Here is an 80,976-nt window from a genome sequence, read left to right on the forward strand (position 1 = left end):
CTCATTTTCGAGAGACCTCGACCTCTATCCCGGCAACGACGCGCCAACCACCTCTACACCCTCATCTGTGAAGAGCCGACAAACTACGGATGCGATAGTCGATATGACCGCCCTATCCGGTTGTCGATATCTGCCGGAAGCGGATTCAGATATCGGCTTACGTCACTTTTGACAAGCAGCATGATGTCTGTCGTCGGAAACTCTATGTGTTCGCCGTGAATCGTGAACCGCGCGGTAGTTGCGATGTGAAGCACTGTGTACCCGCTGGTAGCCTGCAATGGCAATCCAACAGATGGGGTAATTCCAATGGCCGAACGTGTCGTCCGCCAACTAATTGACGACTTGGATGGTTCCGAGATTCCAAATGGCGGCGGGGAGCGTATCGAGTTCTCGCTGCGCGGCGTCGAGTACCAGATCGACCTGGCTGCCGGCAACATCGCCAAGCTGGACAAAGCACTGAAGCCGTATATCGATGCGGCGGTAAAGGTTCGCGGCGGGCGTTCGCGGCGGGCGGTGAAATCTATTTCTACCAACGGTAGCGGTAGCGCGAGTGGGTCAAAAGAACAGCTCGCGGCCATTCGTAAGTGGGCAAGGAAGAACGGGTACGAGGTTTCCGATCGGGGTCGTATCAAGGCCGAGGTCCTCGAGGCTTTCGAGGCCGCTCACTAGACTTTCGCCCCCGAATGCCGTGGCATTCGGGGGCGAATCGTCATCCGGTTGGGTTATTCCGATGTGGTGGTGCCCGTTGATGCACTCGCAGCGGCGCTCGACCGGCTATCCGATGCCGTCGCCGGACTGCCGGACGCAGTCTCGGGCGAGTGCGGCTTGGTGTCGCGCTTGCTCTTGACGCCCGCCTTGGGCTTCACGGGCTTGACACCGCTCTGGCTGGTTCCGAATTTCGCACCGGGCCGGGTGACCTTTTCACCGGTGGTGGAGTTGTCCGCTTTCGGTGTCGAGGCATCGGAGCCCTTCGCATCAGACTTCGAATCCGCTTTGGTATCCGGCTTCGGTGTCGTGCCCGAGTCGGACTTGGTGTCGGAGGCGGTGTCGGAGGCGGTGTCGGTCTTCGGATCCGTCTTCGGATCGGTTGTCGTGTCGACCTTCGGATCGGTTGTGGTGTCGACCTCGGGATCCGAAGCAGTGGTCGGCGTTGGATCGGCGGTCGGTTCGGTGGTGGCGGTCGGTTCGGTGGTGGCGACCGGTTCGGTGGTCGCAACCGGTTCGGTGGTGGCCACCGGTTCCGTCGCGGTGACCTCGGTGGCGGCCGTCTCCTCGGCCGTCGGGACGGTGGTCGCCGCCTCGTCTTGGGCATCCGGAACCTCGGATGCCTTTGTCTGCGTGGCCGTTTCGCTGTGCTTGACGGTCTCGGATGTGGTGTCGGAATCCGTGGTGTCCTTGGCGGTGACCGAATCCGCTGTGACGACCGCTGTGGTCACGGCGTCGGTGGCGGCCGCCGCCTTTTTAGCGCTTGCAACGCTCGACGTGGTCTTGACCCCGAAGAGTCCACCGAGCAGGTTCTTGACCACGTTCACCACTGTCGACAGCGCCATCGGGACGAAGTTGACGATATTGCTCACCACGGTGGCCACGGCGGTGAAAAGCTGCTGCACCAAGCCACCCAGACCGGTCGCCGGTGTCCCGGGCGGGTTGGTCGGGGGTGTGGTCCCGGTCAACTCCAGGATCAGTTGCCGGATCGCGTCGGCGGCTGCCTTGGGATTCCAGTTGTAGTCGAACAGCCCAAGGTGGTCTTCCTTGGTGGTGCTGTTCTGCGGTCCGGTGTCCTTGAGGTTGTAGATGAAGATCGGGCCACCGTTGAGGAACTTCTGCCAGGACCGGACCATGTCCTCCAGATACTTGACCTGCTTCTCCTGGTCCTCCGGGGTGCCGGTGAGCGTCGGCTGGCCGTACTCGCTGATCCAGATCTTCAGATCGGAGTCGCCCTTGACGTCCATCAGGGCGCGAATGGCCTGCAACTGCGCCAGTGCCGAGGTGCCGGGCCAGGTGTTGGCCGGGCCCTGGCTGAATGGCAGCGTGTAGTTGTACGGGTGGAACGAGAGGGCGTCGAAGTAACCCTTGGCCCCGTTGGCGTACATCTGCGTGATGAAGCTGACCGGGTCCAGGGACAGATTGCCGATAGTCAGGCCGGCGCCGACGACACCACCGATGACCTTGATGTCCTGATTGGTCGTCGTGGCCACCGCTTTGATCGCGGTATAGGCCTTCTTCAGCATCTCCGTATAGGAAGCGGCGTCGACGGGGTTCCATTCGAAGATGGCGTTGGGCTCGTTCCAGATTTCGTACGCGGAGATCTTGCCCGCGTAGCGCTGCGCGACGGTGGCGGCGAATTTGGCGTACGCGTCGGGATCGGGGTGTCCGTTGGCGATGTTGCCGGCCCAAGCGGGCGTCTGGTTCAGCACACCGAGGATTCCCATCCCGCGATCGGCGGCGGCCTTGACGATGTAATCGGTCTTGGCCCAGTCATAGCTGGTGGAGTTGAGCGGCTGGACGGTGCGCCAGAAGACGCCGATGCGGACGTTGGTGACCCCGAGGGACAGCATCTTGTCCAGCGCCTTGTCCACGTCGGCGTTGCTCATGCTGTAGAGGTTGGACTCCGCGACACCGATCGTGGTCGGGGACTCTTCGATGGTCGCGGTGTTGATCACCTCATACGAGGCGTGACGCATGGTGGGCAACAGGTATTGGCTTGTCGTTGCTGCGAATAGCGATATCGCAACCACCGCAATCGTGGATCTTACGGCGATGCGCCGGATCGGTCTGCGGGCATGATTCATCGCGGTGACCCCCGTTCTGACTCTGAGTGGTTCGAGCACCTGGCTGAAGACTGCTGCAAAACTTACGGGCTTGTCAGCAAATCAGCAAAATTTGTGAAAATCGGCTTTGACCTGGGAATTGCTACTCCCGAGTAAGGACTTACAGCAAATGGTCTAACTAGCGCACCAATTCGTGAGATGTGACCCATAAGCCGGGTTATGGCAAGCGAAGGGGCGACACGCCGAAGCGATGCCGGCGAGGTGCGCGCTTGCTCGGAGAATTGCCGTAATAGCAAGGTGTACAACCGATTTCATTGCCCGGCCGGGATGGTGTGGGGCTGAACGGATATGGAACGATTCAGTACCTTGCATATTGGCAAATTTTGGTGCACTGTCCGCCGTTCGGCGGGCAGGCGCGATATTTACATTCTGGACAATTTTCTGTCGATACATCCGTGTATCGCTGCCCGCGGGCGCTCTTGTCGTCGCCTCGACTATCCGCAGGTCAACCCGCCCCGTGGGGAAAGAACTCTTAGAGTTTGCTTAGTAAAATCTTACTTTCCTTATTCTTGCGGTACTGTCCGAGGAGGCACTGTCCGATCGAAATAGTGGTGAGCCGGATGGATCAGGTGAGGGAACATGCCGTGGTCATGGGAGCGGGTCCGGCCGGACTTCTCGCGGCACGGGTGCTGTCCGAGTTCTATCGGAGTGTGACGCTCGTCGAACGTGATCGTCTGGGCGAACAACCAGCTCAGCGCAGGGGTATCCCGCAGGGGCGGCATCTGCACAGTCTGCTCAGCCGCGGCTCGGCCGCATTGGAGGAATTGTTCCCGGGGCTGCTGGCCGGGCTTTCCGAAGCCGGGGCGCACGTCCTCGACGAAGGAGACCTGTCGCGGGTGGACTTCAGATTTGGCTCCTACGGGTTCAACCGTAGGGCGAAGTTCGCCGAGCCCGCAGCCTTGGTGCAGTATCTGGCCAGCCGACCGCTCATCGAGTTCCACCTTCGCCGCCGGGTACGCGCACTGAGCAATGTGCGGTTCTTGGACGGCCATGACGTGATCGAGCCGATCGTCGCGAACAGAGGTCGTGTCGTCGGGGTTGCGGTGGCGAACCGGGGCAGCGGCGCCCGGACTTTGCTTGAAGCAGATCTGGTGGTGGACGCGATGGGACGTGCGACCCGCACGCCGGCCTTTCTGGACGGGTTGGGATATCCGCGTCCGGTTCAGCACCGGTCGGCCTCAGATGCGACCTACTTCAGCCAATTGATCGGCATGCCGGCCGACGCGATCACCGAGCGGCTGGTGCTGGTCCGCGCGGAAACGGCCGCGGGCGGTCTGGTGGCGTACGAGAACGGCACCTGGATGCTGACCGTCACCCGGGCCGACGGCCCCCTCGACCCTCCCACCGACCTGGCCCAGCTGCGGGCTCTGGCCGCACCGCTGCTGACACCGTCGGTCGCGGCGGCGCTGCGTACGGCCGAGCCGCGGGGCGAGATTGCGGTGTTCCGGCACGCCGGTGGGACGTGGCGGCGCTACGACAAGCTGGACACCTTCCCGGAGGGGCTCCTCGTCATGGGAGACGCGCTCTGTGCGCTCAACCCCATCTGGGGACAGGGCATGACGCTGACGGCTATCCAGGCGCTGCTGTTGCGGGACTGCCTGAGCCAGGGCGGTACGCAGTTGGCGCCCCGCTTCTTCGGCGCCGCCGCCGCCACCATCGGACCGATCTGGGCGGTGAACCAGATGCGTGAGAGCTCGGCGCGGGAAGTCGGTTCGGTGTCCCGGCGCGTGGTCGGGTGGCTCACCGGGCAGGCTTTCCGGGCGGCCCGCCATGACATTGTCCTCACTGAGCGGTTTCTGCGGGCCGCCAACCTCATCGACCCGCCGCGGCGTGCGCGGGAACCGGCGCTCCTGGCCCGGGCGCTGGCGCTGTGCGTCAAGCGCACCGCGGTTGTTCGTGTCAGGCACGCACGCCGACTGGTGCGTCGCGCCGCGTGATGGCCGGGCTGACCACCCGGCCCCGGCAGCACCGATTGTTACCCTGGCTCACGTGTCCGATGAGAACGAGCCCGACGGCGAGAACGTATCCGAGGATGCCGCGCCGGAAGCCGAGGAGGCCAAGTCCGGTTCGAATTTCGGCCCCGGGGTGTTGGCCACGATCGCGATGCTCGTGGCAATCGCCACGCTCGGCGCCTCCGCGTGGATGTGGCGCAATCCCATACAGGGCGACGCCCCGGCTCCCACCGAGGCCGCGTCGCCGACCTTCTCCGATACCGAGAAGAGCGACGCCAAGACCAAACTGTGCGCCGCGTTCGAACTCGTCCGGGCCGGCGTGGCCAACAGCAGCGCACTGCAGGCACCTGGCGGTGACCAGGACGTGTCGGGCGCACTGGCGGTGGCGGCCAACGCCCGGTTGGCGCTCTACGGCGGCGGCCAGTATCTGCTGGCCCGGATCGAGCCCGCCGCGCCGCCGGAGATCGCCGACGCGGCCCGTAAGTTCGGTAACACGCTGATGGACATCGGCGCGGCCGCCATGGCGCAGGTGCCCAAGAGCGACCCCGGTCAGGATGCCCGGCTCAAGGACGCCGACGCCCAGAACGCCGCGGTCGAGGAGCTCTGCAAGTAGCGGGAACCACCCGGGCGTGACGATCCGCTGCTCGCAGGCAAAGACGATGGCCGAGGCTCGGTCGCGTAGGGCGAGTTTGGTGAAGATGCGCCCGACATGGGTCTTGACGGTCAACTCGGAGATGAACAGCTCGCCGGCCATCTCCGTGTTTGTCCTCCCCTTGGTAATCAGGATCAGCACATCGCGTTCGCGTGGAGTGAGTTCGTTCAGCGCCGAACCGTCGGTGGTCGGTGCGCCTCAACTGCGATAGGTGTCCAGCACGCGGGCGGTCACCGCCGGGTCGCCTCGATACCGTCCACTCTCTTCATCCGCAGGTCCATCACCACCACGTCGGGGTGCAGTTTGTCGACGGCACCCCTCGTCCGCGTCGGAACATTCGCCCACCACGCGGACGCCGTGTTTCTCCCGCAGGATCAGGGTCAGACCGGACCGCACCAGCTCTTGGTCGTCGACGATCAGCGCGGTGACGATCTGCCCCGGCCCGGTCACGACGTGTGCACCCGGTGCGGCGCTTCGGCGCCCGGGGCATAGGTACGGGATGACCAGGGTTGCGTTGTCGGCCATGATGTGCGGCTTCCACTTCGGTCATCTCTCGACGTCGGACATCGGCGATTCGGCGGCCGGTAGCGGTATCGGCCGTGTGAGAAAAAATCTCACGGATGTGTGGACAAGTCACAAGCGGTGTCATAGATTCACACGCAATGAAAGAAGCGGCTGCAGATTGGCCAGTCAAGGTCACTGTTAATGTGAATTTTACACATCGGTGTGAGAGGTGACGGTGGACGCGAAAACCCGCCGCGATCGCATCGAGCAGCGACTCAGAAGCGATTTCGAGGTCGGTTACGCCGAACTCGCGGCCGAGTTCGACGTGTCCGAGATGACCATCCGGCGCGACGTGGAGGCCCTGGAGGCGCTCGGCGTGCTGCGCCGGGTGGTGGGCGGCGCGATCGCCGTCAAAGGCAAGGACGCCGAGCCGTCGTTCGCGACGCGGGTGGCCGACGCGGCCGAGGAGAAGCGGCATATCGCCGACGCCGTCGCCGATCTGGTGAGCCACGGCGAGACGCTGATCCTGGACTCCGGCAGCACCGCGCTGGCGGTGGCCCGGTCCCTGCGTGGCCGCCGGCTCGGCCTGACGATCGTCACGCCGAGCATCCTGGTGGCCCTGGAACTCGTCGACGAGCCCGACACCACCGTGGTGCTGACCGGCGGCGAAGTGCGCCCCGGCGAGCTGAGTCTGGTCGGGCCCACCGCCGAGGACACGCTGGCCAACTACAACTGCGACACCTTCGTCATGGGCGTCGCCGGCATCGACGTCGACCGCGGAATCTCGGACTACCACCACGGCGAGAGCCGGGTGAAGCGCTCGGCCAGCCGCCGCGTGGACCGGGTCATCGTCGCCGCCGACAAGAGCAAGCTGGGCCGGGTCACCTTCGTCAGCATCGCCGCACTGGCCGATATCGGCGTCATCGTCACCGACGGTGAGCCCGACCATCCCGCCCTGGTCGCGGCCAGGGGAGCGGGCGTAGAGGTCATCTGCGTGGCCGGCGGTGCGGCATGAGCGACTACACCATCGGCGTCGACATCGGCACCACCGGCACCAAGACGGTGCTGCTGCACACCGACCAGGGCATCGTCGCCACCGCCTCCCGGGAAACGGCCTTGCATTCCACCGGGCCGGGCATCGCCGAGGCCGACACCGCGCAGTGGCACCGCAACGTCGTCGAGTCCATCCGCGAAGTCCTGGCATCCGCCGAGATTCCTGCCGATGCCGTCGGGGCGGTCGCGACATCGGGCATGGTGCCCGCCGTCGTCCCGGTGGATCGGGCCGGAAAACCGTTGCGGCGAGCCATCCTCCAGAACGACGCCAGGGCACACCGCCAGGTGGCCGCGCTGGCGACGGAGCTGTCCGGGGTGGACCTGGTCACCCTCACCGGATCGGCGCTCACCCAACAGTCGGTGGCCCCGACCACGATGTGGCTGCGCGAGCACGAACCCGACGTGTACGCCCGCACCGCGCACTGGGTCGGGTCCTATGACTGGGTCCTCACCGTCCTCGGGGCGCCCTGTCACGTCGAGCAGAACTGGGCGCTGGAGTCGGGGCTGTTCACCATCGACGGACCGGTCGCCGGCGCCGTGCTGTCGGCCGCCGGTCTCGATCCGGGCACCCTCGCGCCCGTGCACCGCCCCGGTACCCGCGTCGGCGAAGTCAGCCCGCAGGCCGCCGAACGCACCGGGTTACGGGCGGGCACGCCCTTGATCGTCGGCGGCGCCGATCACGTGCTCTCGGCGTACGCTGCCGGCGTCAACCGGCCCGGCGACGCGTTGGTGAAACTCGGTGGCGCCGGCGACATCCTGGTCGCCAGCGACAGCCAGGTGGTCGACGAACGCCTGTATTTGGACGCGCACCCGGTGCCAGGACATTGGCTGCCCAACGGATGCATGGCCACCAGCGGTAGCCTGATCCGCTGGTTCCAGGCGCTGGTCGGCGGTGCCGAACTCACCACGCTCGACGACGAGGCGGCGCGGCGGGCACCGGCCGAAATTCTGTGCCTGCCCTATTTCCTCGGCGAGAAGAGCCCGCTGCACGACCCGGATCTGCGCGGCACGTTCGCCGGCCTGCACCTGGGACACACCAGGGCCGACATGTACCGGTCGGTGCTCGAGGCGATCGCCTTCGGCTTCCGCCACCACGTCGACGTCTTCACCGATATCGGGATCCCGCTGAGCCGAGTGATGATCACCAACGGCGGCTCGAAATCCACCCTGTGGAAGCAGATTCACGCCGATGTGCTGGGCCTGGAGATGCTGCCGGTGCGCGGGCATCCGGGGGCTTCGCTGGGCGCGGCGGTGATCGCGGCCATCGGAATCGGGGCACTGGACGATTGGTCTGACGCCGCCCGGTTCATCACCTTGGACCCGCCGTACGTACCCGATCCGGCTCGTGCGGCGGCGTACGACACCGCTTACGCGACCTGGCGCGAACTCGGCGCCGCGATGGCACCGATATCGCACCGATTGGCCCGAACCTCCCGATGATCACGAAAGGAACCGTGCCGCAATGAAAATCACCACCACCCCGACACCAGGGCGGAGGCGGCCGTTCGTTCTGGCCGCCGTCGCCGCCCTGGTGTCCGTGGTCGCACTGCTGCTGAGCGCCTGTGCCGGCAGCGGCGGCCCCGAGCAGACCCAGGCCACCGGCACGGGCGAGATCCCCAAGAACACCTCGGGCACCGTACGCATCCTGATGGAGAACGTCCCGGACAGCGACATCGTGAAATCGATGGTGGCCGACTTCAACAAGGACTACCCGGACATCAAGGTCGACATCGAGCAGCTGACCTATGATCAGATGCGCGACAAGCTGGTGTCCTCCTTCCAATCCAGCACCCCCAACTATGACCTGATCGTGGTGGACAACCCGTGGATGGTGGACTTCGCCAAGGCGAAGTTCCTGCAGCCACTGGACGCCCGTATCGACAGCACCCCTGACTACGACGCGGCCGACTTCTTCAAGCCGCTCACCGACGTCACCACCGTCGACGGCGTCCGCTACGCGGTGCCGTTCTACAACTACGCGCTCGGATACCTCTACAACACCGACGATTTGGCGCAGGCCAAGCAGACGGTGCCGACCACGCTGGACCAGCTGGTGAGCACGTCGAAGGCGCTCAAGTCCGGTGACCGCGCCGGGATCGCGATGCAGCCGCAGCGCGGGTACAAGATCTTCGAGGAGTGGGGCAACTGGTTGTTCGCCGCGGGCGGCTCCATCTACGGCCCTGACGGCAAGCCCACCCTGAACACGCCGGAAGCCAAGCGCGCGCTGGAGGCGTACATCGACACCTACAAGAACGCCGCCCCGCCGAACAGCCTGAACTGGAGCATGGACGAGGCCCAGCGCTCACTGGCCGCCGGGCAGTCCGCGTCGATGATCAACTACAACTGGCAGCTGCCTGCCGTCAACGAGCCGGGTTCCGGTCCGTCTGCGGGCAAGTTCAAGCTGGCCACCATCCCGGGCGGCAAGCAGGTGCTGGGATCGTGGAGCTGGGCCATCCCGGCCAACTCGGGCGCTTCGGACGCCGCCTGGGCGTTCGCCTCCTGGATCACCGCCAAGCCACACGATATCGCCCGCACCGAGAAGGGCGGCGCCGCAATCCGGCAGAGCACACTCAAGGACCCGGCAGTCCTGAACGGCAAGTTCGGCGCGGACTATTACCAGACGGTGGAGAAGCTGCTGGCCGATTCCGCTCCGCTGAGCCAGGGTCCGAGCGGCGAGGAGATGATCCAGGCGGTCGGCACCGAGCTCAACGAGGCCGTGGCCGGCACCAAGAGCGTCGACGATGCGCTGGCCGCCGCGCAAGCCGCCGTCGAGAAGATCCAGGGCTAGCTGACCCCTCGCAGCTGCCCTCCCCGAAACCGACCACCCCGCGAAAGGAGCGATGACCATGATGGCGTTCAAGCACGGCATGGTCGCCCCCCTGATTGCCCTTTTCGTCGGGGTGGTCGGTTTCCCTTTGGCTTACGCCTTCTACCTGAGCGTCACCGATTACAAGCTCACCGATCACGGGACGCCGAAACTGGTGGCCGCCGACAACTACGTGGCCACGTTCGGTGACGCCGGGTTCTGGCACGCCTTCGGCACCACCGCGCTGTACGTGCTGGTTGCCGTCGGGCTGGAACTGACCATCGGGCTGGCCATCGCCCTTGCCCTGCAAAAGCAGCGCTGGGCACGCGATCTCACCCGCTCCATGCTGCTCGCACCGATGTTCATCACCCCCATCGCGGTCGGCCTGATCTTCCGCTTCCTGCTCAACGATCAACTCGGCGCCATCCCGCATCTGCTGCGCGGCATCGGCATCGACTACGACTTCTTCGGTCCCGGCCGCGCCCTGTTCACCATGGCGTTCATCGACGTCTGGCAGTGGACGCCGTTCATGGTGCTGCTCCTGCTGGCCGGGCTGGAATCCATTCCGCGCCAACCACTGGAGGCGGCTCGGGTGGACGGCGCCGGCGGCTGGTATGTGCTGCGGCGGGTGACGCTGCCGCTGCTGGCCCCGGTTCTGGTGGTGGCCATCATGCTGCGGTCACTGGACGCCATGAAGGTGTTCGAGTACGTCTTCGCCACCACGCGCGGGGGACCGGGCACCGAAACCGAGACGCTGCAGTACTTCATCTACCAGACCGGCATCCAGTTCTTCCGGCTCGGCTCGGCGTCGTCGATGGCGTTCGTGGTGCTGGTACTGGTGCTGACGGTCATCGTGATCGCCTTCCGCCGGATGGAGAAGGCGCGAACGCAACAGGCGGGACAGTCATGAAGAACTCTCTCGCGCTGACCATCTGCCGAGTGGCCTTGCTGTGGGCGGCCGCCATCACGGTGCTGTTCCCGGTGCTGTGGATCGCGCTGGCGAGCGTGAAAACACCGCAGCAGCTCAATGATCCGTTCCTGCTGAGCTTCACCCCGGTGCTGGACAGTTGGCGCACCGTGCTGTCCTCGGACATCCTCGGCGCCGCCGGCCGCAGCGCCCTGGTCGCCCTCGTCACCGTCGGCACCAGCGTGGTGGTCGGCAGCATGGGCGCCTACGCCATCGCCCGGTTCCGCGCCGGCGGCACCGCCACCCGGTTCGGCATGCTGGCCGCCCAGGTGCTGCCGCCCGCGGTTCTGGTGTTCCCGTTCCTCACCATGGCGTATGCGTTGCGCCTCAACGACACCGTAGTACCGGTCATCTTCGCGCACCTGAGTTTCGTTCTGCCCGTTGTCACCTGGTTCTTGATCGGCTTCTTCGAAGCGGTGCCGCGCTCACTGGAGGAGCAGGCCCAGGTTGACGGATTCACCCGTTTCCAGGCGTTCCGGATGGTGGTGCTGCCCCAGGTGTATCCCGGCATCGGCGCGGCCGCCATCTTCGGTTTCACCCTGTCGTGGAACGACCTGTTCTACGGCCTCATCCTGGCGCCGGGCAAGGCCGCCATCCTGCCGGTGGCCATCGCCGGATTCAACACCTTCCGCGGGGTGCAGATCGGCTCGATGAGCGCGGCGATCCTCATCGCGGTGGTACCCGTCGTCGTTGCCAGCTTCTTCATCCAGCGCCGGCTCGTGCAGGGCATCAGCGGCGGCGCGGTCAAGTTCTAAAGATTGGTGAGCACAGCGTCATGGCTACAGTCCGATTCTCCGGAGTCAACAAATCCTACGGATCCACCACCATCGTCGAGGACCTGAATCTCGAACTGCCCGACGGCTCTTTCACCGTGCTGGTCGGCCCGTCCGGGTGCGGCAAGTCCACCTCCCTGCGCATGCTCGCCGGTCTGGAATCCGTCACCTCGGGGACCATCACCATCGGTGATCGGGACGTCACGCAGCTGCAGCCCCGGGACCGGGACGTGGCCATGGTGTTCCAGAACTACGCGCTCTACCCGCACCTGACCGTGCGGGAGAACATCGCCTTCCCGCTGCGGGCCTCCAAGACACCGCGGGCCGAGGCGCTGCGCCGCGCCGACGAGGTGGCCGCATCACTCGGGCTGGAAAAGCTGTTGGGCCGCAAGCCCAAAGACCTCAGCGGCGGCCAGCAACAGCGGGTGGCCATCGGCCGGGCCATCATCCGGCAGCCGTCGGTGTTCCTGTTCGACGAGCCGCTGTCCAACCTGGACGCCAAGCTGCGCGTCGAAACCCGCACCGAATTACTGCAGATCCAGCGCAGGCTCGGCATCACCTCGGTGTACGTCACGCACGACCAGGAGGAGGCGATGACGCTGTCCGACCGCATGGTGGTGCTGCGGGACGGCCGCATCGCGCAGCAGGGCGCCCCGCTCGAGGTGTACAACACCCCCGCCGACACCTTCGTGGCGTCGTTCGTCGGCAGCCCCAAGATGAACCTGCTCGACGGCGAACTGACGGGGCGCACCTTCACCCTGACCAACGGATTGACCCTCGACGTCGACGGGATCACCGCGCACGGACCGATCACCCTCGGGGTGCGGCCCGACGATCTGGTGCCCACCGCCGCGCCCGAGGCCGTTGCGACGGTCACCCTGATCGAACTGCTGGGGCCCCGCGCCATCGTCACCCTCTCGGCCCGCGGTACCGAGCTGACCAGCGTGGTCGACACGTCCCGGCTCACCGGTATCACCGAGGGCGCCGCGGTGGCGTTGTCGATCCGTCCCGGTGGCGCACACGCATTCGACGCACGAACCCATCTGCGCCTCACTGGCGCAGCTCGGTGAAAAAGGAAGAGGAACAAGCACAGTTATGACCAAGACAGTCGTGGTGACCGGCGCCGGATCGGGCATCGGCCGGGCCATCGCCACCACCCTCGCCGCCCGGGACTGGCGCGTCGTCGTCACCGATATCAACGGTGATGCCGCTCGCGAGGTCGCCGCCGGGCTGCCCAACCAGGATGCCGGGCACGAATCGGCGGTCCTCAACGTCAGCGCGCCCGAGGACGCCGCCACCGTGGCCTACGGCATCGCCGACCGGCTCGGCCTGGACGCGTGGGTGAGCAATGCCGGGATCTCGTTCATGCACAAGTTCCTCGACGCCCCGGTGGCCCATTACGACCAGACCATGGACGTCAACCTCAAGGGCGTGTTCGTATGCGGGCAGGCCGCGGCCAGGGCCATGGTGCGCAGCGGGACCGCGGGCAGCATCGTCAACACCGCGTCGATGGCGGGCAAGCAGGGCCGCGTGCCCTACCTGTCGGACTACGTGGCGTCCAAGTTCGGTGTCGTCGGTCTCACCCAGGCCATGGCGTACGAGCTCGGTGAGCACGGCATCACCGTCAACTGCGTGTGCCCCGGATACGTCGAAACACCCATGCAGACAAGAGAACTCGAGTGGGAGGCGCAGTTGCGCGGCAGCACACCCGAGGGCGTGCGCGCCATGATGATCCAGGACACGCCGTTGGGCCGTCTCGAGCAGCCCGACGATGTCGCCCGCGTGGTGGCCTTCCTGCTGTCCGACGACGCGCGCTTCGTCACCGGTGAGGCGCTGGCCGTCAACGGCGGCGCCTACATGGACTGACCTGTCCTGGAAAAGACTTCGCATTCAACGCAGAAAGAAAGGCACTTCAGTGACCACCACCTGGCTCGACGACGTTTTCGGAGTTCGGAAGCCCGTCATCGCCATGCTCCACCTCAGCGCACTGCCCGGCGATCCCGGTTACGACACCGCGGGCGGTATCGCCGCCGTCGTCGACCGGGCCCGGGCCGAACTGGACGCCCTGCAGTCCGGCGGCGTGGACGGCGTGATGATCAGCAACGAGTTCAGCCTGCCCTACCTGACCAAGACCGAGCCGATCACCGCGATCACCATGGCCCGCATCATCGGCGAGCTGCTGCCGGACCTGTTCGTGCCCTACGGCGTCAACGTGCTGTGGGACGGCCGCGCCTCCATCGACCTGGCCGTGGCCACCGGCGCGAAATTCGTCAGGGAGATCTTCACCGGCGTGTATGCCAGTGATTTCGGGTTGTGGGACACCAACATCGGCGAGGTGGCCCGGCACCGCACCCGGGTCGGCGGGTCGGCGGTGAAGCTGCTGTTCAACATCGTGCCGGAGTCGGCCACCTACCTTGCCGCACGGGATCTCGCGTCGATCACCCGCACCACCGTGTTCGCCACGCTGCCCGACGCCATCTGCGTCTCCGGTGCCACCGCCGGCGCGCCGACCGACACCGAGGCACTGCGCGTGGTGAAGTCGGCGGCCGGCACCGTGCCGGTGTTCGTCAACACCGGGGTGCGGGCCGAGAATGTGGCCACACAGCTCGACATCGCCGACGGTGCCGTGGTGGGAACGTATTTCAAGCAGGACGGCGTCTTCGAGAACCGGGCTGACCAGAAGCGCGTCGAGGAGTTGATGCTGGCCGCCAGGGCCTTCCGCGACCAGCTGGTGTGACCCGAGCCGCGCCGGGTTTGCGTTTGAACCCGGCGCGACCGGGCACTCCTGGCTGGACGGCCACGTCGATCGCCGCACGTGCCCGGTGGAAGGTTCGATGAGCGACACCGACCGACGTCGCCTGGGCGCGTCCGACAGTCCGATAGAAGACGAGCTGGAGTACGCCTTCAGCAGGATGGTCAGCGAAGGCACCCAACGGCTGCACCGTACCTGGCGGGAAGTACTGGTCACCGGTTTCTTCGGCGGCACCGAAGTGGCGATGGGCGTGCTGGCCTACTTGTCGGTGCTGGACGCCACGGACAATTCACTGCTGGCCGGGCTGGCGTTCTCGATCGGCTTCCTGGCGCTGTTGTTGGGCCGCAGCGAGCTGTTCACCGAGGGTTTCCTGATTCCGGTGACCACCGTTGCCGCCAAACGGGCCAGCTTCGCCCAACTGTGCAAGCTGTGGGGCGGCACCTTGGTCGCCAATCTGGCCGGCGGCTGGCTGATCATGTGGTTGATCATCATCGCCTTCCCGAAGCTGCACGACACGACCATCGAGGCGGCCACGCATTACGCCACCGCGCCCATGTCCGTGCACACGGTGACGCTGGCCGTCCTGGGCGGCATGGCGATCACGCTGATGACCCGAATGCAGCACGGCACCGACGCGGTGATCGGCAAGATCGCCGCAGCCGTCGCCGGTGCCTTCCTGCTTGCCGGACTGCAGATGTTCCACTCGATCCTGGACTCACTGTTGATCTTCGGGGCGATGTTCACCGGCCACGCGCCATTCGGCTACCTTGACTGGCTCACCTGGTTCGGTTACACCGTGGTCGGCAACATGATCGGGGGACTGGGATTGGTGACGCTGCTGCGCCTGCTGCGAAGCAAGGACCGCCTGCAACAAGAACGCGTCGCCGCCGAGACCACGGACTGAACCGGGCCGGATGACATCGGGCGCGCATCAGGACGCCCTGTCCCCGTTGTTTGGGCACGACTTCGGTGTCGCCGAAGTAGCCCAGCAGGAGTTGGCGCCGTCAGCTGGCCCGCGAGGTGTTCTTCCCGGAGGATCGCGGCCGGTCCGGGCTGCTGTCCTCGCACGGGCAGTGCCGCGGGCACACCACGATTGACGCGGTCGTCAAGGTGCGCGCCCACGCGGCGTTCCTTTGCTGTAGTTTCCACCCATGATGTTCGGCGGGCTCGTCACCATTGCCAGAATCGCATGCACATGGTGAGTTTGCTGGCCGCCGCGCTGCGTGACCGGTTGTCGGGCAGCACGAATCACCTGGTGCTGCTCGAGGACGACGTCTGGGTCCGGCACCCGTGGCCGGAGATCTACGCCCGCGCCGAGAACGTGGCCGCATGGGCGTCCGACTCCGGAGTCGAATCCCTGGGATTGGTGGGTGAGCCGACCGCGGAGTTCGTCGCGGCGATCATCGGCGCCCAACTCGCCGGTGCGGCGGTCGCGATCCTGCCCGGACCGATCCGCGGTGCGGACCCGGCGGACTGGGCGCGGATCACGCTGTCCCGCTTCGGCGGGATCGCCGTCGAGCGGGTGCTCAGCCAGGGCAGCTACCTGCAGCGCCTGGCCGCGGAGTCGCCGGAGGCGGTCGATCTCACCGGCGTTGCCCACCCGCGGCGTTCGGCCACCTTTGCGCTCCCCGACGGGCCCGCGCCGGTCGCCGTGCTGCAAGGCACCGCCGGGTCCACCGGAACCCCGCGCACCGTCGCGCTCTCACCCGCCGCCGTGCTGGCCAACCTGTGCGGCCTCAACGACCGCATCGACGTCCAGACCAGCGATACCGGCTGCTCCTGGCTGCCGTTGTATCACGACATGGGCCTGAGTTTCCTGCTCTCGGGCGCCCTCGCCGGCACCGACGTGTGGCAGGCGCCGACGTCGGCGTTCCAGGCGTCCCCGTTCCGGTGGCTGCACTGGCTGTCCGAGAGCCGGGCCACCATCACCGCAGCGCCCAACATGGCCTACGGCATGATCGGCAAGTACTCGCGCCGAGTCGCCGATGTCGACCTGTCCGCACTGCGTTTCGCGCTCAACGGCGGCGAGCCCGTCGACTGCGCCCTCACCGCGCGGTTCGGCACCGAGATGGCGCGCTTCGGGTTCCCCACCGGGGCGCTGTCCCCGTCCTACGGGATGGCCGAATCCAACTGTGCCGTCACGGTTCCGGAGCCCGGCCTGGGATTGCGGGCCGTGCAGACGGCCACCGGTACGCACGCTGTGCTCGGGGCGCCGATCGCCGGTATGGAGGTGCGGATCGACCCGGTCGAGGGGGCGCACGGTGACGTGGGGGAGATCGTCATCCGCGGCACGTCCATGATGACGGGCTACCTCGGCGATGATCCACTGGCCGACGGATCCTGGTTCCGCACCGGTGATCTCGGCTTCCTCGCCGACGGCGGGCTGGTGGTCTGCGGCCGGGCAAAGGAGATCATCACCGTCGCCGGGCGCAATATCTTCCCGACCGAGGTCGAGCAGTTGGCCGCCCAGGTCCCCGGTGTGCGGGAAGGTGCGGTGGTGGCCGTCGGCGTCGGGGAGGGGTCGATCCGACCCGCCCTGCTGATCACCGCCGAGTTCCGCGGGCCCGACGAGGCCGGGGCCCGGGCCCAACTGATCCAGCATGTGGCCTCGGGTTGCGGGGTGGTGCCCGCCGACGTCATCTTCGTCAAACCCGGCACCCTGCCCAGGACGTCCTCGGGCAAGCTGCGCCGGCTGCAGGTCAAACGCGATCTGGAGCACCGGTAGCTACAGTCGAGTCATCATGGTTAGACGTACTCACAACCGCGGTCCGCTCACAGCACTGGCGGTGCGGGTGTCCGCCGCCAAGGCCGGTCTGGGCCCGCCGACGACGCGCTACACCGTCAGCCGCGATATCGACGTCGTCACCCGTGACGGCGAACGGCTGCGCACCGATCTGTACACGCCGTCGGACCCCCTTGGCACCGTACTCATGCGCACCCCGTACGGCCGCGCGAACCTGCCCGCGACCGTCATCGCCGGGCTCTACGCCGAGCGTGGCTACCGGGTCGTCCTGCAAAGCGTGCGAGGCACTTTCGGCTCCACCGGCACCTTCGAGCCAGGAGTGAGCGAGGCGGCCGACGCCGCGGACACGGTGGCCTGGATGCGCACCCAACCGTGGTTCGACGGCCGGTTCGCCACCGCCGGGGCGTCCTACCTCGGCTTCACCCAGTGGGCGCTGCTGTCCGACCCGCCACCGGAGCTGACCACCTCGATCATCGCCATGGCACCGCATGACTTCGCCGAATCGGGTTGGAGCACCGGTTCGTTCGCTCTCGCTGATTTTCTGACCTGGAGCTACCAGGTGGCCCACCAGGAGAACGGCGGGACGCTGCGCACGCTGGCGCGGGCGCTCACCACGTCGCGCCGGTTGCGCACCCCGCTGCGCACCGTTCCGCTGCGCGACGCCGGCCGGCGCATCCTCAAAGGACGGGCCGGCTGGCATGAATCGTGGCTGCGCACCCCCGACACGGCGCACCCGTACTGGCAGCCCAGCCGGCTCGGCGGCGCGCTGCAGCGGGTCGGCGTGCCGGTGCTGCTGGTCACCGGCTGGCAGGACGTCTTCCTGCCCCAGACCCTGGAGCAGTACCGCCGCCTCGTCGACCGCGGCGCCGAGCCGGCGCTGATCGTCGGCCCGTGGACCCACGGCGAGGGCGGCGGTGACGTCATCCGGGAGTCGCTGGCATGGCTGGCCGGGGCCCGATGGTCCGGGGCGCGGATCCACGTCACCGGCAGCGCGGAGTGGCGGGACATGCCCGAATGGCCGCCCGCCACCGAGGATTCCGTGCTGTACCTGGGCCCCAGGGCCGCGTTGGGGGACCGGCGCCCGGACGGTGACGGCGTACTGGCCCGGTTCGTGTTCGATCCGGCCGATCCGACCCCGACCGTCGGTGGCCGGCTGCTGTTCACCCCCAGCGGCTATCGCGACGACGGCACCTTGGCCGCGCGCGCCGACGTGGTCACCTTCAGCACCGCGCCGCTGCCGGACGCGCTGGAGGTGCTCGGCACGCCGCGGATCGAACTTGTGCACCGCACCGACACCGGATTCGCCGACGTGTGGGTGCGGATCAGCGAGGTCGGCGCCGACGGGTGCTCTCGCAACGTCAGCGACGGCTACGTGCGCCGGACGGCCGGGGCGCCGTCGGCGCTGCAGTTGGATCTCGACCCGATCGCGCACCGGTTCGCGCGTGGATCCCGGATCCGGGTGATGATCGCGGGCGGATCGCATCCGCGCTATGCCCGCAATCACGGCACCGGAGAGCCGATGTGGAACGCGACGCGGATGGTGCCCACGACCCACGAGGTCGGTGCCGGGTCGCGGCTGCTGCTGCCGGTGCCGCGCTAACGTACCTTCAACACGACTTTGCCGGTGGCGCTGCGGTTTTCCATCGAGGCGATGGCCTCACCGGCCCGCTCGAACGGATACACCACCGGCTCGGGCGCGGGCACCGCGCCGGAGGCCAGCAGCGGGGCCAGCTCCGCCCACTGCTGAGCCAGATATCCCGGGTGGGTCATCGTCCAGGCGCCCCAGCCGACGCCGATCGCGTCGACGTTGTTGAGCAGTAACCGATTCACCTTCACCGTGGGGATCTCCCCGCCGGTGAAGCCGACCACGAGCAGCCGCCCGCCCGGGGCCAGCGAACGCAGTGAATCGGTGAACCGGTCCCCGCCGACCGGGTCCAACACGATGTCCACCCCGCAGCCGCCGGTCAGCTCGGCCACCGCGTCCTTGAACCCGTCGGCCGGCACCACGTCGGTGGCACCCGCCGCCCGGGCGATCTCACCCTTGGCCTCGGTGCTCACCACCGCGATCACGCGGGCGGCGCCCAGCGCCGGGGCCAGCCGTAGCGTCGAGGTGCCGATCCCGCCGGCGCCACCGTGCACCAGTACCGTCTCGCCGGCGGCCAGCCTGCCGCGGGTGCGCAACGCGAAGTGCACGGTCAGGTCGTTGAACAGCACGCCGGCACCCGCCTCGAAGGACACCGAGTCGGGCAGTGCGAACACCCGCTCCGGCGGCAGCGCCACCACCTCGGCCATCGCGCCGGTCAGCAGTGTCAACCCGGCGACCCGGTCCCCGGGTGCCACCGGCGCATCCCGCGGTGCGCTGCGCACCACCCCGGCGACCTCCGCACCGGGGATGTACGGCAGTGGCGCCTTGTACTGGTACAGGCCGCGGGTCTGCAGGGCGTCGGGAAACGCGACGCCGGCAGCGTGCACCTCGATGACCACCCCGTCGGCGCCCGGTTCGGGGATGTCCACGACCTCCGCCGCCGACGGTCCGTCCAACCGGGGGATGTGTATGGCGCGCATGACGCACCATTTAACAACCCGGTGCCGAGGCGCTCCACGACGGCCGCCGCGTAGACTGACCACCCCGGCAACGTGGCCGGGGACGATTGGAGCCCGCAGATGACGCTTCCACCGCTGCCCGCCGGCCGCACCGTGGCCGTCCGCTCGAATGACGGCACCCGGCTGCACACCCAGGTCTTCGGCCCGGACCACGGTTACCCGATCGTGCTGGCCCACGGCATCACCTGCGCCATCGGGGTGTGGGCGCATCAGATCGCCGAGCTGGCCGGCCAGTACCGCGTCATCGCCTATGACCACCGCGGGCACGGTCGCAGCGAGACTCCGCGTGAGCGCCGCCGGTACAGCCTCAACCATCTGGCCAGCGATCTGGACGCGGTGCTCGATGCGACATTGGCGCCGGGGGAGCGCGCCGTCATCGCCGGACACTCGATGGGCGGTATCGCGATCACGTCATGGTCGCAGCGCTACCCACGGCGGGTGCTTCACTGCGCCGACGCCGTGGCGTTGATCAACACCACCACCGGGGACCTGCTGCGTGACGTGCAACTGGCCCCGGTGCCCGCACCGCTGTCACAGGCCCGGATCCGGACCGCCGGCACGTTCCTGAAAACCTTCGGTGCCACCCCGATCCCCAAACTGGCGGGTGGACCCAACAAGCGGTTCGTCGAGTACCTGGCCGTCGGGCGCGACGCGGACCCGGAGGTGGGCGACCTGGTGTACCGGCTGTTCGCCGCCACCCCACCGGCCGGTCGCGGCGGCTGGGCCCGCGTGTTGGTGGACAGCCTTGGTGCCAACCACATTTCGCTGCGCAACCTGACGGTGCCGACGCTGGTGATCGGCAGCAGCAAAGACCGGCTGTTGCCGATCAACGCCTCCCGTCACATCGCCGGCCACCTGCCGAACCTGGCGGGATTCGTCGAGCTGCCCGGCGGGCACTGCGCCATCCTGGAACGGCCGGCCGAGGTGACCCAGCAGCTGCGGGCGTTGGCCGAATCGGCTGCCCGCCAACGGCTCAGCTCGTGAGGTACCCGGCCGCCTCGGTCGCGGCGCGCTGACCGGAGCGCACCGCGCCGTCCAGGAATCCCGTCCATTCGTCGGCCGTCTCGGTACCGGCCCAGAACACGCCGTCGACGGGGGCGCGCAGCGCGTGCCCGTAACTGGTCCAGGCGCCGGGCGGTACCGCAGCCGTCGGCCCGCCCGGCGCGAATTCCTCTGTGCCCCAACAATGGTCGAGATAATCGATGGGTGTCGCGGCGGCGTCGCCGAACAGCGCGGCGAAATTGCGCAGCGCGCGGTCGCGACGTTGCTGCGGGGGCAGCGGGTCGAAGCTGCGGGAGTCGGCGAATCCCAACAGCACGCCGGGGCCGTCGTCACCGGGGCTGACGTCGAAGGTGATGAACACCGGTCCCTCATCCGACAGCGCCTCGCCCGAGCAGCCGTCGGCCCGCCAGAACGGCTTGTCGTAGGCGGCGTAAGCCTTGCTCAGATTGCCTTGCGGCCAATGCGCGATCAGGGCCCGATGGTCGTCGGGCAGCCCCGGTTCGAAGGTGATCGCGCCGCGGTGCGCCGGCGGGACGGCCACGATCACGGCACGTGCCTGCCAGGACTCGGTGTCGGATTCGACGCGATACCCCGCGGTGTCCCGGATGACGCGGCGTACCACGGTGTTCAGCCGCACGGTCAGGTCCTCGGCCATCCGGACGGCGATCTGCTGGGTCCCACCCGGGAAGCGGTCCTGTTGGGCACCGCCCTCGACGTCGAGCATGGGCCCCAGACCGCCTGCTGCCTTCACGTAGCGCACCGCGTGCAGCATGGACACCGCGTCCGGCTCGCAACCCCATGTCACCCGCGACATGATCGCCATCAGATTCCGGGTCGACGCGTTGGCGTGCACCGAGCGCAACCAGCTGTCCAGGCTGCGCCGGTCCAACCGCTCGGCCGCGGGCGCCGCCCACGGGTCGGTCACCGGGATCAGCTTGGCCAGCCGTTCGAACCGCCACTGGATCCGGGACACGTCGAACAGTTCGATCAGCGACAGCTTCGGGATGGTGCTGCGGTAGGACCGCACCCGCCCGTGCCAGTCGATCAGATTCTTGCCGCGGGAGTACGTGGGCACGGTGGCGCAGCCCAGTTCGGCCGCCAGTTTCAGCACGGCGGTCTGCGTGGGGCCGACGAAGGTGGCACCGAGGTCCACCGGCACCCCGGCGATCGTCGTCGTGTGCGAGCGTCCGCCGACCCGGTCGCGCCCCTCCAGCACGACCACGTCGTGGCCTCGTCTGGTCAGTTCGCGCGCCGCCACCAGCCCCGCGAACCCGGCTCCCACCACGATCACATCGCCCACGGCCTCAGTCTGCACCGAAGCACCGGCGCCGCGCACTAGGGTGAGCCGCTGTGAAGGTGATGACGGCGTTGTACGGGCCCACCGATGCCATCGAGCGTGCGCGGACGTTGCGCGATGCCGGTGCCAGCGGGGTGTTCACCTTCGAAGGACCCCATGACGTGTTCACCCCGCTGACCCTGGCCTCGACGGTCGGTGGGCTGGACCTGATGACCAATGTGGCGATCGCGTTCCCACGCAATCCGATTCACCTCGCGCACCAGGCGATCGACCATCAGATCCTCACCAGCGGCCGGTTCACACTGGGGCTGGGCACCCAGATCCGCACCCAGATCGAGAAGCGGTTCGGCGCCGATTTCGACCGGCCGGTGGAGAGGATGACCGAACTGGTGGCCGCCCTGCGGGCCATCTTCACCGCCTGGTCGACGGGCGAACGGCTGAACTTCCGGGGCGAGTTCTACCGGCACACCCTGATGACCCCGACCTTCACCCCGCGCGACAACGTCTACGGGCCACCGCCCATCTATGTCGGGGCGCTCGGGCCAAAGCTGACCCGCGCGGTCGCCGAGCATGCCGACGGACTGCTGGTGATGCCGTTCGGGTCGAAACGCTTCCTCGACGAGGTGACCATGGCCTCGGTGGACGCCGGGCTGCGCGCGGCAGGTCGTCGTCGCGAGGACCTCGCGATCGTCCCCGAGGTCATCGTGTCGGTCAGCTCCGACAGCAATCCCGACCACGCCGCCACCCGCCAGTTGCTGGCCTTCTACGGGTCCACCCCGGCGTACCGGCCGGTGCTGGAGGTGCACGGCTGGGGTGAGCTGCAGCCCGAACTGAACGCGCTGTCCAAACAGGGCCGCTGGGCCGAGATGGGCGGGCTGATCGACGACGACGTGCTGCACACCATCGCCGCCTGCGGCACCCCCGCCGAGGTCGCCGCCCACATCGCAGACCGGGTGCGCGGGGTGTCCGACCGGGTGTGCATCTACCAGCCCGGACCGATCGCGGCGGATTCGCTGGCCCAGATCGTTGACGCGCTGCGTACCTGAGCACCTATGGTGGTGGTACGGCGCAGGACCACGAGGAGGTTGTCCATGGGCGAGGAGCAGGTCGAGTCCGGGTTGATCCCCGGCTTCGCCCCCGAATTCACCCCCGAATTCACTGATGTGCTGATCATCGGGGCGGGCATCTCCGGCATCAACGCCGCCTACCGCATCCACGAGCAGAACCCGCGGCTGACCTACGCCATCCTGGAGCGCCGCGAACGCCTCGGCGGTACCTGGGATCTGTTCCGCTACCCCGGCATTCGTTCCGACAGCGATATCTTCACCCTCAGCTTCCCGTACGAGCCGTGGACCCGCGAAGAACATGTCGCCGACGGGGCCGATATCCGTGACTACCTCGCGCACACCGCGCACAAACACGGCATCGACCGGCACATCCGCTTCAACACCAGGGTGCTCTCGGCGGACTGGGATTCGGCCACCGACACCTGGTCGGTGCGCACCGAGGTCGACGGCGTGCCGGCCATCCACCGGGCCCGCTTCCTGTTCTTCGGCACCGGGTACTACGACTACGACCACCCGCACACCCCGCCGATCGCCGGGATGCACGATTTCGCCGGTCCGGTGGTGCACCCGCAGTTCTGGCCCGAATCGCTGGACTACACCGGCAAGAACATCGTGGTGGTCGGGAGCGGAGCCACCGCGATCAGCCTGGTGCCCGCGCTGGCCCGCAAGGCCGGTCACGTCACCATGCTGCAACGTTCACCCACCTACATGATGGCCATGCCGGCAGTCCCCGCCGTCATGCAGACCGTCCGGAAGCTGTTGCCGGCCAAGCTCGCTCACCGTTTCATCCGATTCCGCAACGCGTGGATGCACTATGCGCTGCTCCTGTTCTTCAGGAAGGCGCCGGGCCTGGGACGGCGCCTGATCCGCAACAGGACCATCGCGCGCCTCCCGGCGGGCTATCCCGTCGACGTGCACTTCAAGCCCCGCTATCGACCATGGGACCAGCGGATGTGTCTGGTGCTCGACGGTGACCTGTACGAGGATCTCAGCGCCGGGCGAGCCGACATCGTCACCGATCACATCGATCACGTCGATGCCGCCGGCATCGTGCTGGCCGGTGGTGGCCGGCTGGATGCCGACATCATCGTCACCGCAACGGGGTTACAGCTGCAGGCACTGGGCGGGATCGAGTTGCGCATCGACGGCCGCACGATCGACCCCACCGACCGGTTCGTCTACAAGGAGCACCTGCTCGAAGAGGTGCCGAACATGGCGTGGTGTGTCGGGTACACCAACGCGTCGTGGACGCTGCGCGCCGACATGACCGCCAAGGCGGTGGCAAAGCTGTTGGCGTACATGGATGCGCACGGCTATACGCACGCCTACCCGCATCGCAACGGTGTGCCGGTACAGGAGAAGCCGGCCTGGGACATCAACGCCGGCTACGTGCAGCGGGCGCCGCACGCGCTGCCCAAGTCCGGTACCCGCCGGCCCTGGAACGTGCGGCACAACTACGGGCTGGACGTGATCGACCATCGGTTCGACCGGATCGAGGAGTCGATGGTGTTCGGCCGCGCGCCGGCCCGCGAGCTAGCCGAACCGGCTCCGGTACAGGTGGTAGGCCAGCAGGGCAACGTGTAACGGTCCCCATTCACCGGGGATGTAGTCGCGCGCGGGGCGCAACCGCCGGGCCAGCGTCGGTGCCTCGTCGCGAACGATCTGTCGCGCCCGGCGCGCGTGAAAGGTGTTGGACGCGACCTTGATCGCGCGGCTGTCGGCCATCAGCGGGATCGAGTTCACGATGTTCTGCACGGTGTTTCGCGACCGATCCTCCACGGTGACGTTCGCCGGCGGTACCCCGAGCCGGTTGACCGCGTAGTCGGCCATCAGCGCCGCCTCCGGCACCGGTGTGCGCACCGCGCCCCCGGAGAAGATGAATTGCGCCGTCGACGGATCGGTGGAGCGGACCGCGATGCGAACCCGCCACTTCCACAGCGCGGTGATCGGGCACCCCAGCACCAGGACGGTTTCTCCGGGCACCGCGGCATCATCGGCACGCACGGTGTGCTCGCGTGAAGCCTTCCACGTCGCCCACTCCGCCGCGCCGAAGATGGCCAGAACGGCCGGTGCCCATACCCACTTCGACGCCATCGCTCCATTCGACCACAACTTCATTCGACCACAACGGGCCGCGGGTTCAGGAAGTCCGGATGGTCAGCCCCGTCGCCAGCAACCGAGTGGCCGACAATCCGAATGTCGTCTTGAACCGGTCGGCCAGGTGCGACGGGCTGGCGAAGCCGGCTTCGGCCGCGGCGGTGGTGAGATTGTGCCCGGCCGCGAGTTCGGCGCCGGCGCGGATCAGCCGACACCACAACCGGTAGCGACGCAGGCTCGACCCGGTCTCCTGACGGAACAGGTGCAGGAAACGCGACTCGGACAGGCCGGCGGACGCCGCCAGCTCGCGCGCCGGGGTCTGCGTGGCGGGATCGTCGCGAATCTGCTTGGCCACCAGCCCGATCCGGGCATCGATGGCGTTCATCGCGACCGGCGCCGCCGCCGCCAGCCACCGCGTCGCCGCGGCGTCATCCGGTGGCACGGTGACGAGCTCCGGCTGTGCGTGGTGGTGCACGCCGACCTGGTGATGGAACTCGGTGAACTGGCGCCGGCACGACCGGGTGCGCTCGGACACGGGATCGAGGTAACACGACACCAGGCGGCCGTCGACCGCCAGATGGTGGGTGAGCCGGGGCGGGACGAGCACGGAGCGCGCGACGATTCGCCGGGTAGCGACGGTGACGGTCAACGGGGCGTCGACGCCCACGGCCAGACACCACACCGACCCGGAGTGCGGTTGCAGGCCCAGCCCGGGGCCGGCATAGAGCGCCTGTCCGGGGTACAGCCACACCGCGGGATAGCAGGTTTGTGGAAGCGCCGCCGGGTTCGCGCTGGGCATGCTGGACTCCTGATCGCTGACGAAACAGGAGGTTACCGTGGCCGAAGTGGTCATTGCGGTGTTCTTCGCCGGGATGGGCGTCTACGCACTGGCCGCGCCGGCGGCCATGCTGGGTCCGTTCGGCGTCACGCTCGGCACCGCGACCGCGCGCTCGGAGGTGCGTGCGGTCTACGGCGGATTCGGCCTGGCCGTCGCCGCGGTGCTGATCTACGCCGCCCGCGTGCCCGAGCTGCGCACCGGTGTCCTCGTCACCGTCGGAGCCGCCCTGGCCGGGATGGCCGTCGGGCGGCTGGTGTCGGTGTTCGGTGAGCGGACACCGTTCTACCCCAACTGGTTCTATTGCCTGGTCGAAGCCGTGGGCGCGGTGGTGGCATTCTGGGCCGTCTAGGGAGCCACGGTCAGCCAGTCGGCGAACCCGGACGGGTCGTGCCGGCCCAGCGCGCCGTGCTCGAACAGCCCCCACCCCTCGGCCGGGGCGCGGTCACCCTCGGTGCACACCGCCCGGCCGACATGGTCGATCACGCCGAAGCCGGACCGCCCGATGATGGCCGGATCGGTCATGTCGTAGGTGAACCGTTCGGTGAACTTCTCGCCGCGCCACACGCCATGCGTCCAGTCCGGATCACCGCCGTAGCCGCCGCCGACGTGAATCGGCACCGGCAGTTTGGATTCCACGTCGAACCGGACCGGTGACCCGTCCGGCGCGGTCGCGTCGATCGTCGCTCCGGTAGGGATGCGGGTGCCGGAGCGGTAGTGGATCCGCACCCGCGGCCAGCCCAACTGTTCCACCCGCCCGTCCTTCCAGATCCGGGTGCAGTCGTTCAACGACCGGAATCCGTTGGGCTCCTCCTGGATGATCAGCGCGATGGAGAAGTCGTCGAACGCCATCGGCACGTACAGCCACCACATGCCCTCGAACGGCGGATCCGCCGGCCGCCCGGCCGGTTCGGTCTCACCGATCGGCCGGATACCCCAGGACCGGTCCCGGGATCCGATCCACACCGCGGGATCGACGGTGATCCGCTGCCCGTCGATCTCCAAAGTTCCACTCCATGAACCCAGTTGGGCGAACCGCTGGGCGTCCAGCGTCACCCGGTTGCCCTGCCGCATGATATGCGGTTGTTCCTGCACGACGTCGAACAGTCCCGTCCAGGTGAGATCGGCGGCGATGCCGTCGGTCTCGTCGAGGGTGATGCGCAGCGAGTGCAGCGGGTCGGTCACCTCGACGCGGTAACCCAGCACATGCTGGTGGAGCCGGTCGGCGTCGATGGCATCGGACAGGTGCACCGCCGTCTGGGTGTCACCGCTTCCGCCGAATGTGCCGCTGCCGCGGCGGGCAACCAGGAGGAAGGCGTCCTTCACCCCGAGGTTGGGGTAGTAACCGATCCCGGTGATGACGAAGATGTCACCGGTGCGGTCGTGGGCGTTGAAGTAGGACCTGTCGTAGAAGTTGCGGTCCGACGTTCCCGGCCAGGCAATCGGTTTCGGAAGCTGGTGGACGGGAAACTCATCCATGGGGCCGAGCATCAGCGTTCCTTTCCCCGGGTCGCTGCGCCGCTGCCCGCCGGACCCTCCTCGAGAAGTCGTCGCAGCAGCGAGGCATGGTAGAACGTCGACTCCACATCCTCGGGTTTGTCCATCTCGCCGAAATGCACCCGCCGGGCGGTGGTGCGCATGAACACACAACACCAGATCACCCCGGAGTAGATGTAGAACCAGCGCAGGTCACCGAGGGTGACGCCGGTCAGCCCTTCGTAGGTGGCGCGCACGTCGTCCTCGCGCAGGACATCCGGCAGGCCCGGTAGTCCGGCCAACCCGGCCAATTCCTGGAACACCATGTGGGCGAAGATGATCCACGAGACATCGAGCTCGCGGGGGCCGACGGTGGCCATCTCCCAGTCCAGCACCGCGGCCGGCCGGAAATCCCGGTACAGGACATTGCCGATGCGGGAGTCTCCCCAGGCCAGCACCGGGATGGCGGCGGCGACGTCGGCCGGGAAGTTGTCCTCCAGCCAACCCAACGCCCGTTCGACGAGCTCGGAGCGGCCGATGTCCGGGACGGCGAACTCGTACCAGTCCTGGAGCCAACAGAAATGCCGGCGCAGCGGGGTGTCCCCGGCGGGATCGGACTCGATGAGGAACGAGAACCGCTGGGCCGCATCGGGAATGGAATGCAGTTTGGCGAGCACTTCGACGGTGGAGTCCTGCAGTTCGCGCCGGCGCTGGGCCGGTGCGTCGGCGAACCAGTTGCCGCCGAAGGTGTAGGGCATGACATCGGGCGGGACCACGCCGTCGACCCGGTCCATCAGGAAGAACGGCGTGCCCAGCACGTCACCTGTGGTGTCGATCCAGCGGACCCGGGGGACCGGGACGTCGGTGAGCTCGCCGACCTGGCGCATCAACTCGAATTGATGGTCCAGTCGGTAGGACGAGAACACCGGCACGTCGGCGGGGGTGGGGGCCACCCGCGCCACGAGGTGTTGCTGCGTGCCGTTCCAATCGACGGTCAGCAGCAGGGTCTCCGAGGACATGCCGTTGGCGTCGACACCGCTTTCGACCGTGACGACCGGCGTGCGGTTACCGGGGCTCTGCGTCGCCAGCCATTGTGCGATCGCGGCGGGCACGGTGCTCATATCTCGGCTGGAGTGCTGGAGGCGGCTGACGTCTTCGACGGCCGGTTCGTTCGACACGGTGTTCCTTCCCGTACCCATTACGCTACGATCGGTAGCGATATGAAAGCAGACGCACCTACGGTTGACAAGGGGGCAGGCCGCCCCCGCGATCCCCGCATCGACGCTGCCATACTCGGCGCCACCGCGGATCTGCTTGTGCAGATCGGCTATTCGAACCTGACCATGGCCGCCGTCGCCGAACGGGCCGGCACCACCAAGACGGCGCTGTACCGCCGGTGGTCGAGCAAGGCCGAACTGGTGCACGAGGCGGCGTTCCCCACCGCGCCGACCGCGCTGAGCATGCCGGAGGGCGATATCGCCACCGATATCCGGGCCATGATCGCCGCCGCCGGAGCGGTGTTCACCAGCCCTGTGGTGCGTGCCGCGCTCCCCGGCGTCATCGCCGACATGGCCGCCGACCCGGAGCTCAGCCAGCGGGTGATGAGCCGCTTCACCGGCCTTTTCGACATCGTGCGGGACCGGCTCGTGCATGCCGTCGACCGCGGGGAGGTACACCCCGATATCGACCCGGACCGGCTCATCGAGGTGATCGGCGGGGCCAACCTGCTGCGCATGCTGCTGGTGCCCGGCTGGGAAATCGACGATGCCTGGATAGACCAGACCACCGCCATCGTGGTGCACGGCGTCATCCGCTGACCCCCCTCCCGCCCAAATGCACATTTGGGCGGGAAAGTCCGAGTGGATCTTGGCAAGACGTCGAACTCGGCGGCCGACGCTGGGCTGCGGCCATGCGTATGGTCGTTGGCGTGTCCGTATTATCGACGCCCGTCATCGCCGATGCGCTTGCGCGCTTGTGCGCCCGCGTGGTCAATCCGAGTCCGAAACCGGGGGTGCGGTTTCCCGAGTTTGCCGCCGACACCACCGAGGTCAGCATCCCCACCCGGCACGGCGACACCCCGGCCACCGTGTACCGCCCCGACGGTCCGCCGGCCGGGGTGTACGTCAACATCCACGGCGGTGGTTTCGTGATCGGACACCGCGAACAGGACGACCCCTGGTGCCGCTTCCTGGCGGCGCGCGCCGGCGTCACGGTGATCAACACCGACTATCTGCTTGCCCCCCACCACCGTTTTCCGACGCCGGTGGAACAGCTCTACGACGTGGTGGCCTGGGCGGCAGCCGAAGAGGCCGGCGACGCGCTCTGCGTCGGCGGGCAGAGCGCGGGCGGCAACCTCTCCGCCGCCGTCTGCCGGATGGCGCTGTCGCAGGCAGGCCCGTCGATCGCGTTGCAGGTTTTGCACTATGCCCCCTCGATTTGGTGACCGCGACCGCCGAGAAGCGGTCACCGCTGGCCGCCAGGGCCGTCATGAAACCGTGGATGGGGGAGGTGTTCGACACCGCCTACATACCCGAGATCGCGCGGCGCCGGGACCCGTTGGCCTCACCGGCATGGGGTGACAACGCCGACGACATCGCCGGGATCGCACCCGCTTTGGTGATCGCCTGCGAGTACGACCGGTTGCGTGACGAAGCGGCCGCCTACGCCAAGAGCCTTGATACGGTCGGTGCCCTCGTCGATTACGTCGAGGTGCCCGCCGTCGACCACGGCTACAACATCATGAGCGACGCCACCGAGGTGACCCGCGGCATGTATGAACTGATCGCCGGACAGGTGCGCCGGGCCGTCAGCCGGTGAACTGCTGACCGTTGACCAGATCCAGCAAGGGCTGGGGCAACGCGCCCAGCGCGAAGGTGACGGCCGCGGTGATCGTCACCGTCGCCGAACTCAGCATGCTGGGCACGACCACGATCGGCGCGTCCTCGGGCGGATCGGTGAAGAACATCAGCACGATCACCCGCACATAGAAGTAGGCGGCCACGGCGCTGGCCACCACACCGACGATCACCAACGGTGCGGCTCCGCCTTGGGCGGCCGCCTTGAACACCGCGAACTTGCTGACGAAACCACTGGTCAGCGGGATCCCGGCGAACGCCAGCAGGAACAACGAAAAGACCACGCCCACCACGGGATAACGCCGCCCCAACCCGGCCCACCGGGCCAGCGCGGTGGCCTCCTCGCCGTCGGCGCCGCGCACCAGTCCGGCCAGCGCGAACGCACCCAGCGTGCTGAAACCATAGGCGAACAGATAGAACAGAGTCGCCGCCAAGCCGGCATCGTTGAGCGCGATGACGCCGGTCAGGATGAACCCGGCATGGGCCACCGACGAGTAGGCCAGCATCCGTTTCACGTCGTTCTGGGACACCGCGGTGACGGTGCCGACGACCATCGTGACGATCGCGATCACCCACAACACCGGACGCCAGTCGTCGGCCAGGCCGGGCAGCGCCACGTAGAACAGCCGCAGCATGGCGCCGAATGCCGCGATCTTGGTGGCGGCGGCCATGAATGCCGTCACGGGCGTGGGGGCGCCCTGATAGACGTCGGGTATCCAGGAATGGAACGGCACCGCGCCGACCTTGAACAGCACCCCGACCGACACCAGCGCCACACCGACCAGCGCCATCGAGGTGCCGCCGCCGGTCCGCACCGCCGACGCGATGCCACCGAGGCTGAAGGTGCCGGAGAAGCCGTACAGCAGCGCGATCCCGTACAGGAAGAACGCCGATGAGAATGCGCCCAGCAGAAAGTATTTCAGCGCGGCCTCCTGGGACAGCAGCCGGCGCCGGCGCGCCAGCCCGCACATCAGGTACAGCGGCAGCGAAAACACCTCCAGGGCCACGAACATCGTCAGCAGATCGTCGGCGGCCGGAAACAGCATCATGCCGGCGACCGCGAACATGGTCAGCGGGAACACCTCGGTCTGGGCCACCACCGCTTTCGCGGCGATCTTCTCCGCCACACTGCCCGGCACCGCCGCGGCTTGTGGGGTGAAGGCGTCCAGGCCGCGTTCCTCTCCGGCGGGTATCCGTCGTTCGGCGATCAGCAACGTGCCCAGGATGCCCACCAGCAGCAGGGTGCCCTGCAGGAACAGGGCCGGCCGGTCCACGGCGACGGCACCGACCGCGGCGGGCGCACCCGGACCGTCGAGCGCAAACGTCACCAGCACCACCGCCGCCAGGGCGGCCAACTGGCCGCCGATCGCGAGCGCCAGCTGCGCGGCGTAGCGGACGCCGCGCGGCAGGAACGCCTCCACCAGCACCCCGGCCACCGCCACCCCGAGGACGATGAGAACCGGTGAGAGCTGGAAGTATTCGATCGACGGTGCCTCTAGTTTCATCGGGACGCGCCCTCCGCGGTCGGGACGGGATCCTGCTGGTGGATGGTGCGCAGGGTGTGGTCGACGGCCGGGTTGATGACATCGAGCGCGGGTTTGGGATAGATCCCCAGCACCAGCAGCAGCGCGATGAGCGGCGTCACCACGATGAGCTCGCGGGGCACCAGATCCCGCAACCGCTCGTTACCCTCCTTGACCGGGCCCGTCATCATCCGCTGGTAGGCCCACAGGATGTAGATGGCCGAGAGCACCAGCGCGGTCACCGCGAACACCGCCATCGCCGGGTAGCGGGTGAACGTGCCGACCAGCACCAGGAATTCGGAGATGAACGGCGCCAAGCCCGGCAACGACAGCGTGGCCAGCCCGGCGATCAGGAATGTGCCGGCCAGCACCGGTGCCACCTTCTGCACGCCACCGAAGTCGGCGATCAGGCGGGATCCGCGCCGGGACACCAGGAATCCGGCGATCAGGAACAGCGCCGCCGTGGAGATGCCGTGGTTGACCATGTACAGCGTGGATCCGGACTGGCCCTGACTGGTCATCACGAAGATGCCCAGGATGATGAAACCGAAATGCGAAATCGAGGTGTAGGCGATCAGCCGCATCACGTCGGTCTGGCCGATCGCCACGATCGCGCCGTAGACGATGCCGATCACCGCCAGGGTGATGACCAACGGCCGGAACGTCATCGACGCGTCGGGGAACAGTTGTAGGCAGTACCGCAACATGCCGAATGTGCCGACCTTGTCGACGACGGCCATCATCAGCACGGCCGTGGCGGGGGTGGCCTCCACCGCCGAGTCGGGTAGCCAACGGTGGAACGGCCACAGGGGAGCCTTCACCGCGAAGGCGAACATGAACCCGAGGAACAAGGCGTTGAGCATGGCGGGGCTGGCGCCCAGTTCACCGCGCGACGCGGCACCGGCGATGGCCCGGAAATCGAACGTGCCACCGAGCGGATCCGCCGTCACCACGTACAGCCCGATCAACGCGGCCAGCATGATGAGCCCACCGAACAGGTTGTACAACAGGAATTTCACCGCCGCGGCCGACCGATTGGCCCCACCGAATCCGCCGATGAGGAAGTACATGGGAATGAGCATCGCCTCGAAGAACACGTAGAACAGCAGCACGTCCAGGGCCACCAGCGAGATCAGCACCATGCCCTCGACCGCGAGCGTCAGCGCCAGATAGCTCTGGGTGGACCGGGTACCGAAACCGGTATCGCTGGCCCCGGTATTCCAGCCCGCGATCAACAGCAACGGCACCAACACCGCGGTGAGCAGCACCAGAGCCAGCGCGATCCCGTCGACGCCGAGCAGGTAACCGGTGCCGAACGACGGAATCCATTGGTGTTCTTCGACGAACTGGAATTGCGGCCCGCCCGGATCGAACCGGACCGCAAGCACCAGCGCGATGGCCAACACGACCAGCGAGATGGCCAGAGCCAGGTAGCGGGCGATCTGCTTGCCGGGCAACACGATCACCACCGCGGCCCCGACCATCGGTACCGCCCACAGCGCGCTCAGCCAGCCGATGCCGTTCACCAGACCCTCACCACCAGGAACGCTCCGATCACCAGGGCCGCACCGCCGAGCATCGACAGCGCGTACGAGCGGGCGAATCCGGTCTGCCACGACGTCATCCGCCGGGACACGTCGCCGATGCCGGCGGCCAGCCCTCGCGTCACCCCTTCCACGGCGTCGTCGTCGATCTCGACCAGGCCCGCGGTGAGCTGCCGGCCGGGCCGCATGAAGACGGTTTCGTTGAACCGGTCGCCGTACAGGTCGGCCCGGGCGGCGGCGGTCAAAGCCGAAGCCGCCGGCGCGGTTTCAGGAACGGGCCGGGTCGCGTACATCCGGTAGGCGATGCCGACGCCGACCGCCACCACCGACAAGGTGATCACCGTCATCACCCAGACCGGGACGGCGCCGTGCGCCTCGTGGCCGCCGGCCGGATTCACCACGGGCTCCAGCCAGTTCGCCAGGGTGCCGCCGACGGCCAGCAGCGCACCGGCGCCGACGGAACCGACGGCCAGCACGATCATCGGGGCGGTCATGATGCCCGGGGACTCGTGCGGATGAGCGGTTTCTTCCCAGCGCTTGTCACCGAAGAACGTCATGAGCATCACCCGGGTCATGTAGAACGCTGTGATCCCCGCGCCCAGCAGCGCCGCCCCGCCGAGCAGCCAGCCGCGCGCCCCGCCCGTCGCGAACGCGGTCTCGATGATGGCGTCCTTGGAGAAGAACCCGGCGAACGGTGGCACGCCGATGATCGCCAGGTAGCCCAGCCCGAACGTCACGAAGGTCACCGGCATGTACGTGCGCAATCCGCCGTACCGGCGCATGTCGGTTTCATCCTGCATGCCATGCATCACCGAGCCCGCGCCCAGGAACAGCCCGGCCTTGAAGAAACCGTGGGTGAGCAGATGCATGATCGCCACCGCGTACCCGGCCGGTCCCAGCCCGGCCGCCAGCACCATGTAGCCGATCTGCGACATGGTCGACGCGGCAAGGGCCTTCTTGATGTCATCCTTGGCACAGCCGATGACGGCACCGAACAGCAGCGTCACCGCACCGACGATGGTGACGGCCAGCTGCGCCTCCGGTGCCAGGTTGAAGACCGGCCCGGACCGCACGATCAGGTAGACACCCGCGGTGACCATGGTGGCTGCGTGGATGAGTGCCGAGACCGGCGTGGGGCCTTCCATCGCATCGCCCAGCCAGGATTGCAGCGGCACCTGCGCGGACTTGCCGCAGGCGGCGAGCAGCAACAGCAGGCCGATCGCGTTGAGCGACCCCTCCGACAGCGCCGGTGCCGCCTGGAAAAGGCCGGCGTACGAGACGGTTCCGGCCGCACTGAACATCACCATCAGAGCCAGCGCCAGGCCCATGTCACCGACACGGTTGACGACGAACGCCTTCTTGGCCGCGGTCGCCGCCGACGGCTTGTGCGACCAGAACCCGATGAGCAGGTAGGACGCCAGGCCCACGCCCTCCCAACCCATGTACAAGCCGAGGTAGTTGTCGGCGAGCACCAGCAGCAGCATGGCGGCGACGAACAGGTTGAGGTAGGCGAAAAACCTTCTGCGGTCCGGATCGTGTGCCATATAGCCGATGGAGTACAGGTGGATCAACGATCCGACCCCGGTGATCAGCAGCACGAAACAGATGGACAGCGCATCGACCTGCAGCCCGAAGTCGACGTGCAGCGCCCCGACCGGCACCCAGGTGAACAGGGTCTGCTGGATCACCCGGTCCTCGGCACCGCGGCCCAGTAGATCGGCGAACAACACCACACCCACAACGAAAGATGCCAGCACCGTTGCGCATCCGAGCAGGTGCCCCCAGGCGTCGGTGGCCCGGCCGCCGAGCAGCAGCACGGCCGCACCGGCCAAGGGAAGGGCGATCAGCAGCCAGGTCATCAGTTCCTCAGCAGACTGGCCGCATCCACCGAGGCCGAGCGTCTGGCCCGGAAGATGGTCATGATGATGGCCAGCCCGACCACCACCTCGCATGCCGCCACCACCATCGTGAAGAACGCCACCACCTGACCGCCCAGATGACCGTGCATGCGGGAGAAGGTGACGAAGGCCAGATTGGCCGCGTTGAGCATCAGCTCGACGCACATGAACATGACGATCGCGTTGCGCCGCAACAACACTCCCGCCGCACCGATGGTGAACAGCAACGCCGACAGGTACAGGTAGTTGGCCGGGTCCATCACTTCCTCCCGTCGCTGTGTGTGGATTGCTCCTCGCGTCCGCGGGGTAGGAGGACGGTGCTCACCGATGTCCGTGCGGCGGTGCCGTCGGGCAGCCGGGCCGGCATGTCCACGGCGTTGTGCCGGGCATACACCCCGGGGTTGGGCAGCGTGGTCGGATACCCGCCCGGGCCGAACCTTTCGACGGCAAGCTCGCGCTGAGTCTTGCGGCGGTCGAACCTCTCCCGGTGCGCCAGCACCATCGCACCCAGGGTGGCGGTGATCAACAGGGCGCTGGTGAGCTCGAACGCCCACACGTAGCGGGTGAAGATCAACACGGCCAGGCCCTGGACGTTGCCGCCACCGTTCGCGGACTCAAGGCCGGTGAACCCGTTGACCGACACGTTGCCGATACCGCCGATCAACAGCACGCCGAAACCGATACCGGCGATGATGGCCGCAACCCGTTGGCCGCGAATCGTTTCGACCAACGACTCGGACGAGTCGACACCGATGAGCATGAGCACGAACAGAAAGAGCATCATCACCGCGCCGGTGTAGACCACCACCTGCACGATGCCGAGGAACAGGGCGTCCTGGGCGATGTAGAGGACCGCCAGGTTGATCATCGTGATGGCCAGGAACAGCGCCGAGTACACGGCCTTGGTGGCGGCCACCACGCCGAGCGCACCCAACACGGCGAGCGTCCCGACGATCCAGAAGGTGACCGCCTCCGCGGTGGAGGTCATTGCGCCGACTCCCGTTGGCGGGCCAGCCCGGTGGCGGTGATGTTGCCGCGGTAGTAGTCCTCGTCGGTACTGCCGGGGGCCATCTCGTGCGGTGGTGCTGTCATCTCCGGCGTCAACGGCGCCAACAGTTTGTCCTTGCCGTAGATCAGGTCGGCGCGGTTGTCGTCGGCCATCTCGTAGTCGTTGGTCATGGTCAGCGCGCGGGTGGGGCAGGCCTCGATGCACAGCCCGCAGCCGATGCAACGCAGATAGTTGATCTGGTATACCCGCCCGTAGCGTTCGCCCGGCGAAAACCGTTGTCCCTCCTCGTTGTCGGCGCCCTCGACGAAGATCGCGTCGGCCGGACAAGCCCAGGCGCACAGTTCGCACCCGATGCATTTCTCCAGGCCGTCGGCGTACCGGTTGAGTTGGTGGCGGCCGTGATAGCGCGGCGCCACCGGCCCTGGCTCTTCCGGATACTGTTCGGTGATCGGCTTTTTGAACATCGTCTTGAAGGTGACGCCGAATCCGGCGAGTGCATCACCGACCTTGGACATCTGCGACCTCCTTGTTCGGGAGCGGTGGCACCGGGAAGGCCCCGGCGTCAAGTGGTGGTGGCGCGACGGTGGTGTTGTGCCGCACCGCATGCCAGATCAGCAGTAACAACGCGGCTCCGGCGAGTGCGCCGATGCTGACCACCGCGGTCATCCAGGACGGACTGCCCTCGGCCCGCAGCTGATGCGTCACCGCGACGACGACGATCCAGCCCAGCGACAGCGGGATCAGCACCTTCCAGCCCAGCGCCATGAACTGGTCGTAGCGCAGCCGGGGCAGGGTGGCCCGCAGCCAGATGTAGAAGAACAGGAACGTCCACACCTTGGCGACGAACCACACCAGCGGCCACCACCCGGAGTTCGCCCCGTCGATCAGGTTGAACGGGAACGGCGCGTGCCAGCCGCCGAGGAACATCGTGGTGGCCAGCGCGGAGACGGTGGTCATGTTGACGTACTCGGCGAGCATGAACATCGCGAACTTCAGCGACGAGTATTCGGTGTGGAAGCCGCCCACCAGTTCGCCCTCGGCCTCCGGGAGGTCGAACGGTGCCCGGTTGGTCTCGCCCACCATCGACGTGACGTACACCAGGAACGACGGCAACAGCAGGAACACATACCAGGTGTCGTGCTGGGCGGCCACGATGCCCGACGTCGACATGGTGCCCGCGTACAGGAACACCGCGGCGAACGACAGGGCCATCGCGATCTCGTAGGAGATGACCTGGGCGCTGGAGCGTAACCCGCCCAGCAGCGGATAGGTGGACCCGGATGCCCAGCCCGCCAACACGATTCCGTACACCCCGATGGAGGTGACCGCCAGAACGTACAGCACCGCCACCGGCAGGTCGGTCAGCTGCAGCGGCGTGGTGTGCCCGAACACCGACACGGTGCCACCCATCGGGATGACGGCGAAGGCCATGACCGCCGGGATCACCGAGAGGATCGGGGCCAGCAGGTAGATCGGCTTGTCCACGCCGGCCGGGATCAGGCCCTCCTTGAGGGCGAGCTTGATGCCGTCGGCCAGGCTCTGCAGCAATCCGAACGGGCCGACCCGGTTGGGGCCGAACCGCATCTGCATGCGGCCCAGCAGCTTCCGTTCCACCAGGATGGCCACCAGCGCCGTGAGCAGCAGGAAGACGAAGATGCCGAGGGCCTTGGCGATCATCAGCCACCACGGATCGTGGCCGAACGCACTCAAATCCGGCGCGTTCATGGGCGATCTCGCTTCGCTTCTCGCTTGTTCATGCGCGATCCCGCTTCGCTTCTCGCGTGTTCATGGGCGATCCCGCTTCGCTTCTCGCGTGTTCATGCGCGATCTCGCTTCGCTTCTCGCTTGTCTCATGCCGGCTCGATTCGCACGATCGATCCGATGCCCGCCCCGAGCGTGCCGTGCACGCGCGAGCCAGGTGAGTTCAGCGGCAGCCACACCACCCGGTCCGGCATATCGGTGATCTCCAAGGGAAGGGTGATCGCGCCGCGGTCGGTGCTGACCCGGACCGTGTCGCTGCACCCGGTTTCGGCGGCTGTGGCGGCGGAGAGCCGGGCCACCGCCGGCCGCGCGGTACCGGCCAGATACGGTTCGCCGTCCTGCAGTCGGCCGGCGTCCAGCAGCATCCGCCACGACGCCAGCACCGCCTCGCCCGGTCCCGGTCGTGGTGGGTCGACGGCGTCGACGTCAGGGGCGGGCACCGGCACCCCGTGCCACACCCCCAACCGGGCGATGTCGGCACGCACCCGCGCGGCGTCGGTGAGGCCGAGGTCGACACCCACCTCGTCGGCCAGTGCGGCGAGTACCCGCATATCGGAGGTCGCCGACGGCGGCAGGGCGGCATCGAACGGGCGCGGCCGACCCTCCCAGTCGACGAAGGTGCCGCTCTTCTCGGCCACCGGCGCGACGGGGAAGACCACGTCGGCGCGTTCGGTGATGGCGCTGTGCCGCACCTCCAGGCTGACCACGAAGCCGGCGGCCTCGACAGCGGCCAGCGCCGCGGCCGGGTCGGGCAGGTCGTCGACCTCCACGCCGCCCACCAGCACGGCGTGGATGTCACCGGCCGCGGCGGCGGTCAAGATCCCCGCCGTGTCCCGGCCCGGACGGTCGGGTAGCTCTTCGACATTCCAGGCGGCGGCGACCTCCGCACGCGCGGCCGGATCGGCGATCGGCCGGCCGCCGGGCAGCAGGTTCGGCGCGGCACCGACCTCCAGCGCGCCCCGATCCCCGGCGCGCCGCGGCACCCAGCCCACCCTGGCGCCGGTGGCCTCGGCCAGGCGCACGACCGCCGAGTAGGCGCCGGGTGCGGCCGTCAGCCGCTCACCGACCAAGATGATGCTCCCGGTCGGCAACTCGGTACGCAGGCCGTCCAGGGCGTTGGCCTCGCCACCGGGTGCGGTGCTGACCAGTCGGCCGTTCAACTTCGCCAGCCCGCGGCCGGCGAACGGTGCGACGGCGATCACCGGCAGCCCGGCCTTGCGGACGGCCTTGCGCAGTCGCAGGAAGATGATGGGGGATTCCTCCTCGGGTTCCAGTCCGGCCAGCACCACCGCGGGAGCGGTTTCCAGGTCGGCATAGGTCACCGCGAACGACCGCCCCGCCACCGCGTGCGCGAGGAACTGGGCCTCCTCCTCCGAACCGGCCCTGGCTCGGAAGTCGATGTCGTTGCTGCCCAGCATGATCCGGGCGAACTTGGCGTAACCGTAGGCGTCCTCGAGGGTGAGGCGGCCGCCGGTCAGCACCCCGGCGGGTCCGGCGGTCAGTCCGCGTAGCGCCACCGCCACCGCCTCGGACCAAGAGGCCGGCCGCTGGCTGCCGTCGGCGTCCCGTACCAGCGGCGTGGTGATCCGGTCACCCTGGGTGGCGTACGCGAAAGCCCAGCGGCCCTTGTCGCAGTTCCACTCCTCGTTGACCTCCGGATCGTCGCCGGCCAACCGGCGCAACACCTTGCCGCGTCGATGATCGGTGCGCTGCGCACACCCCGAGGCGCAGTGCTCGCACACGCTGGGGGTGGACACCAGGTCGAACGGGCGCGCCCGGAATCGGTAGGCGGTGCCGGTGAGCGCGCCGACCGGGCAGATCTGCACGGTGTTGCCGGAGAAGTACGAGTCGAAGGGTTCACCGTCGGCGATGCCCACCTGCTGCAGCGCGCCGCGTTCGAGCAGCTCGATGAACGGGTCCCCGGCGATCTGGTTGGAGAACCGGGTGCAGCGCGCACACAGCACGCAGCGTTCCCGGTCCAACAGCACCTGCGAGGACAGGTTGATCGGCTTGGGGTAGGTGCGCTTGGCGTCGGTGAAGCGGGAGTCACTGCGGCCGTTGGACATCGCCTGGTTCTGCAGCGGGCATTCACCACCCTTGTCACACACCGGGCAGTCCAGCGGATGGTTGATCAGCAGCAGCTCCATCACCCCGCGCTGGGCCTTGTCGGCGGCCTGCGAGGTGAGCTGGGTGCGCACCACCATGTCCGGGGTGACGGTGGTGGTGCAGGACGCCAACGGTTTGCGCTGCCCTTCCACCTCGACCAGGCACTGCCGGCAGGCGCCCACCGGGTCCAGCAGCGGGTGATCGCAGAAGCGCGGGATCTGGATGCCCATCAGCTCGGCGGCGCGGATCACCAACGTGCCCTTGGGCACGCTGATCTCGTGACCGTCGATGGTCAGTGTCACCATGTCGACCGCCGACGTCTCCCGGGCTCCTTCGGCCAGCGTCATGCGCGCACCTCCTCCGTGTGTGCGGTTTCGTTCGCGACACGCCGCCGCGCGCGGATGAGAACGCACAATGACGTCGTCATACGCGCACCCCTTCCGTCGCGAACACCGTCGAGGCATACGGGTCGAACGGGCAGCCCGCACCCAGGTGCGCCTCGTACTCGGCGCGGAAATACTTGAGCGAGGAGATGATCGGGCTCGCGGCACCGTCGCCGAGCGCGCAGAACGACTTGCCCAGGATGGCATCGGCGATGTCGAGCAGCGTGTCGATATCCGTTCGGCTGCCGGACCCGGTCTCCAGCCGTTCGAAGATCTGGGCCAGCCAATAGGTGCCCTCGCGGCACGGTGTGCACTTGCCGCAGGACTCGTGGGCGTAGAACTGCGTCCACCGCCGCACCGCCCGCACCACGCATGTCGTCTCGTCGAAGATCTGCAGCGCCTTGGTGCCCAGCATGGAACCGGCCCCACCCATACCCTCGTAATCCAATGGCACGTCCAGGTGTTCGGGTGTCAGCATGGGCGTCGACGATCCGCCGGGGGTCCAGAACTTCAGCTGATGCCCGGCGCGCACGCCGCCGGCGAACTCCAGCAGTTCGCGCAGCGTGATCCCGAGCGGGGCCTCGTACTGGCCGGGCCGGGTGACGTGACCCGACAGCGAGTACAGCGTGAACCCGGGCGACTTGTCCGACCCCATCGACTTGAACCAGTCCACCCCGTTGCGCACGATGGGTGGCACGCTGGCAATGGATTCCACGTTGTTGACCACCGTCGGGCAGGCGTACAGCCCGGCCACCGCGGGGAACGGCGGCCGCAGCCGCGGCTGCCCGCGCCGGCCCTCCAGCGAATCCAGCAGCGCGGTCTCCTCACCGCAGATGTAGGCGCCGGCCCCCGCGTGCACCACCAGATCCAGGTCGAATCCCGAGCCGAGGATGTCGCGGCCCAGATACCCCGCCTCGTACGCTTCGGCGACGGCCGCCCGCAACCGGCGCAGCACCGGCACCACCTCACCGCGCACGTAGATGAAGGCCTGCCTGGCCCGGATCGCATACGAGGCGATGATGGCGCCCTCCACCAGCACGTGCGGGGTGGCCATCATCAGCGGAATGTCCTTGCACGTACCGGGTTCGGACTCGTCGGCGTTGATCACCAGATAGTGCGGCTTGGGGTCCGCCTGATTGATGAACGACCACTTCTGCCCGGTCGGGAAACCGGCGCCGCCGCGGCCGCGCAGCCCGGAATCCTTCACCAGCGCGATGACGGCGTCGGGGTCCATGTCGAGCGCGGCGTCGAGCGCCTGGTACCCGTCATGGCGCAGGTATGTGGCCAGTGTCCACGACTGCGGCTCGTCCCAGTAGCTGCTCAGCACCGGTGTCAGGGCGGTCATCGTCGCTCCTTGGCGATCCGCAGCCCGGCCAGCGTCGCCGCACCGGGCGGCGAGGTGTCCGGCGCACCCGGATCCACCCCGGCCAGGATGCGCGCCGTCTGCCGGAAGGTGCACAGCGGGGCGCCGCGGCTCGGGGTCACCGGTGTGCCCCCGCGCAGGTGGTCGACGAGGTCGCGCACCGACGACGGGGTTTGGTTGTCGAAGAACTCCCAGTTCACCATGACCACGGGTGCGAAATCGCATGCGGCGTTGCACTCGATGTGCTCCAGGGTGATCGCGCCGTCGGGGGTGGTCTCGCCGGCGTGCACACCGAGGTGTTCCTGCAGCACCTCCAACAGCGCGTCACCGCCCATGATCGCGCACAACGTGTTGGTGCACACCCCGACCAGATAGTCCCCGGTCGGGGTGCGCCGATACATGGAATAGAACGTGGCCACGGCGGTGACCTCGGCCGGACTGAGGGCCAGTTGTGCCGCACAGAACTCGACGCCGGCCGGGGTCAGGTAGCCGTCTTCGGCCTGCACCAGATGCAGCAACGGCAGCAGCGCCGAGCGCGGCTGCGGGTAGCGGGCGATGATCTGCTCGGCCTCACCCGCCAGCCGCGCGGTCACCTGCGCCGAATACGATTGCGGCCCGGCCGATATCGGGGGCCCCGGTTCGTCCGGCCGCTGCCCCAGCCTCAGGTCGATCGCCGTCACCTGTCAACGCCTCCCATCACCGGGTCGATCGACGCCACCGCCGAGATCGCGTCGGCCACCATGCCGCCCTCGCACATCGCCGCCACCGCCTGCAGATTGGTGAACGACGGATCGCGGTAGTGCACGCGGTAGGGCCGGGTGCCGCCGTCGCTGACCATGTGCACGCCCAGTTCCCCGCGCGGAGATTCGACGGCCACGTACACCTGCCCGGCCGGGACCCGGATCCCCTCGGTGACCAGCTTGAAATGATGGATCAACGCTTCCATCGACGACCCCATGATCTTCGCGATGTGCGCCGGGGAATTACCCAGACCGTCCGGCCCCAGCTTCAGGTCCGCGGGCCAGGCGAGCTTCTTGTCGGTCAGCATCACCGGGCCGGGCTTCAACCTGTCCACACACTGTTCGACGATCCGCAGTGACTGTTTCATCTCTTCGACACGAATCAGGTAGCGGCCGTAGGCATCACATCCGTCGTCGGTGCAGACGTCGAACTGGTAGGTCTCGTACCCGCAGTAGGGCTGCGCCTTGCGCAGATCGTGGGGCAGGCCGGTGGAGCGCAGCACCGGACCGGTCACCCCGAGCGCCATACAGCCGGTCAGGTCGAGATACCCGATGCCCTTGGTGCGGGCCTTCCAGATGTAGTTGTCCCGCAGCAGGTTCTCCATATCGCGGAGCCGGCCGGGCAGGATCCTTATCAGTTCGCGCAACTGCGGCATGGCCTCGTCGGGCAGGTCGGCGGCCAGGCCGCCCGGCCGGATGTAGGCGTGGTTCATCCGCAGGCCGGTGATGGTTTCGAACATGGTGAGGATCAGTTCGCGTTCCCGGAACCCGAAGAACATCGCCGACATGGCCCCGAGTTCCATGCCGCCGGTGGCCAGGGCGACCAGATGGCTGGAGATGCGGTTCAGTTCCATCAGCAGCACCCGGATGACGCTGGCGCGCTCGGGGATATCGTCGGTGACACCGAGCAGTTTCTCCACACCCAGGCAGTACGCGGTCTCGTTGAAGAACGGTGACAGGTAGTCCATCCGGGTCACGAACGTGACGCCCTGCGTCCAGGTGCGGTACTCCAGGTTTTTCTCGATCCCGGTGTGCAGGTAGCCGATTCCGCAGCGGGCCTCGGTGATCGTCTCGCCCTCGATCTCCAGGATCAACCTGAGCACGCCGTGCGTGGACGGATGCTGCGGGCCCATGTTGACGACGATCCGTTCCCCGGCGTGTTCTGCGGCCGCGGCGACGACGGCATCCCAGTCCTGACCCCCGACCATGACGACGGGCGGTTCGTGATCGGTGGTCATCAGTTGTACGACCTCCGCTGATCGGGCGGTGGGATCTGCGCGCCGTGGTACTCCACCGGGATGCCACCCAGCGGATAGTCCTTACGCTGCGGGTGTCCCACCCAGTCGTCGGGCATCTCGATCCGGGTCAGCGCCGGATGGCCGTCGAAGAGGATGCCGAAGAAATCGTAGGTTTCGCGTTCGTGCCAGTCGGTGGTCGGATAGACCGAAAACAGCGACGGCACATGCGGATCGGCGTCCGGTGCGGTGACCTCCAACCGGATCCGGCGGTTGTGGGTGATCGACATCAGCGGATACACCGCGTGCAGTTCGCGTCCGCGCTCGTCGGGATAGTGCACACCGGACACTCCGAGGCACAGCTCGAAACGCAGCGCCGGATCGTCGCGTAGGGTCTGGGCAACCGCCATCAGGTGTTCGCGGCGCACCTCCAGGGTCAACTCGTCGCGGAACACCACCACGCGCTCGACGGCCGCGTCGAAGGTCTCCTGGCCGAGCACGGTGGTCAGCCGGTCGACAACCTCGTCGAAGTAGCCGCCATAGGGTCGTGGCGAACTGCCCGGCAGCGCCACCTCGCGGACCAGGCGGCCGTATCCGGATGTGTCACCCGAACCCTGCACGCCGAACATGCCGCGCCGGGTGCCGATGACTTCGACATCGGGTTCGTCGGTCACCGCAAAAGCCCCGTCAGTTCGATGGTCGGCCGGGATGCCAGCGCGGCCTGCTCGGCAGCGGCGACGGCCTCGGCGCGGTTCACCCCCAGCGGCATTTCGGCAATCTTGGCGTGCAGCTTGAGGATTGCGTTGAGCAGCATCTCGGGCCGGGGCGGGCACCCGGGCAGGTAGATGTCCACCGGCACCACGTGGTCGACACCTTGGACCACCGCGTAGTTGTTGAACATGCCGCCCGATGACGCGCACACGCCCATGGCGAGCACCCATTTGGGCTCAGCCATCTGGTCGTACACCTGGCGCAGCACCGGTGCCATCTTCTGGCTGACCCGGCCGGCCACGATCATCAGGTCGGCCTGCCGCGGCGTGGCCGAGAACCGCTCCATGCCGAACCGGGCGATGTCGAACCGTGGGCCGGCCGTCGCCATCATCTCGATGGCGCAGCAGGCCAGCCCGAACGTTGCCGGCCACAACGACCCTTTGCGGACGTAGCCGGCGACCTTCTCCACGGTGGACAGCAGGATGCCGCCGGGCAGCTGTTCCTCTAGTCCCATGACAGGCCCCCGCGCCGCCACACGTAGGCATAGGCGACGAACACCGTCAGCATGAACAGCAACATCTCGACCAGCGCGAACAAGCCGAGTGAGTCGAACGAGACCGCCCACGGATAGAGGAAGACGATCTCGATGTCGAACACGATGAACAACATCGCCGTCAGGTAGTACTTGATCGGAAATCTTTGGCCCGTCGCCAGCTTGGCGTCCTCGGCGGGCCGCAGCGGTTCGATACCGCATTCGTAGGCTTCGAGTTTGGCTCGGTTGTAGCGGCGCGGGCCGATGAGAACGGCGATACCGACCGAGCCGACCGCGAACAATGCCGCGATCCCCCCGAGAAACAGAATGGGTAGGTAGATGTCCATAGCTCCCTCGCTGGGCTTTCGATGTGAGCTAGAACACAGCTTAGTCACGCTACCGGTGGCGCCGGCGCATTTTGGCTAGGATGAAACGAACAGCTGGGTCGCCCCGTCGTCACCGATGACGACGTGAAGAATTAACGGCCACAGCGGTTTTCGTGCTGCTTAGACAGCGCCCGCGCGCAACAGGCTGGCCACGGTCTCGCCGAGGACGATCGGATCGATCGGATGTGACACCGCGGCTTCGGCCCGCGACCACGACGCCAGCCAGGCATCATCGGCCCGCCCGGTGAGCACCAGGATCGGCGGACAGTCGGTGATCTCGTCCTTGAGCTGTTTGGCCAGCCCCAGCCCGCCGGCGGGCGCCGCCTCACCGTCCAGGATGGCCAGATCGAAGTCCCCGTCGGCGATCTGCTCGACGACCATCGGTGCGGTCGCGACGTCGAGATAACTCAATTCGGGCAGGTCCGGGTGCACCCGGCGGCCGAGTGCGGACCGCACGGCGTCGCGGGTGCGGGTATCGGAGCTGTACACGAGAATCCGGACCTGCGCATCGGTGTCGGCCACGCCTGCGATGCTACGACTGCCGGATCAGCACCGCGGTGGCTTCGATATTCACCGCTTCACCCATCATGCCCAGCAGATTGCCGTCCACACCGTAGTGCAGCCGGTTCAGGGTGGTGGTGGTCTGCAGACGCAGCGCGCCGTCGTCGGCCGACCGCACATGGGTGGCGAGCTCGAGGTCGCGCTGGGCGTCTTTGACCGACAGCGTGGCCTGCAGCAGCACCCATCCCGTGCCGGTGACCTCGCCGGAGTGCACCACCACGCTGATGCTGGGAAATCTCTGTACGTCGAAGAAATCGGGCGAACACAGATGCGTGTCGCGTTTCTTGATCCCGGTCTTCAGCGACGTCGCGTCGATGTCCAGTCGGCCGGTCACGTCGATCCCGTCCTCGGCCGCGGCGACCCGCCCGGATCCGCTGACCCCGCCGAAGGTGCCCTTGACGTGGGCCAGACCCCAGAAGGTCGGGCTGTGGAACTCGATGGTGGTGCGTTGTGGGTCCAGCTGCCAGTCGCCGATCCAGTTGGTGTCCGTCATGGCATCAACGGTGCCATACCCGCCGGGTCGAAGTACTCGTCGATCCGGTTGATCAGGCCGTCGTCACCCACTTCGGCGACGATGCAGACCCACGGGTGCCTCGACACCGGCGTAGTCGCCGGCCTTCATGGCGCTGAACAACTGATTCGCCACGTCGACGATCATCTGCCCTCCTGCGGTTGACCTCAAGCATTGTTCAGGTTGAAGACTGGATGCCATGAGAGACCGCTTCACCGCCGCATACGAGACGAACACCGCGCCCTGGGTGATCGGTGAACCCCAACCCGCCATCGTGGAATTGGAGCGATCCGGTGTCCTGCACGGCCGCATCCTGGACGTGGGATGCGGCCTCGGTGAGCACACCATCCTGCTGACCCGGCTGGGCTACGACGTCCGCGGAATCGACTATGTCGCCGAGGCGATCGCGCAAGCCCGGCGCAATGCGCGGGACAACGGCGTCGACGCGCGCTTCGAGGTGGCCGATGCGCTCGACCTGGCCGCCGACCCGAGCTATGACACGATCCTGGACAGCGCGCTGTTCCACATCTTCTCCGACGACGACCGTCCCCGCTACGTCGCGAGTCTGCATCGCGCCTGCGCCCCCGGCGGCAGGGTACACGTGCTGGCCCTCTCCGACGCCGGGCGCGGGTTCGGGCCGCAGGTCAGCGAAGAGACGATCCGCTCGGCATTCGGCACCGGCTGGGAACTGGAACGGTTGGACGCCAGCACCTACCGGGGTGTGGTGGGGGAGGCACACGCCGGGCCCCTCGGTCTCCCGGCGGGGACCGTCGTCGACGAGCCGGCCTGGCTGGCCACCGTGCGCCACCTCTAGCTCACTCCTGTTGGTAGCCGGGATGCGCGACGGCCAACCGGTGCGCCACCAGCGCGTGCAGCGCGGGCAGCACCTCGTCACCGGTGGCGCCGGATCTGATGGCCGCGGCCAACGCGGCTTCGTCGTCGAAGCCCAGCGCGTCCATGGCCCGGCGGGCGATGTCGGCGGTGTCGTCGAGCAGCTCGCGCTCCACGGTGCGAAGGACATTGGCCGCGACGCGGGCACGGAAGTTGACCGCCCCGCTGGTGCCCTCGCGCACCTCGGTTTCCAGGAACTCCGCGACCGCTGCCACCAGTTCGGCCGCGGTCGGCTTGTAGTGCAGGTTCACCTGTTCTCACTCCCCACGTCGCGGCGCTCCTGCCCGTCGAAGCCCTCCAACAAGCTCAGCAGGTCGTATTCGGTCTCGCACACCCGGCGCCCGATGGCGGCCAGCTCCACCGACCGGGTTTGCCCGCAACGGTGCCGCTCGTACTGATAACGGCAGATGACGCCCCAGCGCAGGGTGGCCAGCACCAGCCACCAGTGCAGTGCGCCGCGGTCGACGGCGGCGCCGCCGGCGTCCTGGTAGGCGGTGACGAAATCGTCGATGCTGCCAAGGCCACCCGCGCCCAGCTCCTTGGGAGCGCCGAAGCGCCAGGCCCGGATGCAGAACCACGCCAGATCCTCGGCCGCCGCCCCCATGTGGCTGAGCTCCCAGTCCAGGACCGCCGCCAACCGGCCGGCGTCGACGATCAGGTTGCCCATCCGGAAGTCGCCGTGCACCAGCACGGGCGGCGCCGGTGCCGGACGGTGGTTCTCCAGCCAGCGGAACGCATACTCGAAAGTGGCTGTGGTGTCGCCCATTTCGTCAAGTCGACGACGCGAGTCCGGCAGCGGGTCGAGCACCGGCAGCCCGATGCCGTCGGGGTCGGCGCGGTGGATGGCCGCCAGCGCGCGGGCGCACTGGGTCAGCAGTGCGGTCCGGGATGCGTCGTCGAGCGTGCGGGCGATCTTGCGGACGATGGTCTCGCCCTCGATGAACTCGCAGACCAGATACGGATCACCCAGGGGCTCGGTCGAGTCGGACGCGGCCAGGACGGCCGGTACCGGGGCCCCGGCCGCCGCCGCGCGGCGTAGCGCCGCGGCCTCCAATTCCATTCCGGCGTGGATCTCGCCGGGCGGACCGGTGCGCAGGATCAGCGGCCGGTCGTCGGCAGTGAAGGCCCAGGTTGCTCGGCTGGCGCCGCCGGTGAGCACCCGCAGGTTCTCGACGCGGGTCGCGTCGAGAACCGATGCCAGCGCCGCGGGCAGGGCCTGGGCGTCGATCACGTGCGTCCGAACTTGAGCATCCGCTGGGCGACGCGGCGAATCTGGATCTCCTCGGCCCCCTCGGTGATCCGGTACCGACGGTGGTGCCGGTAGATGTGCTCGAACGGTTCGTGACGGCTGTACCCGATGCCACCGTGGATCTGCATGGCCCGGTCGGCCGCCTCGCACACCAATCGGTTGGCCCGGTAGTTGGCCATCGACACCTTGTCCGAGACCTCCATGTGGTGATCCCGGTCCAGATGCCACGCGGCGTAATACACCAGCAGCCGCACCATCTGCGCCTCGGTCTGCAACTCGGCCAGCGGCCACTGCACCGCCTGGTTCACCGCCAGCGGCTTGCCGAAAACGATGCGCTCACGGGCGTATTGGGCCGCCCGGTCGATGCAGTACTGCGCCGCGCCCAGACTGCTGGCGGCCTGTCGGATCCGGTTCTCGTGCAGGAACGTCTGGCCGACCTCCAGGCCGTGGTCCACCTCGCCGAGCACGGCATCGTCGGGTACCCGGACGTTCGTGAGTTCCACCTCGCCGTGATCGCTGGGCATGTTGAACGTCCACCAGTAGTAGGGGACGTGAAATCCCGGCGCGTCGGTGGGCACCAGGAAAGCGGTGATGCCGGTGGCCGATCCATCGTGTCCCGAGGTGCGCGCGAAAATCAGGTCGTGCGTGGCGCGGTGTACCCCGGTGTTCCAGCGCTTGGCGCCGTTGATGATCCAGCCGTCGCCGTCGCGGACCGCGGAGGTGGCCAGCCAGGTGGCGTCGCTGCCGTGATCGGGTTCGGTCAGGCCGAAGGCCATGGAGCGCTGCCCGGTCAGCATCGCCTCGACCCATTCGGCCTTCTGCGCCTCGGTGCCGAACCGGCTCATCATGATGACCTGTGGGAAGTTACCGACGATCGACGACTCGTCCTGCAGGTCGTTGTGCAGGCCCAAACCCATGTGCGCCAGATGCTCCCGGATGACGGCCATATCGAGGTTGCTGCCGCCGCGGCCACCGAACTCTTCGGGTAATCCGTAGCGCAGCCAGCCCGCCGCGTCGGCACGGCGGCGCATCTCGTCGAGCAGGTCCTCCCATTCCCTGGCGGGTACACCGCCGGCCGCCAGGTCGGTGCGGGCGAACTCGCGGCGCCGGTCGAAGTACTGCATGTGCTGGCGTTCCAGTGGCTTGATCTCGGCCTCGATGAAGGCGTCCATCTCGGCCAGCAGCCCCGGAAGGTGTTCGGGTAAGGCGAAATCCACGCTGATCTCTCTTTCGTCCGCTAGGCGCCGTACAGGGTCTTCTTCCAGATCGTCGACAGTGTCTTGATGGCGTCCTCGTCGCTGATCTGCAGCTCCGACCCGGGATTGCCCACCACGACGACGGTGAAGTTCTCGAACAGCAACGCGATCGCCGCGGCGATGTGCTCGGGGTCGAGGTCCTGGGCGTAGCCCTGCTCGACGGCCCGACGCACCGAATCGGCCACCATGTCCATCCCGAAACGGCGAAACGCGTGCTGCACCTTGGCGAATCGCGGCTGGGTGGCGCCCAATTGGGCGACGGCGATCATGATGCCGATGTTCTGCTTGAACAGATTCCAGTATCCCGTCACCACCGTGGTGAAGTACTCGGTGTCCGCGGGGGAGTCGGGCAGCGGTACCCGGGTGCCGGACGGCTCCACGATATCGTGCAGGAAGGATTCGGCCAGCGAGGCCAGCAGGTCCTCCTTGTCGTCGAAATAGCGATAGAACACCGCCGAGGACTTGCCCGCCGCCGAGGTGATATCGGCCAACGTGGTGCCGTGGAAACCGCGTTCGGCGAACAACTTCCGGGCCGCCAGTTCGATGGCTCCGCGGGTTTGCCGGCCTTTGGCGGTCAGGGCGTCGGCGGGCGTCATATCAGGCCAGGATGCGGTCGCCGGCACGCAGCAGCGCGCTGGGTAGCCGATGGCCGACGGCGTCTTGGGCGACCTTGGCGGCCGCGATCGCGCGGTCCAGGTCGACGTCGACGTCGATATCGCTGTCCCGCAGCAGGTACACCAGATCCTCGGTGGCGATGTTGCCCGAGGCGCCGGGCGCGAACGGGCAGCCGCCGAGGCCACCGACGGCCGCATCCAACCGGGTCACGCCGGCTTGCACGGCCGCGTACGCGCTGGCCAGTCCGGCCCCGCGGGTGTTGTGGAAATGCGCCCCGAGCGGGATATCCCCGATGAGCGGGCGCACCTTCGCGATCAGCGCGTCGACCCGCCGCGGCGTGGTGGTGCCGATGGTGTCGGCGATGGCGATCCGATCCACACCCAATTCGACCGCGGCGGTGATGATGTCGAGCACCCGGGCCGGCGGTGTCGGACCGTCGAACGGGCAGTCCCATGCGGTGGCGACGATGACCTCCACCGTGGCGCCCTCGTCGTGTGCGATGCGGGTGACGTCGGCGATGGCCGCCGTGGCCTCTGCGGTGTCGCGTCCCACGTTGGCGCGGCTGTGGGCGTCGGAGGCCGACACCACGTACTCGAGGGACCGCAACCCGGCCGTGACGGCACGGTTGGCGCCGTTGGCGCTGGCCACCAGCGCGGAGAACTCGACGTCCGGGAACCGGTACAACTCGGCGGCCAGTTCGGCGGCGTCGGCCAGTGCCGGCACCTTGGATGGCGAGACGAAGGCGGTGGCCTCGATCTCGCGTACCCCGGTGGCGACGATCGCCTCCAGTAGTTCGATCTTGGCGGCCAACGGAATCGGGGTCTCGATCTGCAGGCCGTCGCGCAGACATACCTCGCGGATGGCAACCTTGTCCGGGCAAGTCACAGCACGCCCTCCTCCCGTAGTGCGGCGATATCGTCGCCCGACAGCCCGAGCAGGCCGGAGTACACCTCGTCATTGTGCTGCCCGGGCCGGGCCGAACCCGCGTGGCGCACCGAGCCGGGAGACTCGGAGAGCACCGGGACGACGCCGGGGCCCTTGACGTTTCGTCCGATGCGCTCGTCGAAGTGGTCGGCGATCATGCCGCGGGCCAGTAGCTGCGGATCGGTGACCACCTCGGCCACGGTGTTGATGGGCCCGCTGATCACGCCGGCCTCCGAGAGCGTGTCGATGATCTCGGTGGGCTGCCGCTGGGCCGCCCAGGCGGCGATGATCGCATCCAGCTCGTCCTGATTACGCCCGCGCGCAACGTGATCGGTGAAGCGCTCGTCGGTGGCCAGCTCGGGTCGGCCCATCGCCGTGCAGAGCCGCCGGAACACCGTGTCCTGATTGGCGGCGATCACCACCCAGCTGCCGTTGGCGCTCTGGTAGATGTTCGACGGCGCGATGCCCTCCAACCGGGTGCCCGACGGTCCGCGTACCACACCGCCGACGTCGTAGTCCGGAATGGTGGATTCCTGGATGGCCAGACATGATTCGGTCAGCGCGGTGTCGACCACCTGTCCGACTCCGGTGACGCTGCGCCGGTACAGCGCCGCCAGCGCCCCCTGGGCGGCGAACATCCCGGCCAGGCTGTCGCCGAGGGACAACGCCAGCCGCGGGGGAGGGCCGCCGGGGAAGCCGTTCATGTGCCGCAGCCCGCTGGCCGCCTCGGCGACCGAGGCGTAGCCGGCCTTCGCGGCGTCCGGGCCGGTCTGTCCGTACCCCGAGACCCGCACCAGAATGATGCCCTCGTTGCGATCGCGCAGCACGTCGTAGCCCAGATCCCACTTCTCCAGCGTGCCGGGGCGGAAGTTCTCCACGATGATGTCGGAGCGGTCCACCAGGTCCAGGAACAGCTCACGGCCGCGTGCCGTGCGCAGGTCCAGGGTGATGGCTTTCTTGTTGCGGGCGTGCACCGTCCAGAAGAAGTGGTGCCCGTCCCGTTCGGCCTGCCCCCAGGTGCGCAGCGGGTCGGGGGACGTGGGCAGTTCGATCTTGAGCACCTCGGCGCCCATATCGCCGAGCAGCCGGCCGGCGAACGGGCCGGAGATGAGGGTGCCCAGTTCGAGCACCCGGATGCCGTCCAGGGCTCCGGTTGCTGTCATGCCGAGAATCCGTGCCGGTGCAGCCAGTCGGTGCAGATGCCGACGGCCTGGCGCAACGTGTGGCGCTGGTCGGGTCCGGAGTAGTAGTGATTGGCGCCGGGGATCTCGTGCATCTCCTTGTCCGGATGTCCGATGGCCTGGAACAGGCGGCGGGTGTGGCTCGGGGTGCACGCGTCATCGGCGAGATTGCCGATCACCAGCGCGGGCACTGCGATGTCGGGACCGGCCTTCACCGCGTCACCGTGGGCGTCGTCATAACTCCACTGTGACAGCCAGCTGCGCAGGGTGCAGAAGCGGGCGAGCCCCACCGGGCTCATGTTGACCACCTGCGGGTCGCCCAGATAGCACTGGCCGGGGGTGCGTTCGTTGGGGTCGACGGTCGGGTCCAGCCAACGGGGGTCGGCCATGGTGCCGTGCACGACGAACGCGAACTCGTCGTCGGGTCGGCCTTGCTCGGCCAGCTCCGCCAATTTTTCCTTCACCCACTTGGTGATTCGCCGATTCCTGGCGATCTGGGCCTGCCGGTAGCGGTCCAGGAACGCCGGCGTGTAGGGCGGCTGGTTGGGGTTGTCCGGGTTGTACAGGTCCAGTTCGGGGTCACGCCGGGACGGGTCGTGCTCGTCCAGGATGGAGGCGTCCAGCCACTCGGTCATGGTGCCGTGCCGGCTGATGTGGGCGGCCAGCAGCATGATGCCGTCGGCCGGGATCAGGCCGAGCGTGGTGAGGTCGGGTCCGTCGCCGGACGGGCTGGCGGTGACCGTCGGGTGCTGGGCCTGCTGCTGGTAGAACACCGACAGCGAGCCGCCGCCGCTCCACCCGGCCAGTACCACCTTGGTGTAGCCGAGCCGGTTCTTGGCGTCCTTGATGCACTCGCCGAGGTCTTCGACCACCTTCTCCATCAGCAAGGCGGAGTCGGTGCCGCGGAACCGGCTGTTGCAGTAGATGACGTGATGCCCGGCGCGGGCCAGCGCGTTGATCATCGGCAGGTATGCGCCGCCGCCGATCGGGTGCATGAACACCAGCACGGTATCCGATGTCTTCGTCTTCGGTCTCAGCAGATAGCTTTCCAGCACCACCAGCTCGGCGACGCCGCCGTACACGTCTCGGACCGACGAATTGTTCTGGTAGGCAACCAGGTACGGGATGCGATCGTATTCGTGCTTCACGGTCACCGGTGCTGCCCCAGATCGTTGGCCAGGATGTCGGCGGACGGCACCAGCCGGCGTCGGGTGTCGATGGCGATCACCGACCAGTCCACCCGGTCGTAGTCGTCGAACTTGCGCCGGGCCCGTTCCCGTGCCTTCTCCGGTGCGCCGTGGTGAACTCCCTGCGGCGCATGCGAAATCAGCCCGGGTGGCATCGGGATGCCGTACAGCGACCCGGAGTGGAAGAAGGCGATCTCGTCGTAGTCGACGTTGCGGTGATACCACGGCGTGCGTTCGGTGCCCGGCACGCTCTCGGCCGGTTTGGGTAGGAAGTTCATCACGTAGACACCGGTGGCCTGCATGAAGAGGTGCACCGTCGGCGGTAGGTGCACGCTCTCGGAGGTGATCACGGTGTAGTCCGCGATGTTGAACGTGAACGGGAAGTTGTCCCCGCGCCACCCTTCCACGTCGAGTGGATGGTGTTGGTAGAAAAGCGAAGTCGGCCCACCATCATGGATGAGTCGGACTTCGTATTCGGCCCTGCCGTCATCGTCGATGGGGGCCGGCTCGGGGATGATCACCTGGGCCGGGTCGAACGGGAAGTGCCGGCCGAGGGCACCCGGCGGCGGCACCCGGAAGTCGTCGGTGGCCTGGATCATGAGCCATGTGCTTTCGGTGTCGGGTACCTGGCGGAAGGTGCAGGCCTTGGGGAGGTAGATCCAGTCGCCCTCGCGGTAGCGCAGCGGCCCGAACTCGGTCTCCAGCAGGCCCGCACCGGCGTGCACGAACAGCAGCAGGTCGCCGTCGACGTAGCGGACGAAGAACGGCATCTCGACGCTGCGCCGGCTCAGCAGCACCTGGCAGTCGGTGTTGGAGAACAGCAGTAGGGGACCGCCCTGGGGGTCGGTGGCGTCGGTGGGCTTGAGTTCGGAAGACAGCACGTCGGTCGGGCGCAGCGGGCCGACGGCGCGGTACGCGGTGGGGTCGTGGCGCCGGTACATGTTGGCGGTGCGCCCGACGAAGCCGCCGCGGCCGAGCTCATCGTCTTTCAGGCCGCCGATGTCGCCGAGGTCGGCGTGGACTCGCTTGGGGGTCTTGCCTTTGCGCAGGTGGACAAAGGATTCCATCTCGCTCCTCAGGATCGGCGCTTGGAACTAAAAGTGACATTACTTTTTGTTTTGGAGGATCACAAGGGCCCGCCGAGGCTGAAGTCAGGGACGGTTCGGCGTTGAGATTCGTACCTGGGTTCAGTCTCGCTGCGTGCGAATCCCTCGATGCCGCACCGCGCTCAGATCATCGACGTTCGTGGGATCTTCATGCCGAGGGCCAGTGCGCCGGCGAGTTCCCGGCTGGTGTCGTAGTCGAACACCACATGCCCGGCCAGCACGTCGACATCGCGTTTGAAGCGCTGCAGTGGACTGGACAGGAAATGGATGCTGGCCCCGCCCGCGCCCAGCAGTTCGGCGATCACCGCCCGCGATTCCGCGACGATATGGGCCGCGGCCAGCCGGGCCCGCGCGCGGACCGGCTTTTCGACGGTGTCGCCGCGCTGCACGATGGCCTCGATCTCGCCGACGGTGTCGGCGAGCAAGCCGTGCAGGGCCCGCAATCGGACGTCGGCCCCGGCCAGGTGTGCCTGGGCGATCGGCTTGTCCTTCTGTATGACGCCCTCGTACGGCAGGACGCGTTCGGCCAACCGGTCGGCGTACAGCCGGCTGACCCGCTCGGCGCTGCCCAGCGCAGGCATCGCGGCCAGCAGCGCCAGCGCCGGCACCATCGGCCAGCGGTAGGTCGCGGCGTCGTGCAAGCCGGCTCCGGGTGCGGTGCCCGCGTAGATGTCGGTGACCTTGACCAGTCGATGCTCGGGCACGAAGGCGTCGGTGATGACGGCGTCGTTGGAGCCGGTGGCCCGCATCCCGTCGGTGTGCCAGACGTCGGCGACGGTGACCGCACTCATCGGCAGCAGTGCCAGCGCCGGGTAGGGCGCATCATCGGATCCGCAGAGGGCGACCACGATGATCCAGTTGCCGTGCATCACCCCGGTGGCCCAGGACCATCGGCCGGTCAGCCGGATGCCGCCGTCCACGGGCACGCCCCGGCCGGTGGGGGCCAGCGGCGCCGGTGCCAGGAACGGCCTGCTGCCGAAGGCCTCGTCCTGGGCCTGCTCGCCGAACAGCGCCAGCATCCAGTTGTGCAGGGCGAAGAAGCCGATGGTCCAGGCGCTCGACGTGCAGCCGTGCGCGAGCCGCCGGACCGGGTCGAGAAGGGCCGGAAAGGGGGCCTGCTGTCCTCCGTATCGGACCGGAACCAGCAGATCGGTGAAACCGGACGCCAGCAGGTCCCCGACCGTGGCCTCGGGCAGCCGGCGCAGCGTTTCGGCGTCGGCGGCCCGGTCGGCGAGCGCGGCGACGAACGCATCGGTGATTGCGGGCTGCGTGGTGAGCATGGCCGCACGCTAACATACTTTTTGGTATGGAAGTCAGCGCGCGAGCATGAGATCCAGGAATCGTTCGCTGCGTGCGACCTGGCCGGGGTGCGGCGTGGGCCCGGAGAGATGGAGTAGCCCGATCCCCACGGCGAACGTCGCGTCGGCCCGCAGCTCGGCCTCGTCGGCGTCGAACCCGTAGTCCGCGAAGGCGCGCCGCACCGCGGCCAGCACACGGCGGTCGGCGGCGCGCACGCTGGCCGCGACCGTGTCGTCGGTGCGTGCCCACTCGCGCATCGCCCGCTCCAGCGTCCAGTGCCGGGGACTGATCAGCGCGCCCATCATGTGGCGCAACCGGTCGCGAGGAGGCAACGATCCGATCTCTTCCCAGGCCCGGCGATCCGCGTCACGCAGCTCACCCCAACCCTGAATGAGCGCTGTGCGATAGCTGGACATGCCCGCGAAGTGCCAGTAGAAACTGCCCTTCGTCACCTCGAGTCGCTGGCACAAACGGTCGATTTTCAGGGCTTTTATCCCCTCTTCCGCCAGTATTGCGTAGCCGGCCTGCAACCAGTCGTCCACCGACAAACGGTTGCTGGGAGAGGATCGATCGCCGGTCATGAAGCGAAGCCTACGGCGGCACGCCGCGACCCCGGACTTTCTGAACCCGCTGGCTGCATGTTTTACTGCAAGCCGCGACAACTGAAATTCTCGGTCCGCTCTGCTGCCACAACCCGAGGGTCGAGCGGACGCGTGATACCGCCGTGCAACGTCGCAGAGCGGTATTGCTGGGTGGTGCCGGCCTCGTGGTCTCCGCTGCCCAGGGGCGAGCGTGACCGTGAACAAGCTTGAGTTGGGATGGATTTATGCAGAACGTTGTAGGCCGATGGATGCGCCGGATCGGGGCTGCTGCCGCCGCGGCGCTCGTCATTCCGGGTGCGGTCGCCATGACCGGCGAAACCGCGACCGCCGGTGCTTTCTCGCGCCCCGGTTTGCCGGTTGAGTACCTCCAGGTGCCCTCGCCGTCGATGGGTCGCGACATCAAGATCCAGTTCCAGAGCGGAGGCGAGGGGGCACCCGCCGTCTACCTGCTCGACGGCCTGCGCGCCCAGGACGACTTCAACGGCTGGGATATCAACACCCCGGCGTTCGAGTGGTTCCTCAACAGCGGCCTGTCGGCGATCATGCCGGTCGGTGGGCAGTCCAGCTTCTACTCGGACTGGTACGCCCCGGCTCGCAACAAGGGCCCGACCCTGACCTACAAGTGGGAGACCTTCCTGACCCAGGAACTCCCGCAGTGGCTGCAGGCCAACCGTGGGGTCAAGCCCACCGGCAGCGCCGCGGTCGGTCTGTCGATGGCCGGCTCGGCCTCGCTGACCCTGGCCATCTGGCACCCGCAGCAGTTCACCTACGCCGGCTCGCTGTCGGGCTTCCTCAACCCCTCCGAGGGCTGGTGGCCGTTCCTCATCAACATCTCCATGGGTGACGCCGGTGGCTTCAAGGCCGACGACATGTGGGGCAAGACCGAGGATCCGAACAGCGCCTGGAAGCGCAACGACCCGATGGTCAACATCGACCGCCTGGTGGCCAACAACACCCGCATCTGGATCTACTGCGGTAACGGCCAGCCCGACGAGCTCGGCGGCGGCGATCTGCCTGCCACCTTCCTGGAGGGTCTGACCATCCGCACCAACATCACCTTCCGCGACAACTACCTGGCCGCGGGCGGTAAGAACGGCGTCTTCAACTTCCCGGACAACGGCACGCACAACTGGGCGTACTGGGGTCGGGAGCTGCAGGCGATGATCCCCGACATGCAGCGCACGCTCGGCTGAGCTGACGCGTAGCGAAATCCCCCGGGACCGTATGGTCCTGGGGGATTCTGCGTTCGGGCCGATCGCGGTCGTCAGGGACCGGCTGACGGGATCGGTTGCGCCGCAACGGGCGCGGACACGCGACGGCGCTGGTTGACCCGCGCCGTCCGGGTGACGAAGCCGGGCCGGCACAGCCGCAGCGGCGAATCGAGCATGCCGGTGACCCGCAACAACTGCATCGCGGTGTCCTCATCGACCTCGGCCGCCCGCATCACCCAATCGAGATAGGCGTTCGACAGCCGCATGGGCAGCGGGCGGCGACCGGACACCTCGGGCAGGGCGAGATCGGATCCCACCGCGGTCTGCCATGCCACCCGGAGCCGGCGCGCGCTCGCCCGGAAGAAGCGGCGGCCCAGATCATGATCGCCGTGACCCAGGCACTCCCGCAGGATGACCGACTCGATTGCCGCGACTGTCATGCCCTGTCCGTAGATGGGGTTGAAGCTGCAGATCGCATCGCCGAACACGAGCAGGCCCCGCGGGAAACGCTTCATCTTGTCGTAGCGCCGCCAGCGGTTGGACGGCACCCGGTAGTGTTCGACGTCGCTGAGGGGGACGGCGGCGCGCACCGCGGCCAGGGCGTGCGGCGGCGCGAAACCCTCACCGAAAGCCAGCAACTCGGCTCGGTCGGCCGGTGGCTCGTGCCCGACCATCGAACCCACGGTCATCATCCAGGTGTCGTCCTCGTAGCCGACGAGGGTCCACGTCCGGGGACGGTCCGGTGCCGGGAAGAGCCCGATCATCTGCTCGTGCAGGGTGCCGGGCGGGATGCGCAGCAGTTGGCTGGCGTAGGCGAGCTTGACGACGAGCTCGTCTTCGCGCGGGCGACCGTAGCCGAGTCCGTCGAGGAAAACCGGTGTCCGCGAGCCGCGCCCCGTCGCGTCCACGACGATATCGGCACCCACGATCCCGCGGTCGTCACCACCGTGTCGGGCCACCCGGACACCGGTGACGTCACCGGCTCCGTCCGACGAGAGATCGATGACGTCGTGACCGTCCAGCATCGTCACGTTGGGAATGCCACGCACCCGCCGGCGGATGTTGCGCTCCAGCAGCGCACGGCTGGGAAAGTACAGCGGCGGGGCGCCCGGCGAGACGACGTCGCGGTGGTGCGCGAGTTCGTGGCCGCCGATGGCGATATGAATCCGGGTCAGCTCGGTGGTCACCGCCGCCACCCCGTCGGCAGCCAGCTCGTCGCCGAACCCGGGGAAGAGTTCGGTGAGGATCTGGGCACCCCGGGCCAGCAGCGCGTGCCCGTGTCGGCCCTGCGGGACACCGCGACGCGCGACGGCTTCGTCGTCGAGCACATCGCGTTCGACGATGATGACGTCGCGATACCGTTCGGACAGCACCCGCGCCGCCAGGAGGCCGCCGACGCTGGCGCCCAGCACGACCGCGCGATCACCGATGATCTCCATTTCTGGAGTGTCCGTGCGCGGTCCCGGGCGGCATAGAGTATGCCGGTACTCGAAAACGCCGACGGCGTCCGTGCGAATCCCGCACGGACGCCGCCGATCGTGTCGGACGCTACTTCAGCTGCGCCGAGGACAGCCCCAGCAGTCGCCGGGCGACCACCAGCTGCTGAATCTGTTGCGTGCCTTCGAAGATGTCCAGGATCTTGGAGTCCCGCGCCCACTTCTCCAGCAGTGCCTCCTCGGAATAGCCGGCGGTACCGGCCATCTCGACGGTCTTGAGGGTGACGTCGGTTCCCACCCGGGCGGCCTTGGCCTTACCCATCGAGGCTTCCTTGGAGTTGGGGATCTTGTTGTCGGCCTGCCACGCCGAGCGCACCGTCAGCAGGTAACCCGCCTCCCAGTCGGCTTCCATCCGCAGGAACTCCGCGGCGGCGGCGCTCTGCGCATGGGCGGGCTTGTCGTAGGAGATCTCGACCCCGGCCTCGGTGAGGATGGTCCGCAGCTCCTCCAGCGCCGCGCGGGCCACACCGACGGCCATTGCCGCGACGATGGGCCGGGTGTTGTCGAAGGTCTCCATGACCCCGGCAAACCCCTTGTCCACCTTGATCTCCGGATCGCCCAGCAGGTTGTCCTTGGGGATGCGGGCGTTCTCGAAGCGGATCACCGCGGTGTCGGAGGCCTTGATACCGAGCTTGTGCTCGAGGCGCTCCACCGTCACCCCGGGATGCTCCCGAGGCACGACGAACGACTTGATCGCCGCGCGGCCCTTCGATTTGTCCAGCGTCGCCCACACCACGATGTGGGTGGCCCGCGAACCGGCCGTCACGAAGATCTTCTCGCCGTTGATGACGTACTCGTCGCCGTCGAGGGTGGCCGTCGTCGACACCGCCGCCGAATCCGAACCGAACGACGGCTCGGTGATCGCCATCGCGGCCCACACCTTGCCGAAGCTTTCCAGCTGTTCCTTGCTGGCCACGCTGGAAATCGCGGCGTTGCCCAGGCCCTGGTAGGGCACCGACAGCAGCAGCGCGACGTCACCCCAGCTGATCTCCAGCGCGTTCAACAGCGCGGACATGTTGGCGCCGTTGATGTTCTGGCCGGTGCTGTCGCCGGAGGCGAATGCCTCGGCCCCGGCGAACGAGATGGTCTTGGCCTCCGAGATGCCCTCGAAGAGGGTGGCCAGGGTGTCCAGCTCGACGGGGTAGGCGTGCTCGGCTTTGTCGTACTTGCGGGAGATGGGACGCAGCATCTCGGCCGCGCCCTGATGCCCCTTCTCGATGACCGCTTGCAGTTTGCGGGGCATTTCCAGATTGATCGCCATTGTTCAAAGCCTTTCTAAAGGACCACGACACCCTCGGCGACACCGATTGCCCGCAGATCGCGGTACCAGCGTTCGACCGGGTGTTCCTTGGTGTAGCCGTGCCCGCCGAGCAGTTGGACACCGTCCAGACCGATCTGCATGGCCTTGTCGGCGCCGAACTTGTGGGCCAGGGCGGCCTCGCGGATGAACGACAGGCCCTGCTCGGCCCGCGACGCCCCGCGCCAGGTGATCAGCCGCAACCCGTCGAGCTCGATGGCGATGTTGGCGGCCATGAACGCCACCGACTGGCGGTGCGCGATCGGCTCACCGAACGCCTCGCGTTCCTTGATGTAGGGGATGACGTAGTCGAGCACGGCGTGCGAGGTGCCGACGGCCAGTGCGGCCCAACCCAATCGGGCCAGGGCGACGGCCTCGGAGTAATCGCCGTCGGACGCTTCGTCCTCACCGAGCCGGTTGTGCAGCGGCACCGCGACGTTGTCCAGTTCCACCTTGCCCAGCGCCGCGGCGCGGATGCCCATGCTCGGGTCGGCCTTGACGGTCAGACCCTCCGACGACGATTCGACGATGAACAGCGCCGGCTTGCCGTTCAGTTGCGCGCCGATGATGAACAGCTCGGCGTCGGCGGCGGCGGGCACCAGCGACTTCACCCCGGAGAGCCGGTATCCACCGGGGGTCCGGACCGCGGTGGTCTTCAGTGCCGTCGGGTCGAACAGCGCGTGCGGCTCGGCGATCGCCACGCAGGCCTGCGGCACGTTCTCACCGGCGAATTCGGGCAGATAGGTGGCCTGCTGGTCGGCGCTGCCCCAGTGGGTCAGGGCCGAGGCGACACCGCCGGGCGCGAGGATCGGCAGCGCCAACCCCATGTCGCCGTAGGCCAGGGCCTCGGCGACCAGCGCGGTGGTGACGGTGGAGCGATGCGCGGCGATCCCGTCGAAATCCTCGGGGATGTTGATCGCGGTGATACCGAGCTCGGCGGCCTTGGCGATCAGGTCCTTCGGGTAGCTCGCGGCGTCGTCGGCGTCGTGCGCGGCGGGCCGCAGGATCTCCTCGGCGAACTCCTGGACCGTCTCGACGATCAGCTTCTGATCCTCGTCGGGGGTGAGGTCGAAGTAGTCGGAACCGCTGGGCTTGAGCCGCGTCGCCGGTTTGCCGAGGCCCTGGACCCGCTTGATCTGGCGGGTCGTCGCGCCGGCGGCGGAGAACGCCGTCTTGACGCCGTAGCGCAGGGTCTTGTTCAGCGGGTCGCGCAGACCGTAGCGGTCCAGGAATTCCTGGCCGACCAGGGGCGTGATCAGCGCCAATCCGATATCGGTCGCTGTCCTCTTGTGCTTGTGCAGCCCGACGGCACTCTCCGGTCCGGTGCGCTTCGGGCGGGATTCGATCTGGGTCATGTCACAGCCTCATTCAGTAGGTGCGGTGCGCCATGACCGTATCTTACTCCAGAGTAAGGTCGGCAAAATCTGTTACGAAGTTCACACCAGGCGGCGCAGCACCTGCTCGTGCAGCAAACCGTTGGTCGCCAGCGCGCTACCGCCGTGCGGCCCGGGCCGACCGTCGACACTGCTGAAGGTGCCGCCGGCCTCTCGGATCAGGATGTCCAGCGGGGCGATGTCCCAGACCTTCACCTCGGGCTCACACGCGATGTCGACCGCGCCCTCGGCGACCATGCAGTACGACCAGAAGTCGCCGTAGGCGCGCACTCGCCACACCTCGTCGGTGAGGGCGACGAACTTCTCGCGGCGGTCCTCCCAGCCGGTGGTCAGATCCGAGTAGGACAGGCTCGCCGCGCTCAGCTCGCTCACCCCGGACACCTGGATCCGCCGGGTCGTCCCGTTGAACGAGACGTACGCCCCCTCGCCGGCGGCCGCCCACCAACGCCGCCCGAGCGCCGGCGCGCTCACCACGCCGACGATCGGCACGCCGTCGTCGACCAGGGCGATCAGGGTGCACCAGACCGGCACCCCGCGCACGAAATTCTTGGTCCCGTCGATCGGGTCGATGATCCAGGTGCGGCCCGCTGTGGTCCCGGAAGTCGTTGCGCCGCCGAATTCTTCACCGAAAACCGCATCGGCGGGCCGGGCCTGGGTCAGGGTCGCGCGCAGCGCCTGCTCGGCGCCCTGGTCGGCGTCGGTCACCGGGGTCAGATCCGGCTTGGTCTCCACCCGCAGATCCAGTGCGCCGAAACGTTCCATGGTCAACGCGTCGGCCTGATCGGCGAGTTCCAGGGCGAGAGTCAGATCGGTGCTCACCCGTGCAGTCCTACCATGGTCGTCATGTGGGAATTCGCTATGGTGTTGCTGTTGATCGGGGCACTGGTGCTGCTGGCCGGACCGTGGATCCGTAAGCGTCAAGGCCGCGGCGGCGGTGTCGCCAGCGGTTGGCAGTCCGGCAACCTGCTCGTGACGGGCGTCAGCCCGCGCCCGGACGCGACCGGCGAGCAGTTCGTCACCATCACCGGCGTGATCAACGGACCGACCGTGGCCGAGCATGTGGTGTATCAGCAACTGACCGTCGACGTGAACGACTGGCCGACCATGGGGCAGCTCATTCCCGTCGTCTATTCGCCGAAGAATCCGGACAATTGGCGCTTTGCGCCCCCGCAGGTGCCGGACAATCCGGCCGGCTTGTATTAGTCAGACCGCGAGATTGCGGCTGTTGCGCGGAAGTTCGAGTGGCGAGCGCAAGAACTGCAACTTCGCGGCGAGTCCGGCGCGGCAGGGATGTGCCGGCCCGAGCCTGCCGTCCCAGCCCCTGGCGACGAGAGCGCGATAGGCGCGCTCGACGATCATCCAGTCGGTGTCCTCTTTGATCACCCGCAGGACGTTCCAGCCCAGCGCGTCGAGTCGGGGGAGTACCCGCAGATCTTTCACGTACTGAAATCTGTTGGTGCGGTGCTGATCACCGTCGTACTCGATGACGACCTTGAACTTTTCCCACCCCATATCGACGGTGCGGAGCACCCGCGCGCCGTCCGTCACCGGAAGCTGGGTGGCCGGCTTCGGGAAACCGGTGTCCAGGAGTAGTAGACGCAGCCGGCTCTCCTGGGGTGAGGCAGCACCGGAATCGACGAGGGGAAGCAGTGCGCGTAGCTGTTTGAGCCCGCGGGCGCCCCGGTGACGCTCGATCAAGGTGGATACCTCGTCGGCGTCGAAAGCCGTGACCCGCTGGAGTTCGTCCATTCTGGCGAGCGCTTCGGTTCGCGGGCGGTGGCGCCCGAGGTCGAACGCAGTACGGGCCGGCGTCGTCAACCGAACACCGGCAAGCATCACCTCGTCGGATTCCAGCCGATCGCGGCGCACCACGATGCCTGCAGGCGGCCTGCTGATCTCCCAGATCAACTCGATGGGGATCTCGTCATCGATCCAGCACGCGCCGTGCAGGGCGGAGGCGGCTACGCCGGCGATGACACCGCCCTGATGCGATCGAAGCCATGCCGCGGCAATCCGGTCAGCGAGCGTCAGCACCTGGCCCTTGGGTGCGTATACGTCGCGGTGCACGCGATCGTGGTGGCGCCGCAACTCGTAACCGGTCATGCCGCCCCGGCGCGCTTGGCTGCCGACGATGAGCTTTCCCATGCCGGGATACTCGGCCCCGGCACCGACATCCGGTCGCGAGATTGCGGTTGTTGTGCACAAGTGCGAGTGGCGAGCGCGACAACTGCAATCTCGCGGGGGCGCGGGAATGATCAGCCGTGTGCGATGCCGAGCATGTCGGCGACACTGACCAGCTTGACCCGCGGCCGGTTCTGAGCCTCCCCGACGGCCCGCTCGTGGGCGTCGATGCGTTGCCAATGATCGTCGGTGACCAATTTGGGTTGGCGCTCCAGCAGCCACGCGACCAACTCGGACGCGTGGTCCTCGGCGAATCCGGGCTCGCCGAGATCGGCCAGCAGCGTCTCGACGGTGTCCGCCGAATCCTTCTTGTTCGACCCGATGACGCCGGACGGGCCGCGCTTGATCCAGCCCACGACGTACTCGTTGCGGCTACCGTCGACGCGCCCGCCGGTATGCGGGATGGTGCCGGAGCGGTCGTCGAAGGGCAGCCCGGCCAGCGGCACCCCGCGATAACCGACCGCGCGCACCACCAGCTGAACCGGGATCTCTTCCCGCTCGCCGGTGTCCTTGGCCACCACCCTGCCACCCTCGTCGACAAGTTCGTTGCGGCCCAATACTATTGACTCGACGCGGGCATTGCCGCGAATCTCGATCGGCGACGTCGCGAACTTGAACACCACCCGCCGCTTCACCTCGGTCGGTGTCAGCTCGGCGTACTCGCGCAGCACCTTGACGTTCTGCTTGACGGTCTTGTCGGCCGCCTCCAGCTCTTCGTCGGTGATGGCGTCGAAATCCGCGCGGTCCACCACGATGTCCACGTCGGCCATCTGTTCCAGGTGGCCGAGCTCGCGCAGTTCCAGCGTCGTGAACGGGGCCTGCAGCGGACCGCGCCGGCCGACCACGATCACCTCCTTGATCCCGCGCACGCCGAGCGAGTCCAACGCGTGGTCGGCGATATCGGTCTGGGCCAGAATTTCCGGATCGCTGATCAGGATTCGCGCGACGTCCAGGGCCACGTTGCCGTTGCCGATCACGACGGCACGCTCGGCGTTCAGATCGGGGGCGATGCCCTCGAAATGCGGATGCGCGTTGTACCAACCCACGAAGTCCACCGCGGCCACGCTGCCCGGCAAATCCTCGCCGGGAATCCCGAGTGCCCGGTCGGATTGCGCGCCGACGGCGTACACGACCGCGTCGTAGCGCTGCGCCAACTCGGCCGCCTGGACGTGTTCGCCGACGGTGATGTTGCCGAAGAACCGGAACCGGGGGTCCTCGGACGTCTTCCCGAACTGTGCGCTGATCGACTTGATCTTCGGATGGTCGGGTGCCACCCCGGACCGCACCAGCCCCCACGGCGTGGGCAGCATCTCCAGCATGTCGACGCGAACGTCTCGATCCGACTTCAACAGCGACGCGGCAGCGAAGAACCCCGAGGGGCCCGAGCCGACGATCGCCACGTGGTACGGGCGCATACACAAAGCCTTTTCGTCAGGCTGACCGGCGGCGCGCTATGGGCTGTCGCGACGTCGCCGGACCGCTTACCAGCCCGATGCTAGCCGCGGCGCGGCCATCGAGGGCGGAGTCTGGACAAGCGGCCGGTACCCTGAACTTTCGTGGATCCCGACCTACTTGCAGATATCGCCGCCCTCGACGCAACGCTCACCACCGTGGAGCGGGTGCTCGATGTCGACGGTCTGCGCGCCCGCATCGCCACGCTGGAGGCCGAGGCCACCGACCCCAACCTGTGGAACGACCAGGCCAACGCCCAGAAGGTGACGAGCAGCCTGTCGCATGCCCAGAGCGAGCTGCGCCGCGTCGAGGAACTGCGCCGCCGTATCGACGATCTGCCGGTCCTCTACGAACTGGCGGCCGAAGAAGGCGGTGAGGACGCCAAAGCCGAAGCGGACGCCGAACGTGCGCAGCTGCGCGAAGACCTGGAGGCCCTCGAGGTTCGTACCCTGCTGTCGGGGGAGTACGACGAGCGCGAGGCCGTCGTCACCATCCGCTCCGGCGCGGGCGGGGTGGACGCCGCCGACTGGGCGGAGATGCTGATGCGGATGTACATCCGCTGGGCCGAGGCCCACAAGTACCCCGTCGAGATCTTCGACACCTCCTACGCCGAGGAGGCCGGCATCAAGAGCGCCACCTTCGCGGTGCACGCGCCCTACGCCTACGGCACGCTGTCGGTGGAACAGGGCACACACCGGCTGGTCCGGATCAGCCCCTTCGACAACCAGGGCCGCCGACAGACCTCCTTCGCCGACGTCGAGGTGCTGCCGGTGGTCGAGACCACCGACCACATCGACATCCCGGAAGGTGACCTGCGCGTCGACGTCTACCGCTCCAGCGGCCCCGGCGGGCAGTCGGTCAACACCACCGACTCGGCGGTGCGGCTCACCCATATCCCCACCGGCATCGTCGTCACCTGCCAGAACGAGAAGTCCCAGCTGCAGAACAAGGTGTCGGCCATGCGGGTGCTGCAGGCCAAACTCCTGGAGCGCAAGCGTCAGGAGGAACGCGCCGAGATGGACGCGCTCAAGGGTGACGGCGGCAGCTCGTGGGGCAACCAGATGCGGTCTTACGTGTTGCACCCCTATCAGATGGTCAAGGACCTGCGCACCGAATACGAGGTGGGCAGCCCGTCGGCGGTGCTCGACGGCGATATCGACGGGTTCCTGGAAGCCGGGATCCGGTGGCGTAACCGTAAAGATGACGAGTAGCCCTTGAACTGGTCGCAGCATTGGCACGGCTTCTGGCAAGGCCAGATCGGCGAATGGATCCTCACCCGGGGATTGCGGATCGTCATGCTCGTGCTTGCCGCGATGCTGGCCGCCCGATTCGTGAACTGGATCGCGCAGAAGGTCACCCAGCGCATCGACGCCGACTTCCGGGAGAGCGATGCGCTGGTCCGCTCGGAGACCACCAAGCACCGGCAAGCCGTCGCCTCGGTGATCTCCTGGGTGACCATCGCGATGCTCGTGGTCATCGTGTTCGTGGAGTTCACCGACATCCTGGCCATCCCGATCGCCTCGTTGGTGGCGCCCGCGGCGGTGATCGGTGCCGCGCTCGGTTTCGGTGCCCAGCGGCTGGTGCAGGACCTGCTGTCGGGCTTCTTCATCATCACCGAGAAGCAGTACGGGTTCGGTGACCTGGTCGCGTTGACCGTCTCCGGAATCGCGCTGCCGGCCGAAGGCACGGTCATCGACGTCACACTGCGGGTGACCAAGCTGCGCTCCTCCGAGGGTGAGATGTTGACCATCCCGAACGGCCAGATCGTCAAGACGGTGAACCTGTCCAAGGACTGGGCCCGCGCCGTGGTGGACATCCCGGTGCCGGTGACCGCCGACCTGCACACGGTGAACGATCTGCTCAACGGGGTATGTGAGTCCGCGATGAACGATCCACAAATGCGCGAACTACTCCTGGACAAGCCGCAGGTGATGGGCGTGGAGAGCATCCAGGTCGACACCGTGAACCTGCGGATGGTGGCCCGGACCCTGCCCGGTAAACAGTTCGAGGTGGGCCGGAGGTTGCGGCTGCTGGTGATCGCGGCGTTGGCCGGTGCGGGTATCGCCTCGCCCGCCGAGACCTCGACGCTGGCCCCGGCGGTGGCACAGGAGCCCAAGCAGTGAAATTCCAGTTGCGCCGCGAGGGGGAGAACCGGCACTGGCCGCACTATCTGTTCTGGGGCCGGATGCGGACGTCCACCTTCGCCCTGATCGTCGCCTTCTTCTTCACCTGGTGGCTGTACTCCACCTATGCACCGGCACCCGCACCGCCGCCGGCCCCGGCCCAGCAGGTGGTTCCGCCGGGCTTCGTGCCCGACCCGGAGTACACCTGGGTGCCGCGCACCAAGGTGGAGACCCCGCGCAGCACCTACCGCACCACGACCACGACCACCCCGACCACGACCACCCCGACCACCGAGCCCACCCCGACAACCGAGACCACGCCGCCCACCGACACCACCACGCCGGGTACGCCGCCGACCGCCACCACGCCGGCCCCGCCCACCACGACGGTGATCGATCCCGACGGCCCCGGCCCGATTCCGCCGCTGACCTTGCCGGTCCTGCCGGGGGCGGCGCCGCCACCGACGACGCAGACGACGATCGATCCCGGCGTGCCCCCGGCGACACCTCCGCCGCCGGCACGCAGCGCGAACTGACCCGCGGCCCCGTCCGGCTACACTGGCGTGCCGTGATGATCACGCTCGACAAAGTCAGTAAGCAGTACAAATCCTCGGCGCGGCCCGCGCTCGACGATGTGTCGCTCAAAATCGACAAGGGCGAGTTCGTCTTCCTCATCGGCCCCTCCGGGTCGGGCAAGTCGACGTTCATGCGGTTGCTGCTGGCCGCCGAACACCCGACCAAGGGCGATATCCGCGTCTCCAAATTCCACGTCAACAAGCTCTCCGGCCGCCACGTCCCGCAGCTGCGTCAGGTGATCGGCTGCGTGTTCCAGGACTTCCGGCTGCTGCAGCAGAAGACGGTCTTCGACAACGTGGCGTTCGCGCTCGAGGTGATCGGCAAGCGCGGTGACGTCATCAACCGGGTGGTGCCCGACGTGCTGGAGATGGTCGGGCTATCCGGCAAGGCCAACCGGCTGCCCAACGAGCTCTCCGGTGGCGAGCAGCAGCGGGTGGCGATCGCGCGGGCGTTCGTCAACCGGCCGCTGGTGCTGCTGGCCGACGAGCCGACCGGCAACCTGGACCCCGAGACCAGTAAAGACATCATGGATCTGCTCGAGCGGATCAACCGCACCGGCACCACCGTGCTGATGGCCACGCACGACCACCACATCGTGGATTCCATGCGTCAGCGTGTCATCGAACTCGAACTGGGCCGGCTCATCCGCGACGAACAGCGCGGCGTCTACGGAATGGATCGCTAAGTGCGTTTTGGCTTCCTCATCAACGAGGTTCTGACCGGTTTCCGCCGCAACGTCACCATGACGGTGGCGATGATCCTGACCACAGCCATCTCCATCGGCTTGTTCGGCGGTGGTCTGCTGGTGGTCCGGCTGGCCGACCAGTCCCGCGCCATCTACCTGGACCGGGTGGAGAGTCAGGTCTTCCTGACCAACGACGTCTCGGCCAACGACCTCACCTGCGACTCGGATCCGTGCAAGGCGCTGCGCGCCCGGATCGAGGCGCGCGACGACGTGAAGTCGGTCCGCTTCCTCAACCGTGACGAGGCCTACGAGGACGCGGTCAAGAAGTTCCCGCAGTACAAGGACGTTGCCGGCAAGGACGCGTTCCCGGCGTCGTTCGTCGTCAAGCTGGACAACCCGGAGCAGCACAAGGACTTCGATCAGGCCATGCAGGGCCAGCCCGGGGTGCTCAACGTGCTCAATCAGAAAGACCTGATCGACCGGCTGTTCGCCGTGCTGGACGGGATGAGCAATGTCGCGTTCGCGGTGGCGCTGGTGCAGGCGATCGGCGCGGTGTTGTTGATCGCGAACATGGTGCAGGTGGCCGCGTACACCCGGCGCACCGAGATCGGCATCATGCGGCTGGTCGGCGCGACCCGCTGGTACACGCAGCTGCCCTTCCTGGTGGAGGCCATGCTCGCCGCGTTAATCGGTGTCGTGTTGGCCGTCATCGGGCTTATTGTGGTGCGGGCCGTGTTCCTGGAAAAGGCGCTCGACCAGTTCTACCAAGCCAATCTGATCGCCAATGTCGACTACGCGGACGTGCTGTACTACAGCGCTCCGCGGATGCTGCTCCTCGGCATGGCGATGGCTGGCATCACGGCCTATGTCACCCTCCGCAGTTACGTCCGAAGATAGAGATGGCTACCACGAGTAAGAAGCCAGGCAAAGCTGCCGACAAGACCAACAACCAGGTCGTCGCGACCAATCGCAAAGCCCGGCACAATTATTCGATCCTGGAGACGTTCGAGGCCGGGGTGGTGCTGGTCGGCACCGAGGTCAAGAGCCTGCGTGAGGGGCAGGCCTCGCTGGTCGACGCCTTCGCGACGGTCGACGACGGCGAGGTGTGGCTGCGCAATCTGCACATCGCCGAGTATCACCACGGCACCTGGACCAACCACGCGCCGCGGCGCAACCGCAAGCTGTTGCTGCACCGCCGCCAGATCGACACGCTGGTCGGCAAGATCCGGGACGGCAATCTGACCCTGGTGCCGCTGTCGCTGTACTTCACCGACGGCAAGGTGAAGGTCGAACTGGCGCTGGCCCGCGGTAAAGAGGCTCGCGACAAGCGCCAGGACCTCGCCAAGCGGGACGCTCAGCGCGAGATCAGTCGCGAGATGGGCCGACGGGCCAAGGGTATGCGCTGATCGGCGTCGCGCTCGCGCTGGTGTCGGCGATCGGCTACGGCGTGAGCGACTTCGTCGGGGGTATCGCCTCGCGCCGGGTGGCGGCGCTGCGGGTGGTCATCGTCTCCTATCCGTTGGCCTTGGTGCTGCTGACCGGGCTGGCTTTTGTTGTCGGCGGTCATATTTCACAACCGGCGGTGTTCTGGGGCGTGCTGTGCGGGTTGGCCCAGGCGTTCGGGGTGTGGTGGTTCTACGCCGCGCTGGGGGCGGGCCCGATCTCGGTGGTGTCGCCGCTGACGGCGATCCTGGTGGCCGGTGTCCCGGTCGGGTTCGGTGTCGTGATGGGGGAGCGACCCGGCGCGGTCGCGCTCGTCGGCATCGCGGTGGCGCTGGTCGCGGTGGTGTTGGTGTCCCGGGGTGTCACCGATGAGGATGTCACCGAGCACCGGTTCACCACCAAGGTGGCCTGGCTGACCGTCGGATCCGGGTTGGCGTTCGGGCTGAACTTCGTGGTGATCGACCAGGCCCCGCACCAGGCGGGGTTGTGGCCGCTGGTGTTCGCGCGGCTGTCGGCGTCGCTGTTGGTGGTATTCATCGCGCTGGCCGCCCGCCAGCTGCGGGTTCCGACGGGGGTCCCGTTGTGGCTCGCCCTGTCCGCCGCGGTGCTGGACACCATGGCCAACGTGGCCATGCTGCTGGCGCTGCAGAACTCGCTGCTCTCGTTGACCGGCGTGCTGATCGCGCTGTATCCGGCCGGCACGGTGGCCCTGGCACTGGTGGTGCTCAAGGAGAAGGTCACCCGCTGGCAGGTGGTCGGGATGGTCGCCGCCCTCGCCGCGGTCGCCATGATCGCCGGCGGTTAGTGGTTCTCCCGCGAGCGCCCGTGTTTGCACGCGACACGCCGCGAAATGTTGGCATTTTGGGGCCGCTCGCGATCACACGCGACGCAATTGCCACCGCGTGACGACGGCGAACGTGAGGGCGAGCAGTCCCAGCATCGCCATGTCGAACCACCAGGCGGCGGCCGTGTGCTGCCAATGCCCGTCCTGTGCGATGCCGACCACCAGGTTGCTCAGATCCGCCGTCGACGCCGAGGCGGAAAAGCCCCACCGTGCCGGGGTGACCGACGCGAGCGCCGAGAGGGTCGGTCGGTCGGTCACCGGGATGAAGCCTCCGGCCAGCACCAGTTGCGCGGTCAGTGCCACCGCGAGCAGCGGCATCACCTGATCGACGGTCCGCGCCGCGGCCGAGATGGCCAGGCCGAGGATCGCGGCCACCACCGCCGTGGTGGCGACACCGACCCCGAGTTCCAGCACGGGGCTACCCAGGGTTGTGGCCTCGGTGGGTGCTGGTTTGCCGATGCAGACGATCAGGACCAGCAACGTCGCTTGCGCGGCCGCGACCGTGCCGAACACCGCGATCTTGGCCAGCAGGTAGGCACCGGCCGACAGGCCGGCCGCACGTTCCCTGGCGTAGATCGCCCGCTCGCCGGTCAGATCACGCACCGTCAAGGTGGTGCCCATCAGGATGGCGGCGAAGTTGGTCAGCGCGATCACCTGCTTGGCCTCGAACGGAGCCGACATCGCCGAGCTGAGGAACCCGGCGTGCCCGGACACCGTCAGGGGCAGGATGCCCACCAGCACGGGCAGCACCGCCAGGAATGCCAGATAGCCGCGGTCGGCGGTCAGCAGCCGGACCTGACGGCGGGCCACGGTGCGCAACTGCCCGACGGTGCCCTGGCGGCGGGGCGGTCGCGGTGAGCGGGCCAACACCGGGGTGTGCGGGTAATGCCGTTGCGCCCCGTGCGGATCCGCGCACAGCCGGGCGAAGATCTCGGCCCAGTCCGTGCTGCCCAGCACCAGCCCGAGGTCCGCGGGCGTGCCGTAGTAGGCCGTCTTGCCGCCGGGTGCGAGCAACAACACCTGGTCGCACACATCCAGGAAAGCCAGCGAGTGCGTGACGACGATGACGACCCGGCCGGCGTCGGCGAGTCGACGCAGCAGCGTCATCACCTGGCGGTCGAGGGCCGGATCCAGCCCGGTGGTCGGCTCGTCCAGGATGAGCAGTGACGGGCCGGTCAGCAGTTCCAGAGCCACCGAGACCCGTTTGCGTTGCCCGCCGGACAGTTTGTCGATTCGGGTACCGGCATGCGGCGTGAGTTCCAGTTCGGCGAGCACGTCGGCGATCGCCGTGGGTGCCGTGCCGCGTAGCTCGGCGGCGTAACCCAAAGCCTCTGCGACGGTGAGTTTTCCGTGCAGGATGTCCTCCTGAGGCACCATGCCGACGGTGCCCTCGAAGTGCACGGCACCAGAGTCGGGCCGGGTCACCCCGGCCAGGACGCGGGCCAGGGTGGACTTGCCGGCTCCCGACGGGCCGATGAGGGCGGTGAGCGTGCCCGGCCGCGCGGAGAACGACACCTGGTCCAGGCGGGTATCGAGGGTGACGCCGTGGACGTCCACACCGCGGGAGATCGTTTGCGTTTTCATGTCAGTACACACACCAGGGGTAGGGCCAACAGGAGGGAGTCGATGCGGTCGAGCAGGCCGCCGAAACCGGGCAGCCAGGCGCCGGCGTCTTTGACCTGAGCTTGGCGCTTGAGCATCGATTCGAGCAGATCGCCGAACAAACCGCCCACGGCGACCGCCAGCACCAGCCCGACCGAGACGGTGCCGAGCACGAACAGCACCGCCGTGGCACCGAGCACCGCGCCGACGACACCGCCGAGGGTTTTGTTCGGACTCAACGGGGAGATGGGGCGGCGGGCCCACGCCATACGCCGCAACCCTTTGCCGCCGCACCACGCGGCCACGTCGGTGGCGGCCACGGCGAAGCAGACCAGGAAGGCATCCGGCCACACCAGCACCAGGTGAGCCAGCGACCAACAGATCCACACCGAGCCGAAGGCGGTGAAAGCGGTTCGGCGCGAACCCGTCTCGATATCACCGGACAACACCGACGGCACCGCGCACAACACCACCAGCAGCGGCGTCAGCGCCAGCAGCGACGGGCGCAGCCACGCCGCGACCGGATAACCCACCGCCAGCACCAGCAGCACCGCGGTGTCGGCGCGGCGCAGGCCGATCAGCCGGCCGTATTCCAGCACGGCCACCGCGGCGAGTGCGGCGGCGAACGCGGCGGTGGTGCCGGGCCCGAGCACCGTCGGGATGCCGACGGCGGGGGCGATCAGCACCCAGGTACGCCACTTGCGGATCAGGTCGGGCTGGCGCGAGAACAGCACCGCGATACCGGCGACGGCCAGGATGCCGACGGTGAGTGCGGGCAGGAACCAGGCCGGTCGGCCGAAGTCCACGGTGTCAAGCAGCGAGGGCATGGTGCTCTCCGGTACGCAGCGCCAGCACCGCGTCGCGCAACCGCGCGGCCGTCGTGTGGTGTGGGTCGACGGGGTCGCCGAGGTGCACCCGCATCGGGGACCCGGGGGCGAACGTGCCGCCCTTGGGCAGCACATCGGCGGTGCCGAGCACGGCGACCGGGACGATCGGCACACCGCAGTCGCGGGCCAGTCGCACGGCGCCGGAACGGAATTCGGCGATGCTGCCGTCGGTGGACCTGGTGCCTTCCGGGTAGATGACGATGGTGTGGCCGGCCTTCAGCAGCGGGCCGGCCGCCCGCAGCAGGGCGTCGTAGCTGCCGCCGCCGCTGCGCCGCAGCGGTAGCACGCCGATGAGCGAGGTGGCGATGAGCCGGCGCACCGGCACGTCGAACCAGTAGTCGGCGGCCGCAGCGAACATCACCTTGGCCGACGGGGGAAGGGCGGCCAGCAGTACCGCGGTGTCGGCGTGCGAGGCGTGGTTGGCGACGACCACCGCACCACCGCGGACCCGCCAGCGACCGGTGACCGTCAGCCCGCCCGAGGCGGCACACACCGTGCGCCACAGCCAGTGTCGGAGCGCGCTCATGGGTTGCCGATTCGCTCGGCGAGCCTCGCTCATGGATTGCCGATTCGCTCGGCGAGCCTCGCTCATGCCGCCACCGCCCGCATCGGCCGGGTGGGCAGGTTGGACGCGGCGATCCGCGGGCGGGTCATCGGCACCGTCACCGGATCGTCCTCGACGGCCTGCGCCGTCAACTCGCGATGCGCGCTGCGCAGCCGCAGGGCAGTGGTGATCAGTGAGCCGTTGACCAGCTGGGCCAGCAGGATCGGCATCAGACCGGGGAACGCGGTGGCCAGCACGGTGAACACGCAGCGTTCGGTCTTTCCGAGCGGCCCACCGTTGATCCGGGACGCCCCGGCCCCGGCGGCGGCCAGCGATGCGAAGGTGGGCAGCGTCGCAGCCAGTGCCGCGATCACGACCTGCAGCACCGTCCAGGACAGCCACTGCAGGCCCGGCCCGTGCTGACGCGCGGCCCACACGGCCAGCCCGCCGAAGGTGAGCAGATCGGCTGCGCGGTCACCGATTTCGTTGACCACGAAGCCCCACGGCCGGCTGACACCGCGAGCCCGGGCGACCGCGCCGTCCAAGTTGGCGCCGGCCAGCCGCAGCACCAGGAACACCGCGGCCAGGTGCCACCAGCCGAGGGCGATGAACCCGCCGGCCACGCCGGCGGCGAGCACCCCGGCGGCGGTGAAGACATCGGGTGAGATGCGGTGCGCGACAGCGGTGTCGAGGATGGGGGTGAGGCGCGCGGTGAACCACGGCTTCAGCGCGTAGAGGCCGGCCATGCGGCGTCGTTGCGGGGAAGGCACATACCGGTTCATGGCTGGCTCCTTTCGTGATGGGTGTCTCGGTCACGAAAAGGTTGCGGCCAGGTGCTTGGCGGATTCTTGTGGGCGTCAGTCCCCAGTGCGGGTGAAGGTCTCGTCGAACTCGGTCTTCATCGCGCACGGCGCGGATTCTTCCCAGGTGCCGTGCCCCAACAGCAGGTTGATCGGGTTCTGCGCGGGCTGCGGCAGGGGGTACTGCCCGGTGGCGGTGAGCTTGATGACGGTGCCGTCGCAGACCGCCTCGGACTGGCTGTTGAGCGACCAGGTGCCGTTGGCGAAGAGCAGCGGACGGTAGTCCTCGGGTTTGTGGAAGTAGCTCATGCACCGCTCGCCGGTGCGCAAGCAGTCGGTCCGGACGGTGTAGTCCCCCTGGATCGGGGGCAGGCCGTTACGGAAGGTGCGGGTGCTCCGGTAACTGCCGTGGAGGGCTGCGGCGGGGGAGACGACGCGGGCCGGCAGCGCAGCTGGGTCGGGCAGGGTGGCCGGGTCGACGTCGGTGGTGCGGTTGAAGGTGATGGTCGCCCGGCCCGAACAGGAATTGCCCGCGGTGCCGGTGAACTGGCCGGTGAGGGCGCCGTCCGGGCGTTCCCGCAGCGTGAAGACATACCAGATCTCGTCGGCGATATCGTGGCATTGCTCGGCGGCCAGTGCGACCGCGACCCACTGCCCGTCGATCTGATCGAATTCCAGTTTGGCGACCGGTGGACCACCGTCACCGCTTTGGCGCTCCGCGACCGCCACGCACCCGTCCGGCCGGCAGCTCGAGCGCACCGCCCACATCGCCGTCGTGGGTTTGGCGCCGTCCAGCGGGCCGCCGTCGATCAGCGTCGGTGCGCTGAACACGGCCTGATACACGCCGCCGAAGGCGGACACCGGGGGTGCGCTCAACGTGGTCGACGGCGCCGCGGCTGGGGCGTCCTTCTTGGTGAGGGCCAGGCTGGCGACGACCCCGCCGGCCACCAGCACGACGACGGCCGCCACGGCGGTGAGGATCAACCCGGTGCGGCTCTTCTTCTCGGGTTTCGGCGGCGGTGTCCAGGCCTGTGTCGGAGCGGCGTCGCTCGGGTACGTGAGTGCCCGCTGCGCCGCGCCGGCCAGATCCACGGTGGTGGGGAAGCGGTCGGTGGGGTGCTTGGCCAAACCGGTGGCGATCACCTGGTCCATGGCGGCCGGGATGGTAGGCAGGTCCCGCGACGGCCGCGGCGGGGGCATCATCATGTGGCTCACCGCGACCTGCTCCAGGGTGTCCCCGGGGAAGGGCAGGTTGCCGGTGAGGCACTGGTAGAGCACGCACGCCAGGGCGTAGATATCGGAGCTGGGGCCGCTTTCACCGGTGCTGAAGCGTTCGGGTGCCATGTAGGCCCAGGTGCCGACGGTGGTGTTGGCCGATGTGAGCGCGGTATCGGTGTTGGCGCGCGCAATACCGAAGTCGATCAGATAGGCAAAGTCGTTGTCGCCCAAGAGAATATTGGACGGCTTCACGTCGCGGTGCACCAACCCGGCCTGGTGGGCGCTGTGCAGCGCCGAGGCGATCTGGCCGATGATGTACACCGCGCGGGCGGGTTCCAGCGGGCCGTTGTTGATCAGGGTCTGCAGGTCGGCGCCGTTGATCAGTCGCATGGTGACATACAGGCGCCCGTCGATCTCACCGACGTCGTGGATCGGCACGATGTGCGGGTCGTCCAGCCGGGCCGCGGCCCGGGCCTCGCGCCGGAACCTCTTCTCGTAATCGGGGTCCCGGGCGAAGTGCGGCAGCAGCATCTTCAGCGCGACGACGCGGTCGATCTCGGTGTCGTAGGCGCGCCATACCTCGCCCATCCCGCCCCGGCCCAGCAATTCGATCAGCTGGTAGCGGCCGAACGGCGTCCCCTGCACCGAATCACGATAAACCAGCAGGCCCACGGCTTCAGGGTGGTTGATCGACGGGAGCAAATGGGTAGCCGGAACAAATATTGGCTGGCCGCCGTTGAAGAACACGGTATGATGGACTGTCCTGCCGAAAGTCGGCAGGGATGCGAGGGGCCGAACGGTTTCGACATCGCGCATCGAATCAAGGGAAGCGTGCCGGTGCAGGCAAGAGACCACCGTAAGCGTCGTTGCAACCAATTAAGCGCCGATTCTCATCAGCGCGACTACGCACTCGCTGCCTAAGCGACTGCGTGTCTGTCAGACCGGGAGCGCCCTCGGCCCGGACCCTGGCATCAGCTAGAGGGACCCACCCACGGGTTCGGTCGCGGGACCCGTGGGGACATCAAACAGCGACTGGGATCGTCATCTCGGCTCGTCTGCGTGACCGGGAGATCCGAGTAGAGGCATAGCGGACTGCGCACGGAGAAGTCTTGAGGGAATGCCGTTGGACCCGGGTTCAATTCCCGGCGGCTCCACAAGAGAAGGCCAGGGCACACGCCCTGGCCTTCTTTCGTCTGGTCGGCCTGGCCGCGTTTGTGCGGTTTCATCCGCGACGCGCCGCGACGGGCGGATGAAACCGCACAAAGCCCGAACCTATAGCGGTGTGTAGACGACGATCTGGAATTCCGGCTGATCCGAGGGGCGCAGCTGGTGATGCTCGTAGCGGACCACGCCGAGCTCCGGGTGGTGGAAGACCCGCTCGCGCGATTCGAACCCGCGGATGTCGTGACGCTGCCACCCGGCCCGGAAATCGGCGCTGGCCTCCGATAGTCGCGCCACCAGATCGAGCAAGGCCGGATCGCCCAGTCGCGAACCGATCTCGGCGCGGAACTCCGCCAGGAAACGCTGACTGGTCACCTGCCAGTCATCGAGGAGGTCCCGCACGGCCGGATCGGTGAACACCACCCACAGCAGATTGCGTTCGGTTGGCGGGGTGGTGGCGACATTCGGGTAGAGCCGTTGGTAGGCGGCATTCCAGCCGGCGATGCCCCATTCCGGCGTCAGCGCGTAGGCCGGGTTGTCGCCGATGGCGTCGAGGAAGCGCTGGACGTGCGGTGGCACCGTCGTCGTGACGTCGCTGGCCGCCCCTGCCGGCAGGGGCGCGAACCCCGCCAGGCTCAGGACGTAGCGGTGTTCGGGTACACCCAAGCGCAGCGTGCGGCTGACGGCGTCGAGTACCTGCCGGGACGGATTGATGTCCCGGCCCTGCTCCAGCCAGGTGTACCAGGTGACGCTCACCCCGGACAGGTAGGAGACCTCTTCGCGCCGCAGCCCCACCGTCCGACCTCGCCCGGCAGCAGGCAGGCCGAAGTCGGCGCGGATCAGGCGTTCACGGGTGGAGCGCAAGAAGGCGCCCAGCTCGGTGCGGCGTTCCTCGTCGGTGGGCATACCGAAGCCTATTACTCTCACTACTAGTATTGAAGGCGTCTTCCCAGCGTGCGACCCACCCCCGACAGTGGAGGCATGATCCCGCTGCGTTCCCGCACCGTCACCCATGGTCGCAACATGGCCGGAGCTCGCGCCCTGCTGCGCGCCGCCGGCGTCGCCCGCGAGGACTTCGGCAAGCCGATCGTGGCGGTGGCCAACAGCTTCACCGAGTTCGTGCCCGGCCACACCCACCTGCAACCGGTCGGGCGCATCGTGTCCGAGGCGATCAAGAATGCCGGCGGTATCCCGCGCGAGTTCAACACCATCGCCGTCGACGACGGCATCGCCATGGGACACAGCGGGATGCTGTACTCGTTGCCGTCACGCGACCTGATCGCCGATTCGGTGGAGTACATGGTCGAGGCGCACAAGGCCGACGCCCTGGTCTGTATCTCCAACTGCGACAAGATCACTCCGGGCATGCTGATGGCCGCGCTGCGGCTCGACATCCCGACCGTGTTCGTCTCCGGCGGCCCGATGGAGGGTGGGCGCGCCACCCTGGTCGACGGTCGGGTGCGCAGCGGGCTACACCTGATCGACTCGATGTCCGGCGCCGCCGACCCGTCGGTCTCGGACGAAGATTTGGCGCGCATCGAGGAGGCGGCCTGCCCGACGTGCGGGTCGTGTTCGGGGATGTTCACCGCGAACTCGATGAACTGCCTGGTCGAGGCCTTGGGCCTGGCGCTGCCCGGCAATGGCTCGGTGCTGGCCACCCATACCGCACGGCGCGCCCTGTACGAGAAAGCAGGCGCCGCCGTCGTCGAGCTGGCCACCCGGTATTACGGCCAGGGCGATGTCTCGGTGTTGCCGAGGGCCGTCGCGTCGCGGTCGGCGTTCGAGAACGCCATGGCGATGGATGTGGCGATGGGTGGTTCCACCAATACCGTGCTGCACCTGCTGGCCGCCGCGCACGAGGCGGAACTGGACTTCGCCATCACCGAGATCGACGAGATCTCCCGCCGAGTGCCGTGCCTGTGCAAGGTGGCCCCCAATGGCTCCTATCTCATGGAGGACGTGCACCGAGCCGGTGGCATTCCGGCCATTCTCGGGGAACTGCACCGGGCGGGGTTGTTGGCCAAGGATGTTCACGCTGTGCACGCCTCGACTCTCGACGAGTGGCTGGCCGACTGGGACATCCGGGGTGCGGATCCCTGCGGTGAAGCGTTGGAGCTGTTCCACGCCGCGCCCGGTGGACGCCGCAGCGCCACCGCGTTCTCTCAATCCGAACGCTGGGAAACCCTGGACACAGACGCCGCGAACGGCTGCATTCGCGATGTCGCCCATGCCTATTCACCCGACGGCGGGTTGGCGATCCTCACCGGCAATCTCGCCCCCGACGGGGGTGTCATCAAGACCGCCGGCGTCGACCCCGGCGCGTTGACGTTCGAAGGGCCCGCGGTCGTCGTCGAATCACAGGAGGAGGCGGTCGACGCGATCCTGGGTGGCCGCGTCACCGCCGGCGACGTCGTGGTGGTGCGGTACGAGGGCCCGCGGGGCGGGCCCGGCATGCAGGAAATGCTGTATCCCACTTCCTTTTTGAAGGGTCGCGGGCTCGGCAAGTCGTGCGCCTTGATCACCGACGGGCGGTTCTCCGGTGGCACCTCCGGCTTGTCGATCGGGCACGTGTCGCCGGAGGCCGCGGCCGGCGGTCCGATCGCCCTGGTGCGCGACGGTGACCGTATCCGCATCGACATCCCGTCGCGCGCCATCACACTCGGCGTCGCCGACGAGGAACTGGAGCGGCGGCGCGCTGAGTGCAACGGGGTGTACCGGCCGCGGGATCGTGACCGGCCGGTGTCCACGGCGCTGCGGGCATATGCGATGTTGGCGACGTCCGCGGATCGTGGGGCGGTGCGGGAGATCCCGGGCTGACACGTCGGGCTGTCCGCGTGTGTGCGGTTTCGTCGGACGTGGGGGACACTCGGTTCGTCGAGCGATCCGACGATCCGAGCTCCCCAAAATGTCGATCGATCAGCTGATCATCGTCGATGCCATGCGTAATGAATGTTGGTCATGATATTAACGAGCTAGCAAATGTGGTCGCCGTGTTTCTTCGATAAGAAGGACTCCTTCGGCCACCGCGGGGTACCGGGTCGTTGTATAGGGGATGTTGCAATGACAAACTCTTGGGACACGCCAGGGGAAATACCTCGAAATCGGATCGCGTCCACGGCGCTGTGTCCTCAAGGACATGTCAATGCGGCTCTTCATGATTGAGGGTGTAGAACGGTCAGCTGCTGTCGGCCTGTGATTGGGGTGTCTGGTTGGCTGGGTGTGT

75 protein-coding genes, 1 other RNA gene and 4 pseudogenes are annotated in these 80,976 nt (G+C 67.7%); 32 read left to right on the forward strand and 48 right to left on the reverse strand.

Annotation, left to right across the window (positions count from 1 at the left end; all coding sequences use genetic code 11):
* Positions 1 to 306 precede the first annotated feature (306 nt).
* Positions 307 to 669 (forward strand): histone-like nucleoid-structuring protein Lsr2, encoded by a 363-nt coding sequence (locus tag AWB94_RS24670; protein WP_062657329.1) that lies wholly within the window; start codon positions 307 to 309, stop codon positions 667 to 669.
* A gap of 53 nt (positions 670 to 722) precedes the next feature.
* Here AWB94_RS24670 and AWB94_RS24675 read toward each other — a convergent pair whose 3' ends face one another.
* Complete coding sequence (locus AWB94_RS24675; RefSeq protein ID WP_165605338.1) at positions 723 to 2,693, reverse strand: glycoside hydrolase family 5 protein; 1,971 nt, start codon at positions 2,691 to 2,693, stop codon at positions 723 to 725.
* A 698-nt stretch (positions 2,694 to 3,391) separates the two neighbouring features.
* Here AWB94_RS24675 and AWB94_RS24680 point away from each other — a divergent pair.
* Positions 3,392 to 4,768, forward strand: a complete 1,377-nt coding sequence (locus AWB94_RS24680; RefSeq protein WP_062657327.1) for an FAD-dependent oxidoreductase — start codon at positions 3,392 to 3,394, stop codon at positions 4,766 to 4,768.
* Positions 4,769 to 4,820: 52 nt separating this feature from the next.
* Positions 4,821 to 5,396 carry a hypothetical protein gene (locus AWB94_RS24685; protein ID WP_062657326.1) on the forward strand — a complete coding sequence of 192 codons (576 nt, stop codon included), beginning with the start codon at positions 4,821 to 4,823 and terminating at the stop codon, positions 5,394 to 5,396.
* A gap of 12 nt (positions 5,397 to 5,408) precedes the next feature.
* Here the strand turns inward: AWB94_RS24685 and AWB94_RS34735 are convergent.
* Positions 5,409 to 5,885, reverse strand: a pseudogene (locus AWB94_RS34735) (response regulator transcription factor); the annotation flags it as partial.
* 283 nt (positions 5,886 to 6,168) lie between these two features.
* Here AWB94_RS34735 and AWB94_RS24700 point away from each other — a divergent pair.
* The 11 genes from AWB94_RS24700 to AWB94_RS24750 all read left to right on the forward strand — a co-directional run bounded on the left by AWB94_RS24700 (position 6,169) and on the right by AWB94_RS24750 (position 18,633).
* A complete protein-coding gene (locus AWB94_RS24700; RefSeq protein WP_062657324.1) occupies positions 6,169 to 6,954 on the forward strand; it encodes a DeoR/GlpR family DNA-binding transcription regulator in 786 nt (261 codons plus the stop codon).
* Positions 6,951 to 8,432, forward strand: a complete 1,482-nt coding sequence (locus tag AWB94_RS24705; protein WP_062657323.1) for an FGGY-family carbohydrate kinase — start codon at positions 6,951 to 6,953, stop codon at positions 8,430 to 8,432. The genes AWB94_RS24700 and AWB94_RS24705 overlap by 4 nt, the downstream gene beginning before the upstream one ends.
* A gap of 22 nt (positions 8,433 to 8,454) precedes the next feature.
* The gene (locus tag AWB94_RS24710) at positions 8,455 to 9,780 is read left to right on the forward strand and encodes an ABC transporter substrate-binding protein (RefSeq protein WP_062657322.1); all 1,326 of its coding nucleotides are present in this window, start codon (positions 8,455 to 8,457) and stop codon (positions 9,778 to 9,780) included.
* 61 nt (positions 9,781 to 9,841) lie between these two features.
* Positions 9,842 to 10,708 (forward strand): carbohydrate ABC transporter permease, encoded by an 867-nt coding sequence (locus tag AWB94_RS24715; RefSeq protein WP_062657348.1) that lies wholly within the window; start codon positions 9,842 to 9,844, stop codon positions 10,706 to 10,708.
* Positions 10,705 to 11,520 carry a carbohydrate ABC transporter permease gene (locus AWB94_RS24720; RefSeq protein WP_062657321.1) on the forward strand — a complete coding sequence of 272 codons (816 nt, stop codon included), beginning with the start codon at positions 10,705 to 10,707 and terminating at the stop codon, positions 11,518 to 11,520. The genes AWB94_RS24715 and AWB94_RS24720 overlap by 4 nt, the downstream gene beginning before the upstream one ends.
* A 20-nt stretch (positions 11,521 to 11,540) precedes the next feature.
* The gene (locus AWB94_RS24725; protein ID WP_062657320.1) at positions 11,541 to 12,608 is read left to right on the forward strand and encodes an ABC transporter ATP-binding protein; all 1,068 of its coding nucleotides are present in this window, start codon (positions 11,541 to 11,543) and stop codon (positions 12,606 to 12,608) included.
* Positions 12,609 to 12,633: 25 nt separating this feature from the next.
* A complete protein-coding gene (locus tag AWB94_RS24730; protein WP_062657319.1) occupies positions 12,634 to 13,404 on the forward strand; it encodes an SDR family NAD(P)-dependent oxidoreductase in 771 nt (256 codons plus the stop codon).
* A 49-nt stretch (positions 13,405 to 13,453) separates the two neighbouring features.
* A complete protein-coding gene (locus AWB94_RS24735; protein ID WP_084395200.1) occupies positions 13,454 to 14,275 on the forward strand; it encodes a BtpA/SgcQ family protein in 822 nt (273 codons plus the stop codon).
* Between the two features lie 97 nt (positions 14,276 to 14,372).
* Complete coding sequence (locus tag AWB94_RS24740) at positions 14,373 to 15,194, forward strand: formate/nitrite transporter family protein (protein ID WP_062657318.1); 822 nt, start codon at positions 14,373 to 14,375, stop codon at positions 15,192 to 15,194.
* A gap of 294 nt (positions 15,195 to 15,488) precedes the next feature.
* Positions 15,489 to 17,015: a long-chain-fatty acid--ACP ligase MbtM gene (mbtM, locus tag AWB94_RS24745; protein ID WP_062657346.1), complete on the forward strand. Its 1,527-nt coding sequence runs from the start codon at positions 15,489 to 15,491 to the stop codon at positions 17,013 to 17,015.
* A gap of 16 nt (positions 17,016 to 17,031) precedes the next feature.
* Positions 17,032 to 18,633: a CocE/NonD family hydrolase gene (locus tag AWB94_RS24750; RefSeq protein ID WP_062657317.1), complete on the forward strand. Its 1,602-nt coding sequence runs from the start codon at positions 17,032 to 17,034 to the stop codon at positions 18,631 to 18,633.
* On the opposite strand, the gene AWB94_RS24755 is transcribed toward AWB94_RS24750, so the two are convergent.
* A complete protein-coding gene (locus AWB94_RS24755; protein WP_062657316.1) occupies positions 18,630 to 19,598 on the reverse strand; it encodes an NADPH:quinone oxidoreductase family protein in 969 nt (322 codons plus the stop codon). The two genes, AWB94_RS24750 and AWB94_RS24755, sit on opposite strands and share 4 nt — an antisense overlap.
* A gap of 99 nt (positions 19,599 to 19,697) precedes the next feature.
* Here AWB94_RS24755 and AWB94_RS24760 point away from each other — a divergent pair, with 99 nt between their 5' ends.
* Positions 19,698 to 20,621, forward strand: a complete 924-nt coding sequence (locus AWB94_RS24760; protein WP_062657344.1) for an alpha/beta fold hydrolase — start codon at positions 19,698 to 19,700, stop codon at positions 20,619 to 20,621.
* Here the strand turns inward: AWB94_RS24760 and AWB94_RS24765 are convergent.
* On the reverse strand, positions 20,611 to 21,939 hold the full coding sequence (locus AWB94_RS24765) for a flavin monoamine oxidase family protein (protein WP_201029557.1): 1,329 nt from the start codon (positions 21,937 to 21,939) through the stop codon (positions 20,611 to 20,613). The two genes, AWB94_RS24760 and AWB94_RS24765, sit on opposite strands and share 11 nt — an antisense overlap.
* Before the next feature lie 59 nt (positions 21,940 to 21,998).
* On the opposite strand from AWB94_RS24765, the gene AWB94_RS24770 reads away from it, so the two are divergent.
* Positions 21,999 to 22,982 carry a TIGR03617 family F420-dependent LLM class oxidoreductase gene (locus tag AWB94_RS24770; protein ID WP_062657343.1) on the forward strand — a complete coding sequence of 328 codons (984 nt, stop codon included), beginning with the start codon at positions 21,999 to 22,001 and terminating at the stop codon, positions 22,980 to 22,982.
* A 45-nt stretch (positions 22,983 to 23,027) separates the two neighbouring features.
* On the forward strand, positions 23,028 to 24,587 hold the full coding sequence (locus AWB94_RS24775) for a flavin-containing monooxygenase (protein WP_062657315.1): 1,560 nt from the start codon (positions 23,028 to 23,030) through the stop codon (positions 24,585 to 24,587).
* Here AWB94_RS24775 and AWB94_RS24780 read toward each other — a convergent pair.
* Both AWB94_RS24780 and AWB94_RS24785 read right to left on the reverse strand, forming a co-directional pair.
* Positions 24,537 to 25,097: a YdcF family protein gene (locus AWB94_RS24780; protein WP_062657314.1), complete on the reverse strand. Its 561-nt coding sequence runs from the start codon at positions 25,095 to 25,097 to the stop codon at positions 24,537 to 24,539. The genes AWB94_RS24775 and AWB94_RS24780 overlap by 51 nt on opposite strands.
* 46 nt (positions 25,098 to 25,143) lie before the next feature.
* Positions 25,144 to 25,899, reverse strand: coding sequence for an AraC family transcriptional regulator (locus tag AWB94_RS24785; protein ID WP_062657313.1), 756 nt, complete (start codon positions 25,897 to 25,899; stop codon positions 25,144 to 25,146).
* Between the two features lie 37 nt (positions 25,900 to 25,936).
* Between AWB94_RS24785 and AWB94_RS24790 the strand changes: the two genes are divergently transcribed.
* Positions 25,937 to 26,287, forward strand: coding sequence for a DUF4345 domain-containing protein (locus AWB94_RS24790; RefSeq protein WP_084395198.1), 351 nt, complete (start codon positions 25,937 to 25,939; stop codon positions 26,285 to 26,287).
* On the opposite strand, the gene AWB94_RS24795 is transcribed toward AWB94_RS24790, so the two are convergent.
* Entirely contained in the window at positions 26,284 to 27,426 is a 1,143-nt protein-coding gene (locus AWB94_RS24795; protein WP_062657312.1) for an Rv3169 family protein, read from the reverse strand. The two genes, AWB94_RS24790 and AWB94_RS24795, sit on opposite strands and share 4 nt — an antisense overlap.
* Positions 27,426 to 28,589, reverse strand: a complete 1,164-nt coding sequence (locus tag AWB94_RS24800) for a phosphotransferase family protein (RefSeq protein WP_062657311.1) — start codon at positions 28,587 to 28,589, stop codon at positions 27,426 to 27,428. The genes AWB94_RS24795 and AWB94_RS24800 overlap by 1 nt, the downstream gene beginning before the upstream one ends.
* A gap of 42 nt (positions 28,590 to 28,631) precedes the next feature.
* Here AWB94_RS24800 and AWB94_RS24805 point away from each other — a divergent pair, with 42 nt between their 5' ends.
* Together AWB94_RS24805 and AWB94_RS24810 are read left to right on the forward strand one after the other, a co-directional pair.
* Entirely contained in the window at positions 28,632 to 29,228 is a 597-nt protein-coding gene (locus tag AWB94_RS24805) for a TetR/AcrR family transcriptional regulator (RefSeq protein WP_062657310.1), read from the forward strand.
* A 194-nt stretch (positions 29,229 to 29,422) separates the two neighbouring features.
* Positions 29,423 to 30,228, forward strand: a pseudogene (locus tag AWB94_RS24810) (alpha/beta hydrolase).
* On the opposite strand, the gene nuoN reads toward AWB94_RS24810, so the two are convergent.
* The 17 genes and pseudogenes from nuoN to AWB94_RS24895 all read right to left on the reverse strand — a co-directional run.
* Complete coding sequence (gene nuoN / locus AWB94_RS24815) at positions 30,218 to 31,771, reverse strand: NADH-quinone oxidoreductase subunit NuoN (protein ID WP_062657309.1); 1,554 nt, start codon at positions 31,769 to 31,771, stop codon at positions 30,218 to 30,220. The pseudogene AWB94_RS24810 and the gene nuoN sit on opposite strands and share 11 nt — an antisense overlap.
* The gene (locus AWB94_RS24820) at positions 31,768 to 33,315 is read right to left on the reverse strand and encodes an NADH-quinone oxidoreductase subunit M (protein WP_084395197.1); all 1,548 of its coding nucleotides are present in this window, start codon (positions 33,313 to 33,315) and stop codon (positions 31,768 to 31,770) included. The genes nuoN and AWB94_RS24820 overlap by 4 nt, the downstream gene beginning before the upstream one ends.
* Positions 33,312 to 35,192 carry an NADH-quinone oxidoreductase subunit L gene (gene nuoL / locus AWB94_RS24825; protein ID WP_062657308.1) on the reverse strand — a complete coding sequence of 627 codons (1,881 nt, stop codon included), beginning with the start codon at positions 35,190 to 35,192 and terminating at the stop codon, positions 33,312 to 33,314. The genes AWB94_RS24820 and nuoL overlap by 4 nt, the downstream gene beginning before the upstream one ends.
* Complete coding sequence (nuoK, locus tag AWB94_RS24830) at positions 35,192 to 35,491, reverse strand: NADH-quinone oxidoreductase subunit NuoK (RefSeq protein ID WP_062657307.1); 300 nt, start codon at positions 35,489 to 35,491, stop codon at positions 35,192 to 35,194. Before nuoK ends, nuoL begins: the two co-directional genes overlap by 1 nt.
* Positions 35,491 to 36,219 (reverse strand): NADH-quinone oxidoreductase subunit J, encoded by a 729-nt coding sequence (locus AWB94_RS24835; protein ID WP_062657306.1) that lies wholly within the window; start codon positions 36,217 to 36,219, stop codon positions 35,491 to 35,493. Before AWB94_RS24835 ends, nuoK begins: the two co-directional genes overlap by 1 nt.
* Positions 36,216 to 36,755: an NADH-quinone oxidoreductase subunit NuoI gene (gene nuoI, locus AWB94_RS24840; RefSeq protein ID WP_062657305.1), complete on the reverse strand. Its 540-nt coding sequence runs from the start codon at positions 36,753 to 36,755 to the stop codon at positions 36,216 to 36,218. The genes AWB94_RS24835 and nuoI overlap by 4 nt, the downstream gene beginning before the upstream one ends.
* Positions 36,739 to 37,965 (reverse strand): NADH-quinone oxidoreductase subunit NuoH, encoded by a 1,227-nt coding sequence (gene nuoH / locus AWB94_RS24845; RefSeq protein ID WP_062657304.1) that lies wholly within the window; start codon positions 37,963 to 37,965, stop codon positions 36,739 to 36,741. The genes nuoI and nuoH overlap by 17 nt, the downstream gene beginning before the upstream one ends.
* Positions 37,966 to 38,090: 125 nt before the next feature.
* Positions 38,091 to 40,454 (reverse strand): NADH-quinone oxidoreductase subunit G, encoded by a 2,364-nt coding sequence (locus AWB94_RS24850; protein WP_062657303.1) that lies wholly within the window; start codon positions 40,452 to 40,454, stop codon positions 38,091 to 38,093.
* A 76-nt stretch (positions 40,455 to 40,530) separates the two neighbouring features.
* The gene (nuoF, locus tag AWB94_RS24855; protein ID WP_062657302.1) at positions 40,531 to 41,835 is read right to left on the reverse strand and encodes an NADH-quinone oxidoreductase subunit NuoF; all 1,305 of its coding nucleotides are present in this window, start codon (positions 41,833 to 41,835) and stop codon (positions 40,531 to 40,533) included.
* Positions 41,832 to 42,533 (reverse strand): NADH-quinone oxidoreductase subunit NuoE, encoded by a 702-nt coding sequence (gene nuoE / locus AWB94_RS24860; RefSeq protein WP_062657301.1) that lies wholly within the window; start codon positions 42,531 to 42,533, stop codon positions 41,832 to 41,834. The genes nuoF and nuoE overlap by 4 nt, the downstream gene beginning before the upstream one ends.
* Positions 42,530 to 43,831: an NADH dehydrogenase (quinone) subunit D gene (nuoD, locus tag AWB94_RS24865; protein ID WP_062657300.1), complete on the reverse strand. Its 1,302-nt coding sequence runs from the start codon at positions 43,829 to 43,831 to the stop codon at positions 42,530 to 42,532. The genes nuoE and nuoD overlap by 4 nt, the downstream gene beginning before the upstream one ends.
* A complete protein-coding gene (locus AWB94_RS24870; protein ID WP_062657340.1) occupies positions 43,831 to 44,457 on the reverse strand; it encodes an NADH-quinone oxidoreductase subunit C in 627 nt (208 codons plus the stop codon). The genes nuoD and AWB94_RS24870 overlap by 1 nt, the downstream gene beginning before the upstream one ends.
* Before the next feature lie 41 nt (positions 44,458 to 44,498).
* Entirely contained in the window at positions 44,499 to 45,053 is a 555-nt protein-coding gene (locus AWB94_RS24875) for a NuoB/complex I 20 kDa subunit family protein (protein WP_062657299.1), read from the reverse strand.
* Positions 45,044 to 45,418: an NADH-quinone oxidoreductase subunit A gene (locus AWB94_RS24880; RefSeq protein ID WP_062657298.1), complete on the reverse strand. Its 375-nt coding sequence runs from the start codon at positions 45,416 to 45,418 to the stop codon at positions 45,044 to 45,046. Before AWB94_RS24880 ends, AWB94_RS24875 begins: the two co-directional genes overlap by 10 nt.
* A gap of 159 nt (positions 45,419 to 45,577) precedes the next feature.
* Positions 45,578 to 45,979 carry an Rv3143 family two-component system response regulator gene (locus AWB94_RS24885; RefSeq protein ID WP_062657297.1) on the reverse strand — a complete coding sequence of 134 codons (402 nt, stop codon included), beginning with the start codon at positions 45,977 to 45,979 and terminating at the stop codon, positions 45,578 to 45,580.
* A 10-nt stretch (positions 45,980 to 45,989) separates the two neighbouring features.
* Positions 45,990 to 46,511, reverse strand: coding sequence for a YceI family protein (locus AWB94_RS24890; protein ID WP_062657296.1), 522 nt, complete (start codon positions 46,509 to 46,511; stop codon positions 45,990 to 45,992).
* Positions 46,508 to 46,600: pseudogene (locus AWB94_RS24895) on the reverse strand (nuclear transport factor 2 family protein); the annotation flags it as partial. The gene AWB94_RS24890 and the pseudogene AWB94_RS24895, both read right to left, overlap by 4 nt.
* A 128-nt stretch (positions 46,601 to 46,728) precedes the next feature.
* On the opposite strand from AWB94_RS24895, the gene AWB94_RS24900 reads away from it, so the two are divergent.
* A complete protein-coding gene (locus AWB94_RS24900; protein ID WP_062657295.1) occupies positions 46,729 to 47,343 on the forward strand; it encodes a class I SAM-dependent methyltransferase in 615 nt (204 codons plus the stop codon).
* Between the two features lies 1 nt (position 47,344).
* On the opposite strand, the gene AWB94_RS35920 is transcribed toward AWB94_RS24900, so the two are convergent.
* The 10 genes from AWB94_RS35920 to AWB94_RS24945 form a co-directional block, all read right to left on the reverse strand.
* Complete coding sequence (locus AWB94_RS35920) at positions 47,345 to 47,671, reverse strand: DUF6285 domain-containing protein (protein WP_062657294.1); 327 nt, start codon at positions 47,669 to 47,671, stop codon at positions 47,345 to 47,347.
* Complete coding sequence (locus tag AWB94_RS24905) at positions 47,668 to 48,651, reverse strand: phosphotransferase family protein (protein ID WP_234811873.1); 984 nt, start codon at positions 48,649 to 48,651, stop codon at positions 47,668 to 47,670. The genes AWB94_RS35920 and AWB94_RS24905 overlap by 4 nt, the downstream gene beginning before the upstream one ends.
* Positions 48,648 to 49,886 (reverse strand): acyl-CoA dehydrogenase family protein, encoded by a 1,239-nt coding sequence (locus AWB94_RS24910; protein ID WP_062657293.1) that lies wholly within the window; start codon positions 49,884 to 49,886, stop codon positions 48,648 to 48,650. The genes AWB94_RS24905 and AWB94_RS24910 overlap by 4 nt, the downstream gene beginning before the upstream one ends.
* A gap of 20 nt (positions 49,887 to 49,906) precedes the next feature.
* Positions 49,907 to 50,521, reverse strand: coding sequence for a TetR/AcrR family transcriptional regulator (locus tag AWB94_RS24915; protein WP_062657292.1), 615 nt, complete (start codon positions 50,519 to 50,521; stop codon positions 49,907 to 49,909).
* A 1-nt stretch (position 50,522) separates the two neighbouring features.
* Positions 50,523 to 51,425, reverse strand: coding sequence for a hydroxymethylglutaryl-CoA lyase (locus tag AWB94_RS24920; protein WP_062657291.1), 903 nt, complete (start codon positions 51,423 to 51,425; stop codon positions 50,523 to 50,525).
* On the reverse strand, positions 51,422 to 52,627 hold the full coding sequence (locus AWB94_RS24925; RefSeq protein WP_062657290.1) for a CaiB/BaiF CoA transferase family protein: 1,206 nt from the start codon (positions 52,625 to 52,627) through the stop codon (positions 51,422 to 51,424). The genes AWB94_RS24920 and AWB94_RS24925 overlap by 4 nt, the downstream gene beginning before the upstream one ends.
* Positions 52,624 to 53,793, reverse strand: coding sequence for an alpha/beta hydrolase family protein (locus tag AWB94_RS24930; protein ID WP_201029558.1), 1,170 nt, complete (start codon positions 53,791 to 53,793; stop codon positions 52,624 to 52,626). Before AWB94_RS24930 ends, AWB94_RS24925 begins: the two co-directional genes overlap by 4 nt.
* A 2-nt stretch (positions 53,794 to 53,795) precedes the next feature.
* Entirely contained in the window at positions 53,796 to 54,899 is a 1,104-nt protein-coding gene (locus tag AWB94_RS24935; protein ID WP_062657288.1) for a homogentisate 1,2-dioxygenase, read from the reverse strand.
* Between the two features lie 161 nt (positions 54,900 to 55,060).
* Positions 55,061 to 56,218, reverse strand: coding sequence for an acyl-CoA dehydrogenase family protein (locus tag AWB94_RS24940; RefSeq protein ID WP_062657287.1), 1,158 nt, complete (start codon positions 56,216 to 56,218; stop codon positions 55,061 to 55,063).
* Positions 56,219 to 56,251: 33 nt separating this feature from the next.
* Positions 56,252 to 56,818, reverse strand: coding sequence for a TetR/AcrR family transcriptional regulator (locus tag AWB94_RS24945; RefSeq protein WP_062657286.1), 567 nt, complete (start codon positions 56,816 to 56,818; stop codon positions 56,252 to 56,254).
* A gap of 245 nt (positions 56,819 to 57,063) precedes the next feature.
* Here AWB94_RS24945 and AWB94_RS24950 point away from each other — a divergent pair, with 245 nt between their 5' ends.
* Entirely contained in the window at positions 57,064 to 58,032 is a 969-nt protein-coding gene (locus tag AWB94_RS24950; RefSeq protein ID WP_062657285.1) for an esterase family protein, read from the forward strand.
* Positions 58,033 to 58,103: 71 nt separating this feature from the next.
* On the opposite strand, the gene AWB94_RS24955 is transcribed toward AWB94_RS24950, so the two are convergent.
* The 4 genes from AWB94_RS24955 to hisN all read right to left on the reverse strand — a co-directional run bounded on the left by AWB94_RS24955 (position 58,104) and on the right by hisN (position 63,056).
* A complete protein-coding gene (locus AWB94_RS24955) occupies positions 58,104 to 59,489 on the reverse strand; it encodes an FAD-dependent oxidoreductase (protein ID WP_062657284.1) in 1,386 nt (461 codons plus the stop codon).
* Between the two features lie 109 nt (positions 59,490 to 59,598).
* Complete coding sequence (locus tag AWB94_RS24960; protein ID WP_062657283.1) at positions 59,599 to 60,807, reverse strand: acyl-CoA dehydrogenase family protein; 1,209 nt, start codon at positions 60,805 to 60,807, stop codon at positions 59,599 to 59,601.
* Positions 60,808 to 60,821: 14 nt separating this feature from the next.
* Positions 60,822 to 62,198 carry an acyl-CoA dehydrogenase family protein gene (locus AWB94_RS24965; protein WP_062657282.1) on the reverse strand — a complete coding sequence of 459 codons (1,377 nt, stop codon included), beginning with the start codon at positions 62,196 to 62,198 and terminating at the stop codon, positions 60,822 to 60,824.
* Between the two features lie 81 nt (positions 62,199 to 62,279).
* Positions 62,280 to 63,056 carry a histidinol-phosphatase gene (gene hisN / locus AWB94_RS24970; RefSeq protein ID WP_062657281.1) on the reverse strand — a complete coding sequence of 259 codons (777 nt, stop codon included), beginning with the start codon at positions 63,054 to 63,056 and terminating at the stop codon, positions 62,280 to 62,282.
* A 24-nt stretch (positions 63,057 to 63,080) separates the two neighbouring features.
* On the opposite strand from hisN, the gene AWB94_RS24975 reads away from it, so the two are divergent.
* Positions 63,081 to 63,440, forward strand: coding sequence for a hypothetical protein (locus AWB94_RS24975; RefSeq protein WP_062657338.1), 360 nt, complete (start codon positions 63,081 to 63,083; stop codon positions 63,438 to 63,440).
* Here the strand turns inward: AWB94_RS24975 and AWB94_RS24980 are convergent, their stop codons facing one another.
* Both AWB94_RS24980 and AWB94_RS24985 read right to left on the reverse strand, forming a co-directional pair.
* Complete coding sequence (locus AWB94_RS24980; RefSeq protein WP_064961313.1) at positions 63,441 to 64,382, reverse strand: type IV toxin-antitoxin system AbiEi family antitoxin; 942 nt, start codon at positions 64,380 to 64,382, stop codon at positions 63,441 to 63,443. It abuts the gene before it with no gap.
* Between the two features lie 110 nt (positions 64,383 to 64,492).
* Positions 64,493 to 65,833, reverse strand: a complete 1,341-nt coding sequence (locus AWB94_RS24985; RefSeq protein WP_062657280.1) for an FAD-dependent oxidoreductase — start codon at positions 65,831 to 65,833, stop codon at positions 64,493 to 64,495.
* A gap of 141 nt (positions 65,834 to 65,974) precedes the next feature.
* Between AWB94_RS24985 and prfB the strand changes: the two genes are divergently transcribed.
* From prfB to AWB94_RS25020, 7 genes are read left to right on the forward strand one after another with little or no spacing between them, the layout of a single operon-like run.
* The gene (gene prfB / locus AWB94_RS24990) at positions 65,975 to 67,081 is read left to right on the forward strand and encodes a peptide chain release factor 2 (protein ID WP_062657279.1); all 1,107 of its coding nucleotides are present in this window, start codon (positions 65,975 to 65,977) and stop codon (positions 67,079 to 67,081) included.
* A gap of 3 nt (positions 67,082 to 67,084) precedes the next feature.
* Entirely contained in the window at positions 67,085 to 67,993 is a 909-nt protein-coding gene (locus AWB94_RS24995) for a mechanosensitive ion channel family protein (protein WP_062657278.1), read from the forward strand.
* Positions 67,990 to 68,529 (forward strand): Rv3103c family proline-rich protein, encoded by a 540-nt coding sequence (locus AWB94_RS25000; protein WP_062657277.1) that lies wholly within the window; start codon positions 67,990 to 67,992, stop codon positions 68,527 to 68,529. The genes AWB94_RS24995 and AWB94_RS25000 overlap by 4 nt, the downstream gene beginning before the upstream one ends.
* A 35-nt stretch (positions 68,530 to 68,564) precedes the next feature.
* Positions 68,565 to 69,254, forward strand: a complete 690-nt coding sequence (ftsE, locus tag AWB94_RS25005; protein WP_062657276.1) for a cell division ATP-binding protein FtsE — start codon at positions 68,565 to 68,567, stop codon at positions 69,252 to 69,254.
* The gene (ftsX, locus tag AWB94_RS25010) at positions 69,255 to 70,151 is read left to right on the forward strand and encodes a permease-like cell division protein FtsX (RefSeq protein WP_036402410.1); all 897 of its coding nucleotides are present in this window, start codon (positions 69,255 to 69,257) and stop codon (positions 70,149 to 70,151) included. It begins immediately after the preceding gene.
* 2 nt (positions 70,152 to 70,153) lie between these two features.
* Positions 70,154 to 70,660: an SsrA-binding protein SmpB gene (gene smpB / locus AWB94_RS25015; protein ID WP_036402415.1), complete on the forward strand. Its 507-nt coding sequence runs from the start codon at positions 70,154 to 70,156 to the stop codon at positions 70,658 to 70,660.
* A complete protein-coding gene (locus tag AWB94_RS25020; protein WP_109762306.1) occupies positions 70,657 to 71,502 on the forward strand; it encodes an EamA family transporter in 846 nt (281 codons plus the stop codon). The genes smpB and AWB94_RS25020 overlap by 4 nt, the downstream gene beginning before the upstream one ends.
* Positions 71,503 to 71,574: 72 nt before the next feature.
* On the opposite strand, the gene AWB94_RS36360 is transcribed toward AWB94_RS25020, so the two are convergent.
* The 6 genes and pseudogenes from AWB94_RS36360 to AWB94_RS25045 all read right to left on the reverse strand — a co-directional run bounded on the left by AWB94_RS36360 (position 71,575) and on the right by AWB94_RS25045 (position 77,237).
* The gene (locus tag AWB94_RS36360; protein WP_420092932.1) at positions 71,575 to 72,573 is read right to left on the reverse strand and encodes an ABC transporter permease; all 999 of its coding nucleotides are present in this window, start codon (positions 72,571 to 72,573) and stop codon (positions 71,575 to 71,577) included.
* Positions 72,574 to 72,585: 12 nt separating this feature from the next.
* Positions 72,586 to 73,125, reverse strand: a pseudogene (locus AWB94_RS36365) (ATP-binding cassette domain-containing protein); the annotation flags it as partial.
* Positions 73,122 to 73,970, reverse strand: coding sequence for a phosphatidate cytidylyltransferase (locus tag AWB94_RS25030; RefSeq protein ID WP_062657274.1), 849 nt, complete (start codon positions 73,968 to 73,970; stop codon positions 73,122 to 73,124). The pseudogene AWB94_RS36365 and the gene AWB94_RS25030, both read right to left, overlap by 4 nt.
* Positions 73,954 to 74,556: a lysophospholipid acyltransferase family protein gene (locus tag AWB94_RS25035; protein ID WP_062657273.1), complete on the reverse strand. Its 603-nt coding sequence runs from the start codon at positions 74,554 to 74,556 to the stop codon at positions 73,954 to 73,956. The genes AWB94_RS25030 and AWB94_RS25035 overlap by 17 nt, the downstream gene beginning before the upstream one ends.
* Positions 74,557 to 74,618: 62 nt before the next feature.
* Positions 74,619 to 75,356 (reverse strand): CDP-alcohol phosphatidyltransferase family protein, encoded by a 738-nt coding sequence (locus AWB94_RS25040; RefSeq protein WP_084395195.1) that lies wholly within the window; start codon positions 75,354 to 75,356, stop codon positions 74,619 to 74,621.
* Between the two features lie 75 nt (positions 75,357 to 75,431).
* Complete coding sequence (locus tag AWB94_RS25045; protein WP_064961314.1) at positions 75,432 to 77,237, reverse strand: serine/threonine-protein kinase; 1,806 nt, start codon at positions 77,235 to 77,237, stop codon at positions 75,432 to 75,434.
* 143 nt (positions 77,238 to 77,380) lie between these two features.
* Here AWB94_RS25045 and ssrA point away from each other — a divergent pair.
* Positions 77,381 to 77,749: a transfer-messenger RNA gene (ssrA, locus tag AWB94_RS25050) on the forward strand.
* Between the two features lie 115 nt (positions 77,750 to 77,864).
* Here ssrA and AWB94_RS25055 read toward each other — a convergent pair.
* Positions 77,865 to 78,659 carry a helix-turn-helix transcriptional regulator gene (locus AWB94_RS25055; RefSeq protein ID WP_062657270.1) on the reverse strand — a complete coding sequence of 265 codons (795 nt, stop codon included), beginning with the start codon at positions 78,657 to 78,659 and terminating at the stop codon, positions 77,865 to 77,867.
* A 75-nt stretch (positions 78,660 to 78,734) separates the two neighbouring features.
* Between AWB94_RS25055 and ilvD the strand changes: the two genes are divergently transcribed.
* Positions 78,735 to 80,570: a dihydroxy-acid dehydratase gene (gene ilvD, locus AWB94_RS25060; protein ID WP_062657269.1), complete on the forward strand. Its 1,836-nt coding sequence runs from the start codon at positions 78,735 to 78,737 to the stop codon at positions 80,568 to 80,570.
* Positions 80,571 to 80,976: the final 406 nt, after the last annotated feature.

Origin of the sequence: Mycolicibacterium canariasense, from assembly GCF_002101555.1 — a bacterium.
Taxonomy (GTDB): Bacteria; Actinomycetota; Actinomycetes; order Mycobacteriales; family Mycobacteriaceae; genus Mycobacterium; species Mycobacterium canariasense.

Bases quoted from the DNA above. Each gene is read 5' to 3' on its own strand.
- AWB94_RS24670 (WP_062657329.1), top strand. From the start codon at position 307: ATGGCCGAACGTGTCGTCCGCCAACTAATTGACGACTTGGATGGTTCC.
- AWB94_RS24680 (WP_062657327.1), top strand. From the start codon at position 3,392: ATGGATCAGGTGAGGGAACATGCCGTGGTCATGGGAGCGGGTCCGGCC.
- AWB94_RS24705 (WP_062657323.1), top strand. From the start codon at position 6,951: ATGAGCGACTACACCATCGGCGTCGACATCGGCACCACCGGCACCAAG.
- AWB94_RS24710 (WP_062657322.1), top strand. From the start codon at position 8,455: ATGAAAATCACCACCACCCCGACACCAGGGCGGAGGCGGCCGTTCGTT.
- AWB94_RS24715 (WP_062657348.1), top strand. From the start codon at position 9,842: ATGGCGTTCAAGCACGGCATGGTCGCCCCCCTGATTGCCCTTTTCGTC.
- AWB94_RS24720 (WP_062657321.1), top strand. From the start codon at position 10,705: ATGAAGAACTCTCTCGCGCTGACCATCTGCCGAGTGGCCTTGCTGTGG.
- AWB94_RS24725 (WP_062657320.1), top strand. From the start codon at position 11,541: ATGGCTACAGTCCGATTCTCCGGAGTCAACAAATCCTACGGATCCACC.
- AWB94_RS24730 (WP_062657319.1), top strand. From the start codon at position 12,634: ATGACCAAGACAGTCGTGGTGACCGGCGCCGGATCGGGCATCGGCCGG.
- AWB94_RS24740 (WP_062657318.1), top strand. From the start codon at position 14,373: ATGAGCGACACCGACCGACGTCGCCTGGGCGCGTCCGACAGTCCGATA.
- AWB94_RS24750 (WP_062657317.1), top strand. From the start codon at position 17,032: ATGGTTAGACGTACTCACAACCGCGGTCCGCTCACAGCACTGGCGGTG.
- AWB94_RS24755 (WP_062657316.1), bottom strand. From the start codon at position 19,598: ATGCGCGCCATACACATCCCCCGGTTGGACGGACCGTCGGCGGCGGAG.
- AWB94_RS24760 (WP_062657344.1), top strand. From the start codon at position 19,698: ATGACGCTTCCACCGCTGCCCGCCGGCCGCACCGTGGCCGTCCGCTCG.
- AWB94_RS24770 (WP_062657343.1), top strand. From the start codon at position 21,999: ATGACGGCGTTGTACGGGCCCACCGATGCCATCGAGCGTGCGCGGACG.
- AWB94_RS24775 (WP_062657315.1), top strand. From the start codon at position 23,028: ATGGGCGAGGAGCAGGTCGAGTCCGGGTTGATCCCCGGCTTCGCCCCC.
- AWB94_RS24780 (WP_062657314.1), bottom strand. From the start codon at position 25,097: ATGGCGTCGAAGTGGGTATGGGCACCGGCCGTTCTGGCCATCTTCGGC.
- AWB94_RS24785 (WP_062657313.1), bottom strand. From the start codon at position 25,899: ATGCCCAGCGCGAACCCGGCGGCGCTTCCACAAACCTGCTATCCCGCG.
- AWB94_RS24795 (WP_062657312.1), bottom strand. From the start codon at position 27,426: ATGCTCGGCCCCATGGATGAGTTTCCCGTCCACCAGCTTCCGAAACCG.
- AWB94_RS24805 (WP_062657310.1), top strand. From the start codon at position 28,632: ATGAAAGCAGACGCACCTACGGTTGACAAGGGGGCAGGCCGCCCCCGC.
- nuoN (WP_062657309.1), bottom strand. From the start codon at position 31,771: ATGAAACTAGAGGCACCGTCGATCGAATACTTCCAGCTCTCACCGGTT.
- nuoL (WP_062657308.1), bottom strand. From the start codon at position 35,192: ATGACCTGGCTGCTGATCGCCCTTCCCTTGGCCGGTGCGGCCGTGCTG.
- nuoK (WP_062657307.1), bottom strand. From the start codon at position 35,491: ATGGACCCGGCCAACTACCTGTACCTGTCGGCGTTGCTGTTCACCATC.
- AWB94_RS24835 (WP_062657306.1), bottom strand. From the start codon at position 36,219: ATGACCTCCACCGCGGAGGCGGTCACCTTCTGGATCGTCGGGACGCTC.
- nuoI (WP_062657305.1), bottom strand. From the start codon at position 36,755: ATGTCCAAGGTCGGTGATGCACTCGCCGGATTCGGCGTCACCTTCAAG.
- nuoH (WP_062657304.1), bottom strand. From the start codon at position 37,965: ATGAACGCGCCGGATTTGAGTGCGTTCGGCCACGATCCGTGGTGGCTG.
- AWB94_RS24850 (WP_062657303.1), bottom strand. From the start codon at position 40,454: ATGACGCTGGCCGAAGGAGCCCGGGAGACGTCGGCGGTCGACATGGTG.
- nuoF (WP_062657302.1), bottom strand. From the start codon at position 41,835: ATGACCGCCCTGACACCGGTGCTGAGCAGCTACTGGGACGAGCCGCAG.
- nuoD (WP_062657300.1), bottom strand. From the start codon at position 43,831: ATGACCACCGATCACGAACCGCCCGTCGTCATGGTCGGGGGTCAGGAC.
- AWB94_RS24870 (WP_062657340.1), bottom strand. From the start codon at position 44,457: ATGTTCGGCGTGCAGGGTTCGGGTGACACATCCGGATACGGCCGCCTG.
- AWB94_RS24875 (WP_062657299.1), bottom strand. From the start codon at position 45,053: ATGGGACTAGAGGAACAGCTGCCCGGCGGCATCCTGCTGTCCACCGTG.
- AWB94_RS24880 (WP_062657298.1), bottom strand. From the start codon at position 45,418: ATGGACATCTACCTACCCATTCTGTTTCTCGGGGGGATCGCGGCATTG.
- AWB94_RS24890 (WP_062657296.1), bottom strand. From the start codon at position 46,511: ATGACGGACACCAACTGGATCGGCGACTGGCAGCTGGACCCACAACGC.
- AWB94_RS24900 (WP_062657295.1), top strand. From the start codon at position 46,729: ATGAGAGACCGCTTCACCGCCGCATACGAGACGAACACCGCGCCCTGG.
- AWB94_RS24915 (WP_062657292.1), bottom strand. From the start codon at position 50,521: ATGACGCCCGCCGACGCCCTGACCGCCAAAGGCCGGCAAACCCGCGGA.
- AWB94_RS24925 (WP_062657290.1), bottom strand. From the start codon at position 52,627: ATGACAGCAACCGGAGCCCTGGACGGCATCCGGGTGCTCGAACTGGGC.
- AWB94_RS24935 (WP_062657288.1), bottom strand. From the start codon at position 54,899: ATGGAATCCTTTGTCCACCTGCGCAAAGGCAAGACCCCCAAGCGAGTC.
- AWB94_RS24940 (WP_062657287.1), bottom strand. From the start codon at position 56,218: ATGCTCACCACGCAGCCCGCAATCACCGATGCGTTCGTCGCCGCGCTC.
- AWB94_RS24945 (WP_062657286.1), bottom strand. From the start codon at position 56,818: ATGACCGGCGATCGATCCTCTCCCAGCAACCGTTTGTCGGTGGACGAC.
- AWB94_RS24950 (WP_062657285.1), top strand. From the start codon at position 57,064: ATGCAGAACGTTGTAGGCCGATGGATGCGCCGGATCGGGGCTGCTGCC.
- AWB94_RS24955 (WP_062657284.1), bottom strand. From the start codon at position 59,489: ATGGAGATCATCGGTGATCGCGCGGTCGTGCTGGGCGCCAGCGTCGGC.
- AWB94_RS24960 (WP_062657283.1), bottom strand. From the start codon at position 60,807: ATGGCGATCAATCTGGAAATGCCCCGCAAACTGCAAGCGGTCATCGAG.
- AWB94_RS24965 (WP_062657282.1), bottom strand. From the start codon at position 62,198: ATGACCCAGATCGAATCCCGCCCGAAGCGCACCGGACCGGAGAGTGCC.
- AWB94_RS24975 (WP_062657338.1), top strand. From the start codon at position 63,081: ATGTGGGAATTCGCTATGGTGTTGCTGTTGATCGGGGCACTGGTGCTG.
- AWB94_RS24980 (WP_064961313.1), bottom strand. From the start codon at position 64,382: ATGGGAAAGCTCATCGTCGGCAGCCAAGCGCGCCGGGGCGGCATGACC.
- AWB94_RS24985 (WP_062657280.1), bottom strand. From the start codon at position 65,833: ATGCGCCCGTACCACGTGGCGATCGTCGGCTCGGGCCCCTCGGGGTTC.
- ftsE (WP_062657276.1), top strand. From the start codon at position 68,565: ATGATCACGCTCGACAAAGTCAGTAAGCAGTACAAATCCTCGGCGCGG.
- smpB (WP_036402415.1), top strand. From the start codon at position 70,154: ATGGCTACCACGAGTAAGAAGCCAGGCAAAGCTGCCGACAAGACCAAC.
- AWB94_RS25030 (WP_062657274.1), bottom strand. From the start codon at position 73,970: ATGCCCTCGCTGCTTGACACCGTGGACTTCGGCCGACCGGCCTGGTTC.
- AWB94_RS25035 (WP_062657273.1), bottom strand. From the start codon at position 74,556: ATGAGCGCGCTCCGACACTGGCTGTGGCGCACGGTGTGTGCCGCCTCG.
- AWB94_RS25040 (WP_084395195.1), bottom strand. From the start codon at position 75,356: ATGAACCGGTATGTGCCTTCCCCGCAACGACGCCGCATGGCCGGCCTC.
- AWB94_RS25055 (WP_062657270.1), bottom strand. From the start codon at position 78,659: ATGCCCACCGACGAGGAACGCCGCACCGAGCTGGGCGCCTTCTTGCGC.
- ilvD (WP_062657269.1), top strand. From the start codon at position 78,735: ATGATCCCGCTGCGTTCCCGCACCGTCACCCATGGTCGCAACATGGCC.